Here is a 115343-nt window from a genome sequence, read left to right as displayed (position 1 = left end):
GCATGCCAAGGAACTGTTTCGTTTGCTCCGAGAATTTCAGGCCTACTTTGTCCCGCTGATGGAACGACGCCGGGCGGCGCCCGCGCAAGACCTCGCAAGCGCCATCGCCAACGCTGAGGTCGACGGCAAGCCCATCGATTATTTCGAGGCGGTCAGTTATTACGTGATCGTCGCAGCAGCCGGTCACGACACGACGTCTTCGTCGATCTCGGGTGGGCTTTGGGCACTGTGCGAGAACGAAGACGCGTTCAAAACCTTAAAGGCCGATGCCAGCTTGATTCCCAGGTTCGTTGAGGAAGCGATACGCTGGACCACACCGGTGCACCATGTAATGCGAACAGCGACCGCCGAAGTCGAACTGAGCGGACAGCGGGTCGCGCGCGGTGACTGGTTGATGTTGTGCTTTCTTTCTGGCAATCGAGACGAGGACGTTTTCGATGAGCCGCACCGCTTTCGATTGGATCGCAACACCTCAAGCAACGCGCTCTTCGGACAGGGAGTCCATGCCTGCCTTGGTCAGCATCTCGCACGGCTCGAGATGCGAATCTTTTTCGAGGAACTGCTGAGCCGGCTTACATCGGTCGAAATAGCTGGAAGGCCACGGCGTTCGGCGTCAATCTTTATTGGCGGCCCTAAGACACTGCCTCTCCGCTACTCGATGAATTGAGACGTGCCATGCGGTCAGGCTTAATGGACGTCTCGACCATTCCTATGCTGCGACAGAGCTGGACAGCCGAATCAATCAGCCGCTCGGCCTCCGCCTGGCGCCCCGATTCCACAAGCAGTTGCCCAAGAGCCATTTGGCAGCGTGCATATTCGGGCCGCAACCCGAGTTCACTGCTCAGATCACAGGCCTGCAAGTAGCAGCGCTCGGCCTCCTCTCGCGCCGGAGCGGAAGGATTTCGGTGGACGTCTCCCAGTAGGTGGAGAGCGTCGACTTCAATCGCCCGGTACCCGTGCTTTCGTGCGAGCTCAAGGATGTTTCGAGCTTGATCGAGCATCCCTCCGTAGCGATTGTCGAGTAGGTTAGCGAAGCCCAAATAGACGCTTGACCAGGCCTCGCCGTAAGTGAATTTGGCGCCGCGATTGAACGCCAATGCCTTTTCAAGCAGCGGTATTCCCTGCTCGGCACGGCCGGCCAGCACATAGGCATGGCCCAGCGAGGTCGAGATGATCGGCAGCAAATAGTTGATCTGGCCGGTGCGGCAGACGTTGAATCCGTGCTCCAAGTACTGCAGGGCCGCGGGGATATCGCCCTTATGCTCCAAGACGAAGCCCGCCCACCAATAGGCAATCGCAATGTCCGCCGGACGCCGGACTTCGTCGGCAATCAGGCACGCCTTTCGCGCGGTATCAATGGCGGCGGCAAAGTTGCCCAAACGGCCCTGGGAAGCGCCCAGCATGCCAAGCCACAGCACCGAGCTTGTCCCGGTCGTACCGACCCGCTGATGCCGCAGTGGTCCATCGATCCAGGCCATGTTGTCCTCGAGCACGGCGACCGCTTGCCGGAAGTCCCCGCGCCACATGTAGGCCTGTCCAAGATAGAAGGCCGCACCGACTTCGAGACCGATGTTGCCGATTGTACGGGCAATGTTGCGCGCCCGCGCGCCTCGTTCAATGGTCGCATCAAGCTCGCCGCGCGCATTGTGTACGAATGCCCGGGCAACGTCGATTGCCGCCAGCCGCTGCTGGTCCTGAATGGAGCCGGCCATCGTCTCGGCGTCAGCGAGATAGCGCTCGAGTCGATCGAAGTCGGCGATGGCTACAAAGACCGGGCGCAACTTCAGTCGGATGTCGATCCCTTGTCGCAGGCGTTCGTGATCCTGCGGCAGGTGGGTTAGCGCCTGCAATGACGACTCGAAGAAGGCGCCTGCGGCTTGGTAGGCCGAAAACTCAACCGCCTTATCGCCGGCCTGATACAGATAGTTCACGGCCTCGTCCCAAAGCGCAGCGTTGAAAGCATGGTGGGCGAGGCTCTCGACCACATCGAATGTGTTGTCCCGAAATTGCGATTCCATGCCGCGCAGCACCCGCGCATGGAGCATTTGCCGCCTCGCCGAAATCAGGGACCCATAAGCAACTTCGTGGATCAGAGCGTGCCTGAACTTCAACTGTGCGTATATAGGATTTGGCGTCTCGTAGAGAAACTGCGCCGCCTTGAGCTCCGCCAGGAGATTCTGAAGCTCGGACTCGGAGAGATCAACCACCTCGCGCAACAGCATGATGGGAATGCTTGATCCGATGACGGATGCGATCTGCAGTAATGACTTGCGCTTTGGACTGAGGCTATCAATGCGCGCGGCGATCACTGATTGCACCGTCTCCGGAATCCGGATGTCCGGGATCTGACGGGTCAGTTCATAACCGCCGGCACGCAGCCGCAGCGCCCCGTTTTCCACCAAGGTTCTGACGGTCTCCTCGATGAACAGCGGCGTTCCGTCGGTGCGCTCAACAATGAGAGCTCGCAGCTCGGCGTTGTCGCCGCCTATGAGGCCCTGCACCAGATCGTTGGCCGCCTGAGCTTCGAGGGGCTCGAGATTGATGGCGGTGAGAAAGGGCTTGCCATCCCACTTATGCTCATATTCCGGCCGACACGTAACCAATACGAACAGGCGGGCGGTCCCTAATAGTTCGATCAACCCGTCGATCACCCCTTGCGTCTCGACGTCGGTCCATTGGATGTCCTCGAACCAGAGCAGCAGCGGTTGATTTTCGGCGCAGCAAAGGCAAAGGTCCTTCAGCGCCGCGCGCATCCGTTGCCGGCGTTCTGTGGCGTCAAGCGCGGGCCAGTCGGCATCCTCGACTGGAAGGTCGAGCAGCCATTGCAACGCCGGAACATAGATCGAGGAGCCTGTCCGCAAGGCGGCAAGAGCCTCGTACAGTCGGCGGCTCGCTTCTGCAGGAAGGGCCTGCTCCGGGATTCCGATCCATGAGCGCAGCAGGTTGGAAATGGCCAGATAGGGCGTACCGCGTTCGTAGGCAGCGGCGGCCGTCTTGAGTACCAGCCAACCTGACAATTGAGAGGACTGCAGGAATTCATGGACGAGCCGGGATTTTCCCGTGCCCGGCTGGCCTCTGACGACAACAAGCTGGCCGGAACCTGCGGCAACCAGCTCGACCGCTCGCTGTAACCGCGCGAGTTCGTGGTCCCGGCCAACGAACCGAGTCAGCCCCCGGGCGGCCGTCACCTCCCAACGGGTGCGCGCCGAGGTGTGACCGACGATCTGAAACAAGTCGATCGGTTGGCGAATCCCCTTTACGGCGACCTGCCCGAGCGGCTGGCCGTCGACGAATCCCATCGTCATCCGCATCACGTTGGCCGTGCAGTAAATTGCGCCCGGTGGGGCAATCTGCTCCATACGCGCCGCGAGATGCACGGTTGGACCAATAGCATCGTAGTCGATCGAAAGGTCGTTATGGATCGCTCGAACGAGCACATCGCCGGCGTGCAGGCCCACCCGAACGGCAATATCAGGAGAGCAGGCCGCGTGAACATCCTTCTGGATGTCCAGGGCCGCGTAGGCGGCGCGTACCGCGTTGTCCTCGTGCGCAATCGGCGCACCGAACAAAGCCATAATGCCGTCGCCCTGCACCCTGTTAATGGTGCCCTCGTAACGGCGGACGGCATTGATCATCGCATCGAGTGCCGGACGAAGCCGCAACTCAGCTTCTTCAGGGTCGAGATCCTCGATCAGATTTGTCGACCCCTTGATGTCCGCGAACAGAACCGTAATCTGCTTACGCTCGCCTTCGAGCAGGGCACGCGTGTCAAGGACGCGCCGCACCAAATGCTGCGGAAGTCGTATTGGCGCCGCCAATTTATCCCAATCCTGATCGGCGCGATCTGCCTGGCTGCGCTCGGACCGCGCACCGCAATTGCCACAAAACCGGCTCGAGAGCGGGACAGGCGCGCCGCAACTAGCGCAAGGCTCGATCAGAGCCGCTCCGCATTTCAAACATTGCGGGCTTTCTGCCGGGTTCGAGGTGCCGCATGCCAGGCAATCCATGAGAACAACCGGTAACTGGCTAATTGATGGCCCAAACTACACCGCTAACCACGGTGCCAGCAAGCAAGACGTGCGGCGCAGCACAGCTCTATGACGACGCAGTCCGGTTCGTTCAGAGGCTGTCAAAGAATACGGGTCTGTCGACGAGTTTGACGGATACCTGATTTATTGTAAGGTTTAGGCCTCAGCGCGGCTCTTCTAGGTATTGCGAGGACAGCCATGGGCCATGACATAGCTAAACACCATCCCGGTCAAGGCGACATCAGCAATCAATTCTCCCAACTGAACATAAAGGAAGCGCTACGTCACTTTAAGCAAATCTTTCGCAACGGTGACTACACGTTCGGCGATCTGACGGCCGCGTACTACGGCCTTACCGGGGCTGAACTTCGACACTGGAAAAGTGATGTCGACTTGTATCCGAAGGATGTGCAGAACGAGATCAAGCGGCACGTTATTCACGCCATGACCCGAAAGAAAAGTAACGGTGACGACGATCCAACACTGATCTCGTTTGCGTGGAAGGATGAAACGGATCCCAAATCTATAACGTGCACCTACTTGCCCGGCTCGCCCGCCACCTACACGATTGTTATTTCTGGATTTCCAAGGCCTATGACGTCGGCCTTCGCGGACCGGCGCGGGAAATATTGATCTCACCCGGCTGGCTTCAGGACGGACCCCAGGTATGCGCGGCCCGACTCAGGCCGCGCTGTTGGCTTGAGAAAGATTGGCGATCTCCAAGCAGAAGGCCAGGAGACCCGCGGTGATTTCATCGATGATGTGCTGCATCTCCGCGTAAGGCGGCTGAAATTGGGCACCCCACTCTACTGTAAAAGCGATGATCTTCGTCTTGCTGGCATCGACAAAATGTCGGCTGTAGAAATAGTCTTCCGATGTGCCTGACGCGGGATAGCTTTGCCCGATGGTGTAATTTGTGCCTCTCACTGTCTCGATTGCATTCTGCAACACTTTGGCGAGGGACAAGGAAGTAGCAAGATCGCCGGCAGGTATGTACTCCTTATAGGAGCCTGCGACCCCGCGATCGCCATCATGGGCGGCATTCATGAAATTCATGCTGGGATCAACACTTTGATCTTCATCGTCGGACCATCGGTACAAGATCTGCTTTCCAAAAGAATGGACGTCGATAAAGAAGCGCGTATTTGCGAATTGTTCGACGATCCAGCGAGCATTTTGGGTTTCTGGTTCGGAAAAACTTGATTCGCCAATGTAATAATCGCTACACGGATCAGTTGAAGCCGGAACTGATGACGGGCTGAAGTGTTTGTGAAAATCCCAGAGGAAATCGTAATTTCGATTGATATCGACGCCTAGACATTCTGGGGCGCCCGTTGGCGCCGGTCGGCGATTCTTGCGCCATCTACAGTCGACGTTCATGCTGTAATGTCTGCCGTCGGGATTTGCCTGCGGAAAGATCAGGATATCCAGGGTATCGACTATCGTCCTGATGTCCGCGGCGCTGAATGTCCTGCTACCGAAAGTGAGAGCGGTCCCGTTGACGTAGGCTTGTTCGATCTGTTCTATGAAATTTATGAGGATGTCGGGGCTGCCCCATTCTCGCGCATGGACACCGCCAAGGAAATATACGCCGACACGGTTGGCGTCACTTTTACCCGCGATCTTCAGTGCGTGACACTGCCGACCTTCGTGGGTTCGATTGGGTAGTGCGATCAGAGTTGCGATGTTTGCATAGGGCGCCGCAGCCGCGACGGCGAGCGCGGATTCCACTTCGTCTACATTGAGGTACCCCTCGCCGAGTTTCAAGCAGGATGGCGAGTGCAGGTCGGCAGACTGCGCATAGCGGTTGCCGACGCCAACCTCGCCCTGCCGCGCTTTCCCCCACTCGCCCGCGTTCTCGTGCTGAACAACACGATAATTATTCCGCTGCAGCTCTCGGATTTCCGCCGGCGTGGCGAACGCGGTCACCGTGTAACCGACGTCAGGACGAAAGTGAATCCCGTGATCGGAAACCTCGATGTCGTATTTGCGGACCAGGTCGGCCATTGCTGTCTTGTTCGATCCGCTGATCGTAATCCGATATCGCGTCATCGAAAGGCACCCAATTGGTCAAGTACCGCTGCAGGTTGCACCATGCTGTCACCGGGAACAAGAGCGCGCGTTGCGTCGTTACCGACGACTTCCGCTCTACCCCTATAATCAGACATCTTTGCCGTGCGTGGGCATGTCTCAAATGTGCCAGTAAGCGACATTCGAAATGAAAGAGGCCGCCTTAGTTGGCGGCCTCCGATTTGCTTAGCTCAACAGGCCCCCGACATTTTTCCACGGGCGCCGCAATTGGTCCTCATCCGCTTTCCATAGGACGCCTTCTTCGGCTGCCAGGTGCCGGCGGCAGATTTCATCGCTCCGCTTGTAGGTTGCTGCGCCTTTACCTCCGGTGAAAAAGCAAAGACGAGCGCAGCAGCAGCAATGATCGAAAATAAAGATTTCACTTATTCCTCCTTTGGCGTTTCGCAATGTCAGCATTAAACCACGGGAACGACTGTCGGTCTGCAATTTTTCACATTAGGCCACTTTTCAAAATGGCCATGAGGCCCACACCCGCCGCGCTTGGGACAGATTGGCAAACCCAGAACCTTTCTGAATTCAGCAGATGCCGACCGAACGTCCGTTGAGGGTCAAAAGTGCGTTTCGGCAGTCGGCCGGACACTTCCGGTCTTCCCCAAGAAACGGACATATTCAGTTTCAGTTGGCATGTCTCAAATGTGCCAATAACGGTCATTCCGGCATCCCCGCGATCCGGAAAGCCTGCGCCAATCTGTCGATATCTTGCGCCCTACGAAATGGGGTCCTGGCCCTGATTCGAGATATTCGTGGGGGCGGGTTCAATTGCATTAAGCGTGCGCAGATCTCTCGCGCTTCCTCAATCCGTCCAGACATCGCATGACATGCCATCGTGATAAGTTGTGCGGTCAAATAATTTGGTTGTTGCCCGATAGCGGTCGCCGCCCACGTTGAGGCCTCATCATTGCGGCCGGCGAAAAAATGAGCATAGGCCAGCCCGGTCTGGATCATGAAGATCCGTGGATCCAGGGGACTCAAACGCCAGGCGACCTCGAATTGCTCGATCGCGGCATCTACGTCACCGAGACAAAGATGGACCCAACCGCTCCAATGTCGTGCGGTAGCCAGATTTGGGTCTAGAGTTATCGCCCGCGAGGCGAGGGCTGCGCCCTCCTCGACCTCACCCACTACGTAAGCGAGCGCATATCCGGCCCATGCGAGTACCGATGGATCGTCTCTATCGAGTTCGAGCGCCCGCCTCGCGAGCCGCCGGGCCTCAGCTATTTCCTGGGCAGCAGTATCGACTCTCCAGCCGAAAGTTCTCCTTTGTACATAGCAACGAGCGCCGAGCGCGTACGCTGCGGCGAATTCAGGATCGAGGCCGCTGGCAATTCTGGTGAGCCTGAGCGCTTCAATGTTCGCTTCACTGGTGAATTTATGAAAGCAAGCGAGTGCGAAGATAATAGTCGTAAGCCTGAAGGCTTTCGGTCGGTTTGCGCTTCGCGCGCTCGATTTCGGCGCGTTCAAGCTGAGGAGAGAGTGCGCCGATCACGCTGCTCGTCACCCGATCCTGCAGATCGAAAATATCATCGAGTTGGCTGTCGAACCGGTCGGCCCAGAGATGCGCTCCTGTTGCGGCATCGATGAGCTGCCCCGAGATACGAACGCGATTGCCGGCCTTGCGCACACTGCCTTCGAGCACATAGCGAACGCCAAGTTCACGGCCGACCTGCTTGATGTCGACGGCCTTGCCTTTGTAAGTAAAGGCGGAGTGTCGCGCGATGACGAAAAGCGATTTGGACCGCGACAGTCCGGTAATAATGTCCTCGACCATGCCGTCGGCGAAATATTCTTGTTCTGGATCGCCGCTAATGTTCTCGAACGGCAGCACCGCGATGGAGGGTTTGTCGGGGAGAGGGAGCGGCTGCGCAGTTTCGCTCGACAGGTTTGTTACCATTGCCGGAGAAGCGATTGCGGCAATGCGCACGCGCCAGACCCGTATCGGCTCGGCGATATTCTTCAAAGATTGCGAACCCGTGTCCTCAAAGGCGATATCGAACTTGCAACGAATTTGCCGGCGAGCATCGTCGGAAATGCTAATGCCGCCCGGTTCTGCGATCTCTTCGAGACGCACCGCAATATTGACCCCTTCGCCAAAGATATCGTTCTCTTCGATAACAATATCACCGACATGAATGCCGATGCGAAATTCGATCCGCTTGACCGGCGGCACATCGATATTTTGTTCGGCCATGCCGCGCTGAATTTCGACGGCGCAGCGTAGAGCATCTACGACGCTCCCGAACTCAACGAGAGCGCCGTCCCCGGTATTCTTGACGATGCGCCCGCGATGATCGCTGATTTTGGGATCAAAAAGCGTCTTTCTCAGAGCTTTCAGTTGCGCCAGCGCGCCTTCTTCGTCGATCCCTATCAAGCGGCAAGAGCCCGCAACATCCGCCGCCAGAATCGCTGCCAGTCGCCGCTCTACGTGCTCTCTGCTCAAGATGCACCCCCGGGGCTCGGGGAAACTTAATGTTCATATAGCACAATTGTGGACCAATGTCTGGCTATGCTCATGTCCGAGTTGGGTCATCAACTGACCTCCGGCGCCGGACGCGCTTCGTCCCCTCTGCCATCAATTACGGACATCGGCGAAATGCGCGGGCGAGTCTGTTTCGTGCCAGACTGTGACATTGCAGTGCTATTCTGTCGGCATCAACGAGGGTCGACGGCGGGGTGACGAGGGCGAGTACCTGGCGTTCGAGTCAATGGCTATTCAGGAATTGGAGTGCGGCCTCGCTAAAGGGCCCAGGCGACTCCAGACAAAGGGCATGCGAGGTGTCGGGAAGGATGACCCTCTGTACGTCCGGTAGATAGCTCGCTAGCTTTTCGCAGGTGATCCGAAAGATAGGTCTGGTGCTGGCACCCTCGATCAGTAGTACTGGCATCGTTAGCCTTCGTGCGGTCACAGGCGCGAACGGTGGCGGCGGGGGCCGCGGTCGGAAAGCCGCGCCGATTACGTCCGCATTCTCGTTGATGAAGGCGAGATGCTCGCCCCGAATCCGGTCGAGGGTTTCGTGGCCGAACACGTAGAGGAGTTGCTCCTCGACAGCTTTAGTCCGATTGCCTTTCTGCCATTCCTCGAAAACTATCTTCCTGTTCTCGCCAAATTCGGCCAGCAATCCCGGCACTGCAGGATCGTCCAGCGCAATCGTCGCGACGGCTGGCTCCGCCAGCACTAGTGAGCGCACAAGGTCCGGGCGCTCGCTGGCGAATTGCGCGGAGACCCCGCCGCCATAGGAATGGCCGATGAGATGAACCGGCGGCAGGTCAAGCTGGCGCAGCAGGGTTGAAAGGTCGGCGACGTGGGTGGCGACACTGAATCCCGCGCCGTCATCCGGCCATTTGTTCGGCCAGTAGTAGCGCTGGCTGAGCGCAAGGACCCGGTAGTTCGGGCGAAGCACATCGACTTGTCGGCGCCACGAACGATAGTCCCCTAGCAGCCCGTTGATTAGGATTACGGGAGGGCCTACGCCCGCCTCGAGATAGGTTAGCTCGGCGCCGTTGATTTCGATCGATCGCCTGTTCATTGGCGTAACCTCCTCTATCGACGCAACGTGTCCAGCACTTTTCGAGCAGCGGCAAGATCGACGATTTCGTGTTTGGTGTCGAATGCATCGATGATGGTGCGCAGCCGCGCCTCACCCTCCTGGGTACGCCCTAGACGTGCGAGAACTGATGCTAGTTGTGTTGTAGCGCGGAGCTCGAATAATCGTGCTTCCTGCCGCTGGGAAACAGCAATCGATTTTTCGAAGAGGTGCGCGGCGCCGGTCAGATCGTTTCCGCAAGCCGCGATTTGGCCACGTATGCGGATGCATTCAGCTAGGGAGCACGCTTCGTCGGTATCGATAACGAGAGCATCGGCTTCATCCAGCAGTTGCGATGCCTCGTCGAGGCGGCCCGCTTGCACCAGAAGATCACACAACCAGCATATTAGCCATGGGGTAGTAAATATGGCGCCCTGACCACGCCAAAGCTTCATTCCCTCGCCTGCGTCGGCGATGCCGGCATCCAGTTCGCCCAATCGCGAGCGTGCAAGTCCCCGCATTGAAAGACCAACGCCTCGCCGGGCCGTGTATCCATGCCGTTCGCTGATCTCGATTATCTTCGCAGCGCTCTGCAGTAGCACATCGTTTTGGCCGAGCAGCGCGCATAAATTGCACTTCACACCAAGAGCCCAAACGATTTCGAAGGGCTTCTCCATTCGGTCAATAGTTTGAACAAAGCGCTCTGTCGTTTCGACCGCCTCATCAATGAAACCCATCACAACCAGTGATCGGAGGAGATAGAGCTGGGTCGGCAAGAGTTGATCCGCGCCGCCCAGCAGAATACGACAACTGGCGTCAGTCCGATCAATCATATCCCGGGCCTTGCGGGAGGCGTCGAGCGCGAAGCGCCATTCTGCCCGGTTGAAATGAGCAGTGGCCTTGGTCGACAAAAGGCCGCTCACATAGGCCGGAGGTAGCTGATTGGCGTGATTTTCCAGTTGCTCATCGGCGAGCATCAGATAATCGCGATTGCGCCCGGTGGCATAAAGAAACGCCGCGAACGAAAGCGTCACTTCACACTGCAACTCGACCAGTGGAGTGTCCGCGGCGGCACGACGTGCATCATCAAGTGCCTGGCCAAGGCGCTCAGAACTATATCCTTCGTGCATCAAGGCAGTGGCCATCGCCAGATGGAGACGTGTTATCCGCTCGGCGCCGCCGGACACCTCGCTCATTCTCTTGCTGCAGTCAATCGCATTGGCAAAGTGCGATACAGCTTCCCGGGCGGCCGCCCTGGCCATGGCGGCCACTCCCGCTTTTTGCCAATGTTCGAGCGCGCCGTCCCAATCGCCGGCTTCCTGAAGATGGTGCGCTAGGAACTCCGGGTTACGTTCGACCGCATCAGTGCGAAGCTCGACCAGGGCAACGGCGATCTGGCGGTGCAATTGGGCCCGCTGGTTGCGAAGAAGGGTGTCGATGGCCGCGTCCTGAATCAGTGCGTGTTTGAACTGATAGCTTTCGCAGTGGGGATTTCTTCGCGGGTAGATAAGCTCGGCCTCGATCAGGTCGTGCAGTGCCTGCTTAACCGCGACAGCGTCTCGCTGGGTCACCGCGATCAGAAGATCGGCATCGAACACCCGGCCCAAAAGTGCTGCCACCTGAATGATTTGCCGAATCGGCGCCAGACGATCCAAACGGGTGTGAAGCGCGGCCTGCAAGGTCGCGGGGATCTCGATGGCCGCGCCGAAGCCGAAATTACTCGTACTTTCGGTGACCGATTTGGTTAGCTCTTCGATAAATAGCGGCACACCGTCGGTCTTGGCGACCAATTGCGCCACCATGGCTGCCGGCAGATCATCGGGCGCGACGCGACGAATCATCGCTTCGGTCTCGCGGCGGCTGAGCCTGGCGAGTTGCAAGGTCACCATCTGCGACAAGTTCGACCACGGCGCCCGAAACTCCGGTCGAGCGGTCAGCAGAACGAAGAGCCGTTGGGACACCATTTCAGTGAGCATCTGACCGACATGTTCTGTGGTCGAGGGATCAATCCAGTGGGCGTCCTCGACAACCACAAGCACTGGGCTTTGCCGTTGCATCACAGAGGTAAGCCGCGACAGCGCAGCGAAGACGGCTCGGCGAACCTGTTCAGGATCCGCTGGGCCGGCATTCCATCCCGGATCCGCAGAAAGACCCAGCAGCATGGCGAGCGGTTCGACCACATCGGCACTGTTCAAATCGAGATCGCCGAGAAAGTGTCGGAGGCGCTCGCGCCGTGCGACGTCATCCTCTTCGCTGGCAAAATCCAGCGCCCGATTCAATTGTTGGATCACGGGCCAAAACGCGCTGGTCTGATGTTGTGGAGAACCATAGAAGACAATCTCGGAATGGGGTGTTTCGCGAAGCTGCATGCGAAGCGTCTGCAGTAATCGGGATTTGCCGATGCCGGCTTCTCCCTGCAGCAGCACGGCTTGGCCTTCGCCTTCCATCGCGTTCTCCCACCGCTTGGTGAGAAGGCCGAGTTCGTTCTCGCGACCGATGAGTGGGGTCAAGAATTGTCCACCTCTCGCCTCAAAGCGGTTGGGCGCGGCGCTGGGGCGCAGCACCCGATAGATCGCAATCGGTGCGCTGACGCCCTTGAGCATTTGCGGGCCAAGCGGCTCAACTTCGAAGAAGCCTTCCACGAGGCGCAGCGTGGCCTCGCTCATGACCAGGCTACCTGGCGGTGCCAAGGCTTGCAGACGTGCGGCAATATTTGGCGCTTCGCCAACGATGCCGTCAAAGAGGCGCTTCTCGCCAACTCCCAGTTCACCGACAACAACCGGGCCAGTGTGGACACCGCAGCGGGCTTCGAGACCATCTGTCCTAAGCTCCGTTAATCCGGCCATGATGTCGAGGCCCGCCTGGACCGCACTCTGAGCGGAATCCTCGTGGGCCCTCGGATAGCCGAAATAGGCGGTCACGCCATCGCCGATGAAAAGGCCGATTTGCCCTTCGTGGCGCTGAACCACCTCTACGCATACCTTCTGAAATGACAGCAGCAGATTTCGCAGATCTTCCGCATCTAACGTCTCAGCGAGGTGGGTCGAGCCGACGACGTCGCAAAAAAGCACGGTCAGTTGCCGTCGTTCCGCTCCAATTGCCGGCTCGGTTGTCGGAACTATCGACGGCGGCCCCGCTGACTGCATCGCTAGGTCGGTGACGTTGTTCAGTCCTTGGATCGCCTGGAGCAGGCGCTTGCGAGCACCAACCGGCAGACCGGCCGCCGTCAGGTCTGCATCCGTCAGTTCGGAAAGGATGTCGAGTTCGATGTCCTGAGCCAGCAGTGCGTCCGCGTAGCGTCCCAGTCCTCGCACCTCAAGCCACTCGCGAAGTTGTGCCATATTGGCCCTCGCAGAGTTCGACGTACATCATGGCCCTGTGGGGTGCGTCAGCATACACGTAAGCACTGCGTCAGTCAGCAATTGTTAAGCTCTTCAACCTCCATGGCCTAAACACATTTGGCCGATGCGTGCTGGACGTCAACGCGATGTTGATTATGGTCAGCTGTGCTTACTAAGGTAGCGCCGTCGATGCTGATCGCGATAGCCGCTCGCCCTCGATGGGGGCTTGGCATCTTGACGGTCCGAGAAACCTGCCGCTCCAGAGCCTCAATTTCGGCCTAGCGCCCCGAGGAGATTGTCCGTTCAGGGTCCAATTGCGGTCATCGGTGCCCTTGGAAGTGAAGCAGGTCACTGAACGTCTGATCGAGGCGTGCTATGTTGCCTGTACTGTCTCCGCATGCCAGCAATTTGGGGAGGCCGCAATGAAACTTCCACGCCGTCAATTCCTGCATCTGGCAGCGGCCGCTGCCACGCTTCCGGCGTTACCCCGGTTCGCCAGCGCGCAGAATTACCCGACGCGACCGGTGCACCTGCTCGAAGGCTTTGGCGCCGGCGGTGCACCTGACATCGTCGCGCGATTGATCGGTCAATCGCTGTCGGAGCGACTTGGACAGTCAGTTGTCATCGAGAATCGCAGTGGCGCTACCGGCAACATCGCCACTGAGGCGGTCGTGCGGGCGTCCCCGGACGGCTACACGCTGCTGTTGGTTACCGCAGCAAATGCGATAAATGCGACCCTGCTCAAGCTCAACTTCGACTTCGTCCGTGATATCGCGCCGATCGCAGGTATCGTTCGTGTGCCCTTGGTCATGGAGGTCCACCCATCGGTTCCCGCCAAGACAATCACGGAGTTCATCGCCTACGCGAAGGCCCATCCCGGCAAGGTCAATATGGCGTCAGCCGGGACCGGATCTCTGCCCCACGTGGCCGGCGAAATGTTCAAAATTATGGCCGGCGTCGACCTCTTCCACGTCCCTTATCGCGGCGCGCAGGTATTTCCGGCCCTTCTCACCGGCGAGGCGCAGGTTTATTTTGGCCCGCTCCTCTCATCGATCGAATATGTCAGGGCCGGCAGTTTCCGCGCCCTGGCGGTAACGACGGTGGCGCGCTCGCCAGTGTTGTCGGACGTTCCAGCTCTGGACGAAACCTTGCCCGGTTACGAGGCAAGTGCATGGTACGGCATTGGCGGTCCAAAGCGCACGCCGGAAGAAGTCATCGAAATACTGAACAAGGAAATCAACGTCAGCATCGCCGATCCGAAACTCCAAGCGCGGATTGCCAATCTGGGCGGCACGGCTCTTGGCGGGTCGCCCGCCGACTTCGCCAAACTGATCTCCGACGAGGTCAAGAAGTGGAGCAGGGTGATTTTGGCGGCCAATATGAAACGGGAATGAGCAGCAGGGCTGCCTCACTTCGGTATTTCGGCCGGCCTATATCAGCTTAGGGGTCATTAGCACTATTTTGAACATCGACCGATGAATTCCGGTCAGCAGACCTTTTGTGATTGCATCTGCATGTCTCAAAGGTGCCGATAGTTTTGCAAAAGTCCCAAAATGCCGCGCGACTAAACTTCCGCTAAACGACAAAACGAATGGCAACCGTCGATTGATGTAGCCTCAAACGCGCTGCCGAAGTTGCCAGCGAATTCATAGCTAGTTGCTGTGGTCCCCCACGATTATTCGATCACCGCGCCCACAGTCCGGAAAATTTGTCTTCAGTGGTCCAAAAAGAGTTCTGCAACACTATCTGCCAACTCCGGACATTGCCAGAGTCACCGTTGGGGTTGGGGCCTTAGGATGGGATAATCAGTGGACCTCGGCGAGGCCGCTCCCGCTGCCGCGATCGACTCCCCGGCCTTAGCCTCGCGGTGTCCGCGGGTTGGGGTGAATTGGCCCGGCGGTATCGAGGGCCCGAAGGACAGCCCAATGACCGGGCACATGACGTGCCATCGAGAAAAGAACGGGATATAGTGCAGGTTCCTTTAGGCCACATCGAAATTGTCGGTGGCCGCCATGCAGCCGATTGCGCACTGGCTCAATGCACTTGGCCTCGGGCAATACGCTCAGCGTTTTGCCGACAACGACATTGATGCGAGCATTCTCCGCGATCTGACTGACGAGGACCTCGAAAAAATCGGAGTCTCGCTCGGGCATCGCAAGAAAATATTGCGCGCGATTGCAGTGCTCGATGAGGTTGGAAGAGCGCCTGAGTCGCCTCGCTGGGACGAAGCCGAGAGGCGTCAGCTTACAGTGATGTTCGCTGATCTTGTCGGTTCGACAGCGCTCTCGACCCGGCTCGATCCTGAAGACTTGCGGAAGATCATCGGCGCCTATCAACGCCGTTGCGCCGAGGTCATCGCGAAATCCGGGGGTTTCGTCGCGAGATATATGGGCGACGGCATACTCGCCTATTTCGGCTATCCCCAGGCACACGAGGAAGACGCCGAGCGAGCGGTGCGCGCTGGCCTGGAATTGGTCGAGGCGGTGGCGAAGCTTGATGATGGCGCAGGAGCTGCTTTGCACGTGCGGGTCGGCGTTGCCACCGGCCTAGTGGTCGTTGGTGACCTCCGCAGTGAGGGCGCGGCGCAGGAGCATGAGGTGGTCGGAGAGACCCCCAATCTTGCGGCGCGGCTTCAGACGCTGGCTGAGCCGGACGCGGTGGTCATTTCCGAAAGCACCCGCTGCCTCCTCGGTGAACTCTTTGAAAATCGCGCTCTCGGCACCGTGTCCGTCAAGGGTTTCGGCGCTCCGGTGCCGGTCTGGCAAGTGACCGGCGCGAGCGCCGTAGAAAGCCGATTCGAGGCTCTGCGCCGTGGTTCGGGCGAGACGCCGCTCGTCGGGCGCGAGGAAGAGATCGAGCTACTGCTCCGGCGATGGCAGCAGGCCAAACGCGGCGATGGCTGCGTCGTGCTGATCTCGGGAGAGGCCGGCATCGGCAAATCGCGCATCGCTCAGACCGTTTTGGCGCGGCTGAGTGGCAAGCCTCATATCCGCCTGCGCTATTTCTGCTCGCCCCACCATCAGGACACCGCACTCTACCCGACCATCAGCCGGCTCGAACGGGCGGCCGGGTTCCGGCGTGAGGACACGACGGAGGAGCGGCTCGACAAGCTCGAAGCGCTGCTGGCCCAGGCGACCAATGATGTCAGCGAGGCCGCCCCCCTGATCGCGGACCTGCTATCGATCCCGACTGGCGGGCGGTACCAGGCCCTCGATCTCACGCCGCAAAAGCGCAAGGGAAAAACATTTGAAGCGCTGATAGCACAGGTCGAGGGGCTCGCCGCGCGTCAACCCCTGCTGATGATGTTCGATGACGTGCACTGGAGCGATCCCACCACGCGCGAATTACTGGACCTGCTCATCGATCGGGTTCCCACGCTGCGGGTCCTGGTGATCATCACCTTGCGGCCGGAGTTCACGCCGCCGTGGGTGGGCCGTTCGCACGTCACTCTTCTCAGCCTCAGCCGCTTGGCACCCCGGCAGAGCGCCGAGATGATGATGCGCGTGACCGGCGGCAAGGCCTTGCCCAAGGAGATTACCGAGCAGATCATCGACCGCACTGATGGCGTGCCACTGTTCATCGAGGAACTGACCAAGTCCGTCGTCGAGAGCGGATTGGTGACAAAGAGCGGGGACGGTTACACGGTGACGGGGCCAGCGGTGCCCCTCGCGATCCCGACGACCCTCCACGCCTCGCTGCTGGCGCGGCTCGATCGCCTCGCGCCCGTTCGAGAGGTCGCACAGATCGGTGCAGCGCTCGGACGGCATTTCTCACACGAGCTTATCAGCGCCGTCGCGGCAATGCCGCAGCCGCAACTCGAAGATGCCATGGCACAGCTGGTCCGCGCCGAACTGATCTTTCGGCGGGGGACGCCGCCAGACGCCGAGTACACCTTCAAGCACGCGTTGGTGCAGGATGCCGCCTATAGCACCCTACTGCGCGGTCGGCGCCAGGCGCTTCAGGCCCGTATTGCTGCGACGCTCGAACGCCAGTTCCCGGAGATCGTGGCAGTGCGGCCAGCGTTGCTCGCCCGACACTGCGCGGAAGCGGGATTGTCCGAGAAGGCCATAAACTATTGGCGCACAGCCGGGGAGCAGGCGGTGCATCGGGCGAGCAATCGTGAGGCGATCGGACATTTCCACCAAGCTTTGGCCCTTAACGAAAAACAGCTTCCTGGTGTCGAGCGGTCGCGTACCGAGCTCGCCATCCTGTCCCAGCTCGGTCCCGCACTCATGAGCGTCCATGGCCGGGCCGCAGCGGAGGTAGGCGCCGTCTTCGAGCGTGCCGGAGAGGTCGCTCGGCAACTCGAGAGTTCTGTCGAATTGGCGCCGCCGCTCGCGGGATTGTGGCTGTTTCATCTCACTCGGGGGCAGTTCGCCCGCGCAGAGGAGATCGTCGATGAACTGTTCAATGTTGCGCGCAATCTAGACAACCGAGATATCCTCCTCCAGGCACACCATGCCGCATGGTCAACTGGGTTGTTCCGCGGAATGTTCACAGATGCGAGGACGCATGTAGACGCTGGATTGGCCCTTTACGACGAGGCCAGACATGCGGAACATCGCTTCCTCTATCTCGACCACGATCCAGCCGTCTGCGCTCTGTCGATGGGGGCGCTGTTGCGGTGGCTCCTTGGCTACCCGAACCAAGGTATACACGAGGAACACGATGCAATCACCTTGGCGCGGCGTTTGCAGCACGCGCCATCGCTGGCTAATACGTTGTCGTATGTTGGCTTTGCTCAGATTGCGCGAGGCGACACTGCAGCGGCTACGGCAACCGCATCGGAGTTGCTCGCTCTCTCCGGGGAATACGGGTTACCGCAAATGCGCGGCATTGCTCTGATGTGTCTCGGCTGGAACATGGGGCAGACCAAGGATGTTGGCGAGGGCTTGCGGTATCTGGAGCAAGGGCTCGCTGAGCGGATCCAGCTCGGCTTACGAACTCTTTTGCCGTTCTCGATCGGCCTGTTGGCAGAGACCCATCTCAAGGCACAGCGCTATGCCGAGGGCATAGAGCAGGTGAACCTGGCGCTCGCCGCTTCTTACGAAATCGGCGAGCAATGGTTCCTGCCCCGGATACACATGCTCCGCGCCCAGCTACTCCAACAGCAAGCCTGCCCTAACGTCGACGCCGCAGAGGCAAGCCTGCGCATGGCAATCGACGTCGCGCAGGCGCAATGCGCGAAAGGGTGGGAATTGCGTGCGACGACCCTGCTGGCGCGCCTGTGGTGCGACCAGAGCAAGCGCACCGAAGCCCGCGACCTGCTCGCGCCGATCTACGGCTGGTTTACCGAGGGTTTCGACACGCCGGACCTTAAGGAGGCGAAAGCGCTGCTGGAGCTGCTCACGGAGTGACGCGGACTGCATGGGTAACCTGGCGCCATATGTCTCTTAATGGGATGGTCCGGCCGTGCTCCGGCCCTGCCAGCACGAGAAGCTGGCAAGGGGCGCTCAAGACAAGGAGCACGCCATGTCTCAGAAAATCAACGCAGCGATCGCCGTGATCGGCATCGATATTGGCAAAAACTCGCTCCACATCGTGGGTCATGATCACCGCGGTGCCATCGTGCTGCGGCAGAAGTGGTCACGCGGCCAGGTGGAAACGCGGCTCGCCAACCTGCCGCCGTGCTTGATCGGTATGGAGGCCTGCGTAGGCGCCCATCATCTCAGCCGCAAACTCCAGATGCTTGGCCACGACGCCCGCCTGATGCCGGCGAAGTACGTGCGCCCGTATTCGAAGGGACAGAAGAATGACTTCCGAGATGCGGAAGCCATCGCCGAGGCTGTCCAACGCCCGACGATGAAGTTCGTCGCGACCAAGACCGCCGAACAGCTCGACCTTCAGGCACTGCACCGCGTCCGCTATCGATTGGTCGGTCAGCGTACCGGCGTCATCAATCAGATCCGTGCGTTCCTGCTGGAGCGGGGCATCGCCGTGCGGCAAGGCCTGCATTCCCTGCGGTTCGAGTTGCCGGGCATCTTGGCGACACGCGTCGATGTCCTCTCGCCTCGCAATCATCATCGAGGGCCTGGTGGAAGACTGGCGCCGGCTGGATCAGCGTATCGAGAGGCTATCTAGCGAGATCGAAACACTAGCCCATCAAGATGAGGCCTGCCGGCGACTGATGACGGTGCCTGGTATTGGCCCGATCATCTCGAGCGCAATGGTGGCCGCGATCGGCGGAAGGTTCAATACCAAAGCGAACCGTTAGCAGAACTTCTTTGGGCTACATAACTTCTACTCGGACTGCTTCCCGCACGAGAATGGGGCCTGTGGAGAGGGCTGGCATTCGACGAATGCTTGGTCACGATGCTGCGAGACGATCAGCTACAGGGCGGCTTGGTTGGCGGCGACCGCTTCCTCATTCCATTCAAGACCAACGCCAGGCACGTCAGGAATGTGGAGCAATCCGTCGCGAATTTCATAAGGTTTCTGCAGGACAGGATCGGCCCAGTCCTGCCATTCCAACCAATGCGCGGTCTCCGTGACGCGCATCACGTGCGCGGCCACCTCCGGGTAAAGATGTGTCGACATCGGTATGCCCGCCGCTCCCGCTATGGCCGATGCCCTTAGCCAACCGGTCACGCCGCCAATGCGCATAAAATCTGGCATGACAAAGTCGCACGCCTTTCTCTGCAGCGCGATGTGTAGATCGCGGGGCCCATAGAAATTCTCGCCGATCTGGATCGGGGTCTTTAGCTCCGCGGTCAACTGCGCGTAACCGTCGAGATTGTCGTAGACGATTGGCTCCTCGATCCACGCGAGGCCCTGATCATCAATCATGTGACACCGCTGCAGGGCTTCTCCAAGATGTAGGCCCTGGTTGAAATCAGCCATCAGTTCCATGTCATTGCCAACAGCGGCCCTGATGGCATGAATGGCGGCCAGATCGTCGCTTGCGCGATCCCTTCCAAGCCGCAACTTCAGCGCAGTGAAGCCTCCTTCGTCGCGCAACGGGGTCGCGTCCGCTGCCACAACCTCCGGCGCTTGAAGCCACAACCCGTTGCTGTTGTAAGCCTTCACCGGCCCTACCGAACCGCCCAGCAGAACGCAAAGCGGCACACCACTCGCCTTTGCCAGGGCATCCCAGGCCGCCATATCCAATCCGGACACCGCGATCATGGAAAGCCCTTGATAGCCCAGAAAGTGCAGCGACTTTCGTGCGAGATCGTAGAGTTCGACCGGTGCGACGCGCCGCCCCTTGAGCATAGCGCCGAAATCTTGCAGGGCCGGGACCAGATATCTCATCGTCTTGATGGTGTAGGGCTCAAGATAGCTTCGCCCGATGATGCCTTCTTCGGTGATGAGGTCGATCAAGATCAGCGGCCATTCGGTGATGGTGGCTATCCGCGCGACAACCGGACGCTTCAGCTTGAGCACGACCGCTCTCGCCCTAATGGATTTGAATGTGAGCGGAGCAAGCTGCATCGCAAACACCTCCCTATTTGGCTGGCAGATTGAACGGTGGTCACCCTGCTACCGTCGAACCGCAGACGAGATCGCGTGGCACGCATCGGCACGGCGAGTACTGGGGCTCCCTCCCTGCCAATCCGTTAACGAAACGTTAACAGGGGTTTTAGCCCAAAATATATGCGGGGCACACGTCTGCGCGCGCGAAGACGGGGGGCCTGTCCATGCTCCCCGGGGGTAGATTTTTGCGCCTTCGCCTGATGCCCGACTGAGAGCCCTGCCCAACGCGGCTATGGCATGCGGCCGATCGGTCGCTTCAGCCATAACAGCGAGGCGGGCTATGAAACGTGATCTTTACGCTGAGGTATCAGCGCGCATTGTTGCAGAGTTAGAAGCCGGTGCTGCCCCATGGGTTAAGCCATGGTCGGCAACGCCCGGTGCGAACACGCCGTGCAATGCTGTGTCCAATCGTCCCTACTCCGGCTGCAACGTCGTTCTGTTATGGATGGCACAGGCGGCTGGCTATCGCTCGCTACGCTTTCTGACATTCAAGCAGGCCTTGGAATTGGGCGGCAACGTCCGCAAGGGCGAGCACGGCACCAAGGTCTATTTCGTCAAGCAACTGCAGGTCCGCGACCAAGCCGCGGACGAGAGCTTTTCAACGCGCCTGATCCCAATGATGCGCGAATACACGGTTTTCAATGTCGACCAGTGCGAGAACCTTCCCGATAGCGTCGTCAGCGGAAAGCCAATGCGTGTTCGCAACCCCGACACGCGCGATGAGCTTGCCGACGCATTCCTGCATTCAACCGGCGCGGACATCCGCGACGGCCACGGCGAAGCCTGCTACATCCCGAGCCGCGATTTTATCTCGATGCCGGCATTCGCTGGCTTCAAGGGTGCCGATCAGTTCTACAATGTGGCATTCCACGAGTTGACGCATTGGACGGGACACAAGTCGCGGCTCGACCGTGATCTGAAGAACCGGTTCGGCTCCCGCAACTACGCAGCCGAAGAACTTATTGCTGAACTGGGCGCCGCGTTCCTTTGCGCTGAATTTGGCTTTGACGGAGACGTCAGGAACGCGGGCTATATCGCCAACTGGATTGAGCTTTTGAAAGCCGACAAGCGCGCGTTCTTTACGGCCTGCAGCCAAGCATCCAAGGCCGCGGATTATCTGCGCGGCTTGGCACTCGCCGGCCCAGCGGAGAGAGCGGCGTGATGGTACCACTGGCGCCATCCAACCCCAGACAACGCGCAGGCTGTGAGGCGTTCTTCGACATCCATCCGCGGACCGGCGCCAGCATCGAGGTGTTCTATGCTGACCGGGCGCTGGAGACGTTCGGCAGGGGTGGTGCCGGTTGGTTCTGGTGCTATCGCCGCCGTGGATGTTCGCCAGATAGTCAGGCGACCGGTCCCTTTTCTACGAGCTATGCAGCGTATCGGCACGCAATGGGGACCGGCTTGGGGACCGAAGGGACGACGTTAATGCGTTGCTCAGATAAGTCAGCAGGTTAGCCGGGCTGTTTGGCGGAGAGAGTGGGATTCGAACCCACGGTACGGTTTCCCGCACACACGCTTTCCAAGCGTGCGCCTTAAGCCACTCGGCCATCTCTCCGGAGGCCCTCTCTTGAAGGGGCAGCACTGATTTTGCAAGGGACGCCGGGCACGGCCGTCAAAATTTCCCCAATTCATTGAATTTATTTGGTAATTTGGCACGTTCAGCGTCGAATGATCAGTGCTTTCCGGACGCTTAAACCGGAATCCGGCCATGATCGACGACCATGGTGGCAACGCAATCGGTGGAGGACGGCATGATCATCGCGCGGGCGCTTCTGTTCGCCGGCCTGATATCGGCGCTTGCGGGCGCCGCGGCGGGGCCGGCGATGGCGCAGGCCTGCACGCGTCAGGGCGTGGACGTGACCTGCGATGACGGCCGGCGCGGCATCTTCGCGGGCGATTCCATCGTGTGGGCCGACGGCTCGCGATCGAGGCTGGCCTCGCCGCACCCGAGCGTCATCATCGGCAACAAATCGTCCGTCGTCATCGGCCCCGGCGTGTTCGCCGGCTCTGGCAAGGGCGGCGGCATGGTGCCGATGGAAAATCCGAGCGCGCCGAACAAGGCGCGCTGCCCGGTGCTGGATGGTGTGTCGTATTGCTATTAAGTGCGGTCGCTTATTGTTGCCGGGCACCTCGGTCTCAAACCCTCATGGTGAGGAGCGCGGAGCGCGTCTCGAACCATGAGGCCGGCCGGTGGCTTCATCCTTCGAGACACCGCTTACGCGGCTCCTCAGGATGAGGTGGAGGCTGCTGCTCACAGCTCCCAGACTAATGATACCGCGCGTTGTTGCTGCCGGCGGAACGAAGCGGCCATAGCGGGGGCTCCGCCATGACAGGCGCCACCTCGCTGCGGTCGAGCTGGCTTTCGCGCAGCGCGTCAGTGAAGTCGGCGAACCATTGCTGGATGGTATGGCCGCGCAGCTTCGCCATCATTGCCTCCCAGCGCATCCGCCGTTCGGTGAGCGGCATCGACAGCGCGATCGCAATGGTGCGCGCCATGCCGTCAATGTCGTGCGGATTGACCAATAGCGCAGTATCGAGTTCGTTGGCGGCGCCGGCGAATTTCGACAGCACGAGCACGCCGGGGTCAACCGGGTTTTGCGCGGCGACATATTCCTTGGCGACGAGATTCATGCCGTCCTGCAGCGGCGTGACGACGCCGACCTGCGCAGTGCGATAGAGGCCGGCGAGCACCGCCTGGCCGTAGCCCTTGTTGAGATAACGGATCGGCGTCCAGTCGACTTCACCGTGAACGCCGTTGACATCGCTGACCAGCCTTGCGACCTCGCTCTGCAGATTGCCGTAGGCCTCGATCGCGCCGCGCGACGGTGTTGCGATCTGCAGCAACGACACCGTGCGCGCCAGCGACGGGTGCAAGGTCCACATCCGGTCGAACGCCTTGATGCGGTTGATCAGGCCCTTGGAATAATCCAGCCGGTCGACCCCGATCGCGAGTTTCTCGCCATTCAGGCTGCGCCGCAGCCGCGAGACATCCGGATGTGTCGACGCCTTCGTTGCCAACTGCGCGAATTGCTGGGGATCGATGCCGATCGGAAATACCGCAGCGCGCGTTCGGCCGTGACGCGAAATGATGACGCCGTCATGCACGACGAGGCCGAGGTCGGACTGCGCGTAAGCCAGGAAGTTCTCGCAGTCTTCTTCGGTCTGGAAGCCGATCAAATCATAGGCCAGCATCGCCTCGACCAGCTCGCGATGGTGCGGCACGCCGCCGATCACCGAACGGGCCGGCCACGGCGTATGGAGGAAGAAGCCGATCGGCTCGGTGACGCCGAGATCGCGCAGTTCGGCGCCGAGCGCGAGGAAATGGTAGTCCTGAACCCAGAACGCGGAATCCGCCTTTCGGAATCGGAACAGCGCGCGCGCCATGAAGGCGTTCACTTCGCGATAGCTGAGATAGTCCTCCTGCGAGGCGCGGATCAGATCGGCGCGCGAATGCAGCGCCGGCCACAATGCGGAATTCGCAAAACCTTCGTAATAGCCGCCGTAATGCGCGGCCGGCAGGTCCAACATCGCCAGCGCGCCGGCGCCAAGCGCTTCGATCTCGGCAAACGGTTCCTTCTGGTTCCCATCGCGAACCCGGCCGCTAGAACCAACCCAAATAGCGCCCGACTTTTCGACGATCGGCAACAACGCCGCCGCCAGCCCCCCCGTCATGGGTTCGTTGGGTTTTCCGCGCGAAACGCGGTTTGAAACGACGACGAGGTTCAAAGGTCCCCTCCCGTTGGTACGCCCGCATTAACAACCATTCATCAATATGGTTCCTGATCACCCTTTCAACGAATTGAAACCAAATTCGGGCTGTGGCGTGCAGGAACTCACCGGAACTCACGAAAAATAAAATTCGTCGCGAACTTCGGCGTCAAGCGCGAGAATCTATGTTCGAAACTCGACGGGACGAAAAAAATTATGGCAGAGATGCGTCCCTTTCGTCGTCAAGTAGGTGTGCAAGGAATTCCCTGACGTCGCTCGGCGCATCGAAGTGCCCGGCCACGCCCTTTGCGCGGCGGCCGACTGAGAAGGCGAGGCCATCGAGGTCGGGCATGATCGCAAAGACGCTCTCGTCGGTGACGTCGTCGCCGATGAAGAACGGACGGCGCCCCTTGAACGGCTCGCGCGTCATCAATTCGCGCACGCCGCTCGCCTTGGTGAAGCCGGAGTGCTTGATCTCGCAGACGCACTTGCCGGGCAACACTTCGATCGGCGCATTGGGCAGATCGGCCCTGATCAGCGACACCGCGGCATAGATCGCCTTCTCGGCGTGCGGCGCGAGGCGATAGTGCAGCGCCAGCGAATAGCCCTTGTCTTCCAGCAATATTCCCGGGCTCAGCTTTGCGATCGCAGCCAGCCGGCGCTTCAATTCCTTATCCATTGGCGGGGCGTGGGAGGCCACCGCCTCGCTGTCGGTCTCGATACGCATTTCGGCGCCGTGGCCGCCGACGGCTGGGAACAGATCGGGCGCGAAAATCAGGTCGATATCGTTGAGCGAGCGCCCGCTGACGAGCGCCAGCGCGCCGTTGGTCCTGACCAGCAGGCGGTTCAATGTCTTCGCCAGCCCCGGAGGCACCCACACTTCGCGCGGCGTCGGCATCAGATCGAGCAGCGTGCCGTCAATGTCGAGCAGAATGGCTGATTGGCTCAAATGCGGCACCAGTGAGCGTGGTACCGGAACGGTTTCCAGCGCGGCATCGTCTTCGCGGGCGATATCGTCTTCCAATGACATTTCGGCCAGATCCTGATTCATGTCGTCCATTTCATCCTACTCCACACATGCGAGCGGCCGTGCGACAGATTCGAGAGATTTTCGCTCGGCCGCAATGGCATACCGCCACGCGACAGCGGCGGCCACGATCATCAACGCCGACCCGAACAGGTAGCCGGCGAAAACGCTGTTGCGCGATCCGGTATCGACCAGCGCACCGAACAGCGCCGGTCCTGCGACGCCGCCGATGCCCGTTCCGATCGCGTAGAACAGCGCAATCGCGAGCGCGCGCACCTCCAGCGGAAACGTCTCGCTGACAGTCAGATACGCCGCACTCGCCGCCGGCGAGGCAAAGAAGAAGATCACCATCCAGGCGATGGTCTGGGTCTGCGCGCTCAAGGCGCCAATCGAGAACAGGTAGCCCGACAGCGCGAGCAACAGGCCGGAAATGGCATAGGTCGCCGTGATCATCGCGCGGCGGCCGAGCGTATCGAACAGCCGGCCGAGCACCAACGGCCCAAGGAAATTGCCGGCCGCAAACGGCAGGATGTACCAGCCGACGTCGTTTGACGGAATGCCGAAGAAATCGGTCAGCACCAGCGCGAAGGTGAAGAAGATGGCATTGTAGAAAAACGCCTGCGAGGCCATCAGCACCAGTCCAACCATCGAACGCTGCCGATAGGTCGTGAACAGCGTTCGCGCCACCTCACCAAGCGGCGTGTGGCTGCGCATCCTCAGCCTGATCTTCGGGAATATTTCATCGGCCGCATGATCCGGATGTCTCGTCGACGACCGCTCGATGCTATCGACAATCGCGTGCGCCTCCTCGGGACGGCCATGGATCATCAGCCAGCGCGGGCTTTCCGGAATCCACATCCGCATCACGAAAACAATCAGGCCGAGCGCGGCGCCGACGAAATAGGCCAGTCGCCAGCCGTGGTCCGGCGCGAGCACGTTGGGATCGAGCAGCACAATGGCGGCGACCGCGCCGATCGCAGCCCCGATCCAGAAACTGCCGTTGATCACGAGATCGGTCCAGCCGCGGTAGCGCGCCGGCACCAACTCCTGAATCGTCGAGTTGATCGCGGTATATTCGCCGCCGATGCCCGCCCCGGTCAGGAAGCGAAACAGCGCGTAGCTCGCGACGTTCCACGACAGCGCGGTGGCGGCGGTCGCGCTGAGATAGACCGCGAGTGTGATGAAGAAGAGTTTCTTGCGCCCGATCCGGTCCGTCAGCCAACCGAAGCCGAGGGCGCCGAGCACGGCGCCGGCGAGATAGGCACTGTTGGCGAGGCCAACGTCGAAATTGGAAAATTGCAGCGTCGGGCTTTCCTTCAGCGCGCCCGACAGGGCGCCCGCCAGCGTGACTTCCAACCCGTCCAGAATCCAGGTGATGCCTAGTGCGGCCACGACACGGGTATGAAAGCCGCCCCAACGCAGGCAATCAAGCCGCGTGGGTATGCTGGTCTCGATGACACGAGAATCGTCCTGCTGCGGCGACACAATGGGGACGCTTTCAGCCACTGCCGCCCCCCGCCGTACCGCTTTCACATCCATCGGATTTAGCCAATGAAAAAACACCCCGGAACGCCCCAGCCCCAGGGTTTTCACGCTCAATTGCGGCAAACATGATGCCCGCCGTGGAGATAACGCCCTTCAGAGGGTGAGGTTCCGGAGACTTTCGCACGGCGAAATTGCATAGCTGTCGTCGTGCTCTGCGCATGGTGCGGGGCCGATCCGCGTCATTGCGAGCCAACGGTCGCAATGACGCGGTGATAGCAATGCGACACACCACCGTCATCCTCCGCGAAGGCGGGGGATCCAGTACGCTGCGGCTCATCGGTTCAATCACCTGCTGTCTCTGGGAAACTGGATCATCCGGTCAAGCCGGGCGATGACAGTCCCGTAGGATGGGTGGAGCGGAAGCGATACCCATCAATGCCGGTGCACGTGATGATGGGTTTCGCTTTCGCTCCACCCATCCTACGCAGGCACGCCTTCGTGTTCTCGCAACGCATCGCGTCCGAGTTTTCCATCAACTTCCCGCCCACTTCTTCAGGGCGCAGGGAACCTAATAATCGGGCGACCGTTTTCGGCAAAACAGCGAAGGAGTCGAAACATGGCCGAACGCCGGAAAACCACACCACGGAAGACCGCAGCCCGGAAGAGCAGCCGCACTACAACGGCGAAGAAATCATCGCCGAAGCGGTGGTCGCAACGCGTGACACAAGAAAGCGACGCGCTCGATCTGAAGCGCGGCGTCTTCAAGCAGACCAGCGCGAAGAAGATCGCGGCATCGCTGAAGCGCTCCGCCGAGCACAGTACGCGGCGCAAGAGCGGCGCCTATCGCTCGGCGTTGTCGATGCTGACCTTCTACATCAACCGCGCCGGCAAGACCTTGCCGAAAACGCAGCGCACGCGGCTGGAGCGCGCGAAGGTGGAGCTGAAGCATCAGTTCGGAAGGGAATGAGGAGAGCTTCTCGTCACGACATTCCGATCGTCATACCCCGCGAAAGCGGGGTACCCAGTACGCCGCGGCCTCTCGATTGATAATTACCGTCTCTGGAATACTGGATCGCCCAGTCGAGCCGGGCGACGACAGTTGGGTGACGCTTTGCCGACACGATCACCGACTACAGGCACCTCACGCCGCCCGGATATTCGCCATGAAGCGGTCGAGCTCTTCGCGCAGGCGCGTGCTTTCGCTGGATAGCGTGCGCGCCGAATTCAGCACCTCCTCGGAGGCCGAGCCGGTTTCGGTCGCGCCGCGATTGACGTGCATGACGTTGGCGGCGGCCTCCTGGGTTCCTTGCGCGACGTTCTGGACGCTGCGCGCAATTTCCTGCGTTGCCGCGCTCTGCTGCTCGACGGCACTCGCGATCGTTGCGGCGATATCCGAGATCCTGCCGATGGTGCCGCCGATCTCCTTGATCGCGGCGACCGACTCCTGCGTCGCGCCCTGCATGCCCGAGATGTGACTGGAAATCTCGTCGGTCGCCTTCGCAGTCTGGCTGGCGAGCGATTTGACTTCGGATGCAACCACGGCAAAGCCGCGGCCGGCATCGCCCGCGCGGGCGGCCTCGATGGTGGCGTTCAGTGCCAAAAGGTTGGTCTGCTCGGCAATCGCCGTGATCAGCTTGACCACGTCGCCGATCTCCTGCGCGGCACACGACAGCTTGCCGATCCGCCCGTCGGTTTGTTCGGCCTGACGAACGGCGGCCTCTGCAATCTGGCTGGATTCCTTGACGCGCCGCCCGATCTCGTCGACGGATGCCGACAGTTCCTCGGTCGCCGACGCCACCGATTGCATGTTGCTGGAGGCTTCTTCCGAGGCGCCGGCGACCTGGTTCGAGAGGCTCTGGGTGGTCTCCGCCGTCCGCGTCAGCTTGCCGGCGGCGGATTCGAGCTGCACGGCCGAGGAAGACACGTTGGAGACGATGGCGCCGACCGCGGTTTCGAATTCGTCGGCGAAGCGAATAAGTTCGGCGCGGCGCGCGGCACTCGCCGCCTTGTTCTGCGCTTCCTGGGTCGCGGCGTCGCGCTCGGCGCGGGCGATCGCCTGCACCTTGAACTCCTCGACCGCGCTTGCCATTTCGCCCAGTTCGTCCTTCCGGCCGAGGCCGGGCAGCACGATTTCGAAATTGCCGGCGGCGAGTTCGCGCATGGCATTGCACATCGCAGTCATCGGCCGGGAAATACCTTTGCCGAGGAAGAAGGCCCAGACACAGCCGAGCAGAAAGCCACCGGCGGCCAGGATCAGGATCAGCCGTTCGGTCTCGCCGATGGTCGCATCCGATTCAGCCTCTAACCGCTTCTGATCGGCCAAGAGATCCGACTTCATGGCCCCCGAGCCCTTATTAATGGCGGCGGCCGATTCCGTCATTTCCAGCGTCAGCTCGTCGATCTCCTTGGAATTGTCGACCAGCTTGGCGAGCGACTTCTGGTATTCTTCCAGAAGGCTCGAAATCTCCTGGACCCCCCGGCGAATCTTGTCGTTGTTCACGGGGATCGCCTTCAACGAGTTGCCGAGAAATTTCAACCGCGCGAGTGCGCTGGATGCGACCGTTTTGTCCGAGTTGATAACGAACGTGTTGGCTAGCCCCACCACGGCCTGAAACTCATCGGCCACTTTTTTTGCGCTGAAGGTGACCGCCTGAAGCTCGGATTCCTCGGCGTCACTGGGGAGATCGTCGAGTTTGTAATAGAGCGACTGGCCGCTGCGCATCAGTTGGTTCTGCGCGATCCGCGCGCTCTCGTCCTTGACCTTGAGGATATCGGCAAAGATCTTGGTGAAGGCGCGGAATTCCCGTTCCAGTTTTGCGACCTGCTCGAGCCGTGTCGGATTGGTGGTGCTCTTCATCGAGGCGATGATTGCGTCCTTCAGGCCGGCTTCGGCGGCCAGCGCCGCCTTGCCGTCCTCTTCCTTTCCGGTCGCCACGAAATAGCGGGCGAGCGACCGGTAGGAAATCAACTCGCGGTCGATGTCTCGCGACAGGTTTGCCTCCAGCACGCTGCGCCGGTAGGACTCCACGCCGGCAGAGACCCGCTCGAACCCCAGATAGGCGAACCCCATGCTGGCGGCCGAAATCGCCAGCACGACGGCAAAGCCGAGCATGATCTTGGCGCGGAACCGCAGGGTCGGGAGCTTGAAATACGAGCCGCCACGCTTCAAAAATCGCACGTCACACCCCGTTTTCGTTCTGAAAGACAGGCATCGGAGGCCCAGCCCCCGATCCGGTGCGCAAAGTTAAGGCAGAATGGATAAGGGCGGGTAAATCTGGGCAAAACTTGCAAAGGTGCCGGGGTGACCGCCTCTTACCCTCCCCTTGCGGGGGGAGGGTCGGCTCACATGAAGCGCAGCGAAATGTGAGACGGGGGTGGGGTGATCTCTCCACTCGGGCACTGAACGTGAGGTGAGACCGTCACCCCACCCCGCCACGCATCTTACGATGCATGGCGACCCTCCCCCTCCAGGGGAGAGTAGAAAAACTCGCGTCGAGAGTCTTCTTCTGCGCGCGCACGCTACGCGAATGTCATCACAATGACAGGGCCGACCAAAATCCTAGTTGCAAGTTCCTTCGCCGCTGTTTCTAATTGGAATAACTATAAAACATCGGGAGGTACCACGCGTGTCTACAGTCAAGCTGACGGTAAACGGCAAGGCCGTCTCGGCCGAGGTCGAAGACCGGACCCTTCTCGTCCATCTGCTTCGCGACCATTTGAACCTGACCGGCACGCATGTCGGCTGCGACACCAGCCAGTGCGGCGCCTGCGTCGTCCATATCGACGGCCGGGCGGTGAAATCCTGCACGGTGCTGGCCGGCCAGGCCGCCGGCTCCAGCGTCACCACGATCGAGGGCATCGCCAAGGGCGACGAACTTCACCCGATGCAGGCGGCATTCCGCGACAACCACGGCCTGCAGTGCGGATACTGCACCCCGGGCATGATCATGTCGGCGATCGATATTGTGCACCGCCATAGCGGCCAGCTCGATGAGGAAACCGTCCGGCAGGAGCTGGAAGGCAACATCTGCCGCTGCACCGGCTACCACAACATCGTCAAGGCGGTGCTCGATGCAGCCGGACGCATGAAGGTCGCGCAGGCGGCGGAGTAGCGCAGCGGACGGCAAACTCGAATTCAGGACCGCGTTTCGAAAAGAAGCAGCGGAAACAACAATTCCGGTCGGGAGGACACAATGGGCGTTGAAGGCATTGGCGCAAGCGTCGTGCGCAAGGAAGATCGCCGTTTCATCACAGGCAAGGGCCGTTACGTCGACGATATCAAGCTGGCGGGGATGAGCCACGCACACTTCATCCGCAGCCCGCATGCACATGCGAAGATCAAGAGCATCGACACGTCAGAGGCGATGAAGATGCCGGGCGTGGTCGGTGTGCTGACCGGCCAGCAGATCGTCGACGACAAGATCGGCAATCTGATCTGCGGCTGGGCGATTACCTCCAAGGATGGCACCGGCATGAAGATGGGCGCATGGCCGGCGATGGCGCCGGAGACCGTACGCTTCGTCGGCCAGGCGGTCGCGGTGGTGATCGCCGAGACCAAGAACCAGGCCCGCGACGCGGCTGAAGCCGTGATCGTCAACTATGAGGAACTACCCGCCGTTCCGGACATCCGCGCCGCGATCGCGCCGGGTGCGCCGCAACTGCACCCGGAAGCCCCCGGCAACGTGATCTACGACTGGACCATCGGCGATGAAGGCGCGACCGACGCGGCGTTCAAATCAGCAGCCAATGTCGTCTCGCTCGACATCACCAACAACCGCCTGGTGCCGAACGCGATGGAGCCGCGCGCGGCGATCGCGGAATATAACGAGCCCGAGGAGCATTTTACGCTCTACACGACATCGCAGAATCCGCATGTCGCCCGCCTCGTGCTGTCGGCGTTCTACAATATCGCGCAGGAGCACAAGCTGCGGGTGGTGGCCCCCGACGTCGGCGGCGGCTTCGGCTCAAAAATCTTCATTTATCCTGAGGAGATGGTGGCGCTGTGGGCGTCCAAGAAGGTCGGTCGTCCGGTGAAGTGGACCGGCGACCGTACTGAGGCCTTCCTGACCGACGCGCATGGTCGCGATCACCTCACCAAGGCTGAGATGGCGTTCGACAAGGACAACACGGTCATCGGATTGCGCGTCAAGACCTACGCCAATCTCGGCGCCTATATGTCGCTGTTCTCGTCCTCGGTACCGACCTATCTTTATGCGACGCTGCTGTCGGGCCAGTACAACATCCCGAATATCTTCGCCGAAGTGATCAGCGTCTACACCAATACCGTGCCAGTCGACGCCTACCGCGGCGCGGGGCGGCCAGAAGCAAGCTTTGTGGTGGAACGGCTGATGGAGACGGCGGCACGGCAGTTGAACGTTGATCCGACGGAATTGCGTAAGAAGAATTTTATCACGCAATTCCCGCACCAGACTCCTGTCATCATGGCCTATGACATCGGCGACTTCCACGCTTCGCTCGATGCCGCGATGAAGGCGATCGACTACGCCGGCTTCCCTGCCCGCAAGGCGAAAGCGAAGTCCGAGGGCAAGCTGCGCGGCATCGGCGTCTCCTGCTACATCGAGGCCTGCGGCATCGCACCGTCAAAGGCGGTCGGCAGCTTAGGCGCCGGCGTGGGCCTTTGGGAATCGGCGGAAGTGCGCGTCAATCCGGTCGGCACCATCGAGATACTCACGGGATCGCACAGCCACGGCCAGGGTCACGAGACGACGTTCTGCCAACTCATCGCCGAACGCCTCGGCGTTCCCATCAGCCAGGTCTCGATCATCCATGGCGACACTGACAAGGTGCAGTTCGGCATGGGCACCTATGGCTCGCGCTCGGCGGCCGTCGGTCTCACCGCCATTCTAAAGGCGATGGAAAAGGTAGAGGCCAAGGCCAAGAAGATCGCGGCCCATCAGCTCGAGGCATCGGAAAACGACATCGTCATCGAGAACGGCGAGTTCAAGGTCGCCGGCACCGACAAGTCGTTGGCGCTGCCGATGGTCGCGCTCGCCGCCTACACCGCGCACAATTTGCCTGACGGCATGGAGCCGGGCTTGAAGGAAGGCGCGTTCTACGACCCGACCAACTTCACCTTCCCGGCCGGCGCCTATATCTGCGAAATGGAAGTCGATGCCGGCACCGGCAAGACCTCCTTCGTCAACTTCGTGGCGGCCGACGATTTCGGGCGGCTGATCAACCCAATGATCGTCGAAGGCCAGGTCCATGGCGGACTTGCCCAAGGCATCGGCCAAGCGCTGCTGGAAAACGCAGTTTACGACCCCTCAGGCCAGCTCCTGACGGCGTCGTTCATGGACTACGCCATGCCGCGGTCTGACGACCTTCCCTCGTTCAAGCTGTCGCACACGACCACGCTCTGTCCGGGCAATCCGCTCGGCGTCAAGGGCTGCGGCGAGGCCGGTGCGATCGGTGCTTCGGCTGCCGTCATCAACGCCATCACCGACGCGATCGGTAACAACAAACTGGAAATGCCCGCGACGCCCGATCGCGTCTGGCATGCGATCCACGGCTAAAGAGGAGGACACATCATGTATCAGACCACTTATCACCGTCCCTCCTCGGTCGACGAAGCGGCGTCGATGTTCGCCAAGGGCTCGGATTCGAAATATCTCGCGGGCGGCCACACGCTGATTCCGGTCATGAAGCAGCGGCTGGCCGCGCCATCTGATGTGATCGATCTCGGCAAGATCAAGGAGCTGGTCGGCATCGAAGCGTCGGGAGATACGCTGACGATCAAGGCGGCCACGACCTACTTCGACATCATGCAAAGTGCGGATGTGAAAAAGTCGATCCCGGCGATCGCTTATCTCACCTCGGTGCTCGGCGACCCCGCCGTGCGCTATCGCGGCACCATCGGCGGCTCGATCGCCAACAACGACCCGGCGGCGGATTTTCCCGCAGCCCTGGTTTCGCTTGGCGCGACGGTGAAGACCAACAAGCGTTCGATCGTGGCGGACGACTTCTTCAAGGGCCTGTTCACGACGGCGCTCGAGGACGGCGAGATCATCACCGCGGTCTCCTTCCCGATTCCGGCAAAGGCGGGTTATGCCAAGATGCGACATCCGGCCTCGCGTTTTGCCCTCACCGGCGTGTTCGTGACCAAGACCAAGGCGGGTGATGTCCGGGTCGCGGCGACCGGCGCATCGCAAGAAGGCGTGATGCGAGTACCGGCGATCGAAGCGGCCTTGAAGGCGAACTGGTCCGCGGGTGCGCTCGACGGCATCGCGATTTCCGCAGACGGCATGATCAGCGATATCCACGGCACCTCGGACTACCGCGCCAATCTGGTGAAGGTGATGGCGCAGCGCGCGGTGGATGCTGCCGGCTGATAGCGTCCCGACAGAACTTCCATACGAGCGGCGCGCAGCGATGCGCGCCGCTCTGTTTTGACCAGATTTTCGGCAAAAAGAGGCTTGCCACGCCCTCGCTTCGGCGGGACAATTTAGCTAATCGACTAATTAAGACATTCCATTGGGAGAGAAAACAAGTGCTCGACAAACCAGCCACCCAATCCGCCACCCGCACCTCCGGTCCGCTCACAGGCTTCCGCATCGTCGAATTCGCCGGCATCGGCCCGGGCCCGTTCGCCTGCATGATGCTGGCCGACATGGGCGCCGAAGTCGTGACGCTCGATCGCGTCGGCGCGAAGAAGAATTTGAAGTCGGTGGCGGGGCGCGGCCGGAAAGTGGTCGAGCTCGACCTCAAGGACAAGGCCGCGGTCGCGCAGGTGCTCGATCTGCTCGCGAATGCCGACGCGCTGATAGAGGGTTTTCGTCCCGGCGTGATGGAGCGGCTGGGGCTCGGACCTGATGTCGTGATGGCGCGCAATCCGCGCCTGGTGTTCGGCCGCATGACCGGCTGGGGCCAGGAGGGCCCGTTGGCGCACGCTGCCGGCCATGACATCAACTACATCTCGGTCACCGGCGCGCTCGCGGCGATCGGCACCAAGGAAAGGCCGGTGCCGCCGCTCAACCTTGTCGGCGATTTCGGCGGCGGCGCGCTCTATCTAGTGGTCGGGGTGCTGGCGGCGCTTTTGGAAGCGTCGAAGTCCGGCAAGGGCCAGGTGGTCGACGCCGCGATGTGCGACGGCGCGGCCTCGCTGATGTCGATGTTCTTCGACATGACCGCGATCGGCCGCTGGGTCGAAGGCCGCGAGCAGAACTTCCTCGATGGCGGCGCGCATTTCTACGGCGTCTACGAATGCGCCTGCGGCAACTTCATTTCGATCGGCTCGATCGAACCGCAGTTCTATGCGCTGCTGCGCCAGCATGCCGGCCTCACCGAGGCCGATTTCGACGCGCAGATGGACCGCAAAGCCTGGCCGGCGCTGAAGGAAAAGCTGACCAAGGTCTTCAAGAGCAAGACGCGCGAGGATTGGTGCAAAATCATGGAAGGCACCGACATCTGCTTCGCGCCGATCCTGACCATGGCGGAAGCGCCGAAGCATCCGCATATGGCCGCGCGAAAGATTTTCGTCGAGCGCCACGGCGTAACGCAGCCGGCGCCCGCGCCACGCTTCTCGCGGACGCCCTCGGCGATCCGGGATGCGGAGAAGGCGGAGCTCGCTGAATTGGCTGATACGTGGAAGGCGGGTCGATAACCTCGCAGTCTCGTGCCCCGGACGCAGTGCAGCGCAACGCGATGCGCTGCAGAGCCGGGGCCTACGGCGAGATGGGTCCCGGCTCTGCGCAGCAGCGTACCGGACGATGCTTCGCATCGCCGGGAGCGCGCTGCAGCGCGTCCGGGACACGAGGATCAGAAGGCGGTGGGTGGTTGCATCGTCATTGCGAGGAGCGCAGCGACGAAGCAATCCTCCGCTTGCGGCACGATGGATTGCTTCGCTTTGCTCCCAATGACGGGCTACGCCGCGTTGTCCACCTTCAACACACCCCGTCGAATCTGATCCTCCTCGATCGATTCGAACAGCGCCTTGAAGTTGCCCTCACCGAACCCGTCGTCGCCCTTGCGCTGGATGAACTCGAAGAAAATCGGCCCTATCGCGTTTGCGGAAAAGATCTGCAACAGCACCTTGGTGTGGCCACCGTCGACGACGCCCTCGCCGTCAATGAGAATGCCGTCGCGCTGCAGGCGGGCGACGTCCTCGCCGTGCTGCGGCAGGCGCGCGTCGATCTTCTCGAAATAGGTATCAGGCGGCGACGGCATGAACGGCAATCCTGCCTCGCGCAGCGTCTCGACGGTGCGGTAGATATCCCGTGCGCCGCAGGCGATGTGCTGGATGCCCTCGCCGCGATAGATGTTGAGATATTCCTCGATCTGTCCGGAATCACCTGCATCCTCGTTGATCGGGATCCGGATCTTGCCGTCCGGGCTGGTCAGCGCACGCGAGAACAGGCCGGACGCCCGACCCTCGATGTCGAAGAACCGAATCTGGCGGAAGTTGAACAGCTTTGTGTAGAAGCCGGTCCAGACGTCCATGCGGCCGCGTTGGACATTGTGAGTGAGGTGATCGATGTAGTAGAGCCCGGCACCGTCGGGACGCGGATCGCGCGCGCCCAGCCATTCGAACTCCAAATCATAGGCCGAGCCCTTTGCGCCGTAGCGATCGACGAAATAGAGCAGGCTGCCGCCGATGCCCTTGATGGCGGGAACGTCGAGCGTCTTCTGCGCCGAAGATATGTCCGCCGGCTCCGCGCCGAGCGAGAGCGCCCGCTCGTAGGCCCGCTTCGCATCGACCACGCGAAACGCCATCGACGGCGCGCACGGCCCGTGCGCGGCGACGAACCCGTGGCCATGGGTATCAGGCTCCTCGTTGACGAGGTAGTTGATGTCGCCCTGGCGATAGACCGTGATCTTTTTCGTCCTGTGGCGGGCGACCGGCGCGTAGCCCATCAGCTTGAACAGCGCGTGCAGCTCTTCGGGCTTCGGATGGGCGTATTCGACGAACTCAAAACCGTCGGTGCCCATCGGATTGTCGGCGCTGATGGTGGCGGCCGGCGCGTCATGCGGAAACGGACCCATGGCGAATCTCCCGTAAATTGATCTGGATCAATATCGGGCGAAGCGGACGCAAAGTGCATGCAAATGGTCTCGCATTCGGCTATCGTGATGCATGGACTGTGCACAAATCCGGTGATCGGCGCATGATTTCGACAGATGCCTTCGACCTCAAAATACTGGCCGCGCTGCAGGGCGATGGCCGGTTGACCAACCAGCAACTCGCCGACCTCGTTGGCCTGTCCGCCTCGCAATGCTCGCGCCGGCGGATGCGGCTGGAGGAAGAAAAGGTGATCGCCGGCTATCACGCCGACCTCGCCGGCGAGGCGCTCGGCTTCCACCTGATCGCCTTCGTTCAGATTACGCTGGCGACGCATTCGCCCGACAACGCCAAGAAATTCCGGGACCTGGTCAACCGCGTCGACGACATCCAGGAAGCCTATTCGCTCACCGGCGATGCCGACTACGTGCTGAAAGTCGTGCTGCGCGACCTCAAGGACCTCTCCGACCTCGTCAATAACGTGCTGATGCCGCACCAGAGCGTCGCGCATGTGCGCTCGTCGGTCGTGCTGGACCGGCTGAAGGAGAGCGCGAAGCTGCCGTTGCGAGGTTAGCATCCGGGCCACATGGTTCGAGACGCGCGGCTTCGCCACGCTCCTCACCATGAGGGGAGAGTAGGCCTCATCCTGAGGAGCATCGCAAAGCGATGCGTCTCGAAGGATGAAGCCCCATCGTTTTGCTGCATGGCGCAATTCGAGGGAAATTCGTCATTCGCGTTTTCCGGCTGATTTGCGATGATCCCTTGGGAATCACAGCATGAGACGAGCATGGCACTGCAACTCCGGCCGAACTGCGAATATTGCGACAAGGACCTGCCGCCGAATGCGATCGACGCGCGAATCTGCTCGTATGAATGTACGTTCTGCGCGGATTGCGTGGAGACCAAGCTGCACAATGTCTGCCCGAACTGCGGCGGCGGTTTTGAGCGGCGGCCGATCCGGCCTGCGACCGAGCGCCGACCGGGCGTGTGCGTGACGAAGCATCCGCCGTCGGACAAGCGGGTGCATTTGAAGTACCCGCTGGAAGACATCGCGGCGCATTCGGCGAGGCTGAAGGATATCCGGCCTGAGGAGCGCTGAACCATCCGCGTCATTGCGAGCGAAGCGAAGCAATCCATCCCGCCGCAGATGAGGAGAGATGGATTGCTTCGTCGCTTCGCTCCTCGCAATGACGAGGAGAGGACGTCATTCCACAAAGGACGCCTACCCCGCCGCCAAAATCGTTCCCTCGACCTCGCCAAACCCGACGCGATAGCCGTCGCCCTGGCACCAGCCGCGCATCACGAGCGAGTCGCCATCTTCCAGGAACGAGCGCTTCATGCCCTCGGCCAACTCGACCGGCTCGGTGCCGTTCCAGCTTATCTCCAAGAGGCTGCCGCGCTGGTCCTTCTCCGGACCGGAGATGGTGCCGGAGCCTAAGAGATCGCCGACATTCATGGCGCAGCCTGAAGACGCATGGTGCACGAGCTGCTGCACCGACGACCAGTACATGTATTTGAAATTGGTGCGGCTGATATTTTTTGGCGCGTTCATCGGCGCGGCGCGCAAGTCCACCTCCAGCGTCATGTCGTAATTGTTCGGCTGCGTCTGCTGCAAGTACGGCAGCGGCTTCGGCTCCTGCACAGGGCCATGAAGACGGAACGGCTCCAGCGCCTCGCGCGTCACCACCCACGGGCTGATTGATGTCGCAAACACCTTGGCCTGGAACGGCCCCAGCGGCACATATTCCCACTGCTGAATGTCGCGCGCGCTCCAGTCGTTCAGAATGACGAAACCGAAGATCATCTCTTCGGCCTGTTTCTCGGTGAGCATTTCGCCCATGACCGACGGCTGGCCGACCACGACGCCCATCTCGAGCTCGAAATCGAGCCGCTTGCAAGGCCCAAAGCTCGGCACATCAGCGCTCGGCGGCTTCAACTGCCCGCGCGGCCGGCGTACCGGCGTGCCGCTGACGACGACCGTCGAGGCGCGGCCGTTGTAACCGATCGGCATGTGCAGCCAGTTCGGCTGTAGCGCGTTGTCCTTGCCGCGGAACATCACGCCGACATTGGTGGCGTGCTCCTTGGACGAATAAAAATCGGTGTAACCGGAGACCGCGAACGGCATGTGCAACTTCACATCCGCCATCGGCACCAGCGCGCGCTGGCGCAAGGCTTCGTTGTCGCGGAGCTCAGGATGATCAGCCCGCAACAGCTCACTGATCCGCGCCCGCGTGCTCGACCAGACCTTTGGCCCCAGCGCCATGAACGGGTTGAGCTGCGGCGCGGCGAACACCGCCGGCTCGACGACATCGAAGCGGCAGTCCTGCGCGAGTTGCCAGAGATCGAGCACGTACTCGCCAATCGCGACGCCGACACGCGGGGCGAGCCCGTCCTGGGCGGAGAACACGCCGTAGGGGAGATTCTGAATCGGGAAATGCGAATCAGGCGCGACGTCGATGAAGGAGCGGAGCTTGCGGTCGTTGGGATGGGGCATGGTTTTCTCGATGTGGCCTGAATATCGCTGAGGCGGTTTCTTTGACCCTCCCCTGGAGGGGGAGGGTCGGCTCATATTGAGCGCAGCGAAATATGAGACGGGGTGGGGTGATCTCTCAACTCGGGCACTGTTCGAGCGGATGGACCTTCACCCCGCCCCGCCGCGCGTTGCACGCGCGTCGACCCTCCCCCTCCAGGGGAGGGTAGGACTACGGCTTGTTCGGATCGAACCGCTTCTCAAGTCCTTTCCAGCAATCGGCGTAATCGTCCTGCAGCGTCGCCGACGTCGCCGCGTGCTGGGTTACCCGCTGCGGGAAACGCGTCTCGAACATGAAGGCCATGGTGCCGGTCAGCTTAACCGGCTGCAGCTCGCTGTTGCTGGCGTGATCGAAGGCCTCGCGGTCGGGGCCGTGCGGCAGCATCATGTTGTGCAGCGAGATGCCGCCGGGAACGAAGCCCTGTGGCTTGGCGTCATAGATGCCGTAGATCAGGCCCATGAACTCCGACATGATGTTCATGTGATACCAGGGCGGGCGGAAGGTGTTTTCAGCGACCGCCCAGCGCTCCGGGAAAATCACGAAATCGATGTTCGCAGTACCCGCGGTTTCCGACGGCGAGGTCAGCACCGTGAAGATCGAGGGATCGGGATGGTCGAAGCTGATGGCGCCGACCGGCGAGAAGGTGCGCAGATCGTATTTGTAGGGTGCGTAATTGCCGTGCCACGCCACCACGTCGATCGGCGAATGCGGCAGCGTGGTCTTGAACAGCGAGCCGCCCCATTTCACGTAGAGTTCGGTCGGCGTGTCCTTGTCCTCGTACGCCGCCGCCGGCGTCAGGAAGTCGCGCGAGTTGGCGAGGCAGTTGGCGCCGATCGGCCCGCGTTCCGGCAGCGTGAACGCGCCGCCGTAATTCTCGCAGAGATAGCCGCGCGCAGGTCCATTCGGAATCTCCACCCGGAATTTCACGCCGCGTGGAATCACTGCGATCTCGCCCGGCTCGATGTCGATGCGGCCGAACTCGGTGACGAGGCGCAGATTGCCCTGCTGCGCCACGAACATCATCTCGCCGTCGGCATTGTAGAAATGCTGATCGACCATTGACTTCGTGATGAGATAGACGTGCGCGGCCATGCCGGCCTGGGTGTTGGCATCGCCAGCGGTCGTCATGGTCTGCACGCCCTGCAGGAAAGTCTTGTCTTCCTTCGGGATCGGCGCCGGATCCCAGCGCAGTTGTGCGATCGGCAGTTCGTATTCATGGCAGGGCGCGGTGCGCCACAGCCCGGCATCGACCTTTTCGAAGCGACCGGAATGCTTCACCGACGGGCGGATGCGGTAGAGCCAGGAGCGCTCATTGCTGCCGCGCGGCGCGGTGAAGGGCGAGCCAGACAATTGCTCGGCATAGAGCCCATAGGCGCAGCGCTGCGGCGAATTGCGGCCCATCGGCAGCGCGCCGGGCAAGGCCTCGGTCTCAAAACTGTTGCCGAAACCGGACATGTAGCCCGGCGTCAGTTGTGCGCTGCTGCGAACGATCTGATCAGGCGAGGTGTTGATATTCATGGTCATCCTCCTCCTTGCAGGGCGGCCCACATTTCTTGGTCGCGCTTGTCGGTCCAGATCACGGGATCGTCGATCCCGGACGCTTCATCGAATGCGCGCGAGACGTTGAACGGCAGGCAGTGCTCGTAAATCGCAAAACTGGAAAACTTGGGATCCATCACCTCGCGCGTCGCGGCAAAGGTCTCTTTCAGCGTGCGGCCCTTGGCGACCGAGCTTTCCGCCGCGCCGTACAGTGTGGTGACAAAATCGCGCGTCATCGCGATCGCATCGCGTCCGGTCGAAAATCCCTTCAGTGCGTCGCCGCGGCCCGGCGCAATCGCCTTCGGGTTGAAGGCGCGGATTTCATTCAGCGTCATCGGCCATTCGCGCAGATGCGCATCGCCGCAATAGCAGGCCGAGTGATATTCGATGAGATCGCCCGAGAACATCACTTCGGCATCCGGCACCCAGGCCACGATGTCGCCCGACGTATGCCCGGCGCCGAGTTGCATCAGCCGCACCTCGCGCTTGCCGAGATAGATCGACATCTCGCCTTCAAACGTCAGCGTCGGCCAGGTCAGGCCGGGAATGCTCTCCGCATCCTGGAACAGGCGCGGGAAACGGCCATATTCGGAATCCCAATCCTGCTGGCCGCGCTCCTCGATCAGCCGGTAGGTTTCGGCCGAGGCCACGATGCCCTGCGCCTTGTAGGCGGAAGCGCCGAGCACGCGCACCGCGTGATAATGCGACAGCACGACATATTTGATCGGCTTGTCGGTGACGGTGCGAACGCGCTCGATCACTTTATTGGCAATCGCCGGCGTCGCCTGGGCGTCGAACACCAGGCAGCCGTCGTCGCCAACGATGATCGCGGAGTTCGGATCGCCTTCGGCGGTGAACGCGTAAAGATCGGTGCCGATTTCGGAGAAGGTGATCTTCTTCTCCGTGAGATCCGTAGTGGACGCAAAACCTTTAGCCATCACTTCGATTCCTGACTTCGTTTAAGACGCGAATTATTGCTGCTGTTGCTGTTGCTGCTGGCTCGCATCGAGCATGCGCCGGGCGGCGAGCGCAATCGCCTCCTTCAGCACATCGAGGTCGCCGATGTGATTGGCGAGGATGAGAACCAGAGCCGCATCGAGATCGGCGCTTTGCTCGTCGTTAAGCCCACGATGCGCCTCGACGATGGCGCGGAACGCGTCATCAGGCTTGGCAAAGTTCGAACTGGTCGACAGCGGCATGACGAAACCTCAGTTGTGGCCGGCGGCACGCGCGAGCGCGGCGTCGAGTGCCGCCCGGGTCGGATGCCGAAAGCGCGCCGCGACGTAGCCATCGGGACGCAGCAGATAGGCCGTGCCAGGCTCGGCGTCGTAGCGCCTAGCAGCAAGACCTGCAGAATCGGCCAGACCGCCTTTGCCGCCAATCCGGATCGTGGCTATTTCTTCAGGCAACTCCGGCGCGACACCATTGCTAAACTCCAGCAGCGTGAACCCCGTTCCCGCCCCGATGAAAGCAGCGGTGAGATACATCGGTTCGCCGCTCCGGCCTGCAACCGGCGCGTCCGGCATCGAGGCGCCGGGACACGGGCCGCTGCGCCAGGAGTCGCCATCGGCGGTCGAGAGCGGCGTTTCATAGATCGAGGGCGTCGAGAGACGACCCGCATTCACCATGCGCTTGCCGAACTCGGTTTCCCTGGCGAGCGACAGCACCGCCTTGCGCAGCCGCGCCTCCTGATGGGAGTTGGGCGCCATGAAGTCGGTCGAGCGGGTAGATTCGCGGATGTTCTCATCGGCGGCAGCACTGCGCTCGATGTGATAGCTCTCGAGCAGCGCCTCGGGCGAGGTTCCCCGCAGCACGCGGTCGAGTTTCCACGCCAAATTCTCCGCATCTTCGAGCCCGGAATTGGCGCCACGGGCACCGAATGGCGAGACCTGATGCGCGGCATCGCCGGCAAAGATCACCCGGCCATGGATGAACTTGTTCATTCTCCGGCACTGGAATTTGTACAGCGAGATCCATTCGAAATCGAACTTGTCGTGCCCGAGCATGCGCGCAATGCGCGGCCGCACGTTCTCCGGCCGCTTTTCCACGGCCGGATCGGCATCCCGGCTGAGCTGCAGGTCGATCCGCCAGATGTCGTCGGGTTGCTTGTGCAGCAGCGCGGAGCGTCCGGCGTGGAATGGCGGGTCGAACCAGAACCAGCGCTCGGTCGGGAACGCGGCCGTCATCTTGACGTCGGCGATCAGAAACTGATCCTCGAATACCTGGCCCGCAAACTCGGCACCCACCATCTTTCGCAGCGAGGACCGGGCGCCGTCGCAGGCGATGACATATTGCGCGTTCAGCCGATAAGGACCGTCCGGTGTCTCAATCGTCAAAGCCACGTGGTCGTTGTGCGGCTCAAGCCCCGTCACCTTGTTGCACCAGCGCAGGTCGATCTCGGGGAGTTCCTCGACGCGATCGACGAGATAGGCCTCGGCGTAGAATTGCTGCAGGTTGATGAAGGCCGGCCGCTTATGGCCCTCCTCCGGCAGCAGGTTGAACTGGTAAAGCTGGGAATCGCCGTGAAAGATCCTGCCGACGCTCCACACCACGCCCTTGTCGACCATGCGCTGGCCGATGCCGAGCCGGTCCCAGAATTCCAGCGAGCGTTTCGAGAAGCAGATCGCCCGCGAGCCCTCGCCGATCCGGTCGGCATCGTCGAGCAGCACGACCGCTTGCCCCCGCTGTGCCAGATCGATCGCCAGCGATAGCCCGATCGGGCCTGCGCCGACCACGACAACAGCGTGTTCCGTAATGTTCGCGCCCGCCCGATCCTGGTCGGAGTGGCGACGATAGCCGAACTGGGTTTTAGTCAGCGCCATGCGGCCTCAACCCTGTTACTAGCCAAGGGCCTGCGACCCTGCTAAATTAGTCTCACCTGCAACTATCTTAAACTCCCGGCCGGGTCCGGCGTCAACTCAAATCGAGGCGATTCTTGCCAAAAGCGATGTCAGGCGAAATGGCGGCCGGTCCGCGGGAAGAGAGCGCGCCGAAAAGGGCCGCACGACTGGACCTCTTCAAGTTCGTGCCGTTCCGGCTCAACCGACTGGCGGCGGAGGTCAGTTCCGCGCTCTCGGCCGAATACGCGGCCCGTTACGGGCTCGACATTCCGGAATGGCGTGTGCTGGCAACGCTCGGCTTCCGCCACGACGCCTGCAGCGCGCAATACATCGCCCACTGCACCCGTACCCACAAATCCACCATCAGCCGTGCCGTCACCTCGCTGATGAAGCGCGAGATTATCGAGCGCGTCGAGAACGCGGACGACCGCCGGGAATTCCGCCTGCAACTGACGCGCAAGGGCGAAGCGCTCTACGAGGAGCTGATCCCGCGCCTGTTGCGCAGGGAACAGGAGATTCTCTCCTGCCTGTCCGCGCAGGAGCGCAAGGATTTCGCGCGGCTGCTGGGAAAGATCGAAGACAGCCTCGACTTGGTGCAGACCAGCGAGGAGGCGGACGCGAAGGAAGCTTACTGACGGGATTGAGCGTTGCGCCGAGGTTCACTTCCCGGCTGTCACCACGATCTCCACGATATGCGGTGGCTCGAGTTCGACACCAAGGCAGGCGCGCATTGGCGGATTGTTGATGTCAACCCATTCATCCCAGGCACGGTTCATCTCGCCCTTGCGTTTGATGTCGGTGATGTAGACGATGGCCGAGAGAATCTTGCTCTTGTCCGTCCCGCACAGTGCGAGGCTTTCGTCGATTCGGGCGAGCGCCTTCACGCTCTGCTCATACATCGAGGGGCTGACGGGGTCCGGTGCGACTGCCACCGTGAAAACCAGATCGTCATGAGCGACGGCACGGCTACGGGTGGGCGTAAGCCCGGGAAAACGTTGAATCATGATTGTCTCCGTTTAGCGGCTGCCAATATGTTTCGCGATGACAGGAAAATAACTATTCCCCGAGCCGGCATCGATCGCTTCCTGTAGAATCGTGCCGACCAGCTCCGCGCCGCGGATTTTCAATCCCACATCGGCCGCCAGCTCAAGCGCATACGACAAATCCTTCAGCGCATATTCGGTCGAGAACGCGCGCTCCGGAAAATTGCCCGGCACGATCGCCTTCATGCCGTGATTGCGTAGGGCAAAACTGTCGGCCGAGCCCTTGGAAAGCGTATCGAGCAACAGCTTTGGATCGATACCGTTATGCTTCGCGATGGCGACCGCTTCGGCGAGCGCGTTGACGGTCTCGAACAGCACCATGTTGTTGAGAATTTTCGTCACCTGCCCCGCGCCGACGTCGCCGCAATGGGTGACATCAGTGGCGAAGCAGCGGATCACGGGCTCGATGCCGGCATACAGCGCTGGCGTCGCGCCCACCATCACGCTGAGCGTGCCGTCCTGCGCCGCCTGGCGCGTGCGTGCGATCGGCGCGTCCGCCCAGGACGCAGCCTTGGCCTGCAGCAGCTTGGCAAACTCACGGGTCTGGCCGACTGACGATGTACCGAGATCGACGACGACTTGACCGCTGCGGATGTTGTTCAGGATACCGTCGCCCTCGAACACCGCGCGCACATGTTTCGCGCTCGGCAGGCAGAGGAACAGCAAGTCGCTTTGCCTGACGACATCGGCGACGGAGGTCGCGGCCTCCGCACCCTCGGCCTGCAACCGCGCCAGCGGCTCCGGCGACAGATCGAACGCAAGCACGCGCCTGCCGCTCTTCTTCACGAGATTGCGGCAGATCGGCTCGCCCATCACGCCGAGACCGATGAAGCCGATCGTGTTGTACGCTGACATCACGACTATCCGCTATTTTGCGAACGAGCGTGATGGCGCCAGGTGCAGCGCGAACGCATCGACTTTGTCGCTGGCGCGCGGGTAAATCTCGCTCACGATCGGATCGTGGCCGGGAATGAAACGGTCGGGATGGCCGGCCAGCCGCTCGACAATCTCCCAGCCCTGCGCCATGTCGCCGACATTGTAGACAATCGGAAACGGGCTGCGCTTGTGCAGATTGGCGTAGTAATGCGCAGCGTCGGACGCCAGCACCACCGGTCCGCGCGCGGTTTCCACGCGCACCACCTGCAACCCATCGGAATGGCCGCCGACGCGATGCACGGTCACGCCGGGGGCGACATCGCCGTCGCCGGAATGAAAAGTGACGCGCTCGCCATAGACGTGGCGCACCATGGTGGTGACGTGCTCGACCGAAAACGGGTGCCGCAGCATGCCGTTGCACATGCAGCGCCCGGTCGCGTAGCTCATCTCGCGGTCCTGCAGATGAAACCGCGCGTTCGGGAAGCGATCGAGATTGCCGGCATGGTCGTAATGTAGATGGGTGACGACCACGTCACGAATCGTGTCGGCAGCGACGCCGAAATCCGCCAGCGCATCGACCGGATTGAGCGTGAGTTTGCGCGAACGCGCCTTGGCTTCCTCGGCGTTGAAGCCGGTGTCGACCAGAATGTCTCGGCCGCCCCCTCTAATCAGCCAGACGAAATAATCCAGATCCTGCGCCGTGGTTTCGTGCGGATCGGGGATCAGAAAATTCAAATGGGGAGTGCGCGGCGACATCGTCGCATAGCGCAGGGCGTAGATTTCGTAGGCGTTTCCCATCGGTGTCACTTTTCTTTTGTGCTGAACGTTTCTTTGCTGAACTTGGCCGATGCCGGCAGCAAGCCATCGTCACCTGCAAAGGTCAAACGCGGTGCGCGAATGACGACCGCGTGGCATTGCAGAGCACTATGTGAGAGGGGTCACACTACTAGCGATGGTTGTCACGCGCGCCAACCGGCCGCGCGAATGCGCGCTCGTTGACAGGCTCAGCGGCTGACCCAGAGCAACCGTGAAAGAGGCGATAGGCCGTGGCGTACTAGCTATCCTACTTTCGAGGTATGACGCTCACGCCGGGACTTGGTAGCGGGGCGTCAGTGCGAAAGGATTGCCGGCTCCTGATTGGGAACCGTTTGCACCGGCCAGATCGCGCGCCGCCATGACGGACGCAATTATTCCCTTCATCCACGCGGCGCGGTCGCGGTCAATTGTCGCAATTAGTGACGAGATCGCAAGCGGTTGACGGGCTGAGCGTGCGGTTTGATAATGCCGATAGCGTAGAGTATGGTCGCCGCGGCGCAAGCTGGTATCGGCGCCATTATGGCTGGATCGCCGTCAATATGAAAAGCCGCCTTGTATTGCTTCTTTCCCTGATTTTTGCGGTGGCGTCAGTCGCCCCGTCGCTCGCAGCCGGTGAACGTTATGCGCTGGTGATCGGCAACGCGAAATATCCGGACGCCGAGGCGCCCCTGAAGGAGCCGATCAATGATGCGCGCGACATCGCCGAAGAGCTCAAGCGCGACGGCTTCAATGTCGATATCGGCGAGAACCTGACTGGCGAGCAGATGCGCCGCGCCTTCGAGCGGCTGTACGGCAAGATCAAGCCGGGGTCGGTCGCGCTGTTATTCTTCTCCGGCTTTGGCGTGCAGTCGAGCCGCCAGAGCTACATGATCCCCGTCGATGCGCAGATCTGGACCGAGGCCGACGTTCGCCGCGACGGTTTCAGCCTCGAAACCGTGTTGGGGGAGATCAACAGCCGCGGCGCCGGCGTCAAGATCGCGCTGATCGACGCCTCCAGACGCAATCCGTTCGAGCGCCGGTTCCGCAGCTTTTCCGCCGGCCTCGCACCGGTGATCGCGCCGAACGGCACGCTGGTGATGTATTCGGCCGCGCTTTCGTCGGTCGTTTCCGACAATGGCAGCGACCGCAGCCTGTTCGTGAAAGAGCTGCTGAAGGAAATCCGCACCCCCGATTTGATGGCGGAGGAAACGCTGAACCGCACCCGCGTCGGCGTCACCCGCGCCTCGCGCCAGGAGCAGGTGCCGTGGATCTCGTCGTCGCTGGCGGAGGATTTCTCCTTTATTCCCAGTGGCGGTCCGCGGCCGGCGAGCCCGTCGCCAGCGAGCCCGCCGCCGGCTCCGGTTGCTGCAGCGCCAACTACCCCTGCGCCTGCCCCCGCTCCTCCCCCTGCTCCCGCCCCTGCCGCGCCCCAGGTGGCCGCGCCTGCTCCGGCGCCGCCAAAGCCGGTTGAAGCCGCGATTCCTCCGCCTCCGCCGCCGGCCAAGCCGTCAGAGAGCCCCAGCCCGACTGCGGTTGCACTGGCCGACGACCCGACCATCAAGAACCTGACCACCAGGCTCAACGACAATCCGGACGACGCCGCCGCGCTGTACCGGCGCGGACAGGTCTATGCGAGCAAGGGCGCCTACGAGCTCGCCATCAAGGACTTCAACAATTCGCTGCGGCTGAATCCGAAAGATGTGGAAGCTTACAATAACCGCTGCTGGGCACGCACGGTGATCGGGGACCTGCAGGCAGCACTGAAGGATTGCAACGAGGCGTTGCGGCTACGGCCGAATTTCGTCGACGCGCTCGATAGCCGCGGCCTCGTCAACCTGAAAAGCGGCCAGAACAAGAATGCAATTGCTGATTTCGATGCCGCCCTCAAGATCAACCCGAGATTGACGTCGTCGCTGTACGGCCGCGGTCTTGCCAAGAAGCGCAACGGCTCGATTTCGGAAGGCGATCTCGATATTAACAATGCGAAGGCGATGGACCCCAATATCGTCAAGGAATTCGCCGATTACGGGGTGCAGTAACGATTTTTTAGGTAGAAGGCTGGCGGCGCCTCGAACCCTGCGGCGGGCGCCCAGACTAAAGAAAAGCAGCCGGCCGCAAGCCAAGGTCCGGCAGCTCATTTGGATGACCTTGGAAACGCGTGGGGAAGCCCGCAGGAGGGGACTGGCAATGGCAAATTTCTCAGCAACGAAAACCCTTACCGCAATCATCTCGGTTGCGGCGCTCGGCGCAGCAATCGGCTTAAGTGCCGGAACTGCCCTCGCGCAGGAGAGGAACGTTACCGAAGATCAGATCGTCCGCGCTCTGGCGCCGGAGAAGAAGCCGCTCACCCGCGGCCTTTCGGTCGGCCCGCAACAGACCGTCGATCCGACCGCGGCCGCTGCCGAAAGCAAGTTCGTCCAGAAGATCCGCGGCCGCTCCACGCGCTCGCTCTCGACCGCCGAGCGCGAAGAAATCGCGGCCATCGTCAAGGACAAGCCGAAGATCGATCTGGAGATCAATTTCGACTATAACTCGGCCGACATCAGCGCGAAGTCGCTGCCGTCGGTTCAGGCGCTCGGCCGCGCGCTCACCAACAATGATCTGAAGGGCTCGACTTTCGTGGTCGCGGGCCACACCGACGCGGCCGGCGGCGAAGCCTACAACCAGGATCTGTCCGAGCGCCGCGCCGACGCGATCAAGCGCTATCTCGTCGACAAATACGGCATCAACGGCACCGATCTCGTCACCGTCGGATACGGCAAGAGCAAGCTCAAGGATCCGAGCCAGCCGATGGCGGAAGTGAACCGCCGCGTTCAGGTCGTCAACATGGAAAACAAGGCCACGGCGAACGCATCCAAGTAAGGGCGTGGCGCCGAGCAATAGTTTCCGGCTACAATACGTCCCGCAGCACAAGTGCGGGACGTATTCGTTTTGGGCGCCATGGCTGGTCTTCGGCCGGCCAGATGCTCCCTTTTTGATTTGACTTCCAGTCTGGATTGATCCGGCGATGAAATTCTCCGAATATCTCAAACCTGCGCTCGGAGTTGGCTTCGTTGCTGCTCTCGCCATTGGCTATTACTGGTTCGAGCACCGTCCGCGCGCGGAAGAAAAAGAAACGCCGGGCCAGGCGCTGGTGATCGTGACCAAATCCACCAATGCCTGCTTTTCCGATATGGTGCGCGTCACCGGCTTCATCGTGCCGCGCCGCGAGGCCCAGATCGGCGTCGATCAGGAAGGCTCCAGGGTCACCGATCTGTTCGTCAAGGAAGGCGATACGGTCACCGAAAATCAGGAGATGGCGCGCCTCACCCCGCCGCCGCAAGTACCGGGCGCTCCGGGAGGCCGGCCCGGACCGATATCGCTTCGCGCCCCCGCCGCCGGCCTCGTCACCGAAGTCAGGACTGCAGTCGGCGCGCCGGCTTCGCCGCAGGCCGGCCCGATGTTCCGCATTTCCGTGAACAATGAAATCGAGCTCGAAGCCGAAGTGCCGAGCGTTCACCTGCTCAAGCTCAATCCGGGTGCCACGGTGCGCATCAGTCGTGACGATGCGCCCGACGTCGTCGGCAAGGTCCGCCAGATCTCGCCACAGATCGACCGCAACACCCAGCTCGGCAAGGTCCGGATCTCGCTGAACAATAATCCGTCGCTGAAAGTCGGCATGTTTGCCCGCGCCAATATCGACGCCAAGCGCTCCTGCGGCGTCGCCGTCCCGCGCACCGCCATCGACCGCCTGACCCTGCAGGTGGTCAAGGGCAATACCATCGAAACACGAAAAGTACGGGTCGGCCTGACCTCCGAAACCTCCACTGAAATTCTTGAAGGCCTCGACGTCGGCGAAATCGTCGTGGCCGACGCTGGCACCTCGCTACATGACGGCGACCAGGTCAAGACCATGTTCGCCGACGAACTCGAGCGCACGCGGGCACGCTAATGGCTTTGAACATCTCGGCTTGGTCGATCCGGAACCCGCTTCCTTCGATCGTCTTTTCAATCATTCTCCTGGTGCTGGGCTGGGTCAGCTTCACCAAGCTCGCGGTGACGCGGTTACCGAGCGCCGACATCCCAGTGATCTCGGTCGCGGTCGCGCAATTCGGCGCCGCTCCCGCTGAATTGGAAGCGCAGGTCACCAAAACCATCGAGGACGGCGTATCCGGCGTCGAGGGCGTGCGGCATATTTCGTCCTCAATCACCGATGGCCTGTCGGTGACGACGATCCAGTTCGCGCTCGAGACCAACACCGATCGCGCGCTCAACGACGTCAAGGATGCCGTCACCCGTGTACGCTCCAACCTGCCGCAGAACGTCAACGAGCCGCTGATCCAGCGCGTCGACGTGATCGGCCTGCCGATCGTCACCTATGCCGCGATCTCGCCGGGCAAGACGCCGGAGCAGCTTTCCTATTTCGTCGACGACGTCGTCAAGCGCGCGCTGCAGGGCGTCCGCGGCGTGGCGCAAGTCGAGCGCATCGGCGGTGTCGAGCGCGAAATTCTCGTTTCACTCGATCCCGATAGGCTGCAGGCGGCGGGGCTCACCGCGGTCAATGTCAGCCAGATCCTTCGCGGCACCAATGTCGACCTCGCCGGCGGCCGCGCCGAAATCGGCAAGAACGACCAGGCGATCCGCACGCTGGCGGGCGCCAAGACGCTGAACGATCTCGCCGGCACGATGATCCCGCTGTTCGGCGGCGGCGAAGTCCGGCTCGACGACCTCGGCACCGTCACCGACACCATTGCCGATCGCCGGACCTTTGCCCGCTTCAACGGCGAACCGGTGGTGGCGCTCGGCATCAAGCGCTCCAAGGGCGCCAGCGACGTGGTGGTGGCCGAGGCCGTGCAGAAGCGCATCGATGCGCTGAAGGTCGCCCATCCCGACGTCGACCTGAAATTGATCGACACCTCGGTCAACTTCACCAAGGGCAATTACGATGCGGCAATCTCGACCTTGTTCGAGGGCGCGATCCTCGCTGTCATCGTCGTGCTGCTGTTCCTGCGCGATATCAGAGCCACCATCATCGCCGCGATTTCGCTGCCGCTGTCGATCTTCCCGGCGTTTTGGGCGATGGACCTGCTCGGCTTCTCGCTGAATCTGGTCTCCTTCCTCGCCATCACGCTATCGACGGGTATTCTGGTCGACGATGCCATCGTCGAGATCGAGAACATCGTGCGCCATATGCGGATGGGCAAGTCGCCCTATCGTGCCGCGCTGGAGGCCGCCGACGAAATCGGCCTCGCCGTGATCGCGATCTCGCTGACCATCATCGCGATCTTTGCGCCCGCCAGCTTCATGTCCGGTATCGCCGGGCAGTTCTTCAAGCAGTTCGGCATCACCGTGTCGGTGCAGGTATTCTTCTCGCTGCTCGCCGCGCGCTTCGTCACGCCGGTGCTCGCCGCCTACTTCCTCAAGGACCACCCGCATGAGGATCCGCCGCCCGGGCGCATCCTGCAGACCTACACCAAACTCGTGACTTGGTCGGTGCGGCACTACTTCATCACGGTTTTGATCGGCTTCGGCGTCTTCGCCGCTTCGATCTGGAGCATCACGCTGTTGCCGCAGGGCTTCCTGCCCGCGCAGGACACCGCGCGCTCGCTGCTGGCGATGGAGCTGCCGCCGGGTTCGCAGCTTGCATATACCGAGAAGGTGACGGAAGAAATCGTCGCCCGTCTGCGCAAGCGTCCGGAGGTGAAGAGCATCTTCGTCGATGGCGGCCGGGTGCCGCCGGGGACGCAGGAAGTCCGGCGCGCCGCGCTGATCATCAACTACACGCCGAAGGCCGATCGCAAGATTACGCAGCGGCAGCTCGAACTCGAGATCGGCCAGGAGCTGGAAAACGTTCCCGATATCCGTTTCTGGTTCCTCGACGAAAACGGCCTGCGCGCGATTTCTCTTGTTGTGACCGGCACCGACAGCAACATTGTCAACAACGTCGCCAGCGAGCTGGCGACGCAGATGAAGCGGATCCCGATCATCGCCAACGTGATCTCGGAAACTGCGCTCGATCGCCCCGAGCTTCGCATCCGGCCTCGCGCCGAACTGGCGGCACGTCTTGGCGTCTCGACGGAGAGCCTGTCGCAGACGATTCGTGTCGCCACTATTGGCGACGTCGGTCCGGCATTGGCAAAATTCGACGCCGGCGACCGTCAGGTGCCGATCCGGGTCCAGCTCGAGGACAGTGCGCGCAGCGACCTGCAGATGCTGCAGCAATTGCGGGTGCCGCTCGGCCAGCGCGGCGAACGCGGCGGCGTGCCGCTGTCTGTCGTCGCCGACATCCAGCTCGATCAGGGTCCGACCAGCATCAACCGCTATGACCGCGAACGACAAGCGACCGTCGCAGCCGACCTCGTCGGCACTGCGGCGCTCGGCGACGCCACTAAGTTGATCTACGATCTTCCGGTCATGAAGAGCCTGCCGAAGGGCGTCAAGGTAAGTCCGTCGGGCGACGCCGAAAGCCTCAACGAATTGTCGGAAGGCTTTGCCACCGCCATCACTGCCGGCCTGATGATGGTCTACGCGGTGCTGGTGCTGTTGTTCGGCACCTTCCTGCAACCGATCACCATCCTGTTCTCGCTGCCGCTCTCGATCGGTGGCGCGATCGCGGCATTGCTGCTGACCGGCAAGCAGCTCACCACGCCGGTGTGGATCGGCATCCTGATGCTGATGGGCATCGTCACCAAGAACGCCATCATGCTGGTCGAATTCGCGACTACGGCGATCCGGGAGGGCAAGAAGCGCGAAGACGCCATGATCGACGCCGGCATGAAGCGCGCGCGCCCGATCGTGATGACGACGATTGCGATGGCGGCGGGCATGATGCCGTCAGCGCTGGCGTTCGGCGCCGGCGGTGAATTCCGCTCGCCGATGGCACTCGCCGTGATCGGCGGCCTGATCTTCTCCACTATCCTGTCGCTGGTGTTCGTGCCCGCGATGTTCATGGTGATGGACGATTTCGGCGCGCTGTGCTGGCGCCTCGGCAAGAAACTGATCGTCTCCAGCGCCGAGACGGAGGATGCCGGCCACGGACCGGACCATCACAAGGAGCCGCCCGCAAAGGGCCCGCCGGCGATGTCGCCTGCGGCGAAGTAAGGGACGACCTGCGCTTCAAGCGATATGGGCTAGCTATCGTTCTTCCACGGTCTTCGGGATGTGTGCCGGATGTGCAGGATTTCTACAGCATCCCGCACGCGATAAGATATTTTGTAGGGATAACGAGCGACAAATATCACCCGGACGTCAGGATGGTCGGTCTGATAACCGCTCTGCGGATGCTCTTTTAGCTGTTCGACGGCGTAACGAATGCTGGCGGCTACATTTCACGCTCCGCCGGGAGACCGTTCCTTCAGATATTCGAATATTTGTTCACGATCGGAAAACGCCGTGGGCGTGTGGCGTAGTTTCATTCTTCGTGGCGCTTGTCGGATTCAGCAACGCGTTCCTCCGACAAGAACTGGCCATGATCGGCTTCAGCCAACCCCTTTTTGACCGCCATACGCTCTTGATCCGATATCGTGTAGATACCGGTCCGGCGCGCTTCGATTTGACGGGCGTATTCGGCGAGCTCCTGCTGGTCCTCCAAGGGCCAGGTCTTAGCATGCTCGATAACTTCCTCAAGTATCCTGTTCATGCGCCATCATACGACAGACAGCGATGTTTGGATGGAACCTACTCGTTCCTCGCCACCGCGGTCAGCTTGGTCATGTTCTGCAGCAATATCCGTCCGCGCTGCAGGTCCAAGATGCCGTCCTTGCGCCAGAGCTGCAGTTGCCGGTTGACGCTTTCGCGGGCGGCGCCGACGAAGACGCCGAGCTGCTCCTGCGAAATGTGAACTTCGGAACCGAAATCGGAAGCGAGCGCACAGAGCCTCCGCGCCAGCCGGACCGGTAGCGGCTGCAGCACGGATTCTTCCATCCGTTCGCTCTGCCAGCGGATGCGCTGGCACAAGAGCATGATGATCTTGATTGCGACCTTGGGCTCGCGCTCCAGGAAGGCGAGGAAATCCTCGCGCCGCAGCACGAACAGTTCCGACGGCTCGCCGGCGGTAGCGTCTGCGGTGCGGCTCTGGCCGTCGAGCACGGCGACTTCGCCGAAGAGATCGCCGGGCCCCATGAAATTCAGCGTCAGGCGACTGCCGTCGGAGGCGCCGGTTTCAATCCGGATCTGGCCGCGGCGGACGCCGTACAGGGCGTCGCCGGGATCGCCTTTCTGGAACAACATTTCGCCGATGCCGAGCTGCTGGGTATGGCAAAGGCCGGAGATCCGCTGCAATTCGTCGGCGCCCAAATCCGCAAACATCGGGTTCATTTTCAAAATGACCGCAAATTCGGCCTGTTTGGTCATTGTATTGCCTTCCAGATCGGCTCCACCGCCCCCGAACGCCGTTAGCAGGATTCCCCTGCCGGCAAGTGTGTCATAAGTCACATAACTTTGCAGTACCCCCGGAATATTTTTGGCTGCTTTGGGCGCTATCCCTTTCCGGGATAAGCTCGCCCGACCGGTTGCGACGGCGTGTCGAGCCCCCGAAATAAGAGCCGTTTGCGCGGTTTGGAATGTCGATATGAGAGCACTGAAAATTGCCGGCGCCACCATTGCCGCCGTGATCGTCGTCATCGCGCTGCTGCTGGTGATCGGCATCCCCTCGGGCTTCCTGAAGGCTGAGATCCAGGAGCGGATCGAGCGCGAGACCGGCTACAAGCTCGCCATCAATGGCGGCGTCAAGATCGGCCTGTGGCCACAGCTCAACGTTCGGCTGAACGACGTCACGCTCCAGGATCCCAGGGATCGCGACATCAACCATCGTTTCACCGCCTCGAGCGTCGAGGCGGACGTGACGCTGGCGAGCCTGTGGGCCGGCCGGCCGCAGATCACCGACCTCGTTATCATCCGCCCGGTTGTGAACCTGCCGCTGAAGCGCGAGCGCGTGAGGGAAGCCAATCCTCCCTCGAAGCCCGCTGGCGGCAAGACGGCGGACGCCTTTTCGATCGAGCATATCAGCGTCACCGGCGGCACCATCGTGTTCTCCAATCTGCGCGACCGGGTCGAGAACAGGATCGAGACCGTCAACGCCGACATCACCATTGACGCTGACCGCAAGGTCACGCTGACCGGCAGTGCGCGCAGCGGCGGCCATCCGCTGAAAGTCGAGGCCAAGGCGGCGCTGCCCGCAGCCCCAGTCGAGCGGCAGAATATTCCGGCCGAGATCAAGATCGACGCGCCCGGCCTGTTGCACGCGCAGCTCACGGCGAAGGCCGAAGCCCGGCTCAACGGCTCGGTCGTGATGATCAACGGCGTTACCGGCGCGCTCGGCGACGGCGCGTTCAACGGCTGGGCCTCGGTCGATCTGTCGAGCAAGCCGCTCGTGAAGCTCGACCTCGATTTCCAGAAGCTCACGGTCGCGATGTCGCGCAGCACCGATTCTTCCCCGGCGCAGCCCTGGAGCAACGCGACGATCGACGTCAACGGCCTCAATTATGTCGATCTGCAGGCGCGCATTTCCGCCGCCGAACTCAAGATCGGCGACGCGCGCTTCACCCCTGCCGCGATCGACGCCACGCTCACAAGCGGCGTTCTGAAGGCGCAGGTTTCCAATATCGGCGCCTATGACGGCAACGCCAATGGCGACCTGACCGTCGACGTCTCCACTGCCAATCCCACTTACGCGATGCGCGCCGATCTCACCAGCGTGCGCGCGCTGCCGCTGCTGGACGGCCTTGCCGATTTCGACAGGCTCGATGGCAAGATGCAGGCGAAGATCAGCGTGCGCTCCTCCGGCACCAGCCAGCGCGCGATCATGTCGAACATGGCGGGCACCGCCTTCGTCGTGTTCCAGGACGGCGCCATCAAGGGACTCAACGTCGCCCAAATGATCCGCTCGCTGACGGCGAGCACACTGTCGGGGTGGCAGGAGAGCGATGAGAAGGCGACCGACCTCAGCCAGCTTTCGGCATCGTTCAAGATCGACAAGGGGCAGGCGCAGACCACGGACCTCAACCTCGTCGGCCCGCTGGTGAAGATGACCGGCGTCGGCACCATCGATCTCGGCACCAAGCAGATCGGCTTCCGTGTCGAGCCGAAACTCGTGATGACCACCGAAGGCCAGGGCCGCGTCAGCGATCCGGTCGGGCTGGGCATTCCCGTGATGATCGAGGGCCCGTGGGGGAGCCCACGGATTTATCCGGAGATGCAGGGCATCCTCGACAATCCCGACGCCGCCTATGCCAAGCTGAAGGAAATGGGCAAGGGCCTGTTCGGCGCGAACGGCGCCGGGCTTGGCGCTGCGATCGGCAACCTGCTCGGCGGCGGACAACAGGGTGCGGCCGATGGACAAGGTGTCGCGCCCGGCACCGGCCAGGCTGGCGGCCGGCCGAACGATCCGCTCGGCGGCCAGCTTGGCGAGACCATCGGCAATCTCATTCAGGGCTTGGGTGGATTGGGCCAGAATCAGCCCCCAGGCGGCACGCGTCCGGGCGGTCAACGGAGCCTGACGCCGACCTCGCCCGCCGAGGCGCCGACGCAAGCTGTGCCGGCCGAGCCCGCGCCTCCAGCGGCGCCGAGCGATACGACCGTGCAGCAGGACAGCCAGCCGATGAACGAGGTGCTGCGGCAGCTGTTCAATCGGTGAGGCGGCGAAGCTTCCTCTCCTCGTTCTTCACGGGAGAGGGTTGGGGTAAGTCTCTCCGCGAGTCCTCATGTGGAGATAGCCCTCACCCGGCGCTTCGCGCCGACCTCTCCCCGCGAAGAGCGGGGCGAGGTTGGGCACGCCCGGTCGCGACGACGAATCCCTCCGTTTCCTGCCTAAAATCGGGGCTAACCATGCTGGCGGACGGCCCGCCGGCCCTCTGAATCCGTGCTAAACAGGCTCTCATCCGGGGCGCCAATTGCGGCCGGCCCCGCGGCAAGCGACGAACGGATGCGCAGGCTTAAGGCATGGCGCACGAGGGTCCGGATGAGCGAGGGCAACGACAGAGTCAGGTTTCTGCGCGAGGGGCTGTTCGCCAAATACGTCGTCGCGCTGGTCGGGCTCGTCGTGTTCGTGCTGGCCGTCAACGGCGCGATGGAAATCTGGATCACCTATCGCGGCATCAAGAGCTCGCTCCACGACGGCATGTCTGATAAGGCGGAGGCAACCGCCAAGCGGATCGCGCAATCGGTCTCCGAGCTGGAGCGGCAGATCTCCTGGGTGACGCGCGCCTCCTCCAACACGCTGGATCTGCGTCGCGCCGACTACACCCAATTGCTGCGGCAGGTGCCGCAGGTCAGCCAGCTCTCGCTGCTGAACAGCAATGGCCGCGAACAGCTCCGCCTGACGCGACAGACCGTCACGCTCGGCAGCAATGCCGATTTCTCCCGCGACGTCCGCTTTACCGAAACCGTCTCGCGTGGCACCAGCTTTGCGCCGGCCTATCTGCGCGACCAGCAGCCGTTCATGTCGATCGCGCTGTCGCATGCCGACGGCAGCATCACGGTGGCCGAAGTCGACCTCGATTTTCTCTCGGAGTTTTTGATCGACGCCCAGGTCGGCAAGGTGGCGTATGCCTATGTCACCGATTCCAAAGGCGACGTGCTGGCGACTTCCTCCAACGGACCCGAGGTCGGCAAGAATCTGTCGGCGCTGCCGCAGGTCTTAGCCGTCAGCAAGCCCGGCGGCGTCGCGCCGGCGTCGGGCACCGATGCCAATGGCGATGCCGTGCTGACGACCTCGAGCCTGGTGCCGAAACTCGGCTGGCGCGTGTTCTTCGAACAGCCGACGGCGCAGGCGCTGACGCCGATCCGCGATCAACTGGTGCGGATCGCGCTTTTGATCGCGCTCGGCCTCGTTGTAGCGATCATCGCCGGCACCATCATGGCGCGGCGCCTGCTGGTGCCGATCACGGCGCTGCAGGCCGGCGCGCGGCGGCTCGGCGCCGGCGATTTCGGCCACCGCATCGAGGTGAAGACCTCGGACGAATTGGAGGAGCTCGCCAACCAGTTCAACGGCATGGCCGGGCAACTCGCCGAGACCTATTCGAACCTCGAAGCCAAGGTGAACGAGCGGACGCGGGATCTGGCGCAATCGATCAACGAGCTCAAGGTGCTCGAGGAGGTCGGCCGCGCGGTCGCGTCCTCGCTCGACCTCAACGCGGTGCTGCCGACGGTCGCCGCGCGCGCGCTCGAGATAACGCACGCCGACGCGGTGCTGATCTACGGCTATGACGCCGGCAATCACCAGTTTAGCCTGACCGAGGCCATCGGCATCGACAAGGCTGCCGAAGGCCGCCATCGCGCCATCGACGCCGACCATTCGCCGCTCGGCGAGGCTGCGACCAGCGGCGAGCCAATCGCGATCCCACAGCTCAGCGCGATGCCCGAACATGCCCTGCGCGATGTCGCTGTTGAGGCCGGCTTCCACTCGGTGCTGGTGGTGCCCCTGGTCGACCAGACCGGCATTTTGGGATCGCTGGTGGTGCTGCGGCGGAACGAGGGTGAATTCTCCGCCAACCTGATCGGCCTGATGAAGACCTTTGCGCACCAGGCGGTGCTGGCGATGCGCAATGCGCGGCTGTTTTCCGAAGTGGACCACAAAAGCCGCGAGCTGCTCGCCGCCAACGACATCGTGCGCGAACAGGCGAGTAAGCTCCAAGAGCAGACGGACCAGCTCCGCGACTGGAATCGCTCGCTGGAGGAGCGGGTCGAGACGCAGCTCGGCGAGATCGAGCGTATCCGGCGGCTGGAGCGTTTTCTGGCGCCGCAGGTGGCGCAGCTCATCGCCTCCTCCGACGGTCATGAGGGCCTGCTCGACAGCCATCGCCGCGAAGTGACGGTGGTGTTCTGCGATTTGCGCGGCTTCACCGCGTTCACCGAGACCACCGAGCCGGAAGAGGCGATGAACGTGCTGCGCGAATATCACGCAGCCCTCGGCGAACTGATCTTCAAATATGAGGGCACGCTCGACCGCTATGCCGGCGACGGCGTGATGATCCTGTTCAACGCGCCGATCCAGTTCGAGGACCATACCGCGCGCGCCGTTCGCATGGCTATCGAGATGCGCGACACCATCGGCGCCCTGACCGAGAAGTGGCGCAACCGCGGCCACAATCTCGGCTTCGGCATCGGCATCGCGCTCGGCTACGCCACGCTCGGCCAGATCGGTTTTGAGCAGCGCCTGGAATACGCTGCGATCGGCAGCGTCACCAACCTTGCTTCGCGCCTCTGCGACGAAGCCAAGGCCAACCAGATCGTGGTGTCCAGGCGCGTCTACGGCATGGTCGAGCCATGGGTCGAAGGCCGGCCGATCGACGATTTGAATTTGAAGGGCTTCAACCACCCGATCCTGGCCGCGGAGATCACCGCCTGGCGCGAGTCGGTGGATAATGTCGTCGATGCAGCCGCGGCGCGACGGAAGAAGATGTCGTAAGCGATTTGTAGGGTGGGCAACCTTCTCCGCTGTCGGCGCCCGGCTTGACCGGGCGATCCAGTATTCCAGAGGCGCCTGTGCTTGAACCGAGAAGCCGCGGCGTACTGGATGCCCCGCCTTCGCGGGGCATGACGAGTTAGACGCACCAAAACTTCCCGCAGCGCCGCTGCGCCCGAGGACGGATTGGCGACTTATCGAGGCCCGGTTGGGCTCGACAAATCTCCAGCAGCTTGACACCAGCCACGGGTGCCAGGACCACACGCCTCTGAGAAACTTGCTCGGCTCCGCACGCACCTCGTTGCTGCAGCAGCGGCAAGCGACAACGACGCATCCGCCTGTCAGTGCCAACCGGGCTGCTGCATTCGCGCGCGGGTCTGCGCCAATTCTTCGAGATTGCTGTCGATCTGCGTGCGGTACATGCCGAGATCCTCGAGATGGCGATCGTCGAGCTTGCGCAGAGCCTCACGCATGGCGTGCCGTTCGTGGCGCGCAATGACCGCTGCGAGGAAGCGGTTGACGAGACGGCGCAGGCGCGCCAGCCAAACCGCAGTGCGCCAGGCAAATGGCCTGGTGGCGGAGGTCGGAATGGTGATCAGCATGGTCATGGCTATTTTCTTTCAAATAGTAGCCGGAACCCGGTGAGCTTGCCGGGGCATCCTTTCTATCGAAGGCCTGCTGCCAGCATGGTGTCAGCAGGCTTCGGTACGTACGCCTGAAGGCGCGACGAGCACCGGACCCGGCTCGATCAAGGATCCAAAATGAGGAAACGATGAACCGTACCGCGGGCAGGGCCGGCCCGCCGGCGATGCCAGACGAAGCTCGTCAGGCTACCTTTCGTCCGGCCGCGAGATCCTTGACGGCTTCGGTGGTCAGCGGCTGACCGCCGACGCCCCAATCGCCGCTCGCGACTTCGGAAATCTTGACCCAGGTAACGCCGCGCATGTTCTCGCCTTCGATCGACACCATGGCGTCCGTGAGCTTCCTGATCATCTGGTTCTTCTGTTCGGAATTGAACACGTTCTCGATGACGTGAACCTCTATCAATGGCATGCAATTCTCCTTGATGCTTGCCCCGCGGCAGCGAGGCAGCGTCAACATGCCTGTGACAGTCGGACAAGACTTTCAGACGGCTGTGATTTGTCGTCCAGACTCTCTTGAGATATCGCCGCGGAGCTATTGCAGATCTCAATTATCGCAAGCCCGCGCGCTGAAACCCTTCCAGGTAATGCGCCTTGTCCGCCTCGTGCTCGAAGGGGAGTCCGCTGGCCAGCCAGGCGAGCGAGATGTTGGGCTGGGTGCGGCGGAGACCCTCGAGGGCGGTTTTGGCGGCGTCAGAGTCGCCGGCCATGCCGAGGGAGGCCGTCAGCACGCGGTGGGCGCCGACGAAGTCGGCGCGCTGCCGCAGCGCTTCGCGCGACAGGCGGATCGCCTCTGCGTAATTCTTGCCGACATACTGGCAATAGGCGGCGACGCCGCAATAGATCGCGGCAAAGGGATCGCGAGGTGAGAGTTTCAGCGCCTCGCGCGCCGCGCGATCGCCGTCTTCCCAGCGCCCGCGATAGGACAGCGCAACACCATAGATGCCACGCGCGGGCGAAAAATTCGGATTGAGCCGCAGCGCCAGCTCGAATTCGGCGATGCAATCATCGAAGCGCCGGTTGAACAGATAGACGCTGGCCAGCGCATAATGCGCCCACGCGTCCTCGCTGTCGGCACGGATCGCCGCCAGCGCCGCGCGCTCCGCTGTTGGTACGGCCATGGACATTTCCTGCCAGCCCATATGGGCGCCGAACGTATGGCAGGCAGCCAGCAGGCTGAGCGCCTGGCCGTAACCGGGATCGACACTGATCGCCTTTTCCAAGAGCGCCTGCGCGACCAGATTGTCCTGTCGCGTCACGCGCCAGTAATGCGATAGCGCCCGCATCACCAGATCCCATGCATCCATGTTGTCAGGCGTCTTGCGCCGGGCCCGGAAATCCTCGGCAGCGTAGAGTTGCGGCTCGATCGCCGCGACGACGGCTTGCGTGATTTCGTCCTGCACGGCGAACACGTCAGCGAGATTGCGGTCGTAGCGCTCCGCCCAGAGGTGACTGCCGCTCGCCACGTCGACGAGCTGGGCTGTGATGCGCACATGGTCGCCGTCCTTGCGCACGCTGCCTTCGACGACATAGCCGACGCCGAGCTCCTCGCCGATCTGTTGGTGATGGACGGATTTTCCCCGGTAGCTGAACGAGGAATTCCGCGCGATCACATAGAACCAGCGCAGCTTCGACAGCGCGGTGATGATGTCCTCGCTGATGCCTTCGGAAAAATATTCCTGCCCCGGCTCGCCAGAGAGATTGGCAAACGGCAGCACTGCAATTGCGGTGCGATCGAGCGCCGGGAGCCGCGAGTGCAGCGGTTCGCCGGTGAGATCGAGCGGCTGGGGCGCACCGGCACGCGCTTCGCGGCCGTTCGCGGCTTTCGGCTGCACGTCGCCGACGAAGCGAAAACCTTTTCGAGCGAGCGTGCGGATCATGATTTGATCCTTGCCGCTGTCGCCGACCGCCCTGCGCGCGGCGTTAATCCGGCTCGTCAGCGTGGATTCGGAGACGATGCGCCCGTCCCACACCTTCTCGATCAGATCGTCCTTGGTGACGACGTGGTCGCGATTTTCGATCAGGTGAACCAAGAGATCGAACACCTGCGGTTCGACTGGCACGCTCTCGCCGCCGCGGGTCAGCTCGCGAAGGTCGACGTCAAGCACATGGTTGGAAAAATGAAATTGCACGGCTTCATCCCGGTTAAATCATCATAAGTCCACCTCAGACCGGCAGGTAATTTCCGGTCACTTCGTCCCGTCACTTCGTCCCGCATGCGGTCTGAGGTAGACCGAACTTTCCGGCGGGAAAGTGTGTGAAATCTCACAGATTTAGAAATCTCACTGAAAAATCAGGGTGGCCTCAAGGCAAAATCAGTCCCGCATCACAGTCTTTAAGTCCTGACAGAGCCATGTTCGGTTCATCGCGGCCCCCTTCCGTGGCCGCATGATCCCAAAAGGAGCCCCGATGGCCGGACAGACAGCGACTGCAGCGACCCAGACTCAAGCCGAATCTGCCCAAGCCGAATCTGCCCAAGCCAATTCCGCCCCACCCGCCCCCGATCTTGCAGCCCTCAAGGCGCGTCAACAGGCCGCATGGTCATCAGGCAATTACGCCATTGTCGGCGCGACGCTGCAAATCGTCGGCGAAGAGCTCTGCGAGGCGCTTGATCTCAAGGCCGGCTCAAAGGTGCTCGACGTCGCCGCCGGCAATGGCATGGCGAGCCTCGCCGCGGCACGGCGGTGGTGCGACGTCACCTCGACCGACTACGTGCCGGCGTTGCTGGAACGCGGCCAGGCGCGCGCCGCGGCGGAAGGCATGCCAATCGAATTCAGGGAAGCCGACGCGGAAAACCTGCCGTTCGATGATAATAGTTTTGACACGGTGCTCTCCACCTTCGGCGTCATGTTCACGCCGAACCAGGACCGCGCGGCCGCCGAGCTGATGCGGGTCTGCAAGCCCAAGGGCCGGATCGGCCTGGCGAACTGGACGCCGGACGGTTTTATCGGACAGGTCTTCAGGACGCTCGGCAAATATCTGCCGCCGCCCGCTGGGGCCAAATCGCCGGCACTGTGGGGAACGCGCGCGCGACTGACCGAAATGTTCGACGCTCACGAGGGCTCGATCAGAGCGGAATCGCGCCTGTTCAAGTTTCGCTATCGCTCGCCGGCGCACTTCCTCGACGTGTTCAAGACGTATTACGGCCCGGTGCTGAAAGCGTTCGCAGCCCTCGAGCCGGCGAAACAGGAAGAGCTGCATAACGACCTGCATGCCCTGATCGTTCGCATGAACCGCTCCGGCGACGGCACGATGGTAGTGCCCAGCGAATATCTCGAAGTCATCATCACCAAGCAGTGAAGCCGAGCGTGATGACGCTTCTTCGAACCGTCATCCCGCTCTGACTCTTTGATTTGAGCATGATCTCCGCGCAAACGCGTTCCTCGTTTGTCGCGAGGGAAAACCGGTGTCCACTTTTTCGGATCATGCTCCTCCAACAATATCTCAGCGGAGCCATTGGCGTGGCTCCGCTGGTGGCGCCCCCACACAAAATCAGGATTATTTCGATGACCAATGTGATTGAAATCTCGCGCGCATATCGCGAAAAGGCTTGCGTCGTGGCGCTGCATTGCTCGCTGGGCTCAGGCCGCCAATGGACGACGCTCGCCGATGAATTCGGGCGCGAGCATCCGTTCTTCGCCCCTGACATCGCGGGCTACGGCACCAATAGCTGCTGCACAGCGGATCTGCCGCTGACCCTCGCGGAGGAAATTCGATGCCTGAGCGGCCAGCTCCACGACGCGGACGGCCCCATCCATCTCGTCGGTCATTCCTACGGCGGCGCGATTGCGTTCAAGATCGCGACCTGCTCCCCGTTCGCGCATCGCCTGCGCAGCCTGACGCTGATCGAGCCGGTGCTGCCGACACTGCTGTACGAGAGCGACGCGGACCGGCGGCTGCACGCGCGTTTCGCGCAGGTCGCCCGTGACGTTTCCGAGGATCTCTGGAATGGATCGGCGCTGGAAGCGATCGACATGTTCATCGAATTCTGGAACGGCTCCGGTCCGCAGGATCCGCTGCCGGCCGGCGCGCGCCTGCGCATGATCGAGCACGCCGACAAGCTTGCGTTCGATTTCACGGCGGCGTTCGCCGAAGCGAATGTCGCCACCGCGGCGGCCTCGCTTCGCGTCCCGACGCTGCTGTTTTCGGGAGGGCTGTCGCCCTACCTCACCCAACGCATCGTGCAGCGGCTCGGCGCGATCATGGACTGCGCCGAGATCCGGCATTTGCCGGCCGCCGGCCATATGCTCCCGCTGACGCACGCGTCATCAGTCAATCCCGCGATCGCGAGGCATATCGCCCGCGCGGACGAACTGGCCGGCGTTCCGCTGGCGCTCGAAACGGCGCCGGCGGAGGCCGCCAGCCGGGCGGAGGGGTGACATTCTTGGCGCTTGGCTCTCCCGCCGGCCTTCTGGTATCGGTTAAGGCCGAAACCGGGAACGAAATGCAGATGACCATCTTCCGCGCGCGCGGCCTTTCACTGACGCTGGCCTCCCTGATTGCCGCAGGCTTGATCTGCCTTTCCACCTTGCCCACCCTCGCCGCCGACGACCCTGACCCTGCCGCGCCCAAAGGCGCCGCGGTCACCGTGCTCAAGGCCGCGAAATCCTGTTTCGCTAACATCGTCGAAGTTTCCGGCACCATCATTGCGCGCGAGGAGACGCAGGTGCGGCCCGAGCGGATGGGGCTGAAGGTGGCCGAGGTGATGGTGGATGCGGGCGACAGCGTCACCGCGGGGCAGGTGCTGGCGCGGCTGACTTTGCCGGAAGGCGGGCAGATCACGGTGCAGGCGCCGGTGGCGGGCGTGATCTCGGCCACGACGGCATCCGTCGGCGCGATGGCGTCGGCCAAGGGTGAGGCGCTGTTCTCGATCATCGCGCGCGGCGAATTCGATCTGGTCGGCATGGTGCCGACGCGAGATATCGCCAAACTGCAAGTGAACCAGACCGCGCGGATCAAGGTGATCGGCGCCGGCGAGGTCGACGGACGGGTGCGGCGGCTGTCGACCACGGTGGAGCCGAACAGCCAGCTCGCGCAGGTGTTCGTCGGCGTCACCACCAACCGGCGGCTGCTCGTCAATTCAAGTGGCCGCGCGCAGATCAGGACGGGGCAGAGCTGCGGCGTCGCGGTGCCGCTGACCGCGATCCTCTATGGCTCCGCCGGCACCGTGGTGCAGGTGGTGCGGCGCGCCCGCGTCGAAACGCGGCGGGTGGAAACCGGGCTGATGTCGGCCGGCCAGGTCGAGATCACCTCCGGCCTGCAGGAAGGCGACATCGTGGTGGCGCGGGCCGGCGCGCTGCTGCGCGAGGGCGATCCGGTGCGGGCGGTGACGGCGAGCGCGGACGCGAAGTAGGCGGATCAAGTTTGATGGCGCCGCGACGGCGGTGCACTCCCTCTCTCGCTTGCGGGGGAGGGTTGGGGTGGGGGTGCCTCCGCGAATTCAGACCGATGTGAGTGCGCGGAGAGCCCCTCACCCGGGATCGCATCTACGCTTTGGCGTACCTTAGGATGGCCAGCGAAGGCGGCCTATGCCTCTCCCGCAGGCGCAGCGAGCAAGCGGCGATGGATGCGCGCTGCGAGTCACGTGATCACCGCAAAGTAGAACCAGCACCGATGCGGAGACACTCCCACCCCGGCCCTCCCCCGCAAGCGGGAGAGGGGGAGCAGCGCCGGTGCGGCGGCGCTTTCCTGCGTTTCGCAGGGGCGACGGGGATGGAGAATTCGCCCTACCCGCCGAGGCGGACGTCTTCCAGCAAGGACGACGACACCTGCGGCACCTGCTCGCCGTCGGAGGCGCGGGAGATGGAGATGCGGGTCTTGTTGAAGGCGGTTGCGGCGCCGGATTGCGAATCCAGATTGTTGAGCAGCTCGGTGACCAGCACGCTGTACTGGCCCTTGCCGTCGTCGGCGACCTTGCCCGGTGTGGCGGAGGTCAGGATCAGCGCGTTCTCCGGCGTGGAGATCGGGGCCAGCCCATGCGAATAGGAGCGGAAGCGGCGCTCATAGGGATTGCGGCGGGAGGCATCGACGACGACAAGCTTGGCCTTGGCGCCCTTCTCGGTCATCGTATCCAACACCTGCTCGATCGAGACGCCGTCGCGACGGACGTCGGCTTCCCTCCAGATCGCGGCGTCGACCGGAATCATAAAGCTCTCGCGGCCGACCTGGACGCCGTAGCCGCCGAAGAACAGCATCGCGACCGTGTCCGGCTTGATCTTGTCTTTCAGGCGGGCGACGGCGCGCGCCATGTCGTCCTTGGTGGCGTCTTCAACCACGTCGACGTCAAAACCCTTGGCGCGCAGCGCGGCGGTGAGGCCGCGGGCGTCGTTGATGGGCTGGGACAATGGCGCTGCCGCATCCGGATAATGGCCGTTGCCGATCACCAGCGCGACGCGGTTGGCTGACGTACCGATCGAGCCGGTCTGCTCGGTGCCGATCGCCTTGGCGGCGTCGAGCGAACGCTTGTTCAGCGCGGCATGGGCGCCGATCGCCAGCGACACCAAGCCGACAAACGCCACCGCAATGGTAACGGTGCGGCGGGAAATGCAGAGCTGACCAAGGTTCATCGCGTTTCCATTCCCAAGTTTGTCCAAAGCGCCAAGCAAGATCGCGCCAGTTAGTCGCGTCAGGACCATTCAGGTTTGATGGGGTTGCCGGGTGTGTGCCGTCTAATTGCGCTCAATTTGCGGCACCGCAACAACGGTCTTTTAGCCTGTCGGGCCCTCCTGAACAACCTGAATCCACGCATGGAACCAATTGCCGGCGACTATGGCGGGGCGTTAACGCCAGTTAAGTGATCTGCATCACATTTGTAATTTTTGCTGATTTGTATAGTTTTCAAGGGCTTGCGGGCCCGATCCGGCCGGCGGTGGCCGTTTGAGCTATTTGCCATGCTCAACGCGGCCCTCCCTTCACCGTTCCGGCGGAAAGAAACTGCATGGGCTTTTCTACCATCGCCGGCGCCGCATTTCGGGCGCTGACCGCGCGGAAAGACGGCCCGTCGCTCTACGATGTCTGCGACCCCGTGCTGCTGAAATACCGCGGCGGCGACCCCCATCTCGGCAAGTTCTACCGCACCGCGCTAGGCAACCCGGCGCTGCGGCCGCTGCTGCGGCGGACCGGCCACCCGGCCTTGCGCGACCAGAAGCGGCTTGGCGCCTTGCAGGAGGCGCTGCGAAGGGCGCGCGACGATGTCGAGCCGGACTGGGCCGCCGTCGGCGCCCCGATCGCCGAGCTGATGGCCGATATTAATGTCCGCCACCCCGCCCCCGGGCCGGTGGCGGCACTGGGCCGCCCACCCGATCGAAGCGAGATCGACCGGGTGATCCGCCGCTGCGGCGCGCATCTGCTCGGCTCGTTCGCCAAAAACGGCTTCATCCCTACCTATGCCGCCTTCAACCTGATCGGCGATGCCGACATGGGCGGGCGCGAAATGCTGATGGCGCTGACCGGGCTGAACTCGCGCGGCTACAAGAACTCGACGCTTCTGTTCAGCCTGGCGCGCATCTTCATCGCGCATTCGCCGGCGCGTGCGCTGATCAACCCACCCTGGACCGGGATTGCCGAGCCGATGTGGGAGCCGATGCAGATCCGCCACCGCTCGGCCTATTACGACGCCTTCTTCACCGAGGCGCTGCTCAGCTACGTCGAGACCGGGCTGGCTTCCGCCGATGAGGCCGCAGCGTCGCGGCGGGCGATTGCCGAGATGGTGGATTTCTGCCTGAAGACCTCAGCCGAGGAAGTGCCCTCGCATGACGGCACCACCGTGAACGTGATCACGGCCTTGGCACCGTTGCCGCATCCGCGCTTTTCAAAATTCTTCTCGCAGATCAAGCAGGATTTGGGTTTCGGCATCTACGTGCCGGACTGCGACACCACGGCGTGCTCGTTCTCGGCCGCCACACAAGCCGGCTGCACCGATCCGATCCTCGACCAGCCGCTGCTCGACTTCTATCGCGGCTACCAGGTGCGCGAGGGCGCCAACGAGCCCCGCGTCACTGTGCCGCTCAACGACAATATCGACTACGAGGGCGGCGTCGTCACCTGGATCGACAATCTCAATGGCGACCGCCCCTACGGCAACGATCTCGACCCAACGCTCAACCTCGATATTCTCGAAGTCAGTTTCCGTAATCTTTCGCGCTGGAAGATTCTGGAGACGCCGCAGCGTCTGGAGACGGTGCATCGCATCATCGGCTTCCAGCGGCGGCTGGCGGAAAGCGGCGCGTTCAAAAGTCCGCGCTCGCACATCTATTACCTGCCGGAGCTCTACTCCGCCTATTTCGGCCGCTGCCATGCTGTGTTCATGGCATTGCCCGAGGCCGCGCGGCAGGCGATCGATCCGGACGGCACGTTCGCGTTGATCCGGGAGCGGGTGCTCGCCTATGTCGAGGGTGAATTGATCGCGCGCGAGATGAACCCGTTCGACGCCGCGCTGGCGCTGATGGCGCTGGCGCATCTCGGCGCAGACGTTTCGACATTCGCGCCGGCGCTGCACGTCCTCGTCGCAAGTCTCGGCGAAGGCGGCAGGCACGGGCCATACCGGGCGTACGAGTGGAACAAGATGAAGACGCCGACGCGGATTCTCGTCGGCGGGCCGGAAGTGACGTCGGCGTTCGTGTTGATGGGCCTGGCATTGGCGCGGAGGGCGATGCAAAGAACGTAGCCCGGATGGAGCGAAGCGAAATCCGGGGCGGTGTCACACGCGGATACAGTTTCCCCGGATTGCGCTTCGCTCCATCCGGGCTACGGGTTTGCAATGACGGGAAATTGAAAGCTGTGCGACACCCCCGCTCTGGCAAGATGGCGCCATCGTCCGCACAATCCGCATTATTTCGCCACCGGGATTGCCGATGAAATTACGGATGTTGCTTTCCGCGTTCCTGCTGTCGTCACTGCCCGCCATCTCACACGCGGCCGAGATCACCGGCGTTCCAAAAATCCGCGAGGGCGATCAGCTCCAGATAGGCAACACCCGCATTCGCCTCGGCGGCATTGCCGCGCCTGCCGTCGATCAGCTCTGCCTCAACACGAGGGCTGAGCGCTGGACCTGCGGCGTCGCCGCGCGCGACGAGCTGATCAAGCGTTTCGGCGGCAAGAGCTGGACCTGTCACACCCGCGCTGTTGCGGATCGCCGCGGCCGCACGGTGGCGCGCTGCGAAGCCGACGGTGAGGACATCCAGAAATGGCTGGTATCGAACGGCTGGGCGTTGGCGCTGACGCGCCTCTCGCGCGACTACGAGGCGGACGAGAAGGCCGCGCGCGAGGCCAAGGCCGGGATGTGGCAGGGCGCGTTCATCGCGCCGTGGGACTGGCGCATCCGCAACAAGAAGACCACCGTTCTCGGCGCAGTCCAGCCGCCGGAGAATGCCCGGGCGGTCCTCTTGGCCTCGGCATCCGGACCGGTGGCGCCTTCGCCCGACTGCACCATCAAGGGCAATGTCAATCGGTCCGGCGAGTGCATCTATCACCAGCCAACGAGCCGCTGGTATGCGAAGATCGAGATGAAGATATCAAAGGGCACGCGCTGGTTCTGCTCGGTCGAGGAGGCCGAAGCCGCCGGTTGTCGCGAGACACGGCGGTAGACTGCTGTTACCTCGCCCCGCTTGCGGGGAGAGGTCGGATTGCGAAGCAATCCGGGTGAGGGGGTACAGGTATTTCGGCGATCTCATATGCGGAGAGAGGCCCCTCACCCCAACCCTCTCCCCGTGATGAAGAACGGGGAGAGGGAGAAGTCCGGCAACACTTCCCGACCCCCACGAGCGTAACGGCGTGCCAGATCAGCCAACTGAAAAACCATTGCGGCGGCACCGGCGCGGCAGAATGCGGCGGGCGGCGATGCTCACGCTCGTCGTCCTCGGCGGCTATGGCCTGCTCGCCTATCTGGTGCTGCCGGGCTTCTGGACGCATTACGAGCATCAGCGCGGGCTGACCAGCATGCCGATGGTGACGCGCACCGCGCAGGGCATTCCCGGCGATCCCATGAATGTCGGGTTGATCGGAGACCAGCGCGACGTGGTCTGCGCCATGCATGCTGCGGGCTGGTATCCGGCCGACCGGATCACGCTGAAATCCTCGATCGAGATCATCGGCAGCGTGCTGCTCGACAGGCCGTACAAGGACGCGCCGGTGAGCAATCTGTATTATCTCGGTCGCCGCGAGGATCTCGCCTATGAAAAGCCGATCGGCAGCAGCGCCGACCGCCGCAACCATGTGCGCTACTGGAAGGTGCTGGAAAGCGGCGAGGAAAAGCGCTCGGTCTGGCTGGGCGCGGCGACGCAAGATCGCGGCGTCGGCGTCAGCCGATACACCGCCGCGGTCACGCACCACATCAGTCCCGATCTTGACGCCGAGCGCGCGCTGCTTGCGGCCGATCTGGAAAATGCCGGCATGGTGGAAGCGAAATACCAGGTCACCGGCATCGGGCCGACGATCGCAGGGCGGAACGGCGGCGGCGACGCCTATTACACCGACGGCGAAATCTGGGTGCTGCGGCTGGTCGAGGCATGCCGGAAGCGCGAGGGACCTGCGGTGACGATTCCGAGCCCGCCGGCGACCGAATTGAAGGACCAGATCTGGCGCGCGATCGCCAATGCGGTAGGGAAATAGGCTGCGCCATCATGGTCTGGCGCGGAGCAATGAGAGCAATCAACTCTTTTTGCGGCTCTGGATTGCTTCGGTGTGCTCGCAATGACGGCTGCGATCCAATATTGTGTCACCCGGATCTCCAACGCTTCGACTTCGCGGATTACCCATAAGGAAAACCAACAAATGACCGTTCGCGCGGGCCGGGAATTTCTGGCCATCCCCGGACCTACCACCATGCCCGACGAAGTGCTGCAGGCGATGCATCGCCCGGCACTCGACATCTATTCCGACCAGATGCTGGAATTGACCGACAGCCTGCTCGCCGATCTCTCAAAGCTGTTCGCCACCAAAGGCAAATCCTACATCTACATCGCCAACGGCCATGGCGCGTGGGAGGCGACGCTTTCCAATGTGTTGTCACGTGGCGACAAGCTGCTGGTGCTGGAAAGCGGACGCTTTGCGATCGGCTGGGGGCAGGCGGCGGCTGCGATGGGCGCCGATGTCGAGGTGCTCAGGGGCGACTGGCGCCGCGCGATCCGCGCGAGCGAGGTCGAGGCGCGGCTGCGGCAGGACAAGGACCATACCATCAAGGCAATCGTCGCCGTGCAGGTCGACACAGCGTCCGGCGCCTATAACGACATCGAAGCGATCGGCAAGGCGATCAGATCGACGGGGCATCCGGCGCTGTTCATGGTCGATACCGTGGCTTCGCTCGGCTGCATGCCGTTCGAGATGGACGCGTGGGGTATCGATGTCGCGATGTCCGGCTCGCAGAAGGGCCTGATGACGCCGCCGGGCTTAGGTTTTGTCGCCGCCAACGACCGCGCCCGCGAGGTGCATAAAAAGGCGAACCTGCGTACGCCCTATTGGGACTGGACCGAGCGCGAGGGTAGCGAGCATTACCGCAAATATGCCGGCACCGCGCCCGTGCATCTGCTCTTCGCGCTGCGCAAGGCAATCGACATGCTACAGGACGAAGGACTGGAAAACGCATTCCAGCGCCATCGCCTGCTTGCCGAAGCGGTGCGTCGCGCGGTCGCGGTCTGGAGCGAGGGTCAGGTGATCGGCTTCAACATCGCGGAAGCCAATGAGCGCTCCAATACGGTGACGACGGTGACGATGAACGGCCACGATCCGGCCGCGCTGCAGCGCTACTGCAAGGAGAAATGCGGCGTGGTGCTCGGGACCGGCATCGGCGATTTGTCCGGCCAGGCTTTTCGCATCGCCCATATGGGCCATGTCAATGCGCCGATGATTTTGGGCACGCTCGGCGTCGTCGAGGTCGGCCTCAACGCACTGAACGTTCCCCACGGCAAGGGCGGAACCGAAGCCGCAATCGAGTATCTCGGAGAGAACGTGGGGGCGTAAGCCCCCTGCATCTCTTGTAGGATGGGTAGAGCGAAGCCGAAACCGATCATTACAGACCACTGGTCGCGGCTGATGGGTATCGCTTCCGCTCCACCCATCCTACGGGACCGACACACCGCAGCCCGTGAAGGCGGCACGCGACGTCTCTCACAATGTGAAATCCTGCGCCCGTGCGCGATTGCGCATGAGGCGGACGACATCGTTTCCCAATCCACTCCCTTTCCCACCCCGTTTTTGTACGTATACTTGGCATACCAAGCCGGGCGCTGATCCGTGCAAGAACAAGAGTGGGAGTGAAGCGATTGGCGTCCGTTGATTTGCGCGGCCTGACCAAGCGATTTGGCTCGCTTGCGGTGGTCGATAACGTCTCCCTGAAAATCGATCACGGACAACTGGTCTGCCTGCTGGGGCCGTCGGGCTGCGGCAAGACCACCACGCTGCGGCTGATCGCGGGCTTTCTGGAGCCTTCCGACGGCGAAATCCATGTCGGCGAGCGGCTGGTATCGTCGCGCGCCCGCACGCTGCCGCCCGAGCAGCGCAACATGTCGATGATTTTTCAGAGCTACGCGCTGTGGCCGCACATGACGGTGACGGAGAACATTGTCTACGGCCTGCGCCTGCGCAAACTCGACCGTGACACCATTGCGAAGAAGCTCGCAGCGATCCTCGCCACCACAAAACTCGAGGCGCTGGCGCAGCGCTATCCCGGCGAGCTCTCCGGCGGCCAGCAGCAGCGCGTGGCACTGGCGCGCGCGCTGATCGTCGAGCCGGAGACGCTATTGCTCGACGAGCCACTCTCAAATCTTGATGCGAATTTGCGCGAGGAGATGCGGTTTGAAATCCGCCGCCTGCACGACGAATATCGCTACACCACGGTCTACGTCACCCACGACCAGTCCGAGGCCATGACCACGGCCGACCTGATCGCGGTCATGAACGGCGGCAAGATCGACCAGCTCGGCACGCCCGAAGACATCTACGCACGGCCGGAGTCCGAATTCGTCGCCCGCTTCATCGGCGCCAGCAATGTCATCAAGGGCACCGCGCGCGACGGCAACCATCTTGCCTTCGCGGGCGCGACGCTGAAGGTGGTCGGCGCGCCGCTCACGGCAGGCCAGGACGCCGTTGTCGCGATCCGTCAGCACGATATCGGGCTTTCGACGCAGGCGCCGGGTTCACCAGAGAATGCGATCAAGGCAGTTGTCACGCGGCAGGTCTATCTCGGTGCCAACAGAGACTACATGGTCGAGGTGGCCGACGGCAGCAGTTTGCGCGCCACCACGCCGACCGACACCAACGTGCAAAAGGGCAGCGAGGTCTGGCTGACGCTGCCGCCCGAGCGCTGCCGCGCGCTGAGCCGATAAGCAAGAAACGAGACGGGAGGACGCGATGAGGGGACGAAAGCTTTCAAGACGCCACGTCCTGCAAGGCTCGGCGGCGTTGGCGGTTGGTACGGTATTCGCCTCCGCTGTCCGCGCCCAGGCGCCGGAGCCGGTCGCGATCACGCCGGCATTGGTGGAGGCGGCGAAGAAGGAAGGCAGACTGATCTTTTATTCGTCGATGGACCTACCGGTCGGCGAAAAGCTCGGCAAAGCGTTCGAGGCGGTCTTTCCGGGCGTAACCATCCAGATCGAGCGCTCCGGCTCGGAGCGACTGTTTCAGCGCATCAACCAGGAATTTGCGAGCAATATTCGCGCCGCCGACATCGTCAACTCCTCCGACGCCTCGCACTTCATCAGTTGGAAGAAGAACGGTTGGCTGATGCCGTTCGTGCCCGAGGACGTCGCAAAATATTTTCCAGAAAACTGTCGCGACCCCGACGGCATGTTCGCGATCTCGCGGATGTGGCTGTCGTCGATCGCCTACAACACCAATCTCGTCAAACCGGAGGACGCCCCGAAGAGCTTTGCCGACCTGCTCGACGTCAAATGGGCGGGCAAGATGGTCAAGGCCCACCCGGCCTATAGCGGCACCATCATGACCGCGACGTTCCAAATGGTGCGCGAACTCGGCTGGGAATACATGGAAAAGCTTGCAAAACAGCGCGTGATGCAGGTGCAATCGTCGACCGATCCGCCGAAGAAACTCTCGCTCGGCGAGCGCGCCGTGATGGCCGATGGCAACGAATACGGCATCGTGCTGTTGAAGGAAGCCGGCCAGCCGGTCGAGCCGGTGTACCCGACCGAGGGCACGCCGACGATTTCGGGACCGACCGGCATCTTCAGGACCGCGCAGCATCCCAATGCCGCGAAGCTGTTTCAGGCCTGGCTGCATACGCGCGAGACGCAGCAATTCTTTGTCGATTTCAGCGCGCAATATTCGGTTCACGCGCAGGTGCAGTCGAAGCCGGGACAGCGGAAGATTTCCGACATCAAGCTGATGAAGGAGGATGCCGAGGGGGTGGAGAAGATGACGGAAGAAATCAAAACGCGCTATGCGCGGCTGTTCAGGGTTTGAACTTTCTCTCCCCTCATGGTGAGGAGGCGCCAACGGGTCCGCGCGAAGCGCGGCCCGATGACAGGCTCCGCGCCGTCTCGAACCATGAGGCCAATATCGTGCCATTCATCCTTCGAGACGCGGCTCCGCCGCTCCTCGGGATGAGGGAAACATTTGGCTCGTGAATCGCATGACCACCACCACCGACAACCCAAAAACCCGCCTCGACCTCACCCGCCCCATCCTCTGGCTGTTTGCCGCTTTCATGATCGTGCTGATCGTGCTGCCGCTGTCGTGGCTCATGGTTTTCGCATTCACGGACAAGGCGCGGCATCCGACGCTGCAGAATTTCGTCACGCTGTTCACCGACCCCGCTTTCCTCGATCCATTGCTGACGACCGCAATCATTGCCACGACATCTGCGGTGATCTGCTGCCTGGTCGCCGCGCCGATCGGCTGGCTGGTGTCGCGCACGGACATGCCGGGGCGTCAGCTCATCCGCGCGCTGGTGACGGCTTCCTTCGTAACGCCGCCGTTTCTCGGTGCTGTTGCCTGGGAACTGCTGGCGGCGCCCAACAGCGGCATGCTGAACCAGCTCTATCGTCATCTCACCGGCGCCGAAGATCCCTTGTTCGACATCTATTCGCTGACCGGGCTGATCTTCGTGATCTCCTGCTACACGTTTCCATTTGTGTTCGTGCTGGTCGCCAATGCGCTCGACAACATGCCGGGCGAACTGGAGGACGCTTCCGCCATTCTCGGCGGCAAGGCCTGGACCACGGCGCGACGTGTCACGATTCCGCTCGCGCTGCCGGCGCTGGTCGCCGGCGCGCTGATCGCGTTCCTGCAGGCGATGACGCTGTTCGGGTCGCCGGCAATCCTGGCGCTGCCGGCCGGCTTCCACACCATGACGACGAAGATCTGGAGCCTGTTCCAGTATCCGCCAAAGCTCGAACTCGCGGCAGCCGCCGCCGTGCCGCTGCTGGTGCTGACGATCCTGCTGCTGCAGGGCCAGAAATTTTTGCTCGGCCGCCGCGGCTACTCCGTGCTCGGCGGCAAATACGGCCCGCCGCGGCCGATCGAAATGGGGTTATGGCGCTGGGCGGCGCTGGCGTTCTGCCTCCTCGTGCTGCTCAACCCGGTGTTCCTGCCCTACTTCGCGCTGCTCAATGCGGCGTTCTCGCCGAACGCGACCACGCTAGTGACGCCATCGACGGCGACGCTGCATAACGTCGTGTTTGTGTTCACCGAATTATCGTCGACCCAGCTTGCCCTGAAGAACACGGTGATCCTGGGCGCATCGACGGCGACGATCGGCACGATCCTCGCGCTCGTGGTCGCCTATGTCACGACGCGCCGCGTGATCGCAAGCCATCGCATGCTCGGCTTTCTCGCGACCGCCCCGGTTGCCGTGCCCGGCATCGTGCTCGGCGTCGGACTTTTCTTGAGCTATACGCGACCGCCGTTCGTGCTCTACGGCACGCTGTGGATTCTGCTGCTGGCGTTCCTCACCATCAATTTGCCATCGGCCTATCAGCAATTGCAGGCGGCGTTTGCGACCATTCATCCCGAATTGGAGGACGCCAGCCGCATTCTCGGCGCGACGCGGCTGCAATCACTGCGCCAGATCACCGCGCCCTTGTTACGCACCGGCGTAATCGCGACCTGGTGCTTCATCTTCATCGGCGTGATGCGGGAGTTATCCGCCGCGATCGTGCTGTTCACCTCGCAGACCAAGGTGCTGTCGGTTTTGATTTACGACCTCAACGAAAGCGGCGACCTCGCTGCGATCTCGGTGCTCGGCATTGCGATGCTGGTGATCACGTTTACGGTGGTGCTCGCGGTCAACCGGATCCCGATGTTCGGCGGCGGCGCCGCCGCGAGGTTGCGGAATGGTTAGATTTATCTGCCCGTCATTGCGAGGAGCGCAGCGACGAAGCAATCCATATCTGTTTTGCGGGCAGATGGATTGCTTCGCTTCGCTCGCAATGACGCTCTCGCATCTGGTAATCCACCGCATTCACCACGATATAGAGGCTCTATCCTGGAGCTATACGAGGACCGCGTGACCCAAGCCGCCGCCAAGAAACCTGCCCTCTCGCCACCGACCGCGCCGCGCCGGCCGCACACCTTCACCAGGCACGGCATCACGGTGACCGACGATTACGCGTGGCTGAAAGATCCGAAATGGCAGGAAGTGCTGCGCGACCCCTCGATCCTGGATCCGGACATCCGCAACTATCTAGAAGCCGAGAACGATTACACCGAGAGCCTGCTTGGCCACACCGCGCCCTTGCAGAAGAAGCTGGTCGCGGAAATGCGCGGACGGATCAAGGAGGACGATTCCAGTGTGCCGTCGCCGGACGGCCCGTTCGCCTATTTGCGAAAGTTCCGCGAAGGCGGGCAGCATGAAATGTTCGGCCGCACGCCGCGCGACGGCGGCGATGTCAAAATCGTGCTCGATGGCGACGCCCTCGCCAGGAACTACGAGTATTTCAAGTTCGGCGGCGCGCGGCATTCGCCGGATCATAAATTGCACGCATGGAGTGCCGACACCAAGGGCTCGGAATATTTTTCGATCCGCGTGCGCGACTGGGAGACGGGTACCGACCGCGACGACCTCGTCGAGGAGACCGACGGCGGCATCGTCTGGAGCAAGGATTGTCAAAGTTTCTTCTATGTAAAACTCGACGACAATCACCGACCGATGCAGGTGTGGCGGCATAAGCTTGGCACCAAGCAGGCCGACGACACGCTGGTTTACGAGGAAAAGGATTCCGGCTGGTTCACCCATCTGCACGAGAGCTCTTCGGGGCGCTTCTGCGTGATCGCCGGCGGCGATCATGAGACATCGGAACAGCGGCTGATCGATCTTGCCAATCCCGAAGCGCCGCCGCGGCTGGTGGCGGCACGCGAAGAAGGCGTGCAGTATTCAATCGCCGACCGCGGCGATGAATTGTTCATTCTCACCAATGCGGATGATGCGATCGACTTCAAGGTCGTCACCGCGCCGCTCGCGTCGCCCGAACGCGCCAACTGGCGCGATTTGATCCCGCACCGCGCCGGCATCTATGTGCTCGATGTCGAACTCTATGCCGGCCACATGGTGCGGCTGGAGCGCGCCAATGCGCTGCCGGCGATCATTATCCGCGATCTCGGTAACGGCGGGGAACATGCCATCGCCTTTGACGAGGCGGCGTATTCGCTCGATACCATGGGCAGCTACGAATTCGAGACCACCAATCTGCGGTTCTCCTATTCGTCGATGACGACGCCGTCGGAAGTCTATGACTACGACATGGCGACGAGGGCGCGGGTGTTGCGCAAGCGGCAGGAAATTCCGTCCGGGCACGACCCGGCCGACTATGTCACCACGCGGATCATGGCCACGTCGCATGACGGCGCGCTAGTGCCGGTCTCGATCCTGCACCGTAAGGATCTCGTTCGCGACGGCAGCGCACCGCTGTTGCTCTACGGCTACGGCTCCTACGGCATGGCAATGCCAGCCTCGTTCTCAACCAACCGGCTGTCGCTGGTCGATCGCGGCTTTGTCTATGCGATCGCGCATATCCGCGGCGGCGCGGACAAAGGCTGGGGCTGGTATCTCGACGGCAAGCGCGAGAAGAAGACGAATTCATTCGACGATTTCGCCGCCGCGGGCCGCGCGCTGATCGAAGCAAAATACACCAGCGCCAAGCGTATCGTCGGCCATGGCGGCAGCGCCGGCGGCATGCTGATGGGCGCAGTTGCCAACCGCGCCGGCGAACTGTTCGCCGGCATCGTCGCCGAAGTGCCGTTCGTCGACGTACTCAACACCATGCTCGACGACACGCTGCCGCTGACGCCGCCGGAATGGCCGGAATGGGGCAACCCGATCGAAAGCGAAAAGGATTTCCAGACCATTTTGTCGTACTCGCCCTACGACAATATCGCGGCGAAGGAATATCCCGCTGTGCTCGCGATGGGCGGCCTGACCGACCCACGCGTTACCTATTGGGAGCCGGCGAAATGGATCGCGCGGTTGCGCGCGACCATGACCGGTGGCGGGCCGGTGCTACTGCGCACCAACATGGGCGCCGGCCACGGCGGCGCGTCGGGCCGCTTCAACCGGCTCGATGAAGTCGCGATCGCCTATGCGTTTGCTCTGTGGGCGGTGGGGCTGACGGAAAAGGGCGAGGTATAGACACTCTTGTCCCGGACGCGGTGCAGCGTGCAACGCTGCTGCGCTGCGTCCGGGGCACGAGATCACCGCCCGTTCTTCTTCCGCCACTCCGCGAAATCCGTCAACGTCTGCGGATCGGTGGCCGGATAAAGCCCGAAGATGCCGCGGCCCTTGCCGACCTGCTCGGTGACGAAATCCTCGAACGCGGTCATCTCGACCGCCTCGTCCGCGATCTCGTCGGCCAGATGCGCGGGGATCACGATCACGCCGTCGGCATCACCGAGGATGACGTCGCCGGGAAATACCGGCGCATCGCCGCAACCGATCGGCACGTTGATCTCGATCGCCTGATGCAGCGTCAGATTGGTCGGCGCGCTCGGGCGGTGATGGTAGGCAGGGAAGCCGAGCTTGGCGATCTCGGCGGAATCGCGAAAGCCGCCGTCGGTGATGACACCGGCGCAGCCGCGCTGCATCAGCCGCGTCACCAGAATGGCGCCGGCGGACGCGGCGCGCGCGTCCTTGCGGCTATCCATCACCAGCACCGCGCCAACAGGGCAATCCTCGATCGCCTTGCGCTGCGGGTGGCTGCGATCGCGGAACACATCGATCTTGTTGAGGTCCTCGCGCGCCGGCATGTAGCGCAGCGTAAAGGCCTCGCCGACCAATACCGGTTGATCGGGGCCTAAGGGGTGCACATCCTGGATCATCTGGATGCGAAAGCCGCGCTTGAACAGCGCGGTGGCGACGGTCGCCGTGGAGACGGTTTTGAGTTTGTTGCGAGTGGCGTCGCTCAGTTTTGTCATTGCGTTCTCACTTTCCTCTTTCGTCATTCCGGAGCGCTCGCGTCAGCGAGCGAATCCGGAATCTCGAGGTTCTCAGGTGCGCAATTGCGCACCATAGTTCGCGCTTCGCGCGCCCCGGAACGACAGTATCCATCAAACCGCCCCGTGCGCTTCCACATACAGCGCATACACCGAGTGGCAGCTCGTCATGTAGAGGCGGTTGTTCTTCGGGCCGCCGAAGGTGAGATTGGCGCAGCGCTCGGGCAGGCGGATGTGGGCGAGCGGCTTGCCGGCGGGGCTGAACACCATCACGCCGTCGAGATCTTCCGGCTTGCCCTTGAGCTGATAGACCCTGCGGCCGCCGACCTCCGTTGGCTCCGACTGCAGCGCGCCGTTCGAGCCCCAGCCGCACCACAGATTGCCGTCGCGGTCGACACGGAAACCGTCGAGCGCGCCCTGGTCCGCGGCGTCGATCAGCTTGGTCTTGTTGCCCACCGTGCCATCATCGTTGACGTCAAAACTCCAGATGCTGCGATTCGGCGTGCCCTTCCATTCCACGACGTAAAGCTTCTTCTCGTCCGGCGAGAACGCCAACCCGTTGGGATTGAAGATGTCGGTGATAACGGCGGTCAGCTTGCCGTCCTTGGTCAGGCGATAGACGTTGGTAGTGGCCTGCTCGGGCTTTTCCTTCTTGCCTTCCCACTCGCCGTTGATGCCGAACAAGGGATCGGTGAACCAGATGGTGTCGTCGGATTTCACCACGATGTCGTTCGGCGCGTTCAGCCGCTTGCCCTCGAATTTGTCGGCCAGCACGGTGATCTTGCCGTCCTTCTCAGTACGGGTGACGCGGCGGGTGACCGAATGCTCGCAGGTGACGAGGCGACCCTGACGATCGCGCGCGTTGCCGTTGGCGTAATTGGCATTGGCACGGAAGACCGAGGTCTGGTTGGTCTTCTCGTCGAACTTCATGATGCGGTTGTTCGGGATGTCGGAAAACAGGAGATAGCCGCCTTCGGGGAAATAGGCCGGCCCTTCGGCCCATCGCATGCCGGTTGCGACCTGTTCGACGGTCGAGGAGTAGATCCGGTACTTTGCAAAACTCGGATCGAGGATCTGCACGGCAGGATCGGGATAGCGCTGGTTCGGCGCGAACGGGAAGGATTGTGCACCAGCGGTGCGGGCGAGCAGTGTCGAAGCAGCCGCGGCGCCGGCTCCTGCGAGCACGTTGCGTCGAGTGATGGTCATTGGTCGTCCTCCCCTGTAATGCTTTTGTTTGCTGTCGGTTCATAGACAGTCATTGCGAGGAGCGAAGCGACGAAGCAATCCATTCTTTCTTTGTGCCGTGAGATGGATTGCTTCGCTTCGCTCGCAATGACGCAGAGCTAATAAATCGGCGGCTCGCTGACCGGGGCCCCAAACCCGGTCTCCAGAAAATCAAAATCGCAGCCCTCATTGGCCTGTTTGATGTGGCGGGTAAACATCCAGCCATAGCCGCGCTCGTAACGCGGCTCCGGCGCCTTCCATTCGGCGCGGCGCTTTGCGAGCTCCGCCTCCGGTACATCGAGATTGATGGTGCGCGCGTTGACGTCGAGCGTGACCTTGTCGCCGTTGCGCACCAGCGCCAGCGGGCCACCGATATAGGATTCCGGCGAGACATGCAGGATGCAGGCGCCGTAACTGGTGCCGCTCATGCGCGCATCCGACAGTCGCACCATGTCGCGGACGCCCTGCTTCACCAGTTTCGTCGGGATCGGCAGCATGCCCCATTCCGGCATGCCCGGCCCGCCCTGCGGGCCGGCATTGCGCAGGATCAGCACGTGATCGGCCGTGACGTCGAGATCGGGATCGTCGATCGCTTTCTTCATCGAAGGATAATCGTCGAATACCAAAGCGGGCCCGGTGTGCTTGAGGAAGCGCGGCTCACAGGCGCTCGGCTTGATCACGCAGCCATCAGGCGCGAGATTGCCCTTGAGCACCGCAAGCGCGCCCTCCTTGTAGATCGGATTCTCGACGGTGCGGATAACGTCGTCATTGTAGACTTCGGCCCGCGCGATATTCTCGCCGAGCGTCTGGCCGGTGACTGTCATGGCGTCGAGATGCAGATGCTGCTTGATGCGGCTCATCAGGCCCGGCAAGCCACCGGCATAAAAGAAATCTTCCATCAGATATTTGTCGCCGCTCGGGCGCACATTGGCTATCACGGGCACCTTGCGACTGGCCTTCTCGAAATCGTCGAGCCCGATATCCTGGCCCGCACGGCGCGCCTGCGCGATCAGATGGATGATTGCATTGGTCGAGCAGCCCATCGCCATTGCGACCGTAATCGCGTTCTCGAAAGCTTTTCGGGTCTGGATCTTCTCCGGCGTCAGGTCCTCCCACACCATTTCCACGATGCGGCGGCCGCATTCCGAGGCCATACGGATGTGGCCGGCGTCGGCGGCGGGAATCGAGGACGCGCCCGGCAGCGTCATGCCGATCGATTCCGCAATAGCCGTCATGGTGGACGCCGTGCCCATGGTCATGCAGGTGCCGTAGCTGCGGGCGATGCCGGCCTCGACGTCGACCCAGTCCTTGTCGGAAATTTTGCCGGCACGCCGTTCGTCCCAGTATTTCCAGGCGTCCGAGCCGGAGCCCAGAGTCCTGCCCTTCCAGTTGCCGCGCAGCATCGGCCCGGCCGGCAGATAGATGGTCGGCAGGTTCATGCTGGTAGCGCCGAGCAAAAGCCCCGGCGTGGTCTTGTCGCAGCCGCCCATCAGCACGACACCATCGACGGGATGGCCGCGCAGCAATTCCTCGGCATCCATCGCCAGCATGTTGCGGTAGAGCATGGTGGTCGGCTTCAGAAACGATTCCGACAGCGACAGCGCCGGCAGCTCCATCGGGAAACCGCCCGCCATCAGGATGCCGCGCTTGACGTCGTCGACACGGCTCTTGAAGTGCATGTGGCAGGGCTGCGCATCTGACCAGGTGTTGAGGATCGCGATGACAGGCCGACCCTTCCATTCCTCCGGCGCGTAGCCCATCTGCATGGCGCGCGAGCGGTGGCCGAAGGCGCGGAGATCATCAGGCGCGAACCAGCGCGCGCTCCGGAGATCCGCGGGGTTCTTCTTGTTGCTCATGACTGCGTACCCCATTTCTGGACGGTGTTGCGCTCGATCGTGCGAAAGATCAGGTTCTCCACGATCAGGCCAATGACGATCACGGTCAACAGGCCGGCGAACACGGCCGGGATATCCAGAAGGTTACGGTTCTCGAAAATGAACCAGCCGAGGCCGCCCTGCCCCGACGACACGCCGAACACGAGTTCGGCCGCGATCAGCGTACGCCAGGCAAACGCCCAACCGATCTTCAGGCCCGTCAGGATCGAGGCGAAGGCTGCGGGAATCAGGATGCGGAACACGTAGGGCAATCCGCGTAGGCCGTAATTGCGGCCGACCATGCGCAACGTGTTCGACACGCTCTTGAAGCCCGAGTGGGTATTGAGCGCGACCGGCCACAGCACCGAATGGATCAGCACGAACACGAGGCTGCCGTTACCAAGGCCAAACCAGATGAGCGCCAGCGGCAGCAGCGCGATCGCCGGCAGCGGATTGAACATCGCCGTGATGGTTTCGAGGAAATCCGTGCCGATCCGGGTCGAGATCGCGAGGATCGTGAAGATGGCGGCGAGCGCAATGCCGGCGGCATAGCCCATGAACAGCACCTTCAGCGACGCCCAGGCACGCATGGGAATGGTGCCGTCGCGCACCTTGTCGAACATAGTGACGATGGTGTCGTGGAAGGTCGGAAACAACAGCGGATTATTGAGGATGGTGCCGTAGATTTCCCAGACGCCCGCGAGGAAGACGATGATCACGGCCTTGCGGACAAAACCGTCGTTCCACAACAGCTCCAGCACCGTCAGCTTGCGCTCGACCTCGGCCGGTATCGCCGCCGTCAGTTCGGCGGCATCGCGCAGCAGGATTTTTGCCTCGCCCATCGCGCTCCCCTTAATGTGCCGTTGCATGATCGGCGAACAGCAGATCGTGGATCTGCTTCTCCAGCCGGGCAGCACTGCCGTCCTCGCTGGAAACCCGGTCGACATCAACGACCTCGGCCTTGACCCGGCCGGGATGCGGCGACAGCAGCAGGATTCGGTTGCCGATCTTGATCGCTTCCGCGATCGAATGCGTCACGAACAGGACGGTGAATTTGGTTTCTGCCCAAAGCTGCAGCAATTCGTCCTGGCAGGTGCGCCGCGTCAACGCATCGAGGGCTGCGAACGGCTCGTCCATCAGCAGGATGTCCGGCTCCATCGCCATGCCGCGCGCGATCGCGACGCGCTGCTTCATGCCACCGGATAGCGTGTGCGGATAGGCATCGACGACGCGGGTAAGGCTGACTTTTTCGATATAGGCCCGCGCCCGCGTCTCCGCTTCCTTGCGCGGTAATTTTCGCGTCATCAACAGCGGAAACATCACGTTTTCCAGCACCGTTTTCCACGGCAGAAGCTGGTCGAACTCCTGGAAGATCATCATGCGGTCGGCTCCGGGCTCGGATATTTCCCGGCCGGAGATCCGCATCTTGCCTTCGCTCGGTTTCATATAGCCGCCGACGGCTTTCAACAGGGTCGACTTGCCGCAACCGGAGGGGCCGAGCAGCACGAAACGATCGGAACGATCGACCGTGAAACTGACCCGCTCGGTCGCGGTCACGACCGCGCTCGAGGTCTTGTAGCGCAGCGTTACGTCACTGACGTCGAGAAGCGCGGCCATGTCGATCAATTACCCTTCAGGTCGTGCGCGACCGGCAGGTAATAATCTGTCCATGCCTTGGGCATGGTCTTCAGCGTGCCGACCTTGAACAGGTGGGCGGCGAACTTCATGGTACCCTGCGGCTGCAGGTTCCATTCCATCATGCCGGGCTCCTTCAGCCACGCCAGCAAATCCTCGACGCTGGTCTTGTCACCCGTGACTTCCTTGTAGATCTCGACCGCGGCCTTGGTGTCGCTGCGGATCAGATCCTGCGCTTCCTTGGTGGCGTCGCGCACGGCCTGCACGATCTTCGGATTGGCGTCGGCGAATTTCGTCGTGGTGAAGAACTGCGCCTGGCTGAGCGGCCCGCCCATTACGTCCGGCGACGACAGCACCACATGCGCGCCGGGGACGTTCTTGAGTTCGAGGAAGGTGAACGGCGGGATCGCAAAATGATTGCGGACCTCGTGCTGCGCATTGGTCATCGCCACATAGGCGTCGGGATGCCCGAGTTGCACCGTGCTGGCATCGAGCTTCGACCACTGGTCGGCGCCGAAGATCTCGCTTGCCGCGATCTGCAGCACGATCGCCTGCGTCGAGACCTTCACGGTCGGCACGGCGATCTTGTCGTTCGGACCGAAATCCTTGATCGACTTGATATTCGGATCGCGACTGATCAGCGTCATCGGCTGCGCCGATGTGGCGACGATGCCCTTGACGCCGCCGCGGGTGCGGTCCCACAGCAATAAGAGATTGCCGGTCCCGGTGTTGAGGATATCGACGCTGCCGGCCAACAGCACGTCGGTCTGTGCGCCGCCGCCGCTCAAGTTGATCCATTTGGTGGTGACGCCTGCCGCGCCGAGGGAAGCTGCGTGCTTCTCGATCAGCTTGCGTTTTTCCATGATGTGCGAAGGCATGTAGAAAATGCCCGGCTGCCGCGACAACGAAATCTCCGTTTTTTGCTGGGCCGCGGCCTGAGAGCCCGGCAGCACCATGGCAAGTGCCGCGACGGCGCCCGCGCAGGCGCTCCACATTCTATTTTTCACTGTGCATCTCCTCCGGCGGTTCATTGACGCTGCGACGGAAATGCACTAATGTATTAGTGCATTTGAAGCAAGCGCCTTCTGAGGCCGGTTCGTTCGATGGCTGCATCCCAGATTGTTTCTCGTCGCTCCGTCCCGCGTTCCGCCGATCGGCTCGATCGCGATCGTCAGGCCGCACCGCAGGTGTTCGAGCGCCTGCGCGGCATGATCATTTCGCTGGAGCTGCCGCCGGGATCGCCGCTGTCACGCGCCGCACTGGCCGGACAATTCGGGGTGAGTTCGACGCCGATCCGTGATGCGCTGATGCGGCTCGAGGAGGAAGGGCTGGTCGACGTCTTTCCGCAATACGCCACGGTGGTCAGCCGGGTCGACGTGCGGCTGGCGCAGCAGGCGCATTTTCTGCGGCAGGCGGTCGAGCTCGAGATCGTCCGCATATTGGCGATACGCCATGACGAAGCCTTCGCCGCAGAGCTCCATTCGATCATCGTTCGCCAACAGCAATTCGCGAAAGCTGGCGACTTCGAAAAATTCATGGCCGCCGACAACGAGTTCCATGCCAAGCTCTACGCCGCCACCGACAAGCAGGACATCTGGTCATTGGTGCGCAGCCGCAGCGGACATATCGACCGGCTGCGCCGGCTGCATCTGCCCTCCCCTGGCAAGGCGCAAGATATCCTGCGGCATCACAAGCTGATTGCAAAAGCGATCGAGGCCGGCGAACCCGAAGCGGCGCAGAAGCACCTGCGTACCCATTTGTCGGGCACGCTGAGCGAACTTGACGAAATCCGCTCGCGCTATCCGGAATATCTCAGCAACTGATCTCGGCTAACTACACCGCATGCGCGCGGGGCGAATCGCGCTCGCACGCTCCGGGTTCCATATTTGTCTGCCCGGATGCCGACATTTTGTACCGGCTTTTTGAGCGCCCAACCGGAACGTTCCTGCCGGGGTAGCAGTTGCGGCAACACGCGGATTCGGCAAAACTCGCAACCTGCCGTTGATTTGATTCCAGCGGGGCCCGGAGAACCTTTTACTTTGGCAAAAATGCTCATCGATGACGATGTGGCGGTCCAGATGACGGTCCGCCTGCTGCTGGAGCGCGCCGGGCATAGCGTGGTCACCGCCGATGACGGGCGGAAGGGCCTGGCATTGTGCAAGAGCGGAGATTTCGATCTGCTGTTCCTCGACATTTTTATGCCTGGAATGGACGGATTTGAAACCATGCGGATGGTTCGCCAACAGCGGCCGCAGATGCCGATCATTGTCATCTCCGGCCGGCCGATCTCGTCCGAAGCGGACTCAGCTCCCGACTTCCTGACCATGGCGACCAAGCTCGGAGCGATTTCCAGTCTGCAGAAGCCGTTCCGGCCGGCCGACCTTCTGGCTGCCGTCACGGGCTGCCTGGAAGCCGCCGAACGTGGCTCGCCGGCACGCCCCGCGGTGTTGCGTCCTCCCCGTAATGCGCCATAGCATCCGATTCGTCCGGTGGATTGCCGGAGCGGAGCGGGGCGACCGAACACCGACATGACGCTCACAACCAGGCTAGCCATCGCGATGATTGCGTTGGTCGCGATCGCGGTTACCGCGGTCGGATGGCTGAGCTATCGCAATCTGGAACAAGCGCTGCTCCTGCGCGCCCGCGACCGCATCGAGACCCATTCGCGGCAGATCGCGACCGACCTTGAATATTACGCGGCGAGCGCGACCGGAGATGTCACGGGCTTTCGTTCCGCAGCGGCGCTGCATGGATTGGTCCGCGCCCGTAGAGCGGGGGGTACAGATCCGGCCGATGGTGTCTCCGAAAAGGTCTGGCGCGACCGGCTAGCTTCGCGCTTCGCGGCCGAACTCGAAGCCAAGCCAGCCTATGCGATGATTCGGATCATAGGACTTGATGACGATGGCCGTGAGCTTGTCCGCGTCGATCGCGCGGGACCGAACGACACGGTTCGGATCGTGCCTGAAGAGGGATTGCTGAAGAGAAATAATCGCAGCTATTTCCAGGAAACGATGCGGCTCCCTCCTGGACAAATCTACGTCTCACCGCTCGATTTGGGTCGCCGCAACGGACTCATCGAAGAGGTGCACAGGCCGACGCTTCGCATCGCGACGCCGATCTTCTCGGACGACGGCAAGCCGTTCGGCCTTTTCATGGTCAATGTCGACATGCGCCGCGCGTTCGACCGTATCAGAGCATCGGCGTGGCCGGGCGAGACGATCTACGTCGTCAACCGGCAGGGCGACTATCTCATTCACCCCGACCGGTCGCGCGAATTCGGCTTGTTGCTCGGCAAACCCAACGATTGGAAAGCTGACTTCCCACATCTGGCGTCGCAGTCCGGGGCAAAGCAAGGCAGCGCCGATATCGTTGCGGACCAGGCTGGGCGGTCCAACGGGATCGCGTTTGCTCCCGCCGTCCTGGCCGGTTCAGAATGGGTTGGGGTCATCGAGACCACCCCGAACGCTGCGATCATGGCCCCGGCTGCCAGCATCCGAAATACCTCGCTTCTGGTCGGGGCGATCGCGGTGTTGTGCGCAGCCGTGCTGGCGCTGCTGATCGCGAGGTCGCTGGCCCGGCCGATTGTCCGCCTCACCGAAGCCGTTCAGGGCGTGGCCAAAGGCAAGGCGGCCATCCCGGTCGATGCGCGCGGCGAGACCGGCGTGCTTGCGCGCGCGTTTGCGCACGCGATCGAGGAGGTCAATGCAAAAACCGCGGCGCTCCAACAGGAGGTCCAGGAGCATCGCCGCACCGTAGCTGCACGCGATCATCACGCCGAACGGGAACGGCTGTTCAGCGCAGCGGTCGAATCCTCCAATGACTCCATCATCACGACGTCGCTCGATGGCACGATCACCGGCTGGAATTCGGCCGCCGAGCGGCTGTTCGGGTACACGGCTACGGAAACTGTGGGCAAGAATATTACCCTTCTCGTTCCGATGGACCGGCTGCCCGAGGTGCATGACACGTTGCGCCGGATCGGCTCGGGCGAACGCATCGAACAACATGAAACCGTCCGCCTGAAAAAAGATGGCAGCCGGATCGAAGTCTCGCTCAGCGTCTCCCCGATCAAGACTCCCTCAGGCACGACCATCGGCATCTCGAAGGTGGCACGCGACATCACCGAAACCAACATGACGAGGCAGGTGCTGCGGCAACAGACCGAAGAGCTTCGACGTATCTTCGAGACCTCGCAGGATCTGATCATGGTGATGGATTCCCGGGGATTCCTGGTTCAGATCAGCCCGAGTTGCGAGGCCATATTGGGTTATCGGCCGGAAGAAATGATCGGCCGCAGCGGGGAGGACTTCATCCATCGCGACCACCTTGAGACCTCGCGTCAGGAAATGCGTGCAGCACGGCGCGGGCAGCGCCCGAAGATTTCCGATACCCGCTGCATTCACAAGGACGGACGAGAGGTGTGGTTGTCGTGGCTCGGGACATGGTCCGAGCCGGCCAAGCGCTTCTTCTTCGTCGGTCGCGACATGACCGAGAGCCGCCTGGCACAGGAGACGTTGCGCGAAAGCGAACAGCTCGCGCGCGGCATTATCGACACCGCGCTCGATGCCTTCGTGCAGATGGACGATCAGGGTATCGTCACTGACTGGAACTCGCAGGCGGAGAAGATATTCGGCTGGTCGCGCGCGGAAGCGGTTGGCACCAAGCTGAGCGAGCTGATCATTCCCGACGTCCACCGCGATGCACACAAGGTCGGCCTGGAGCGGTTTCTGCGCACCGGCGAGGCCGCCGTCCTCGGCCGCCGCTTCGAAATCGAGGCGATGCGGCGCGACGGAAAGGAAATCAAGGTCGAGCTCAGCATTACCGAGCTTCGGCGGCGCAACGGATTCGTGTTCAACGGCTTCATGCGCGATCTCACCGACAGGATCGCGGCCGAGGACAGGATCCGGCAGGCCGAGAAGATGGAGGCGATGGGACAGCTCACCGGCGGCATCGCGCACGACTTCAACAATATCCTGACGGTGATCACGGGAACGATCGAAATTCTGGCTGACGCCGTCAAGGGCGAACCGCAGCTTGCCGCCATCACGCGAATGATCGACGAGGCGGCCTCACGCGGCGCCGACCTTACCCAGCACCTGCTCGCCTTCGCACGCAAGCAGCCGCTGGAGCCGAAGGTAACCGATGTCAACACGCTGATTATCGACACGGCGAAACTACTGCAGCGGACGCTCGGCGAGCATGTCGAGATCGAATCCGTGTTCGAAGACGAAACATGCCCCGCGATCGTCGATCCCAATCAACTCGCCACCGCGATCCTCAATCTTGCCCTTAACGCCCGCGACGCGATGCCCGATGGCGGCAAGCTCATCATCGAAACCGGCTCTGTCATGCTCGATGACAAATATGCGAGGATGCATAGCGACGTCCGGCCCGGTCGCTACGCCATGATTGCGGTAAGCGACACCGGAGCCGGCATTCCGGCTGCGATGCTCGACAAGGTATTCAATCCGTTCTTCACCTCGAAGGGACCTGGCAAAGGTACCGGCCTTGGGCTGAGCATGGTGTACGGCTTCATCAAGCAATCGGCCGGCCACATCATGATCTACAGCGAAGAAGGCCATGGCACGACGATCAAGATGTATCTACCGCCGGCCACGGGCGCATTGCCGGCGATCGAGGCTACACTGGCGCCGGCCGTCGAGGGCGGCCATGAAACGATTCTGGTGGTGGAGGACGACAAGCTGGTGCGCGACTATGTGCTGGCGCAACTGCATTCGCTCGGATACGTCACGCTGGATGCCGCGAACGCGACCGAGGCTCTCGCGCTGGTCCACACCGGCCATCCGTTCGACCTGCTATTTACCGACGTGATCATGCCCGGCATGAACGGCCGCCAACTCGCCGACGAGATAGCGAAGGCCAGGCCCGGATTAAAGGTTCTGTTCACCTCGGGCTATACCGAGAATGCCATTATTCATCACGGGCGACTCGACGAAGGCGTATTGCTGCTCGCCAAGCCCTACCGGAAATCGGATATGGCGATCATGATCCGCAAAGCGCTCGCCGATTGACGACGGCGCAGACTTCATCCAGTTACAGTATCTCTCAAGTCACTTCATTCATTTGACCAGACCTCTGGGTTAGCGCCCGTCCTTTGCTGCATCCGGTCCTACCCAATATTTCGCGAACTGCCGATCGCCCTGTCGATAGCCAAGAATAAGGCTTCGTCCTGCAAAGGCTTCCGGAGGCTGGCTACCTGCGTACCTTCATGCGATTGTTCTTGCAGCGCAGCGTCGGCATGCGCGGTGATAAGGATTGTCGGAATTTTTATGCCGTTGCTTATGAGATGCTGTTGAAGCTCCAGGCCGTTCATCTCTGGCATCTGAAGATCCACAATCAGGCATACGGGCAGACCAGCTGGCAACGCCGCGAGAAATTCCTCTCCCGATCCATATGCCCGGGCACGAAAAGCGTGCGAACGCAGCAACCGACTCAAGGCCTTGAGCACGGCCGGATCATCGTCCACAATGGCAATCCATGGGGAAGCTTCCGCCATGGAAGACTATTGCCGGTGCACCCTGCGCTCGTCGAGTTGGCCCTTGGGCCAACAGGTGCGTCTTATTTGGACAGTTTGAGCTTCTCGGCCATCCGCACCAGGTCGGCGACAGTTCGAACGCCAAGTTTCTCCATCATCCGGCTGCGGTGAACCTTGATGGTCTTTTCGACCGTACCCAGCTCGCCGGCAATCTGCTTGTTGAGCCGCCCCGCCACGACATGCGTAAGCACCTCGCGTTCACGTGGGGTCAAGGTCCTTACCTTCGCTCGCATCACGTCCAGTTCGGAACGAAGTCGACGCAACTCGGCGTCCATGGCTTCAGCGCGGGATAGCGCTTCAAACAAATCCTGGTCCTTTACCGGCTTGGTCAGGAAATCGATCGCCCCGGCTTTCATGGCACGTACGCTGGTGGGAATGTCGCCTTTGCCGGTGACGAACACGATGGGACGATGCGAGCCACTGGCGGTGGTCAACACATCCTGAATCTCCAGACCATCAAGATCTGGCATCGAAACATCGAGTACGGCGCATCCGGGAATCGCCTCGTCATGCTCTTCGAGGAATACCTGCGGCGAAGAATAGGGCTTGACGTCATAACCCTTGGCGCGGAGCAGTCGCGACAACGCCTTGAGGACTCCGGGGTCATCGTCAACGAGATAAACCGTGAACTTGTCGGTCATGCAGAACTGAATGCAGGTTGCTGGGCGGGCAACGAAAATCCAGCAACAGCGCCACCGCCCTCGCCGTTGACCAGGGTCAGCTTTCCCTGATGCGCCTTTATGATCGTCGAACAAAGAGCCAGACCCAGGCCAAGGCCATGGGCCTTGGTGGTGTAGAACGGCTCGAACAGCCGGCCATTTTCCTTGGGGCAGATGCCGTGCCCCCGATCCTTCACGAGCACGTCTATCATTCCGGCTTTCGCCTCTCGGGTCGAGATCAGGATGGACCGCTGGGTTGTTGGGGTCGAGGCCATGGCGTCCATCGCATTCATGATGAGGTTAAGCAGAACTTGCTGCAACTGAACAGAATCACCCCGCGTCAGGAACACGTTGTCTTGCAGATTAAGTTTGACGCTGATGTCGCGGCCGATCAGCTCGCTGTGCACTAAGCTGATTGTTGATCTGACAAGGTCATTTATGTTGATGCTTTCCACCTTCCTCTCGCCCTTCTTAAGAAGGCTACGGAGACGGTGGATAACCTCGCCAGCCCGGTTATCCTCATGCACGATGTCCTCAAGGGCGCCGCGAATCTCCGCTAGATCGGGAGCATTCTGCCTGAGGAGATGGAGGGCTGCCTGCGCATTTGACAGGATCGCAGTGAGGGGTTGGTTGACCTCGTGCGCAATCGAGCCGGAAAGTTCGCCGAGCGCGGACACCCGCATCAGGTGCTCAATTTCCACACGTTGTAGTGCGGTCTCAGCCTCGGCCGATTTCTGGTCGGTGATGTCGACGAAAATGCCCCCTAGTTGCCTTGGCTCGCCGTTGCTCTCCGTATAGGACCGGGCGCGCATGCGGATCCAACGGGTCTCACCGCTTGGCAAGGCAATTCGCACGTCGCTGGCCGTGGACCGCTCCGTCCTGAAGGAATTCCGAAGCGAACGGCTTGCGGTTTCGAGATCATCCGGATGAACAGTGGCAAGGAATGCCTCGCGGGTGAGAGGTGCATCACTCGGCAGCCCGAACAGCGCCCTGCCATGTTCGGTAACCCACAATTCATCGGTATCCCGGTCAAACTTCCAGAGTCCGATGTTTGCTGCAGCGGCGGCAAAGGTCATCCGTTCCTCGCTCTCCTTAAGGAGTTCCTCGGCGCGCTGTCTCCTGCGCCGCTGAATCAGCAAGGCGCCCAGAATTGTCGATTGCAAGCCGAGGACAGAGAGTGCCGCAAGAACGGTGCCCCGATACTGACCCCAGATCGTCGGCTCTTTGAACAGAACAACGGTGTCGGGCGGGAGGTCTTTCTCTTTTAGATTCCAGCGTTGCATTGCCCGGTAATTGACGCGGTAGTGCTGCGCGGGATTGGTTCGGGGCGCGAGCGTGGCCGGATCCGCGCCCTCCATGATTTCGATCGCCATTTCAGCCGCTGCAACGCCGACCGACTCGAACGTCTCAACAAAGCCGCCGACGGCACCCCTGCCGACAAATGTATCGTAAGGGCCGTAAACCGGTGCCGCTGACAACGCGGACAGATCAGCCGCGACCTGCGCAGGGACGAAGGTCTTGCCTTCGCCGTCGGCAAAAACCGTCAGAAGGATCACGATCGCATCGTTGGGCACCTTCGACAGTTCAGCGACGAGTTCTGAGTATGGAAGCTCGAACAGGAATGTCGTCTCGAATTTGCCGCCGCGCTCCTCGATCATCTTGCGAGCCACCGGTTGCCAGCGGCGATCGGTCTCGCCGCTTCCGGCGATTACAAACAATTTGCTTGCATCCGGCTGGAGCCGCTCCGCGAGCGAAAGCGTCTTCGCCAGATCGAACGCAGTGATGATCCCGGTCATCTTCGGTGGCAATCGCATGGCAGCATACGTCTGTGGCGAGATGGATGCAAAGACGACCGGGACATCGGGAAGCAGGTCTCGGTGCTTGACGACAAATGGCAACGCATTGCTGCCGAGCGTGATCACCAGATCCGGCGGATGCTTCCCGTACTTGTCGCGAATAAACGTCGCCGTTCGCAGCGAATGGGCCTCGTCAGTATTTCGACCCAGATCGAGAAACTCCGCATCGATCTCGACTGATTTCGAGTGCTCGACCAGCCGCTTGCGAGCGGCCTCCGCGATCACGCTGGTGGCAGGAAAAGAGTAGTTGAAGGCGTGAAGCATAAGAACGCGCGCACGCTCCCCAGCGCGGGCCTCCCCCGCGAGCAAAAAAAGGAGTCCGATGCTCCACACGACAATGCGCGTCCTAATCATACTGAAGAAGGCCGCCACTCAAAACGTTACAATTGTAAATTCACAAACTGTGAAATCTGCCCGCACGGCTCAACGTTGCCGCCATGCAACCTTAGCACGTTTTTGGGGTCGTATCCTCCCCCGGACGTCCAGGATTCGTGAGTAGAATCAAGGGGAATTTTTTCGCGCGACGGAACAACCGGCGGATGTCGCCTCAGTGCAATTCATGCGCGCAAGCGCCGCAAGGCCCGCCCAGTGGCGCCGGCAGGCTCGCTCCGATGTTGGACCACGGTCCAATAGCCTGTGACGGGGCTCCTGCGTAGCTTGCCCTCCGGATCACAATTTTGGCGATCGAGCGGGAGGCAGCGCGCGAGATGACAACGCTTTTCCCTGCAAGCACATTCAAAGCTGACGTCACGGTCGGTGCTTCGCAGACCGACGCGATGATCCGGATACCCGGCGGCACTTTCCGCATGGGATCGGACAAGCATTATCCCGAAGAAGCCCCGGCGCACGAAGTTACCGTTGACGGATTCTGGATCGATCGCACGCCTGTGACCAACCGGCAGTTCAAAGAATTTGTTCGCGCGACGGGATACGTCACCTTCGCCGAGATCCCGCCCAATCCGAAAGATTATCCTGGCGCTCTGCCGCACATGCTATTTGCGGGCTCGCTGGTGTTCACGCCGCCCAAGCATCCAATCGATCTGCGCGACTGGTCTCAGTGGTGGTGCTTCACCAAGGATGCGAACTGGCGCCGTCCCTATGGGCGTAAGAGCAACATCAACGCGCTCGACGATCATCCTGTCGTGCACATCTGCCACGCCGATGCGGCGGCCTATGCGAAATGGGCGGGCAAGGAATTGGCGACAGAAGCCGAATGGGAGTTTGCCGCGCGCGGCGGACTCGACGGCGCGGAATATGCCTGGGGCGATCAACTCACGCCTGATGGACGCCAAATGGCCAACACGTGGCAGGGGAATTTCCCGAACCAGAACCTGAACGAGGACGGTTTTCTTCGCACGTCGCCGGTGACGGCGTTTCCGCCGAACGGCTACGGCGTCTACGACATGATCGGCAACGTCTGGGAATGGACGAGCGACTGGTATTCGCCGAAGCACGAAGCGGATGCGCCGAAAGCGTGCTGCATTCCCGAGAACCCTCGCGGCGGGCGGGAGGCCGGCAGCTACGACCCATCGCAGCCGCAGATCAGAATTCCGCGCAAGGTGGTTAAAGGCGGCTCGCATCTCTGCGCGCCCAATTATTGCCGTCGCTATCGCCCGGCAGCGCGGCATGCGCAGCCGGTTGATACATCGATGAGTCACGTTGGCTTCAGGTGCATCACCAGGGAAAGGAAGCGAGCATGAGTACCAACTCCTCTCATGAGAACGACAACAAAGAGCAACGCCCTCGCGCTGCTGTGAGTCGTCGCGCAATGCTCTTGGCGGGAACATCGGCGCTCGCGACTGCCGGCCTGATCTCGGCTGGGCAGGTTTCGCCAGCGCAGGCCCAGCAACCAACACCTGCCGCGCCTCGTGGCCAGCGGCCCAACATCCTCGTCATCTTCGGTGATGACATCGGACTTTGGAATATCAGCGCCTACAACCGGGGCATGATGGGCTACCGCACGCCGAATATAGACCGCATCGCAAAGGAAGGCGCGATTTTCACTGACCATTACGCGCAGCAGTCCTGCACCGCGGGGCGCGCCGCATTCATCACCGGTCAATCCTGCTTCCGGACTGGCCTTCTCAAGGTCGGATTGCCTGGCGCCAAGGAGGGACTGTCTGAAAAGGATCCGACGCTTGCGGATTTGCTCAAGCCGCTGGGATACGCGACCGGTCAATTCGGCAAAAATCATCTCGGCGACCGCAACGAGCACCTGCCGACCGTTCATGGATTCGACGAATTCTTTGGCAACCTCTACCACCTCAACGCCGAGGAGGAGCCGGAGAACCCCGACTACCCCAAGAACCCCGAGTTCAAAGCCAGGTTCGGCCCGCGCGGCGTATTGAAATGCAAGGCAAGCGATCGGGACGACCCCACGGAGGACCCGCGGTTCGGCCGCGTCGGCAAGCAGACGATCGAAGACACAGGCCCACTCAACAGGAAACGTATGGAGACAGTGGATGGCGAGTTTCTTGAGGCATCGCTCGACTTCATCGACCGGCAGCACCGAGCCAACAAGCCGTTCTTCTGCTGGTTCAACGCGACGCGAATGCACATCTACACCCACCTCAAACCGGAATCGAAGGGCAAGACCGGACTCGGTATCGTCGCGGATGGCATGACCGAATTCGACGGCATGGTGGGCCAGCTTATGAAAAAGCTGGATGATCTAGGCATTGCCGACAACACCATCGTCGTTTGGACGACCGACAACGGCGCTGAGGTGTTCTCCTGGCCGGACGGCGGCACTACACCGTTCAAAGGCGAGAAGAACACGAACTGGGAAGGCGGTTACCGCGTACCATGCATGATGCGCTGGCCCGGCGTCATCAAGCCCGGGACCGAGATCAACCACATCACCTCGCATGAAGATTTCGTGCCGACACTCGTCGCCGCCGCCGGCGAACCGAATGTAACGGAAAAGCTGCTGACGGGATACCAGTCCGGAGGCAAGACCTTCAAAGTGCATCTGGACGGCTACAACCAACGCGATGTGCTGGCAGGAGCCGGCCCTGGCAAACGTCAGGAATTTTTCTACTGGACCGATGACGGCAACCTCGCCGGCCTTCGTTACGACCGCTGGAAGCTCGTGTTCATGGAACAGCGCGTCGAGGGGCTTAGCGTTTGGGAGAACCCGCTAATTACACTTCGTTTCCCCAAGCTCTTCGACCTCCGCGCCGACCCCTTCGAGCGGGCTCAGGTCGACGCCGGAGAATATTCCAAGTGGCGTGTCGAGCGTGCCTTCATGCTTGTGCCGGCGCAGGCTTACGTAGCCGCACACCTGAAAACCTACCAGGAATACCCGCCGCGTCAGAAGCCCGGCAGCTTCGCACTTAATGAGGTTCTGGCGAAACTGCAGGAGGGCCCCACCGCCAAGAATTAGGGTCACGCTGAATGAAACGCTGAATTTGTCCTGCCGTCCGGTGAAGGCACTAAACTGCCGATGCCGACGGGCAACTGACGGGATCCGACTGGAGAGGACAGCGCTGTCATGGCGCCGTCCCCGTTAACCTATGGAGAGTGATATGAGGCCGATTCGCTTTCCCCTCATCGATCGCCGATTCCTGCTCGCTTCGCTCGCAACTCTCCCGCTCCTTTCCGCATCGTATCGCTTCGCGTCCGCGCAGACGCCATCCGATCCGCTGCCGTCCTGGAACGAAGGTGCGACCAAGGCTTCAATCCTCAACTTCGTCGCGCGCGTCACGACGCAAGGCGGGCCTGAGTTCGTACCGGTCGATCGGCGCATCGCGACCTTCGACAATGACGGCACGCTTTGGGTCGAGCAGCCGATGTACGTGCAACTGGCCTTTGTACTCGACCGTGTGAAGGCCATGGCGCCGACGCATCCGGAATGGAAGACCAAGCAGCCATTCGCTGCGGTGCTGGATGGCGACCTGAAGGCACTGGCGGCCTCCGGTGAAAAGGGATTGGTAGAACTGGTGGCGGTCACCCATGCCGGTATGACCACGGTAGAGTTCGAGAAGATCACCTCCGACTGGCTTGCGAGCACGCGTGATCACCGCTTCAAGCGGCCCTATACCGAGTTAGTCTACCAGCCGATGCTGGAACTGCTCACCTATCTCCGGGCCAGCGGCTTCAAAACCTTCATCACATCAGGCGGCGGTATCGAGTTCATGCGGCCGTGGACCGAGCGGATCTACGGAATACCTCCAGAGCAGGTCGTCGGATCGTCGATCAAGACTCGATTCGAGATGCGCGATGGTACGCCCGTATTGTTCAGGCTGCCGCAGATCAATTTCATCGACGACAAGGCCGGCAAGCCAGTCGGTATCAACGAGTACATCGGCCGCCGTCCGATCGCGGCCTTCGGCAATTCCGACGGCGATCTCGAAATGCTGCAATGGACGACGCTCGGCGCTAGTGGCGCGCGGTTCGGCTTGATTGTCCACCACACCGATGCGGAGCGTGAATATGCCTACGATCGACACTCGCATTTCGGCGAGCTCGACGTAGCGCTGGACGCGGCGGCGGTGAACAAATGGACCGTGGTCGACATGAAGAAGGACTGGAAGCGGATCTTTGCCTTCGAATAAGGCGGCACAACAGAGTGCAAAATTTGCGCCGGAGTCCGAAATCGGCGGCGCAGACACGACGGTAGCGCAAGTGTTGGATTGATAACGATGTCCTCTTGTCCAGCTTTACTGGACTGACCGCTGCATCGCGGAAATTGCCATCAGCAAACGATGGCGCGGTAAGGTAGCTTTCGGTCCAAAGGGCAATACAATCAAGGATGAGCTGATTATTCCGGCAGTCCGGCTTTGCGTAGGGCATCCTCCCATTGTGCGAGGATCTCCGGCTGCTTATGCGGCAGACGGTACCCGATGCTATGGAGGCGTAGACCCGGATCGAGGTCCAGCACACGACGCATCGCGCCACGTGCCGCTTCCATATTCCCATCCATGGCACTTGCTGCTGCTGCCACAAGGCAGGCAATAAAATTCTTCGGCTGTTCGAGCATCGCCGTCCTGGCCACCGAAGACGCCTCGCTAAAACGTCCAGCTGCAAAATGGGCCGAGGCAATAGCGGCCATCATCCCAGACCGTTGCGGATCGACGGGGCTTAGGCGAATGGCTCGTTCTAAGTGTTTGACAGCAAGGTCCTGTTGACCGAGAAAAGACCTAATCCAGCCGCTTAGATGCCAGGCCATAGCGAGATTCGGATTTAAGACTTGGGCGCGATCGATCAGCGATGCTGCACGTTCAAAATCTGAGAAAATAAAACCGATTGCGAGGCCGCTAGCGGCCAATGCAACGGCATCGTCATCTCCGCATTGCACAGCCCGCTCCGCGACGCGCTCTGCTTCCCCAGTTTCTGATGATCCTTCTTCGGTCCAGCCGTTCATCTTGCGTCGAGCATAGCACCATGAGGCCATCCCATATGAGGAAGAGAAGTTCTCATCCAGTTCAATCGCTTTGTGAAATAGGCGAAGTGCCTCGCTGATGTCCTCCCTTCCCGCCTTATGAAAGTTGGACATGCCTCTCAGGTAGTAGTCGTAGGCATCGAGACTTTCCGTCGGCTTGCGCATTGCCCGAACAATCTCTGCATGCTCAAGCTTGGGTGCAATAGCTCCAACCACTCTCAATGTAATGTCGTCTTGAAGATCAAAGATGTCTTCCAATGCACCGTCAAATCGGTCTGCCCAAAGATGCGCCCCCGTCGAGGCGTCGATGAGCTGCCCCGTAACGCGCACTCGATCCACGATCTTGCGCACACTACCCTCAAGCACGTAGCGGACCCCGAGTTCACGCCCCACTCGCTTCACGTCTACAGCTTGGCCCTTATAGGTAAAGCTCGAATTCCGCGCGATGACAAAGAGCGCGTGGTAACGCGATAGCGCCGTGATGATGTCTTCCACGGTACCGTCGGCGAAATACTCTTGTTCTGGGTCGCTACTCATATTCTGAAATGGCAGCACAGCTATTGAGGGTTTTTGCGGTAGCGCCAGCGGCTGGGCTGCCTCCGCTGAACGGCCGCCCGACAAGTACGCGGATGAATCCGCGCCTACGCTTAATCGCCAAGCGCGCATCGGCTCCGCTATATTCTTCAAGTTTTGCGGCCCCATATCTTCAAAGGGGCTATCGAGCTTCCCGCGAATTTGACGTTGCGCGTCGTCAGAGATGCAGATACCGCCAGGCGCTGCAATTCCTTCAAGCCGCGCCGCAATGTTAACGCCATCACCGAAGATGTCATTGTCGTCGAAAATGATGTCCCCGACGTGAATACCAATGCGGAACTGGATCCTGAGGTTGGACGGGACACCCGCGTTTTGATCTGACACGCTGCGCTGTACCTCTACCGCGCAACGCGCCGCATCGACAGCGCTGGCGAACTCCACCAGCATGCCATCGCCGGTAGTCTTTACGATGCGACCTCGATGCGCTGCGATTGTGGGATCGATAAGCGTCTTTCGGAACGCCTTTAGCTGGGAAAGCGTGCCTTCCTCGTCTCGGCCCATTAATAGGCTGTAGCCGGCGATATCCGCCGCCAACACTGCTGCTAATCGCCGTTCTACCCGCTCGCTGGTCAAAACACAGCCTCCAAATCCGAGGGTTTCGGCAGAGGGATCAAAGCACAGCGGTCGATCCGCCACCAGTGGACCAAGGGGCACAGTCCAACGGGTCCGAAATGGCTAAGGAGCACCGCCCGATCGGTCGAACGGAGTAAGCTTCTAATCGTCTGAAAGCGGACGCGACAAGACGCGGCCAAGGTCTGCATTGGGGTTTGTTTCGAAGGCGAACAGCACCCTTTCCCTGTCCGCTCTACCTGCAACAGCGAAGATCGAAACCGGCCGCCAAGTCCGCTTGATGCCAAGGCACGTGGTCCGACGCGAATAGCGGAGCGATCGATGGCTATTGACCTAAGGGGCAATTTACCAACCCAAAGTCTCGGTCAACATTGCCCTGACCTCGCCCTGCCCACCCTTCTTCATCGCTGGATGGCGCCGGCGAAGCAGGATCACGAACGCGGCAGATGGGTATTGGAGGCTCCCATGAACAAACGCATGTGGCTTGGCTCGATGGCCTCCCTCGTGGCCTTGACGGTGGCGAGCGGTTCAACTGCCGCACAGCAGCCTAAGATGCCCAACATTGTTGTCATGCTGGCGGACGACTTGGGTTACGGCGAGTTGGGCGTCTATGGCGGCGGATCTTTCGCGCTGCAGCCACTCCGCGCATTGACGCCCTCGCCGGCGGAGGAATCCGCTTGCACAACTTCAATTTCGAGGCGCAATGCACGCTAGGCTGAATTCAGATTGCCAGCTTTAGAGAAGCCTGTAACCAAACAACCACAGATTTTAGACGTCGATTCTGATCTGCTTGGCTTGGTGTTGGCGCGTTCTTGGGGAGAGAAAAAATGAAAATCGCTTCCTCGAATATTTGCCGGACGGCATTTGCCGCTGCAGCGACGTTGGCGCTTCTTTCTCAGACATCCCGGGCGGACGAGAACGGCATATCTCTTTGGCTTCCCGGCCAATTCGGAAGCCTGGCTGCCGCCCCGGCGGTTCCGGGATGGTCGCTCGGCGTGGTCGGTTATCACACCAGCGTGGACGCGTCCGGCAACGTTGCGGCGGCACGCCAGATCCAGATAGGCCAGGTGCCAGCGACGGCAAACGTCAATCTCAACGCCACTCTGGATGCCCGTGGCGATCTGTTGTTTATTTCACCAACATACACCTTCGCGACGCCCGTGCTCGGCGGCCAGCTTGCCGTCGGCGTAATTGGCGTTGTAGGCAACCTTGACACCAGCATCGCCGGTACGCTGACCGCACAGGTCGGTCCTATTGTCGCGACACGCAGTGGAGTCCTGTCGGACGCTGACCGGCGTCGGTGATCTCTATCCGATGGTGACGCTGAAATGGAATCAAGGCGTCCACAATTACATGGTCTACGGCTACGGCGACATCCCGGTCGGAGCCTACGACTCCAGACGCCTATCCAACATCGGCATCGGGCATGGCGGCATCGATGGCGGCGCCGGATATACCTACCTCAACCCGACGACGGGTATCGAGTTTTCCGGCGTCGCCGGCTTCACCTACAACTTCAAGAACCCGACCACACAATATCAAAGTGGCATCGACTTCCATTTCGACTGGGGTGCGTCGCACTTTCTGTCCAAACAACTCTTCGTCGGCATGGTTGGATATGCCTACCAGCAGATCACTGATGATTTTGGCGCACCACCATTCCTCGGCGGATTCAGGTCGCGCGTTTTCGGCATTGGCCCCCAACTCGGCTATCTATTCCCGATTGGAGACAAACAGGGATATTTGAACTTCAAGGGTTACAAGGAATTTGCCGCAGAAAACCGACCCGAAGGATGGAACGTCTGGTTGACCTTCGCCATCTCGAATGCCGCGCCGGCATCAACGGTTACGCCGACGAGGCATTCGATTACGAAGTAAAGCCTTGAAACCGGTTGATGTAGCCTTGGGTCAGTTCCACACTCGGCGCGCTCAAAGCGGATGTCTGCTCTACCAAATGAACTGACGTCGGCAGACAGGTCCGTCGGTTTTGAAACCTAAATTTGATCCGACACAGCGTTGCGCCAGATCAGGCTTGCTGGGATCAGGCCTGTGTGCCTGCAATCAGAGCTACAATCCGACTTGTGCAATCAGACTCGTACAATCAGATTTGGCCCTGTCTCTGGGTGGTCATCACGATGCGAACCAGGTCGGCGGCATTCCGCGCGCCGAGTTTCTTCATGATATTGGCGCGGTGGTCCTCAATCGTGCGCGGGCTGATCCCGAGATGCCGCCCCGCTTCCTTGTTGGAAGCGCCGGCGGTGAACTGCTCCAGCACCTCGCGTTCGCGCCGCGTGAGCGGCTCGCGTCCCGGAAAATGCAGGGCCGCGATGCGCGACGGCGCATTCTGCGCCTGCCGGCGAGCATAGGCCTCGATCGCCTCGTCGAGTCTTGCCACGAGTTCGCTGCCGCGAAACGGCTTTTCGATGAAATCCAGTGCGCCGCTCTTGATGGCGCTAACCGCCATGGCGATATCACCCTGCCCCGAGATCATGAAGATCGGTGCAGGGTAGTCCTCACCATGAAGCTCTTTCAGAATATCGAGGCCGGATTTACCGGGGATATGCACGTCGAGCAGGATGCAGGCTGGCGTCCGTGTTCGAGCAATCGCCAGCAGCGCGGCGCCGTCGGCGAAACAGATGACCTGATAGCCGGCTGCCGACAGCACCATCGAAAGCGTCTCGCGAACGGCAGGGTCGTCATCGACTACAAAAATCTCCCCGCGGGAGGGGGCTTTTTCAGTCATGTTCCATCGTCCATGCGTGGTTGAATGTGACGCACACTCGGATAACGGTATTCAACACCATACCGGACCGTATTTGTACGGGACCGCGGCTTAACGCACAAGTAGCAACGCACGCCTAAAAAGTAACTAACGAGTGCGCTTATGCAAAACGCAGCAGGCGATCGCGTCAGACAGGCACCCATCGACCCGAATGACGCCTACCACGCCGTGGTTTCGGACCTCGTCAGCTTGGTCGAGCACGTCCAGAACAGCCTGCGGCTGATTGAACAAATGATTGCCAAGGAAGTTTTGCCCGGCGCTCCCGAGAGTTCCACCAGCGTCATCGTGCTTGATGACGTATCTCCCTGCTACACAAAGGCCGCGGCCGCGGTGCAGACCTGCGACTTCAATATTGGCATTGCCCTGCGCTCCCTGCTGGATTCCGGCAATGATGATCCATACGCCGCCAGCCTGCCGGCGCTTTCGCTCGTAGAGGCGTGAGACCGACACGGCGCCGTCCTGCTGGAGCGTACGATGTTCCCTCGCCGCAAATTTTCTTCGGGACTTTCTCGCGCCGTTAACCACCTGCTGCGGTTGCTGCCTGGCGTCCGGCATACCACGCCTGCGCCGCCGGACCTGGACGCAGCCACTACGATCGAGAAGCTGGATGCGGCACTGAACAATATGAGCCACGGCCTTTGCATGTTCGGGCCGGACAATCGCCTGCTGCTATGGAACGATCGCTACGTCAAAATGTACAGACCGGCGCCCGACCGCTTGCGCGTCGGATGCACGCTCGACGAAATGCTCGAGGCCCGCAAGGCGGCGGGCACCGCCTATCGCGACCTCGGACAATACGGATCGAAATTGCTGAAGGCGATGACCACGCGCAGTCCCGACCTGGCCGCGCGATCGGCCTCAGTGCATTGCGTCTTCGGCCTTTGACGACGCGCCTGACTTTTTCTTGCCGTGCTTGCCTCTCAGGAAGCGGATGTCCATTTCCGTGCCGTTGACGCGAACGAGCTCGCACCGGCGATAGGCGAGGCCGGTCGAAGACAAGAGCAGAAAGAACTCCTTGAGATTGAGGCCCTGAATGGAACCTTCCACGGTCAGCAGGGCGTCGGTATCCGAGATCGCGTTGAGCTGGCAGTCCCTGCGCCAGGTCCCGTCGATTGCCATGATGCAGACATCATAGCCCCTGCTGAACGTGACCCGATCTGCGCTCTTGCCTTCCTCCGCCATCGCTCACCGTCCTGCCATCGCCGCGATTTTTGGCATAAAGGGCCCGCCTTGCGCAGATGCCGCCCGCGCTCCGCTAGGCCGATAAAGACCCCGCTTGTCCGGGAACGGCCTGAACACATCCGTCAGGCCGACGACGGTTTCCGCCGCCCCCAGCACCAGGAAGCCATCGCCTTCCATTGCCTTGGCGAGGCGGCCAAAGATATTGATCTTGGTGTCCTGATCGAAATAGATCAGGACGTTGCGGCAGAAGATGACGTCGAAGGTGCCGAGCTGGGAGAAATCGTGCAGCAGATTAAGCTGGCGATGCTGCACCATGCCGCGCAGCTCCGGGCTGATCTGCCACAGTTCGCCGTTCTGCTTGAAATATTTGACGAGTAGCTGAATCGGAAGGCCGCGCTGCACCTCGAACTGGCTGTAGACGCCCGACTTCGATTTTTCGAGCACCTCCTGCGACAGGTCAGTCGCGATGATCTCGATCCGCCAGCCGGCAAGCTCCGCGCCCGTCTCCTTCAGCGACATGGCAAGCGAATACGGCTCCTGACCGGTCGAGCCGGCGGCACACCATATCCTGATGCTCCTGCGGCCGGCGCGCGCCTTCAAAAGCTCCGGCATGATCGTATCGCGGAAGTGTTCGAACGGCACCTTGTCGCGGAAGAAGAAGGTCTCGTTGGTGGTCATGGCTTCGACCACCTGAGCGATGATCGATGACGATCCGCCCTTCATTTTCTGCACGAGTTCGCCGATCCCGGAGACACCGCATTTGCGCGACAGCGGAAGCAGCCGGCTTTCGATCAGGTATTGCTTGTCTGCGGACAGGTCGAGACCGGAATGATCCTTCAGGAGCTTACGCAAATACTCATAGTCTGGCGGGGTCACGGGAGCCTCTCAAGGGCAAGCGATAAGATTTAGATCGGGCTCTGTTCCGGGAGCGCGACCAGGCCGACTTCCTGGAATTTTGCCGCGACGATCTCCTTGTCGAACGGCTTCATGATGTATTCGTTGGCACCCGCATGCAGCGCGCGCGAGATATGATCCATGCCGTTCTCGGTGGTGCAGAAAACCACCTTGGGCGCGTCGCCGCCGGGCAGTCTGCGCAAATGGCCGAGGAATTCGTAGCCGTCCATGACGGGCATATTCCAGTCGAGCAGAACTGCCGTGGGCATGGCATTCTTGCAGGCCTCAAGCGCCTGCTCGCCGTCCTCCGCTTCGGTAATCTGGAAATCCAATTCTTCGAGAATACGGCGGGCGATCTTTCGCACGACGTTGGAGTCATCGACGACAAGACATGTTTTCATTTTTGGCCTCCTTGCTTGATGGGCGGCGCTACGCTGCGAGGGCTGCTTTCGGCACGATTTCGAGAACGCGATCGACGTCGAGGACGACCATGAGCTGGCCGTCGAGGCGGTGCACACCGCCGGCGAGCTTGGCGAAGCGGGAATCCAGGTTGACCGGGTTTTCCTCGCGGCCATTGTCGGGTAGCCGCAGCACCTCGCCGATCTGGTCGATCAGGAGGCCATAGGACTCGCCGCGCAAATCGACGCCGACCGCCATCGGCGGCTTGCCGTCGTCGTTCTTCGGCAAGCCGAGCCTGGCGCGCATATCGACCACGGTGACGATACGGCCGCGCAGATTGAGCACGCCGGCAATCTCGGCCGACGACAGCGGCACCCGGGTCAGCCGTTCCGGCATGAACACGTCCTGCACCCGCGAGATCGGCAGGCCGAACAATTGCCCGCCGATCACGGCGGTGACGTACTCGGCGACGGTGCCCTCGATGGTCTCGGTCTTCGTTGTCATGGTCTAACTTCCTTATGCCCCGGCCAAGCTTGCTTACGCCGCGCGCCGGGTCTCGGCGGTCTGTTCCTTCAGCGCCGCGATCAGCCCGGGGCGGTCGAACTTGGCGACGTAGTCGTGGAAGCCGGCCTGCCGCCCGCGCTCGATCGCCGCCGGCGACACCAGCGAGGACAGCGCGATGATCGGCAACTGGCCCAGATTGTTGTCGGCGCGGATCGTCTCGGCGAATTCGAAGCCGTTCATGTCGGGCATCTCGATGTCGGTCAGCACCACGTCGAAGCTCTGGCCCGAGCGCAGCGCCGACAGCCCCTCCTGCGCGTTGACGGCGACCCGCACCTTGTAGCCGGCGGCTTTCAGGACCGGCGCCAGCATGTTGCGGAAGAAGGCGGAGTCATCGACCAGCAGCACCGATTGCGCCATCGACGAGGCCCGCATCTCCTTGCGCGAGAACCAGTCGGCAAACGCCATCGGCAGGAAGTGGCCGACGTCGATCACCTCGGTGGCCTGGCCCTTGATCACGGCGGAGCCCAGAATGCCATCCTGCTGGCCGGCGACCTCGATGTGCAGCCGCTCCTCGACGATGTCGATGATCTCGTCGACCACGAGCCCCATCGAGCGGCCGTCGTCGGCGAACACCAGGATCGGCTGCGCGCCTGAGGTCTGCACGGTGACGCCGGCCATCTGCACCAAGGGCATCAGCTGCTCGCGGTACTGCACCATGTAGCGGCCGTTGCTGAGCTCGATCTTGTCGGTGGCGATCTCCTCCAGCCGGGTGACGAGGCCGAGCGGCACCGCCTTGGGCTGCGAGGAGCCGGCGCGGAACACCAGCAGCGAGGTGAGCTGTTCGCTGCCGAAGCCATGCGCCGCCGACGCCTCATCGGCCATCTCATGGGCCGAGGAGCCGGAGGCGCCGAGCGCCTTGGCAATGCCGTTGGGGTCGATGATCATGATCACGGCGCCATCGCCCAAGATGGTGTTGCCGGAGAACATGTCGATGTGCCGCAGCTTGGTCGACATCGGCTTGACCACGATTTCTTCGGTGTGGAACACGCCGTCGACCACGATGCCGAAGGTCTGGCTGCCGACCTGGGTGACCACGATGAAGCCGTTCTCGGGGTCGCTGGACGAACCGTCGTCGATCTTCAACAGCTTCTTCAAGTGCATCAGCGGCAGCAGCTTGTTGCGCAGCCGCAGCACCGCGGTGTCCTTGATGCGCTCGATGCGGTGTTCGGAGTTGGCGCGGGCGCGCACCAATTCGACCACCGAGAGTTGCGGGATCGCAAAGCGGTCGCCGGCGGCTTCCACGATCAGGGCCGAGACGATCGCCAAGGTCAGCGGGATCTTGATAGTGACGGAAGAACCTTCGCCGGCCACGCTCTTGATGTCGATGGTGCCGCCGATCTGGTCGATATTGGTGCGCACCACGTCCATGCCGACGCCGCGGCCGGACACCGAGGTGACGGTGGCGGCGGTGGAAAAGCCCGGCGCGAAGATGAACTTGTGAACTTGCGCTTCGGTCATCTTCTCCAGTTCGGCCTCGGTGACGAGGCCGTTCTGCAGTGCTTTCGCCTTGATCCGCTCGGTGTTCAGCCCGCGGCCGTTATCGGCGATGCAGATGATGATGTGGCCGCCCTCGTGGTAGGCCGACAGCCGGATCGTGCCCTGCTCGCCCTTGCCGGCCGCCAGCCGCTCGGCCGGCGTCTCCAGGCCGTGGTCGGCGGAGTTGCGCACCATGTGGGTCAGGGGATCCTTGATCAGATCGAGCACCTGGCGGTCGAGCTCGGTGTCGGCGCCGTGCATCTCGAGTTCGATCTGCTTGCCGAGTTCGCCGGAGAGGTCGCGCACGATGCGCGGCAGCTTCTGCCAGGCATTGCCGATCGGCTGCATCCGCGTCTTCATGACGCCTTCCTGCAGCTCGGCGGTGACGTTGGAGAGCCGCTGCAGCGGCACCTTGAACTCGGTGTCCTCGTTGCGGCGGGAGATTTCCAGGAGCTGGTTGCGGGTCAAGACCAGCTCGGAGACCATGGTCATCAAATGTTCGAGGGTGTCGACGTTGACGCGGATCGACTGGTTGGCGATCTTGTCGGCTTCTTGGACGTCGACCTCGATCGCGGCGGCGCGCTTGGCCGGCTTGGCCTTGGCGTCCTTCGCAGTTTCCTTCGCAGCTTCCTTGGCTTCCGGCGCCGCCTTGGCGACCGGCGCCGGCGCGAGTTCGGTCGCGGTCTCGCGGAAGGCGCGCTCGAGGTCGTCGAGCGAGACTTCGCCCGGACGCAACGGGCGTTCCAGCACCTGCTCGACCAGCGTGCCCGAAGTGACCGGGGGCTTCGCCCGCGGTGCCGCCACGACGGGCGCCGGCGCGGGTTCAGGCTGCGCCTCGGTGTGGGCCTGATGGCCGCCTTCGGCCATCGCATGCAGCTTCTCGATCAGGTCTTCGTCGGTGCCCTCGGGCTCGGTCTCGGTGGCTTCGAGACCGGCGAGGATTTCCTTGATGCGGTCGATGCTCGACAGGATCAGCGTCACGGCTTCGGCCTTGACCGGCATGCCGTCGCGGAATTTGCCCATCAGGGTCTCGCCGGCATGGGCGAGCGCTTCCAGCCGCGGCAGGCCTAAGAAGCCGCAGGTGCCCTTGATGGTGTGGACCAGGCGGAAGATGTTATCGAGGATCTTCGCGTCGCTCGGATCCTGTTCGAACCGCACCAACTGATTGTCGACCGTATCCAGGCTCTCGCTGGTCTCGGTCAGGAACTCCCGCAACAGGTCATCCATGCGAGCACGCCTTTTTAAAATTCAGATACTGGTCTTCTCCAAAATAGCCCTGCGGATTTCACGGCTACGTTAATTTCACCGTCCGTGCTAATACGGATATGGTGAACAATGTCGTGATGAGCCGGTCGCAGCGGCGAGTCGAAGATCGCGGCCGAGACGCGATTGACGAAATTTGAAAGATTCGACGGCGAGCGGACTGCGCTTCCCGGATGGGATGTTGAAAACAGCGCGGTGAGAGTCGAGTTCACAATAAAAAAACGGCGGGGAGATCCCCGCCGTTTTGATCTTGTATTTGGCGCTTATTAGCGGAGCAGCTGCAGCACGCTCTGCTGGCTCTGGTTGGCCAGCGCCAGCGCGGACACCGCGATCGACTGGCGGGTCGACAGCGCCTGGCTGTTCGCCGCTTCCTCGTTGGTGTCGGCCAGTGTCAGGTTCGACGAGCCGGTCTGCAGCACGTTGATCAGGTTCTTCGAGAAGTCCTGACGGATCTGCACGATCGACAGGTTCGAACCGAGGGTAGAAGCCTGCGTGCGCAGCTGGGTCGAGGCGCTGCTCAGGTCGGCAATAACCCTGTTGGTGGCGGCGTTGTCGATGAAGTCGACGCCGCTGGTCAGGTTCGCCAGGCCGAGACCGGCGGCATCAAAGTTGACGCCGGTGATGCTCAGGGTCGACTTGCCGGTTTCGTTGAACGTCAGCTTGAGCTGATCGCCGCTGAGCAGGTTGACGCCGTTGAACGACGCGTCCTGCGCAGTGGTGGTGATCTGGGCCAGGATGCCGTTGAACTGGTTCACCAAAGTGGCGCGGGTGTTCTGGGCCTGCACATCGGCGACAGGATCCACTGCGTTGGTGAAGGACAGGACAGCCGTCGCCGTGCCGCCGATCGCGCCGCCGGAGACCGACGATCCGAGCGTCGACGACGCATAGTCGTTAGCCGCCGAGATCGTGAGCTTGCCCGCAGAGTCGAGCGTGGCGATCAAGTTGTTGGCCTGCAACGCCGAGTTCAACTGATCGAGGGTCTTGACCGTGCCGTTGGTGCCGTCGCCGAAGGTGACGTTGACCGCCGTGCCGCCATTGAAGGAGGAGAAGGTCAAGGTCTTTCCGTTGATGCCGCCGGCCGCGGAAGTGCGGGCCGCCGTGAACGAATTGTCGGTGCCGGTGTTGCCGCCAAGGCCAAGCGCGCTCAACGCGTTGCCGGTGCCGGTGATCGCAAGATCCTGGCTGGTGCCGGTCGAAATCTTCAGCGTGCCGTTGGTGGCGATCGATGAGGCAACCTGACCGGAAGCGGTGGCCAAAGTAGCCGCGCCGCTCGCGTTCGTGGCGGTCTGCACGCCAGTTGCCAGGTCGACGGCCTTGAGCAGGTCGGCAATCGTAGCGGACTGGATGTAGACGGTCGAGTTTCCGTTGCCGTCGGTGACGACGTTGCCGCTCACGCCCGAGCCAGTCGGGACGTTCGCTGCAGCCGGAGTAGCGCCGGCGGCGAAGGTGATGGTGTGGCCGTTGACATAGAGCGACGAACCGGTCTGCAGCAGTGAGCCGAGCGTGCCGGTGCCGGTCGTGCGGGTCGCCGTAACGGTGGCCGTGCCCGAGCCGGTCGCCGGTGTGAGGCCGAGTGCGTTGAGAATATCAGCCTTGCCGCTGACCGAGAGATCGGCACCGGTCGAACTCTGCAGCGAGATCGCGCCGGCGGTGATCGACGAAGCAGTCTGGCCCGAGGCAGGGCTGGTGACCGTCGCGTTGCCGCCGCTGTTCACGGCGGACCGGACGCCGCTGGCAAGATCGATTGCCTGAAGCACGTCGCCCACCGTGGTGGCCGCGTTCAGGTAGACCGTCGAGTTGCCGCTGCCGTCGTTGACGACGTTGCCGCTCAGGCCCGAACCGGCCGGAACCGCCGTATTGGCTGGGGTCGCGGCTGACGTGAAGGTGATGGTCTTGCCGTTCACGGTGAGCACGTCACCGTCAACGAACTTGGTGGTAGCCTGCGTGGTCAACGCACTGGCGGCGCCATAGATCAGCGTGGCGTTTGTGATGGCAGCCGCCGAGTTGTCGTTCTTCGCCGTGCCGGTAGCAGCGCCGGAAACGCCGCCGAGTGCGGTCGTGGCGGTTGCCGCCGTCGCGCCGCCAGCCGCACCGGTGTAGAGCACGTTGCTGCTCGCGGTCGCGCTGGTGTAGCTCGTGGTGCCGCGCAGGTCAGCGGCGGTGGCGCCGGTGATCGTGGTGGAGACGTTCGATTTGGTGGAGTAGCCGACCGCGCTCTGCAGCGCCTGGTTGGCGATCGACTTCGCGGTATCGACCAGCTTCTGTAGCGAGGTGATGCCGGTGTTGGCGGCCTGCAGCACCTGCACGCCGTTACCGATGCCATCGAGGAGGTTGTTGATGTCACCGGCGCGCGAATCGAGCGACTGCGCGGTGAAGAAGTTGGTGGGGTTGTCGAGAGCCGTGTTGACTTTCTTGCCGGTGGCAAGGCGGTTCTGCGTGGTGGCGAGCAGATCAGCGGTCGACTGGAGGGAGAGGAGGTTCTGACGAACCGACGCGGAGAGGACAATGCCTGACATGTCTATTTCCTTCTGGTTTCGAAGCCATTTCTTTGGCCATGCCAGCAATACAGAGCGAGATTTAACAATGCCTCAACTTGACGGCTCTGATTTGCAGCAATCGGACACTGAACTGCCAATGGTTAAAGCTGACCTAAGCAGCAAACCGTAAAAACACGGTTAAGTGGCCATGACCGCGGCTCGCAAATCTTTCCGGTGCGTGCCGCGATCTCGTCGCGGGACGGCGGCGCCGGATTCTCACCTTCGGTGCTGCATGGTCGAACGATTATGCCGGGCTCGGCGGCTGCGCGCTTCAGCCGCCAGGGGCCAGAACCAAACATTCACATCGAGAAGGCGCCGTATTCGCCAGTCGCTAGTTCGACTGGACGATGCCGCTGAAACGTGAGCGGGCTTCGGCAAGACACTCGTTGACGACCGCCAGGAGCGCCCCCGGCGTGAACGGCTTGCGTAGGCAGCGCGCGGCACCGAGCTCGAGCGCCATGCGCAGGAAGTCCGGCGCCGGCGAGTCGAGATTGGCAAAGGCGTATCCCGACATCGCAACGAGCGGGATCGTCGGGGCGCGCTCGTGGAAAATCCTGATCGATTCGAAGCCGCGCATGTGCGGCATGAAGATATCGACGAGCATCAGGTCGTAGCCGGAGTCTTCCAGCGCGCGAAGCCCGGCTTCGCCACCATCGGCTACCGTCACCTCAAAGCCGTGACGCTCGAGATAGATCTCGATGGCCGCGCAGACCATGGGATCGTCATCGACGATGAGAACACGTGTCATGTCAGCCCCCGGAAGGTAGGACACGCTCCGGCCACCCGGCCGGGCGGTTCCACAAAAGGAACCTCTCGGCTGATCGTGGGGCAGCTTTATCTTGCGAATCAGTGCGCCAACCCATTTCCGCCGTAAGCAGGCCACCCTGTCTGCCCTGTACAGTGTATAAGCCCGGTTCCACGACCTGGCTGATCGAATTGGGAATTGTACTCGGGCTGCCCACACGACAGGTCGCGCCGTCGCTGCTTCGGTTCAGATCCGCCCGATGCAAGCAGCAACCGCGCGTCGATTTTCGCATGTAATGCCGGCGCCGCTTAAATCGCGAAGCGTCGGAGCGGGTCAAAGCCCATCTGACCCGATCGGCGCCATCAATCTACGGTTGCCCGACAACGCGGATCGACGATGGCCCGCGATTTTCGGAGCGACAGAGCACGGAAGTCGCGACGGTTGATCGGGACTTCCTTGTCACTTGCAGGTGCTCGCGACGACAGGCGCTGATCGATGCCGATTGTCTGCGTCCATTTTGTCAGTTTTTCTTGCCAATATAATGTGCAAGGATCATCCTGCAGTTCGGACTGTACGCAGCAGACGCCAGAGACCGGCTTGGCCGTAAGGCAGGAGACTGCTTTGGATTCAGCCCCTCGTTCTCCGAATGGATTTCTGTCCTCGCTGACCGCGGACGATTTCGAATTGATCCGCCCGCATCTGCGCGCCGCCGATCTCAGCCAGGACATGGTGCTGGTCGAAGTCGACGAAACGCTCAAGCGTGCGTATCTTCCGCACAAGGGCGTCATCTCGCTGGTCGTGAAGCTGGCGCGCGGCGAGCACGTCCAGATCGCGATGATCGGCCGCGACAGCATCTTCGGTGCATTCGCTGCCCTCGGCGACCCCGTGGCGTTGAACACCGCCGTGGTGCTGGTGCCGGGCGCCGCCTCGACGATCGATCTCGACCAGCTTCGTGTTGCCGCTGACCAGAGCGCAACGTTGCGTACCGCACTGGCGCGGCATGGCCTCGCCGTCTATGCGCAAATCCAGCAGACCGCCGGCTGCAATGCCTCGCATACGGTGGAATCCCGGCTGGCGCGGTGCCTGTTGCATACACGCGACCTCTCCGGCAGCGACAAGCTGGTCCTGACCCAGGAAGCGATGGCCCAGATGATCGGCGCACGCCGCAACAGCGTTTCGCTGGTGGCCCATACGCTGCAGCAGGCGGACTTCATCCACTACAGCCGGGGGCATATCGAAATCACCAACGTGGACGGCCTGATCAAGACGTCCTGCGAATGCTACGCGACGGTTAAGGCGCAGTACACGAGGCTGCTGCATCCGCGCATCCACAGCGCGGCTGCTTAGTCGCTTGCTGCGGTCGACCACGGCCGCAGCCCGATCTGCGATACGCATCGCACCGCCGTTACGCGCGAAGATTGCGACGGCCCCCGACCTCACCGTATTACTACGGCCAATCGCGGCTTCCGCGGCGTTTCAGCCCGCAGGCGATTAACGCGCTGTTCAACGAGCCCTGATAATTGTGACGGTGCTGACGGGTGCGGGTTCGAGACTCTTTCGCGTGCAACGCGCATTCACCTGTGTTCGGCGGCATACTGTTTGCGCGGAGTACGAACATGGCTTTTGACCTGTCGATGCCGATCCTGGTGGTCGATGACTACAGCACCATGATCCGCATTATCCGCAACCTTCTCAAGCAGCTCGGATTCGAGAATGTCGACGAGGCCAGCGATGGATCGGCTGCGCTCGCCAAGATGCAGAGCAAGCGATACGGCCTCGTGATCTCCGACTGGAACATGGAGCCGATGACCGGCTACGACCTGCTTAGGGAAGTCCGCGCCAGCCCGGAATTCTCCAAGACGCCCTTCATCATGATCACCGCGGAATCCAAGACCGAAAACGTGATCGCCGCGAAGAAGGCCGGCGTCAACAATTACATCGTCAAGCCGTTCAACGCCGCAACGCTCAAGACCAAGATGGAAGCGGTGTTTCCCGACGCAGCCGGCTGACGTCATCCCGAAAGGCGCGCGGTTAGCCGTACTTCTACGGTTTGAGATATTCACCTCCGGATAACGTTGACTGAGGATAGTTGCGTGGACCAAGGGAGTGCCCTCATGTTCACGTTTGAAACGAGCGATCAGAAAGAAGTGCGGCGTTTCCGTATCGCCCAGTTCAATGGCAGGACTGCAACCGTGCGTTCGGCCGGATCGGCGGTCACCGGCCACGTCCGCTCGATCGTGGAAAACAAGTCGAGCGTTCCGGCGGCGTGGACCATCACGATCGTCCCGGAAGTGCCGAAGCCGACGCTCTCGTCGCGGCCCGCGCCGCGGGGGCGCTCCTTCGTGGAAGATTTTTGCTGAACGGCAGAACGGCCCGATCGCGGCGGATCGAGATGCCGGCTCGGCCTGTGATCGATCGGACCGGACCGTCGTCAAGATCGCGAACAGTTCATATGGGCTTGTCACACGGGCTTGGGATTGAGACGGGCGAATCCGGCCTGAGTCCGGTACGGATAGTAGGGATAGGCCGGCATGACGTCGCTGGCCGCGTCCAGCCGCCGAATCTGCTCCTCGCTCAGCGACCAGCCAACCGCACCGAGATTGTCGCGGAGCTGCGCCTCGTTCCGGGCGCCGACGATCACCGAGCAAACGGTCGGCCGAGTCAGGAGCCAGGCGATCGCAATCTGCGGCACGCTCTTCCCTGTTTCGTCCGCGACTTCGTCCAAGACATCAATCACGCGATAGAGCCGCTCGCCCTCGACCGGCGGGCCCCATTGCGCCGTCTCGTGAAGGCGACTGTCTTTCGGCAGTGGCTGACCGCGCCTGAGCTTGCCGGTAAGCCGGCCCCAACCGAGCGGACTCCACACCATAGCACCCACGCCCTGATCGAGCCCGAGCGGCATCAGCTCCCATTCGTAGTCGCGTCCAACAAGGGAATAGTAGACCTGATGCGCCACGTAGCGCGGCCAGCCGTGACGCTCGGCAAGGTCGAGTGATTTAATCACCTGCCAGCCGGAGAAGTTAGAGACGCCGACATAGCGCACCTTGCCGGCACGCACCAACACGTCGAGCGCGTAGAGCACTTCTGCAATGGGTGTACCCGCATCAAAAGCGTGGAGCTGCAGCAGGTCGATATAGTCCGTGCCCAGCCTTCTCAGGGACGCATCGATGGCGCCGAGCAGGCGGTGACGAGATGAGCCGGCGTCAAACGGACCATCACCCATTGGCAGGCTTGTCTTTGTCGAGATCAATAGTTTGTCGCGGCGGCCTTTGATCGCTGCACCCAGTATCTCTTCGGACGCGCCGTTCGAATAGACATCGGCAGTGTCGAACAGCGTAACGCCGGCGTCGAGACAAATGTCGATCAGCCGCCGTGCTTCCTCGGCATCCGAGCGGCCCCAGGCGGAGAACAGCGGGCCTTGGCCGCCGAAGGTGGCCG

90 protein-coding genes, 1 tRNA gene and 2 pseudogenes (2 of these 93 running past the window's edge) are annotated in these 115343 nt (G+C 61.7%); 45 read left to right on the top strand and 48 right to left on the bottom strand.

The features are described from left to right. A protein-coding gene (locus RX328_RS02675) for a cytochrome P450 (protein WP_213251601.1) crosses the window boundary here: on the top strand, positions 1 to 667 show its 3' portion. 620 nt of this gene lie to the left of the window's left edge; only the last 667 of its 1287 coding nucleotides appear in the window; the start codon falls outside the window, past its left edge; the stop codon is at positions 665 to 667. On the opposite strand, the gene RX328_RS02670 is transcribed toward RX328_RS02675, so the two are convergent. Next, positions 633 to 4007, bottom strand: coding sequence for an ATP-binding protein (locus tag RX328_RS02670; RefSeq protein ID WP_213251600.1), 3375 nt, complete (start codon positions 4005 to 4007; stop codon positions 633 to 635). The genes RX328_RS02675 and RX328_RS02670 overlap by 35 nt on opposite strands. Positions 4008 to 4226: 219 nt before the next feature. On the opposite strand from RX328_RS02670, the gene RX328_RS02665 reads away from it, so the two are divergent. Then, complete coding sequence (locus RX328_RS02665; protein ID WP_213251599.1) at positions 4227 to 4661, top strand: hypothetical protein; 435 nt, start codon at positions 4227 to 4229, stop codon at positions 4659 to 4661. Between the two features lie 48 nt (positions 4662 to 4709). Here RX328_RS02665 and RX328_RS02660 read toward each other — a convergent pair whose 3' ends face one another. The 6 genes from RX328_RS02660 to RX328_RS02635 form a co-directional block, all read right to left on the bottom strand. Continuing rightward, entirely contained in the window at positions 4710 to 6035 is a 1326-nt protein-coding gene (locus RX328_RS02660; protein WP_213251598.1) for a M14 family metallopeptidase, read from the bottom strand. Positions 6036 to 6289: 254 nt separating this feature from the next. Beyond that, positions 6290 to 6481 carry a hypothetical protein gene (locus RX328_RS02655; protein ID WP_213251597.1) on the bottom strand — a complete coding sequence of 64 codons (192 nt, stop codon included), beginning with the start codon at positions 6479 to 6481 and terminating at the stop codon, positions 6290 to 6292. 286 nt (positions 6482 to 6767) lie between these two features. After that, positions 6768 to 7241 (bottom strand): tetratricopeptide repeat protein, encoded by a 474-nt coding sequence (locus RX328_RS43225; protein WP_409410786.1) that lies wholly within the window; start codon positions 7239 to 7241, stop codon positions 6768 to 6770. Between the two features lie 247 nt (positions 7242 to 7488). After that, complete coding sequence (locus RX328_RS02645) at positions 7489 to 8556, bottom strand: adenylate/guanylate cyclase domain-containing protein (RefSeq protein ID WP_249726385.1); 1068 nt, start codon at positions 8554 to 8556, stop codon at positions 7489 to 7491. A gap of 262 nt (positions 8557 to 8818) precedes the next feature. After that, complete coding sequence (locus tag RX328_RS02640) at positions 8819 to 9643, bottom strand: alpha/beta fold hydrolase (protein WP_213251596.1); 825 nt, start codon at positions 9641 to 9643, stop codon at positions 8819 to 8821. A 14-nt stretch (positions 9644 to 9657) separates the two neighbouring features. After that, positions 9658 to 12981: an ATP-binding protein gene (locus tag RX328_RS02635; RefSeq protein ID WP_213251595.1), complete on the bottom strand. Its 3324-nt coding sequence runs from the start codon at positions 12979 to 12981 to the stop codon at positions 9658 to 9660. A gap of 338 nt (positions 12982 to 13319) precedes the next feature. Between RX328_RS02635 and RX328_RS02630 the strand changes: the two genes are divergently transcribed. The 3 genes and pseudogenes from RX328_RS02630 to RX328_RS02620 all read left to right on the top strand — a co-directional run. Next, positions 13320 to 14375, top strand: coding sequence for a tripartite tricarboxylate transporter substrate binding protein (locus RX328_RS02630; protein ID WP_312018006.1), 1056 nt, complete (start codon positions 13320 to 13322; stop codon positions 14373 to 14375). A gap of 618 nt (positions 14376 to 14993) precedes the next feature. Next, positions 14994 to 18338 (top strand): adenylate/guanylate cyclase domain-containing protein, encoded by a 3345-nt coding sequence (locus tag RX328_RS02625; protein WP_249726395.1) that lies wholly within the window; start codon positions 14994 to 14996, stop codon positions 18336 to 18338. Between the two features lie 115 nt (positions 18339 to 18453). Then, positions 18454 to 19165: pseudogene (locus RX328_RS02620) on the top strand (IS110 family transposase); the annotation flags it as partial. A gap of 146 nt (positions 19166 to 19311) precedes the next feature. On the opposite strand, the gene RX328_RS02615 reads toward RX328_RS02620, so the two are convergent. After that, the gene (locus RX328_RS02615; protein ID WP_312018041.1) at positions 19312 to 20364 is read right to left on the bottom strand and encodes an enolase C-terminal domain-like protein; all 1053 of its coding nucleotides are present in this window, start codon (positions 20362 to 20364) and stop codon (positions 19312 to 19314) included. Positions 20365 to 20686: 322 nt separating this feature from the next. On the opposite strand from RX328_RS02615, the gene RX328_RS02610 reads away from it, so the two are divergent. Further along, the gene (locus RX328_RS02610; protein WP_317258613.1) at positions 20687 to 21616 is read left to right on the top strand and encodes an ArdC family protein; all 930 of its coding nucleotides are present in this window, start codon (positions 20687 to 20689) and stop codon (positions 21614 to 21616) included. Between the two features lie 306 nt (positions 21617 to 21922). Here RX328_RS02610 and RX328_RS02605 read toward each other — a convergent pair. Further along, positions 21923 to 22012, bottom strand: a tRNA-Ser gene (locus RX328_RS02605). Positions 22013 to 22208: 196 nt separating this feature from the next. On the opposite strand from RX328_RS02605, the gene RX328_RS02600 reads away from it, so the two are divergent. Further along, positions 22209 to 22559: a hypothetical protein gene (locus RX328_RS02600; protein ID WP_213252731.1), complete on the top strand. Its 351-nt coding sequence runs from the start codon at positions 22209 to 22211 to the stop codon at positions 22557 to 22559. A gap of 163 nt (positions 22560 to 22722) precedes the next feature. On the opposite strand, the gene RX328_RS02595 is transcribed toward RX328_RS02600, so the two are convergent. The 3 genes from RX328_RS02595 to RX328_RS02585 all read right to left on the bottom strand — a co-directional run bounded on the left by RX328_RS02595 (position 22723) and on the right by RX328_RS02585 (position 26731). Beyond that, entirely contained in the window at positions 22723 to 24183 is a 1461-nt protein-coding gene (locus RX328_RS02595) for a trehalose-6-phosphate synthase (RefSeq protein ID WP_213252622.1), read from the bottom strand. A gap of 196 nt (positions 24184 to 24379) precedes the next feature. Then, the gene (otsB, locus tag RX328_RS02590; RefSeq protein WP_213252732.1) at positions 24380 to 25216 is read right to left on the bottom strand and encodes a trehalose-phosphatase; all 837 of its coding nucleotides are present in this window, start codon (positions 25214 to 25216) and stop codon (positions 24380 to 24382) included. Between the two features lie 15 nt (positions 25217 to 25231). Next, complete coding sequence (locus RX328_RS02585; protein ID WP_213252623.1) at positions 25232 to 26731, bottom strand: MFS transporter; 1500 nt, start codon at positions 26729 to 26731, stop codon at positions 25232 to 25234. Positions 26732 to 27293: 562 nt separating this feature from the next. On the opposite strand from RX328_RS02585, the gene RX328_RS02580 reads away from it, so the two are divergent. Beyond that, the gene (locus RX328_RS02580) at positions 27294 to 27644 is read left to right on the top strand and encodes a DUF3175 domain-containing protein (protein WP_213252625.1); all 351 of its coding nucleotides are present in this window, start codon (positions 27294 to 27296) and stop codon (positions 27642 to 27644) included. A 174-nt stretch (positions 27645 to 27818) separates the two neighbouring features. Here RX328_RS02580 and RX328_RS02575 read toward each other — a convergent pair whose 3' ends face one another. Continuing rightward, complete coding sequence (locus RX328_RS02575) at positions 27819 to 29789, bottom strand: methyl-accepting chemotaxis protein (RefSeq protein WP_213252733.1); 1971 nt, start codon at positions 29787 to 29789, stop codon at positions 27819 to 27821. Between the two features lie 514 nt (positions 29790 to 30303). On the opposite strand from RX328_RS02575, the gene RX328_RS02570 reads away from it, so the two are divergent. From RX328_RS02570 to RX328_RS02555, 4 genes are all read left to right on the top strand, one after another. Further along, positions 30304 to 30789, top strand: a complete 486-nt coding sequence (locus RX328_RS02570; RefSeq protein ID WP_161850695.1) for a (2Fe-2S)-binding protein — start codon at positions 30304 to 30306, stop codon at positions 30787 to 30789. 81 nt (positions 30790 to 30870) lie between these two features. Then, positions 30871 to 33210: a xanthine dehydrogenase family protein molybdopterin-binding subunit gene (locus RX328_RS02565; protein WP_213252627.1), complete on the top strand. Its 2340-nt coding sequence runs from the start codon at positions 30871 to 30873 to the stop codon at positions 33208 to 33210. A gap of 15 nt (positions 33211 to 33225) precedes the next feature. Continuing rightward, complete coding sequence (locus RX328_RS02560; RefSeq protein ID WP_213252629.1) at positions 33226 to 34026, top strand: FAD binding domain-containing protein; 801 nt, start codon at positions 33226 to 33228, stop codon at positions 34024 to 34026. A gap of 158 nt (positions 34027 to 34184) precedes the next feature. Beyond that, positions 34185 to 35297 (top strand): CaiB/BaiF CoA transferase family protein, encoded by a 1113-nt coding sequence (locus RX328_RS02555; protein ID WP_213252631.1) that lies wholly within the window; start codon positions 34185 to 34187, stop codon positions 35295 to 35297. A 260-nt stretch (positions 35298 to 35557) separates the two neighbouring features. Here RX328_RS02555 and hppD read toward each other — a convergent pair whose 3' ends face one another. Next, positions 35558 to 36676: a 4-hydroxyphenylpyruvate dioxygenase gene (hppD, locus tag RX328_RS02550; RefSeq protein ID WP_213252633.1), complete on the bottom strand. Its 1119-nt coding sequence runs from the start codon at positions 36674 to 36676 to the stop codon at positions 35558 to 35560. Between the two features lie 122 nt (positions 36677 to 36798). Between hppD and RX328_RS02545 the strand changes: the two genes are divergently transcribed. Together RX328_RS02545 and RX328_RS02540 are read left to right on the top strand one after the other, a co-directional pair. Then, a complete protein-coding gene (locus RX328_RS02545; RefSeq protein ID WP_213252634.1) occupies positions 36799 to 37266 on the top strand; it encodes an Lrp/AsnC family transcriptional regulator in 468 nt (155 codons plus the stop codon). A gap of 213 nt (positions 37267 to 37479) precedes the next feature. Further along, entirely contained in the window at positions 37480 to 37791 is a 312-nt protein-coding gene (locus RX328_RS02540) for a DUF1272 domain-containing protein (protein ID WP_213252635.1), read from the top strand. Positions 37792 to 37914: 123 nt separating this feature from the next. On the opposite strand, the gene fahA is transcribed toward RX328_RS02540, so the two are convergent. The 5 genes from fahA to RX328_RS02515 all read right to left on the bottom strand — a co-directional run bounded on the left by fahA (position 37915) and on the right by RX328_RS02515 (position 43584). Then, positions 37915 to 39186 carry a fumarylacetoacetase gene (fahA, locus tag RX328_RS02535; protein WP_213252637.1) on the bottom strand — a complete coding sequence of 424 codons (1272 nt, stop codon included), beginning with the start codon at positions 39184 to 39186 and terminating at the stop codon, positions 37915 to 37917. A 208-nt stretch (positions 39187 to 39394) separates the two neighbouring features. Further along, positions 39395 to 40741 (bottom strand): homogentisate 1,2-dioxygenase, encoded by a 1347-nt coding sequence (gene hmgA, locus RX328_RS02530; RefSeq protein ID WP_213252638.1) that lies wholly within the window; start codon positions 40739 to 40741, stop codon positions 39395 to 39397. Positions 40742 to 40743: 2 nt separating this feature from the next. Continuing rightward, positions 40744 to 41700, bottom strand: a complete 957-nt coding sequence (locus tag RX328_RS02525; protein ID WP_213252640.1) for an MBL fold metallo-hydrolase — start codon at positions 41698 to 41700, stop codon at positions 40744 to 40746. Positions 41701 to 41733: 33 nt separating this feature from the next. Continuing rightward, a complete protein-coding gene (locus RX328_RS02520; protein ID WP_213252642.1) occupies positions 41734 to 41961 on the bottom strand; it encodes a DUF2783 domain-containing protein in 228 nt (75 codons plus the stop codon). Positions 41962 to 41970: 9 nt separating this feature from the next. After that, on the bottom strand, positions 41971 to 43584 hold the full coding sequence (locus RX328_RS02515) for an FAD-dependent oxidoreductase (RefSeq protein ID WP_213252644.1): 1614 nt from the start codon (positions 43582 to 43584) through the stop codon (positions 41971 to 41973). A gap of 125 nt (positions 43585 to 43709) precedes the next feature. Here RX328_RS02515 and RX328_RS02510 point away from each other — a divergent pair, with 125 nt between their 5' ends. Further along, positions 43710 to 44237 (top strand): MarR family winged helix-turn-helix transcriptional regulator, encoded by a 528-nt coding sequence (locus tag RX328_RS02510; RefSeq protein ID WP_410734098.1) that lies wholly within the window; start codon positions 43710 to 43712, stop codon positions 44235 to 44237. A 24-nt stretch (positions 44238 to 44261) separates the two neighbouring features. Here RX328_RS02510 and RX328_RS02505 read toward each other — a convergent pair whose 3' ends face one another. The 3 genes from RX328_RS02505 to RX328_RS02495 are packed head-to-tail and all read right to left on the bottom strand — an operon-like array spanning position 44262 to position 46319. After that, entirely contained in the window at positions 44262 to 44606 is a 345-nt protein-coding gene (locus RX328_RS02505) for a RidA family protein (protein ID WP_213252648.1), read from the bottom strand. 12 nt (positions 44607 to 44618) lie between these two features. After that, positions 44619 to 45500, bottom strand: a complete 882-nt coding sequence (locus tag RX328_RS02500) for an NAD(P)-dependent oxidoreductase (protein ID WP_213252649.1) — start codon at positions 45498 to 45500, stop codon at positions 44619 to 44621. A gap of 12 nt (positions 45501 to 45512) precedes the next feature. Next, positions 45513 to 46319 carry an N-acyl homoserine lactonase family protein gene (locus RX328_RS02495; protein ID WP_213252650.1) on the bottom strand — a complete coding sequence of 269 codons (807 nt, stop codon included), beginning with the start codon at positions 46317 to 46319 and terminating at the stop codon, positions 45513 to 45515. 557 nt (positions 46320 to 46876) lie between these two features. Between RX328_RS02495 and RX328_RS02490 the strand changes: the two genes are divergently transcribed. From RX328_RS02490 to RX328_RS02475, 4 genes are all read left to right on the top strand, one after another. Further along, complete coding sequence (locus RX328_RS02490) at positions 46877 to 48355, top strand: caspase family protein (RefSeq protein ID WP_213252651.1); 1479 nt, start codon at positions 46877 to 46879, stop codon at positions 48353 to 48355. A 148-nt stretch (positions 48356 to 48503) separates the two neighbouring features. Further along, complete coding sequence (locus RX328_RS02485) at positions 48504 to 49178, top strand: OmpA family protein (protein ID WP_213252652.1); 675 nt, start codon at positions 48504 to 48506, stop codon at positions 49176 to 49178. A gap of 145 nt (positions 49179 to 49323) precedes the next feature. After that, positions 49324 to 50247, top strand: coding sequence for an efflux RND transporter periplasmic adaptor subunit (locus RX328_RS02480; protein ID WP_213252653.1), 924 nt, complete (start codon positions 49324 to 49326; stop codon positions 50245 to 50247). Further along, complete coding sequence (locus RX328_RS02475; RefSeq protein ID WP_213252654.1) at positions 50247 to 53396, top strand: efflux RND transporter permease subunit; 3150 nt, start codon at positions 50247 to 50249, stop codon at positions 53394 to 53396. The genes RX328_RS02480 and RX328_RS02475 overlap by 1 nt, the downstream gene beginning before the upstream one ends. A gap of 29 nt (positions 53397 to 53425) precedes the next feature. Here the strand turns inward: RX328_RS02475 and RX328_RS43220 are convergent, their stop codons facing one another. The 3 genes from RX328_RS43220 to RX328_RS02465 form a co-directional block, all read right to left on the bottom strand. Then, positions 53426 to 53608, bottom strand: coding sequence for a type II toxin-antitoxin system RelE/ParE family toxin (locus tag RX328_RS43220; protein WP_213252734.1), 183 nt, complete (start codon positions 53606 to 53608; stop codon positions 53426 to 53428). Between the two features lie 98 nt (positions 53609 to 53706). Continuing rightward, positions 53707 to 53934: a hypothetical protein gene (locus RX328_RS02470; RefSeq protein WP_213252655.1), complete on the bottom strand. Its 228-nt coding sequence runs from the start codon at positions 53932 to 53934 to the stop codon at positions 53707 to 53709. A 38-nt stretch (positions 53935 to 53972) separates the two neighbouring features. Further along, complete coding sequence (locus RX328_RS02465; protein ID WP_213252656.1) at positions 53973 to 54647, bottom strand: Crp/Fnr family transcriptional regulator; 675 nt, start codon at positions 54645 to 54647, stop codon at positions 53973 to 53975. Positions 54648 to 54864: 217 nt separating this feature from the next. Between RX328_RS02465 and RX328_RS02460 the strand changes: the two genes are divergently transcribed. Together RX328_RS02460 and RX328_RS02455 are read left to right on the top strand one after the other, a co-directional pair. Next, complete coding sequence (locus tag RX328_RS02460; protein WP_213252657.1) at positions 54865 to 56928, top strand: AsmA family protein; 2064 nt, start codon at positions 54865 to 54867, stop codon at positions 56926 to 56928. A gap of 324 nt (positions 56929 to 57252) precedes the next feature. Next, the gene (locus RX328_RS02455; RefSeq protein WP_213252658.1) at positions 57253 to 59700 is read left to right on the top strand and encodes an adenylate/guanylate cyclase domain-containing protein; all 2448 of its coding nucleotides are present in this window, start codon (positions 57253 to 57255) and stop codon (positions 59698 to 59700) included. A 338-nt stretch (positions 59701 to 60038) separates the two neighbouring features. On the opposite strand, the gene RX328_RS02450 is transcribed toward RX328_RS02455, so the two are convergent. From RX328_RS02450 to RX328_RS02440, 3 genes are all read right to left on the bottom strand, one after another. Continuing rightward, positions 60039 to 60305 carry a DUF1127 domain-containing protein gene (locus RX328_RS02450; protein ID WP_213252659.1) on the bottom strand — a complete coding sequence of 89 codons (267 nt, stop codon included), beginning with the start codon at positions 60303 to 60305 and terminating at the stop codon, positions 60039 to 60041. Positions 60306 to 60522: 217 nt separating this feature from the next. Beyond that, on the bottom strand, positions 60523 to 60750 hold the full coding sequence (locus tag RX328_RS02445) for a tautomerase family protein (protein ID WP_213252660.1): 228 nt from the start codon (positions 60748 to 60750) through the stop codon (positions 60523 to 60525). A 139-nt stretch (positions 60751 to 60889) separates the two neighbouring features. Beyond that, the gene (locus tag RX328_RS02440) at positions 60890 to 62470 is read right to left on the bottom strand and encodes a winged helix-turn-helix domain-containing tetratricopeptide repeat protein (RefSeq protein ID WP_213252661.1); all 1581 of its coding nucleotides are present in this window, start codon (positions 62468 to 62470) and stop codon (positions 60890 to 60892) included. 277 nt (positions 62471 to 62747) lie between these two features. Between RX328_RS02440 and RX328_RS02435 the strand changes: the two genes are divergently transcribed. The 3 genes from RX328_RS02435 to RX328_RS02425 all read left to right on the top strand — a co-directional run bounded on the left by RX328_RS02435 (position 62748) and on the right by RX328_RS02425 (position 65691). Continuing rightward, positions 62748 to 63638, top strand: a complete 891-nt coding sequence (locus RX328_RS02435) for a class I SAM-dependent methyltransferase (RefSeq protein ID WP_213252662.1) — start codon at positions 62748 to 62750, stop codon at positions 63636 to 63638. A 206-nt stretch (positions 63639 to 63844) separates the two neighbouring features. Beyond that, positions 63845 to 64717: an alpha/beta fold hydrolase gene (locus RX328_RS02430; protein ID WP_213252663.1), complete on the top strand. Its 873-nt coding sequence runs from the start codon at positions 63845 to 63847 to the stop codon at positions 64715 to 64717. A gap of 71 nt (positions 64718 to 64788) precedes the next feature. Further along, complete coding sequence (locus tag RX328_RS02425; protein WP_213252664.1) at positions 64789 to 65691, top strand: efflux RND transporter periplasmic adaptor subunit; 903 nt, start codon at positions 64789 to 64791, stop codon at positions 65689 to 65691. A gap of 373 nt (positions 65692 to 66064) precedes the next feature. Here the strand turns inward: RX328_RS02425 and RX328_RS02420 are convergent, their stop codons facing one another. Further along, positions 66065 to 66904, bottom strand: coding sequence for a caspase domain-containing protein (locus RX328_RS02420; protein ID WP_213252665.1), 840 nt, complete (start codon positions 66902 to 66904; stop codon positions 66065 to 66067). Between the two features lie 371 nt (positions 66905 to 67275). Between RX328_RS02420 and RX328_RS02415 the strand changes: the two genes are divergently transcribed. From RX328_RS02415 to RX328_RS02380, 8 genes are all read left to right on the top strand, one after another. Next, positions 67276 to 69003, top strand: a complete 1728-nt coding sequence (locus RX328_RS02415) for a hypothetical protein (protein ID WP_213252666.1) — start codon at positions 67276 to 67278, stop codon at positions 69001 to 69003. A 187-nt stretch (positions 69004 to 69190) separates the two neighbouring features. Beyond that, a complete protein-coding gene (locus RX328_RS02410) occupies positions 69191 to 69922 on the top strand; it encodes a thermonuclease family protein (protein WP_213252667.1) in 732 nt (243 codons plus the stop codon). A gap of 253 nt (positions 69923 to 70175) precedes the next feature. Further along, positions 70176 to 70946 carry an LssY C-terminal domain-containing protein gene (locus RX328_RS02405; protein WP_249726583.1) on the top strand — a complete coding sequence of 257 codons (771 nt, stop codon included), beginning with the start codon at positions 70176 to 70178 and terminating at the stop codon, positions 70944 to 70946. Between the two features lie 162 nt (positions 70947 to 71108). After that, positions 71109 to 72293, top strand: coding sequence for a pyridoxal-phosphate-dependent aminotransferase family protein (locus RX328_RS02400; protein WP_213252671.1), 1185 nt, complete (start codon positions 71109 to 71111; stop codon positions 72291 to 72293). Between the two features lie 302 nt (positions 72294 to 72595). Then, complete coding sequence (locus tag RX328_RS02395; RefSeq protein ID WP_213252673.1) at positions 72596 to 73657, top strand: ABC transporter ATP-binding protein; 1062 nt, start codon at positions 72596 to 72598, stop codon at positions 73655 to 73657. A 25-nt stretch (positions 73658 to 73682) separates the two neighbouring features. Next, the gene (locus tag RX328_RS02390) at positions 73683 to 74750 is read left to right on the top strand and encodes an ABC transporter substrate-binding protein (RefSeq protein WP_213252675.1); all 1068 of its coding nucleotides are present in this window, start codon (positions 73683 to 73685) and stop codon (positions 74748 to 74750) included. Positions 74751 to 74919: 169 nt separating this feature from the next. Beyond that, on the top strand, positions 74920 to 76629 hold the full coding sequence (locus RX328_RS02385) for an ABC transporter permease (RefSeq protein ID WP_213252677.1): 1710 nt from the start codon (positions 74920 to 74922) through the stop codon (positions 76627 to 76629). Positions 76630 to 76794: 165 nt separating this feature from the next. Next, complete coding sequence (locus RX328_RS02380) at positions 76795 to 78912, top strand: S9 family peptidase (RefSeq protein ID WP_213252679.1); 2118 nt, start codon at positions 76795 to 76797, stop codon at positions 78910 to 78912. Between the two features lie 62 nt (positions 78913 to 78974). Here the strand turns inward: RX328_RS02380 and RX328_RS02375 are convergent, their stop codons facing one another. From RX328_RS02375 to RX328_RS02350, 6 genes are all read right to left on the bottom strand, one after another. After that, positions 78975 to 79694, bottom strand: coding sequence for a ribonuclease activity regulator RraA (locus RX328_RS02375; RefSeq protein ID WP_213252680.1), 720 nt, complete (start codon positions 79692 to 79694; stop codon positions 78975 to 78977). A gap of 132 nt (positions 79695 to 79826) precedes the next feature. Continuing rightward, positions 79827 to 80918 carry an SMP-30/gluconolactonase/LRE family protein gene (locus RX328_RS02370; RefSeq protein WP_213252682.1) on the bottom strand — a complete coding sequence of 364 codons (1092 nt, stop codon included), beginning with the start codon at positions 80916 to 80918 and terminating at the stop codon, positions 79827 to 79829. A 137-nt stretch (positions 80919 to 81055) separates the two neighbouring features. Further along, positions 81056 to 82792 (bottom strand): L-arabinonate dehydratase, encoded by a 1737-nt coding sequence (gene araD / locus RX328_RS02365; RefSeq protein WP_213252684.1) that lies wholly within the window; start codon positions 82790 to 82792, stop codon positions 81056 to 81058. Continuing rightward, on the bottom strand, positions 82789 to 83652 hold the full coding sequence (locus RX328_RS02360; RefSeq protein WP_213252686.1) for an ABC transporter permease: 864 nt from the start codon (positions 83650 to 83652) through the stop codon (positions 82789 to 82791). The genes araD and RX328_RS02360 overlap by 4 nt, the downstream gene beginning before the upstream one ends. A 10-nt stretch (positions 83653 to 83662) precedes the next feature. Next, positions 83663 to 84427, bottom strand: a complete 765-nt coding sequence (locus RX328_RS02355) for an ABC transporter ATP-binding protein (RefSeq protein WP_213252735.1) — start codon at positions 84425 to 84427, stop codon at positions 83663 to 83665. A gap of 5 nt (positions 84428 to 84432) precedes the next feature. Next, entirely contained in the window at positions 84433 to 85440 is a 1008-nt protein-coding gene (locus RX328_RS02350; RefSeq protein WP_213252736.1) for an ABC transporter substrate-binding protein, read from the bottom strand. 108 nt (positions 85441 to 85548) lie between these two features. On the opposite strand from RX328_RS02350, the gene RX328_RS02345 reads away from it, so the two are divergent. From RX328_RS02345 to RX328_RS02335, 3 genes are all read left to right on the top strand, one after another. Then, positions 85549 to 86268 carry a GntR family transcriptional regulator gene (locus RX328_RS02345; protein WP_213252688.1) on the top strand — a complete coding sequence of 240 codons (720 nt, stop codon included), beginning with the start codon at positions 85549 to 85551 and terminating at the stop codon, positions 86266 to 86268. 225 nt (positions 86269 to 86493) lie between these two features. Further along, positions 86494 to 86919, top strand: a complete 426-nt coding sequence (locus RX328_RS02340) for a response regulator (protein WP_409410828.1) — start codon at positions 86494 to 86496, stop codon at positions 86917 to 86919. Between the two features lie 54 nt (positions 86920 to 86973). Further along, positions 86974 to 90477, top strand: a complete 3504-nt coding sequence (locus RX328_RS02335) for a PAS domain S-box protein (RefSeq protein WP_213252690.1) — start codon at positions 86974 to 86976, stop codon at positions 90475 to 90477. A 98-nt stretch (positions 90478 to 90575) separates the two neighbouring features. On the opposite strand, the gene RX328_RS02330 is transcribed toward RX328_RS02335, so the two are convergent. The 3 genes from RX328_RS02330 to RX328_RS02320 form a co-directional block, all read right to left on the bottom strand. Further along, on the bottom strand, positions 90576 to 90962 hold the full coding sequence (locus RX328_RS02330; RefSeq protein WP_213252692.1) for a response regulator transcription factor: 387 nt from the start codon (positions 90960 to 90962) through the stop codon (positions 90576 to 90578). A gap of 62 nt (positions 90963 to 91024) precedes the next feature. After that, positions 91025 to 91642: a response regulator transcription factor gene (locus RX328_RS02325; protein ID WP_213252694.1), complete on the bottom strand. Its 618-nt coding sequence runs from the start codon at positions 91640 to 91642 to the stop codon at positions 91025 to 91027. After that, on the bottom strand, positions 91639 to 93780 hold the full coding sequence (locus tag RX328_RS02320) for an ABC transporter substrate binding protein (RefSeq protein ID WP_213252696.1): 2142 nt from the start codon (positions 93778 to 93780) through the stop codon (positions 91639 to 91641). Before RX328_RS02320 ends, RX328_RS02325 begins: the two co-directional genes overlap by 4 nt. Before the next feature lie 512 nt (positions 93781 to 94292). Between RX328_RS02320 and RX328_RS02315 the strand changes: the two genes are divergently transcribed. The 3 genes from RX328_RS02315 to RX328_RS02305 all read left to right on the top strand — a co-directional run bounded on the left by RX328_RS02315 (position 94293) and on the right by RX328_RS02305 (position 98072). Further along, positions 94293 to 95216, top strand: a complete 924-nt coding sequence (locus tag RX328_RS02315) for a formylglycine-generating enzyme family protein (RefSeq protein WP_213252739.1) — start codon at positions 94293 to 94295, stop codon at positions 95214 to 95216. Then, a complete protein-coding gene (locus RX328_RS02310; RefSeq protein ID WP_213252738.1) occupies positions 95213 to 96901 on the top strand; it encodes an arylsulfatase in 1689 nt (562 codons plus the stop codon). The genes RX328_RS02315 and RX328_RS02310 overlap by 4 nt, the downstream gene beginning before the upstream one ends. Positions 96902 to 97043: 142 nt before the next feature. Beyond that, positions 97044 to 98072, top strand: coding sequence for an HAD family hydrolase (locus tag RX328_RS02305; protein ID WP_213252698.1), 1029 nt, complete (start codon positions 97044 to 97046; stop codon positions 98070 to 98072). 206 nt (positions 98073 to 98278) lie between these two features. Here the strand turns inward: RX328_RS02305 and RX328_RS02300 are convergent, their stop codons facing one another. Beyond that, positions 98279 to 100066, bottom strand: a complete 1788-nt coding sequence (locus RX328_RS02300) for an adenylate/guanylate cyclase domain-containing protein (RefSeq protein WP_249726585.1) — start codon at positions 100064 to 100066, stop codon at positions 98279 to 98281. A gap of 318 nt (positions 100067 to 100384) precedes the next feature. On the opposite strand from RX328_RS02300, the gene RX328_RS02295 reads away from it, so the two are divergent. Together RX328_RS02295 and RX328_RS02290 are read left to right on the top strand one after the other, a co-directional pair. After that, positions 100385 to 100777 carry a hypothetical protein gene (locus tag RX328_RS02295; protein ID WP_213252700.1) on the top strand — a complete coding sequence of 131 codons (393 nt, stop codon included), beginning with the start codon at positions 100385 to 100387 and terminating at the stop codon, positions 100775 to 100777. 113 nt (positions 100778 to 100890) lie between these two features. Further along, positions 100891 to 101941, top strand: a pseudogene (locus tag RX328_RS02290) (transporter). A 223-nt stretch (positions 101942 to 102164) separates the two neighbouring features. On the opposite strand, the gene RX328_RS02285 reads toward RX328_RS02290, so the two are convergent. Then, on the bottom strand, positions 102165 to 102806 hold the full coding sequence (locus tag RX328_RS02285; RefSeq protein ID WP_213252702.1) for a response regulator transcription factor: 642 nt from the start codon (positions 102804 to 102806) through the stop codon (positions 102165 to 102167). Between the two features lie 141 nt (positions 102807 to 102947). Here RX328_RS02285 and RX328_RS02280 point away from each other — a divergent pair, with 141 nt between their 5' ends. After that, complete coding sequence (locus RX328_RS02280) at positions 102948 to 103286, top strand: hypothetical protein (RefSeq protein ID WP_213252704.1); 339 nt, start codon at positions 102948 to 102950, stop codon at positions 103284 to 103286. A gap of 33 nt (positions 103287 to 103319) precedes the next feature. Continuing rightward, the gene (locus RX328_RS02275; protein WP_213252706.1) at positions 103320 to 103730 is read left to right on the top strand and encodes a PAS-domain containing protein; all 411 of its coding nucleotides are present in this window, start codon (positions 103320 to 103322) and stop codon (positions 103728 to 103730) included. On the opposite strand, the gene RX328_RS02270 is transcribed toward RX328_RS02275, so the two are convergent. From RX328_RS02270 to RX328_RS02240, 7 genes are all read right to left on the bottom strand, one after another. Further along, a complete protein-coding gene (locus RX328_RS02270; RefSeq protein ID WP_213252708.1) occupies positions 103704 to 104027 on the bottom strand; it encodes a PilZ domain-containing protein in 324 nt (107 codons plus the stop codon). The genes RX328_RS02275 and RX328_RS02270 overlap by 27 nt on opposite strands. 3 nt (positions 104028 to 104030) lie before the next feature. Continuing rightward, complete coding sequence (locus tag RX328_RS02265) at positions 104031 to 104903, bottom strand: CheR family methyltransferase (RefSeq protein ID WP_213252709.1); 873 nt, start codon at positions 104901 to 104903, stop codon at positions 104031 to 104033. Between the two features lie 29 nt (positions 104904 to 104932). Then, positions 104933 to 105322, bottom strand: a complete 390-nt coding sequence (locus RX328_RS02260; protein WP_213252710.1) for a PleD family two-component system response regulator — start codon at positions 105320 to 105322, stop codon at positions 104933 to 104935. A 28-nt stretch (positions 105323 to 105350) separates the two neighbouring features. Next, complete coding sequence (locus tag RX328_RS02255) at positions 105351 to 105824, bottom strand: chemotaxis protein CheW (RefSeq protein WP_213252711.1); 474 nt, start codon at positions 105822 to 105824, stop codon at positions 105351 to 105353. 33 nt (positions 105825 to 105857) lie between these two features. After that, positions 105858 to 108587: a hybrid sensor histidine kinase/response regulator gene (locus RX328_RS02250; RefSeq protein ID WP_317258611.1), complete on the bottom strand. Its 2730-nt coding sequence runs from the start codon at positions 108585 to 108587 to the stop codon at positions 105858 to 105860. A gap of 302 nt (positions 108588 to 108889) precedes the next feature. Beyond that, positions 108890 to 111139, bottom strand: a complete 2250-nt coding sequence (locus RX328_RS02245) for a DUF1522 domain-containing protein (protein WP_213252713.1) — start codon at positions 111137 to 111139, stop codon at positions 108890 to 108892. 352 nt (positions 111140 to 111491) lie between these two features. Next, positions 111492 to 111908: a response regulator gene (locus RX328_RS02240; protein WP_213252714.1), complete on the bottom strand. Its 417-nt coding sequence runs from the start codon at positions 111906 to 111908 to the stop codon at positions 111492 to 111494. A 618-nt stretch (positions 111909 to 112526) separates the two neighbouring features. Here RX328_RS02240 and RX328_RS02235 point away from each other — a divergent pair. From RX328_RS02235 to RX328_RS02225, 3 genes are all read left to right on the top strand, one after another. Continuing rightward, the gene (locus RX328_RS02235; protein WP_249726586.1) at positions 112527 to 113252 is read left to right on the top strand and encodes a Crp/Fnr family transcriptional regulator; all 726 of its coding nucleotides are present in this window, start codon (positions 112527 to 112529) and stop codon (positions 113250 to 113252) included. Between the two features lie 269 nt (positions 113253 to 113521). Further along, complete coding sequence (locus tag RX328_RS02230) at positions 113522 to 113914, top strand: response regulator (protein ID WP_171583268.1); 393 nt, start codon at positions 113522 to 113524, stop codon at positions 113912 to 113914. 105 nt (positions 113915 to 114019) lie between these two features. Further along, on the top strand, positions 114020 to 114265 hold the full coding sequence (locus tag RX328_RS02225) for a hypothetical protein (RefSeq protein WP_213252716.1): 246 nt from the start codon (positions 114020 to 114022) through the stop codon (positions 114263 to 114265). A 101-nt stretch (positions 114266 to 114366) separates the two neighbouring features. Here RX328_RS02225 and RX328_RS02220 read toward each other — a convergent pair whose 3' ends face one another. Beyond that, positions 114367 to 115343, bottom strand: partial view of an aldo/keto reductase gene (locus RX328_RS02220; protein WP_213252717.1) — the 3' portion only. 58 nt of this gene lie beyond the right edge of the window; only the last 977 of its 1035 coding nucleotides appear in the window; its start codon lies beyond the right edge, outside the window; it ends in the stop codon at positions 114367 to 114369.

Source organism: Bradyrhizobium sp. sBnM-33, from assembly GCF_032917945.1.
In the GTDB taxonomy this organism is placed as follows: Bacteria; Pseudomonadota; Alphaproteobacteria; order Rhizobiales; family Xanthobacteraceae; genus Bradyrhizobium.
Note: the sequence above shows the minus strand (reverse complement) of the source record. Positions and strands in the feature narration are given on the sequence as shown.

What these genes read in the sequence shown, in the direction of transcription:
- RX328_RS02670 (WP_213251600.1), bottom strand. Translation starts at nt 4,007, where the DNA reads ATGGATTGCCTGGCATGCGGCACCTCGAACCCGGCAGAAAGCCCGCAA.
- RX328_RS02665 (WP_213251599.1), top strand. Translation starts at nt 4,227, where the DNA reads ATGGGCCATGACATAGCTAAACACCATCCCGGTCAAGGCGACATCAGC.
- RX328_RS02660 (WP_213251598.1), bottom strand. Translation starts at nt 6,035, where the DNA reads ATGGCCGACCTGGTCCGCAAATACGACATCGAGGTTTCCGATCACGGG.
- RX328_RS02640 (WP_213251596.1), bottom strand. Translation starts at nt 9,643, where the DNA reads ATGAACAGGCGATCGATCGAAATCAACGGCGCCGAGCTAACCTATCTC.
- RX328_RS02635 (WP_213251595.1), bottom strand. Translation starts at nt 12,981, where the DNA reads ATGGCACAACTTCGCGAGTGGCTTGAGGTGCGAGGACTGGGACGCTAC.
- RX328_RS02625 (WP_249726395.1), top strand. Translation starts at nt 14,994, where the DNA reads ATGCAGCCGATTGCGCACTGGCTCAATGCACTTGGCCTCGGGCAATAC.
- RX328_RS02610 (WP_317258613.1), top strand. Translation starts at nt 20,687, where the DNA reads ATGGCATGCGGCCGATCGGTCGCTTCAGCCATAACAGCGAGGCGGGCT.
- RX328_RS02600 (WP_213252731.1), top strand. Translation starts at nt 22,209, where the DNA reads ATGATCATCGCGCGGGCGCTTCTGTTCGCCGGCCTGATATCGGCGCTT.
- otsB (WP_213252732.1), bottom strand. Translation starts at nt 25,216, where the DNA reads ATGAATCAGGATCTGGCCGAAATGTCATTGGAAGACGATATCGCCCGC.
- RX328_RS02585 (WP_213252623.1), bottom strand. Translation starts at nt 26,731, where the DNA reads ATGGATGTGAAAGCGGTACGGCGGGGGGCGGCAGTGGCTGAAAGCGTC.
- RX328_RS02580 (WP_213252625.1), top strand. Translation starts at nt 27,294, where the DNA reads ATGGCCGAACGCCGGAAAACCACACCACGGAAGACCGCAGCCCGGAAG.
- RX328_RS02575 (WP_213252733.1), bottom strand. Translation starts at nt 29,789, where the DNA reads ATGCTCGGCTTTGCCGTCGTGCTGGCGATTTCGGCCGCCAGCATGGGG.
- RX328_RS02565 (WP_213252627.1), top strand. Translation starts at nt 30,871, where the DNA reads ATGGGCGTTGAAGGCATTGGCGCAAGCGTCGTGCGCAAGGAAGATCGC.
- RX328_RS02560 (WP_213252629.1), top strand. Translation starts at nt 33,226, where the DNA reads ATGTATCAGACCACTTATCACCGTCCCTCCTCGGTCGACGAAGCGGCG.
- hppD (WP_213252633.1), bottom strand. Translation starts at nt 36,676, where the DNA reads ATGGGTCCGTTTCCGCATGACGCGCCGGCCGCCACCATCAGCGCCGAC.
- RX328_RS02545 (WP_213252634.1), top strand. Translation starts at nt 36,799, where the DNA reads ATGATTTCGACAGATGCCTTCGACCTCAAAATACTGGCCGCGCTGCAG.
- RX328_RS02540 (WP_213252635.1), top strand. Translation starts at nt 37,480, where the DNA reads ATGGCACTGCAACTCCGGCCGAACTGCGAATATTGCGACAAGGACCTG.
- fahA (WP_213252637.1), bottom strand. Translation starts at nt 39,186, where the DNA reads ATGCCCCATCCCAACGACCGCAAGCTCCGCTCCTTCATCGACGTCGCG.
- hmgA (WP_213252638.1), bottom strand. Translation starts at nt 40,741, where the DNA reads ATGAATATCAACACCTCGCCTGATCAGATCGTTCGCAGCAGCGCACAA.
- RX328_RS02525 (WP_213252640.1), bottom strand. Translation starts at nt 41,700, where the DNA reads ATGGCTAAAGGTTTTGCGTCCACTACGGATCTCACGGAGAAGAAGATC.
- RX328_RS02520 (WP_213252642.1), bottom strand. Translation starts at nt 41,961, where the DNA reads ATGCCGCTGTCGACCAGTTCGAACTTTGCCAAGCCTGATGACGCGTTC.
- RX328_RS02515 (WP_213252644.1), bottom strand. Translation starts at nt 43,584, where the DNA reads ATGGCGCTGACTAAAACCCAGTTCGGCTATCGTCGCCACTCCGACCAG.
- RX328_RS02510 (WP_410734098.1), top strand. Translation starts at nt 43,710, where the DNA reads ATGTCAGGCGAAATGGCGGCCGGTCCGCGGGAAGAGAGCGCGCCGAAA.
- RX328_RS02505 (WP_213252648.1), bottom strand. Translation starts at nt 44,606, where the DNA reads ATGATTCAACGTTTTCCCGGGCTTACGCCCACCCGTAGCCGTGCCGTC.
- RX328_RS02500 (WP_213252649.1), bottom strand. Translation starts at nt 45,500, where the DNA reads ATGTCAGCGTACAACACGATCGGCTTCATCGGTCTCGGCGTGATGGGC.
- RX328_RS02495 (WP_213252650.1), bottom strand. Translation starts at nt 46,319, where the DNA reads ATGGGAAACGCCTACGAAATCTACGCCCTGCGCTATGCGACGATGTCG.
- RX328_RS02490 (WP_213252651.1), top strand. Translation starts at nt 46,877, where the DNA reads ATGAAAAGCCGCCTTGTATTGCTTCTTTCCCTGATTTTTGCGGTGGCG.
- RX328_RS02485 (WP_213252652.1), top strand. Translation starts at nt 48,504, where the DNA reads ATGGCAAATTTCTCAGCAACGAAAACCCTTACCGCAATCATCTCGGTT.
- RX328_RS02480 (WP_213252653.1), top strand. Translation starts at nt 49,324, where the DNA reads ATGAAATTCTCCGAATATCTCAAACCTGCGCTCGGAGTTGGCTTCGTT.
- RX328_RS02475 (WP_213252654.1), top strand. Translation starts at nt 50,247, where the DNA reads ATGGCTTTGAACATCTCGGCTTGGTCGATCCGGAACCCGCTTCCTTCG.
- RX328_RS02470 (WP_213252655.1), bottom strand. Translation starts at nt 53,934, where the DNA reads ATGAACAGGATACTTGAGGAAGTTATCGAGCATGCTAAGACCTGGCCC.
- RX328_RS02465 (WP_213252656.1), bottom strand. Translation starts at nt 54,647, where the DNA reads ATGACCAAACAGGCCGAATTTGCGGTCATTTTGAAAATGAACCCGATG.
- RX328_RS02460 (WP_213252657.1), top strand. Translation starts at nt 54,865, where the DNA reads ATGAGAGCACTGAAAATTGCCGGCGCCACCATTGCCGCCGTGATCGTC.
- RX328_RS02455 (WP_213252658.1), top strand. Translation starts at nt 57,253, where the DNA reads ATGAGCGAGGGCAACGACAGAGTCAGGTTTCTGCGCGAGGGGCTGTTC.
- RX328_RS02450 (WP_213252659.1), bottom strand. Translation starts at nt 60,305, where the DNA reads ATGACCATGCTGATCACCATTCCGACCTCCGCCACCAGGCCATTTGCC.
- RX328_RS02445 (WP_213252660.1), bottom strand. Translation starts at nt 60,750, where the DNA reads ATGCCATTGATAGAGGTTCACGTCATCGAGAACGTGTTCAATTCCGAA.
- RX328_RS02435 (WP_213252662.1), top strand. Translation starts at nt 62,748, where the DNA reads ATGGCCGGACAGACAGCGACTGCAGCGACCCAGACTCAAGCCGAATCT.
- RX328_RS02430 (WP_213252663.1), top strand. Translation starts at nt 63,845, where the DNA reads ATGACCAATGTGATTGAAATCTCGCGCGCATATCGCGAAAAGGCTTGC.
- RX328_RS02425 (WP_213252664.1), top strand. Translation starts at nt 64,789, where the DNA reads ATGACCATCTTCCGCGCGCGCGGCCTTTCACTGACGCTGGCCTCCCTG.
- RX328_RS02420 (WP_213252665.1), bottom strand. Translation starts at nt 66,904, where the DNA reads ATGAACCTTGGTCAGCTCTGCATTTCCCGCCGCACCGTTACCATTGCG.
- RX328_RS02415 (WP_213252666.1), top strand. Translation starts at nt 67,276, where the DNA reads ATGGGCTTTTCTACCATCGCCGGCGCCGCATTTCGGGCGCTGACCGCG.
- RX328_RS02410 (WP_213252667.1), top strand. Translation starts at nt 69,191, where the DNA reads ATGAAATTACGGATGTTGCTTTCCGCGTTCCTGCTGTCGTCACTGCCC.
- RX328_RS02405 (WP_249726583.1), top strand. Translation starts at nt 70,176, where the DNA reads ATGCTCACGCTCGTCGTCCTCGGCGGCTATGGCCTGCTCGCCTATCTG.
- RX328_RS02400 (WP_213252671.1), top strand. Translation starts at nt 71,109, where the DNA reads ATGACCGTTCGCGCGGGCCGGGAATTTCTGGCCATCCCCGGACCTACC.
- RX328_RS02390 (WP_213252675.1), top strand. Translation starts at nt 73,683, where the DNA reads ATGAGGGGACGAAAGCTTTCAAGACGCCACGTCCTGCAAGGCTCGGCG.
- RX328_RS02385 (WP_213252677.1), top strand. Translation starts at nt 74,920, where the DNA reads ATGACCACCACCACCGACAACCCAAAAACCCGCCTCGACCTCACCCGC.
- RX328_RS02375 (WP_213252680.1), bottom strand. Translation starts at nt 79,694, where the DNA reads ATGACAAAACTGAGCGACGCCACTCGCAACAAACTCAAAACCGTCTCC.
- RX328_RS02370 (WP_213252682.1), bottom strand. Translation starts at nt 80,918, where the DNA reads ATGACCATCACTCGACGCAACGTGCTCGCAGGAGCCGGCGCCGCGGCT.
- araD (WP_213252684.1), bottom strand. Translation starts at nt 82,792, where the DNA reads ATGAGCAACAAGAAGAACCCCGCGGATCTCCGGAGCGCGCGCTGGTTC.
- RX328_RS02360 (WP_213252686.1), bottom strand. Translation starts at nt 83,652, where the DNA reads ATGGGCGAGGCAAAAATCCTGCTGCGCGATGCCGCCGAACTGACGGCG.
- RX328_RS02355 (WP_213252735.1), bottom strand. Translation starts at nt 84,427, where the DNA reads ATGGCCGCGCTTCTCGACGTCAGTGACGTAACGCTGCGCTACAAGACC.
- RX328_RS02350 (WP_213252736.1), bottom strand. Translation starts at nt 85,440, where the DNA reads ATGTGGAGCGCCTGCGCGGGCGCCGTCGCGGCACTTGCCATGGTGCTG.
- RX328_RS02345 (WP_213252688.1), top strand. Translation starts at nt 85,549, where the DNA reads ATGGCTGCATCCCAGATTGTTTCTCGTCGCTCCGTCCCGCGTTCCGCC.
- RX328_RS02340 (WP_409410828.1), top strand. Translation starts at nt 86,494, where the DNA reads ATGCTCATCGATGACGATGTGGCGGTCCAGATGACGGTCCGCCTGCTG.
- RX328_RS02335 (WP_213252690.1), top strand. Translation starts at nt 86,974, where the DNA reads ATGACGCTCACAACCAGGCTAGCCATCGCGATGATTGCGTTGGTCGCG.
- RX328_RS02330 (WP_213252692.1), bottom strand. Translation starts at nt 90,962, where the DNA reads ATGGCGGAAGCTTCCCCATGGATTGCCATTGTGGACGATGATCCGGCC.
- RX328_RS02325 (WP_213252694.1), bottom strand. Translation starts at nt 91,642, where the DNA reads ATGACCGACAAGTTCACGGTTTATCTCGTTGACGATGACCCCGGAGTC.
- RX328_RS02320 (WP_213252696.1), bottom strand. Translation starts at nt 93,780, where the DNA reads ATGCTTCACGCCTTCAACTACTCTTTTCCTGCCACCAGCGTGATCGCG.
- RX328_RS02315 (WP_213252739.1), top strand. Translation starts at nt 94,293, where the DNA reads ATGATCCGGATACCCGGCGGCACTTTCCGCATGGGATCGGACAAGCAT.
- RX328_RS02310 (WP_213252738.1), top strand. Translation starts at nt 95,213, where the DNA reads ATGAGTACCAACTCCTCTCATGAGAACGACAACAAAGAGCAACGCCCT.
- RX328_RS02305 (WP_213252698.1), top strand. Translation starts at nt 97,044, where the DNA reads ATGAGGCCGATTCGCTTTCCCCTCATCGATCGCCGATTCCTGCTCGCT.
- RX328_RS02295 (WP_213252700.1), top strand. Translation starts at nt 100,385, where the DNA reads ATGGCTATTGACCTAAGGGGCAATTTACCAACCCAAAGTCTCGGTCAA.
- RX328_RS02285 (WP_213252702.1), bottom strand. Translation starts at nt 102,806, where the DNA reads ATGACTGAAAAAGCCCCCTCCCGCGGGGAGATTTTTGTAGTCGATGAC.
- RX328_RS02280 (WP_213252704.1), top strand. Translation starts at nt 102,948, where the DNA reads ATGCAAAACGCAGCAGGCGATCGCGTCAGACAGGCACCCATCGACCCG.
- RX328_RS02275 (WP_213252706.1), top strand. Translation starts at nt 103,320, where the DNA reads ATGTTCCCTCGCCGCAAATTTTCTTCGGGACTTTCTCGCGCCGTTAAC.
- RX328_RS02270 (WP_213252708.1), bottom strand. Translation starts at nt 104,027, where the DNA reads ATGGCGGAGGAAGGCAAGAGCGCAGATCGGGTCACGTTCAGCAGGGGC.
- RX328_RS02260 (WP_213252710.1), bottom strand. Translation starts at nt 105,322, where the DNA reads ATGAAAACATGTCTTGTCGTCGATGACTCCAACGTCGTGCGAAAGATC.
- RX328_RS02255 (WP_213252711.1), bottom strand. Translation starts at nt 105,824, where the DNA reads ATGACAACGAAGACCGAGACCATCGAGGGCACCGTCGCCGAGTACGTC.
- RX328_RS02250 (WP_317258611.1), bottom strand. Translation starts at nt 108,587, where the DNA reads ATGGATGACCTGTTGCGGGAGTTCCTGACCGAGACCAGCGAGAGCCTG.
- RX328_RS02245 (WP_213252713.1), bottom strand. Translation starts at nt 111,139, where the DNA reads ATGTCAGGCATTGTCCTCTCCGCGTCGGTTCGTCAGAACCTCCTCTCC.
- RX328_RS02240 (WP_213252714.1), bottom strand. Translation starts at nt 111,908, where the DNA reads ATGACACGTGTTCTCATCGTCGATGACGATCCCATGGTCTGCGCGGCC.
- RX328_RS02230 (WP_171583268.1), top strand. Translation starts at nt 113,522, where the DNA reads ATGGCTTTTGACCTGTCGATGCCGATCCTGGTGGTCGATGACTACAGC.
- RX328_RS02225 (WP_213252716.1), top strand. Translation starts at nt 114,020, where the DNA reads ATGTTCACGTTTGAAACGAGCGATCAGAAAGAAGTGCGGCGTTTCCGT.